Origin of the sequence: Microbispora sp. KK1-11 (genome assembly GCF_006874435.1) — a bacterium.
In the GTDB taxonomy this organism is placed as follows: Bacteria; Actinomycetota; Actinomycetes; order Streptosporangiales; family Streptosporangiaceae; genus Microbispora; species Microbispora catharanthi.
Genome location: NZ_VIRJ01000007.1, coordinates 1 through 115,343, shown reverse-complemented (window position 1 = coordinate 115,343; position 115,343 = coordinate 1). Strand labels below are relative to the sequence as shown.

Sequence of the window (115,343 nt, the reverse complement as noted above, 5' to 3'; positions counted from 1 at the left end):
GTGACTTCGCCGACGTGGCCTCGGTGTCCGGCCTGTACTCCTTCCGCCTGCTCGAACAACTCGGGGCCCGGTACGACGACGAGTGGCGGGTGGAGGACCTGGTCGAGCGGCTGGAGGCCGTCGACCTGCCGGCCGACGAGGCGTTCGGCGGCCTGGACGAGGAGGGCGTCGCCGCCGTGCGCCGCTTCGCGTACGCCTGGGCGGAGGACATCAAGCTGCGCCGCGTCGACGACGGCGACGCCGAGTTCGACCTCGACGTCCCGGACGTGGACTGATCCGAACCGGCGAAACTCCCGCGCGCACCGGCCTTTTCCTCCGCAACCTTATCGATTTCGGGCGCAAGCCCTCGCCGCGCGGCCACAGGTCGCGTACGCGCCGCGGATTCGGCAGAACCCATGCGCGCGCGGTGGCGTCCAATGCCACGTGTCGGCACAAGGGATGGACGCATGACGGGGCCGCTGCTGCCGGAGGATCCGGAGCGGCTGGGGGACTACTGGCTCGCCGGGCGGCTGGGCGCGGGCGGTCAGGGTGTCGTGTATGAGGCGTATGACGGTGGGGGCCGCCGGGTGGCGGTCAAGGTGCTGCACGGTGACGCCGCCGCGGACCCGGAACTCAGGGAGCGGTTCGGGCGGGAGGCCGCGGCCGCCCGGCGGGTGGCGTCGTTCTGCACCGCGCCGGTCATCGCCGCGGAGCTGGACGGGCCGAGGCCGTTCATCGTCAGTGAGTATGTCGAGGGGCGGAGTCTGCGCCGGGCCGTGCAGGAAGGGCAGGTCTTCGCCGGCGACGGCCTGCACCGGCTCGCGACGGCGATCGCCACGGCGCTCACGGCGATCCACGAGGCGGGGGTGATTCACCGGGACCTCAAGCCCGACAACGTGCTGATCGGCCCGGACGGCCCCCGGGTGATCGACTTCGGGGTCGCCAGGACGTTGGAGATGTCGCTGACCAGCACCGGGCTGGTGGCCGGAACGCCGACGTACATGGCGCCGGAGGTGTTCACCGGGCTGCGCGCGGGCTCGCCCGCCGACGTGTTCGCCTGGGGCGGGGTCATGTTGTTCGCGGCCACGGGAGAGGACCCCTTCCGGGCGGAGAGCCTGGGCGGGGTGATGCACCGGGTGCTGTCGGCCGACCCCGACCTGTCCGTGCTGCCCGAGTCGCTTCGGCCGCTGGTCGGCGCGGCCCTCGTCAAGGAACCGGCAGCCCGCCCGTCCGCACGGGACCTGCTGATGGCGTTGATCAGCGGGGGCTCCCGGGTGGACATGGCGCGGCTGCTCGCGGAGGGCAGCCGGGCGGCGCGGGCGGTGCACGCGGAGGGCGATCGCGAGCCCGCCCTGGGCGCGCTGGCCGAGGACGCCTATGAGGCGCTCGGTCCGGCGGAGCGCGACCTGGTGCCGCAGATCTTTCTACGGCTGGTCGGGGTTGGCCCGGACGGCGAGCTGGCCACCCGCAGGGCCGTTGAGGACGAGTTGCCGCCCGGATCGGGCGAGGTCCTGCGGGTGTTCGCCTACCTGCTGTCCCGGAGGGACGGGGAGGTGGGCCTGGCCCGGCCGGCGCTGCTGCGTGCCTGGCCGAGGCTGCGTGCCTGGCTCGATGAGGAGTGGGACGGCCTGCCCGTCCACGCGGAGATCCGGCTGCGGGCCCGGCAGTGGGCCGCGCACGGCCGCCGTCCCGCCGATCTCCTGCAGGGCAGTCGGCTCGACGCGGCCGTGGGCTGGGCGGCCACGGGCCGCCGACGTCTCGCCTTGAACGCCCTGGAACGCGAGTTCCTCGACGCGTCGGCCGCGCTGACCCGGCGGCGGGCCCACCGCCGCCGCCTGCTCACCACGGCGCTGGCCGTGCTGCTCGTGCTGTCCTTGGCCGGTGGCGGCCTGGCGGCCTACCAGCGCGACCAGATCTCCGCGCAGCGCGACCGGGCGAACGGCCGGGAGGCGGCGCTGCGCGCCGGGAGCCTGCGGACCACCGACCCCACCGCCGCCATGCTGCTGAGCGTCGCGGCCTGGCGTCTCGACGGCGGCTCCGAGGCCCGGTCGAGCCTGATGTCCTCGCTCTATCAGCCCGAGATCGCGGTCTACCGCCCGTCCGACGGCGAACCGCGGGCGCTGAGCCGGGACGGGCGCACCGCCGTCACGGTGTCGGACGACGGCATCAGCCTTCACGACGTGCGGGGCAGGCGCCTGATCCGGCGGATCCCGGTGCCGGGCCTGCGCTCCGACCCCCTGCGCGACGTGTCGTTCAGCCCGAGCGGCAGGTACCTCGCGATGCTCACCACGGCCAAAGCGACGGTGCGGGACCTGGGCACCGGCCGGGTCAGGGCCGAACTCGTCGTCCCCGGCGCGCGACTGGGAGGGAAGATCAGGTTCACGGACGACGAGTCGAAGGTCGCCGTGACGGAGGAAACGAACGGCTTCGTCTGGGACTTCGTGAACGGCCGGACGTACGGCAGGACGTACGGCAGGGCGGCGGAGAGCGGCTGGCCCGCCGACCTGCCGGTCGTGCCGCGCTCGGGACGGATCGCCGCGATGCCCGATCCGAACGGCGGGCTGTACGTGCGGCGGCTGCCCGGACAGGAGCGCGACCCGGGGCTCCGGGGAGCCTGCCCCGGAAGGCTGGGAACGGTCGCCTTCAGCCCGGACGGCGCGTCGCTGGCCTGCGGAGGCCGGGAGATCACCCTCGTCTCGGCCGTAACGGGCCGGCGCGTCACCGGGGCGGGGGACGAGGCCTGGGTCTGGACCGAGAGCGGGACCTACGAGCCCGCCGACGCCCTGAGCGTGGGGCTGCGGTTCAGCGCCGACGGACGCTACCTGGCGGGGTTCGCCGACAGGTCCGTCAAGGTCTGGCGGGTGCGCGACCACCGGCAGGTGTTCACCTACCAGGCCGAGGACGACGTGGCGGACCTGCGCCTCGACCCCGACGGGCGCACCCTGCGCTTCCTCCTCAAGGAGGCCGTGGTCAGCCTGGACATCCGGCCACGGGCCGAGCCGGTACGCCCGCAGCGCGAGGTTTACACCATGCAGCTGAGCCCCGGGGGCCGCTGGCTGGCGATCGCACCGGAGGAACCCGGCCCCCTACGGCTGTGGGATGTGTCCCGGTTGCGACCGGCCGGGTCGCTGCCGGGAACGGCCGGCTGGGGAGACGCGGTCTTCGACCGTACGGGCCGGACCATGGTGATCAGCACGGAATCCCGCAATCGGGTGCGTGCCTGGGACGTCGCCGGGCGCAAACCGTTGTGGAGCTACCAGACGCGGCTCGGTCTCGTGGTGCACGGCCGCGCCTTCAGCCCGGACGGCCGGATCTTCGCGGCCACGCTCGGGCAGGTGGACGGCGGCACCGAGTCGTATGGGAGCCGTCTGCTCGAATGGGACGCGCGCACCGGTCACGTGATCGTGGACGTCCCGATCGACAAACCGGCCGACGACATCGCTTTCGCAGCCGACGGGCGGACGATCGTCCGCGGCGACGGACGGATCCTGGACGCGGCCACCGGCCGGCAGCGGGGCACCGCGTTCAGCCCCGCCGCGTCCTTCGCGGTCAGTCCGGCGGGCGACCTGATCGCCGTCGGCGGGCGCACGGGCCGGATCTTCCTCTGGGACACCAGGGGCCCGTCTCCCGTGCCGCCCACGCTGCACGGGACGATGGAGCCGTTCGACACACTGGACTTCTCGCCGCGGGGCGACCTCCTCACCTCGGTGAGCGGCACCGGGACGGTGCAGTTGTGGGACGTGCGCGCCGGCCGGCGGCTGGGCGAAGCCGTCCCGCTGCTCTCCGGCCTCGGCCTGATCGCGGCGTTCAGTGCCGACGGCACGCGCTTGTACGTGGCCGACCAGGACGGGAACCTGTTCGAGTTGCCCGTGGGCGGGGAGCTCGTGGCGCGGCAGGTGTGCGCGCGGGCGGGCCGGACGCTGACAGCGGAGGAATGGGCGCGCTACCTGCCGGGGACGCCCTATCGGGACGTGTGTTGATCGTCCGGTGAGCATTTCCGAACCGGCGAAATCTCCGTGCGCGCCGGCGTTTCCGGTGAACTAGGGTCTCCGGAAGATCGCACGCCGGGTTCGCGCGAAGGGGGCTCCATGGGGACGGACGGCGACGGCCCTGACGGTGGCCGGCCCGCGTCACGGCCGAAGGCGTCCCTGGGGGAGCGCGCCTCCTGGCGGCTGCTGCTCGACCAGGTGCGCCCCCACCGGCGGGTGCTCCTGCTGGGCGGCCTGCTCAGCCTCGTCGGTAGCCTCGCCGGACTCGCCATGCCGGTCATGGCCAAGCGGGTGATCGACGCGTTCGGCGCGGGCGGCGCGCTGGCGGGCCCGGTGCTCGGGCTGTCGGCCGCGGTGCTGGCCGGCGCGCTGATCTCGGCGGCCGGGCGGTTCCTGTTGGAACGCATGGGCGAGACGATCGTCCTCGACTCGCGACGGGGACTGGTGGACCGCATCCTGCGGCTCACGGTCTCCGACGTGGACCGGCTCAAGCCCGGCGATCTGCTGTCGCGGGTCAGCTCCGACACCACCCTGCTGCGGGCCGTGTGCACGGACGCGCTCGCGTCCCTGGTCGGGGCGGTCTTCATGTTCCTCGGCGCCGCCGTGATGATGGCGATCATGGACGGCCTGCTGCTCGGGGTCACGCTCGCGGTCGTCGGCCTGGTCGCCGTCATGGGCGTGGCCATCGCCCCGCGCATCCGGCGGGCCTCGCTCCAGGCGCAGGTGGCGCTCGGCGAGATGAGCTCGATGCTCGACCGCGCCCTCCAGGCGTTCCGTACGGTCAAGGCCAGCGGCGCGGAGGCGCGGGAGACCGCGGTGGTGGGCGCGGCGGCCGTCGAGGCGCGTGACCGCGGCGTGGCCGCCGCCGCGTGGACCTCGCTGGCCGGGATCGGCGCCTGGATGTCGGTCCAGCTCGCGTTCCTCGCGGTGCTGGGGGTGGGCGGCGCGCGGGTCGCGTCGGGGGAGATGGAGATCTCCACCCTGATCGCCTTCCTGCTGTACCTGTTCTATCTGGTCTCCCCGATCGGCCAGATCATCCAGAGCCTCACCCAGATCCAGAACGGCCTGGCCGCGGTGACCCGCATCCAGGAGATCGCCACGATGCGCACCGAGCCCGCCGCCGCACCCGTGGCGCGGGCCGGCGGCGAGCCCGTCGGGGTGACCTTCACCGGGGTCGTCTTCCGGTACGGCGAGGACCGGCCGGAGGTCCACCACGACGTGACGTTCGAGGTGCCGGCCGGCGGCATGACCGCGCTGGTCGGCCCTTCGGGCGCGGGCAAGTCGACGGTGTTCGGCCTCATCGAGCGGTTCTACGAGCCGCAGGAGGGGACGATCACCGTCGGCGGGCGGAACATCCGCGACTGGCCGCTCGGCGAGTTGCGGGCCATGCTCGGGTACGTCGAGCAGGACGCCCCCGTGCTCGCGGGCACGTTGCGGGAGAACCTCGTCTTCGGCGCGCCCGGCGCGACCGACGAGGAGGTCGCCCGCGCCCTCGCCCGTACGCGCCTGGACGACCTGGTCGAACGGCTGCCCGAGGGACTGGAGACGCCGGTCGGCCACCGCGGCATCCTGCTGTCTGGCGGCGAGCGGCAGCGGGTGGCCATCGCCAGGGCGCTGCTGCGCAGGCCCAGGCTGCTGCTGCTCGACGAGGCGACCTCCCAGCTCGACGCGGTCAACGAGATGCGGCTGCGGGAGGTCGTGGCGGAGGTGGCGCGCGAGACGACGGTCCTGGTGATCGCCCACCGCCTGTCCACCGTGACCGGAGCCGACCGGATCGTGGTGATGGAGGCCGGTCGCGTGCGGGCCTGGGGCACCCACGACGAGCTGGTGACGGCCGACGAGCTCTACCGCGAGCTCGCCGCCACGCAGTTCCTCGTCTCGTCCTGACCGGCGGGCCCGCGATCACACGCCGATGGCGAAGCCGTGAGCAGCCCTTACACCGGGCCACAGCTTCTTTCGACCGGGAACCGGGAACGTCGCAGGTGCGTAACCTCTCCTTCACCACCGCCCGGTTGCCGGAGCCATCGCGCGTGCGGGCGCGTCCGGTGACCCGGGTCGGAGGCGGGGCGCCCGGCCGGTTCGGCCGGGCGCCCCGCCGCTTACCTCTCACGTAATCGATCTTTTTCATGCGGTCCTCCAGGCTTGGACGTGTTCGGCCGAGACCTGAGGAGTGCTGATGTTCTTTGAGACCGCTGACGGCACGCGGCTGGCCTACGAGGACTACGGGCAGGGTGAGCCGATCCTTTTCCTGGCGAGCTGGGTGCTGCACAGCGACATGTGGGAGTACCAGCTTCCGTTCTTCGTCGAGCACGGCTACCGGTGCGTGACGCTTGACCGGCGCGGGCACGGCCGCTCCGACCGCCCCTCGACGGGCTACGACCTGGACACCCTGGCGGACGACGTGGCCGCGCTGATCGAGCACCTCGGCCTGCGCCGCGTGACCCTGGTCGGGCACTCGGCGGGCGGCGCCGAGATCGCCCGCTACCTGGCCAGGCACGGCGAGGACAGGGTCGCCCGGGTCGCGTTCGTCTCCGCCGTCCTGCCGTTCCTCAAGCGGACCGCGGACAACCCGGAGGGCGCTCCCGAGGAGGGGCTGCGGGCCACGCTCGCCCAGTTCGCGACCGACCGGCCGAAGTGGTTCGCCCGGCAGGCGCAGGTGTGGTTCGCCACGCACCTCGGCAACGACGTCTCCCCGGCGCTCGTCGACTGGACGATCGCGCAGTGCCTGTCGACCTCGCCGTGGGCGACGGCGCGGGTGTTCGAGGCGATCTACCACGCCGACCACCGGGACGGGCTGCGCGCCATCACCGTTCCCGCGCTCGTCGTGCACGGCGCCGCCGACATGTCGGCGCGGGTCGAGATGACCGGCCGCCGTACGGCCGCGCTCGTCCCCGGGGCGGTCTACAAGGAGTACCCCACCGGCGGGCACGGCCTGTTCGTGACCCACAAGGACGCCCTGAACGACGACCTGCTGGCCTTCCTCAAGAGCGCCTAGCCGGCGAGGTGGCGCATGGAGCGGACCGACCAGGCCAGGGTGGGCACCGCGAGCACCGCCATCAGGGCGAACGCGAGCGCCACGTGGCCGCCCGCGAGGTCGCCGGCGAACAGCGCCCGCCCGGCCTCGACCGCGTGGTAGAGCGGATTGACCTGGGCCACCGTCCGCATCCACTGCGGGGCGAGTGACATCGGCAGCAGGATGCCGGTGAACAGGATCAGCGGCAGCGCGAAGAACTGCAGGATCTGCGACATGCCGTTCTCGTCCCGCACGGCCAGGGCCAGGCCGTACGAAACGCCAGGCACTCGTCCACGTGCCGCGGGGGCGTCCGCCGCGCGCTTGGCGTCGCGGGCCCGCTCGAAGCTCGCGAAGCCCGCGCGCAGCCGCTCGGTCCTCTCCCGTACGACCGCCGGCAGGCCGGCCTTCGGCAGCCGGTCCATGAACGTCAGCGCGACCTGGAACGGGTCGACGATCGGCATGATCTCCGACCAGTGCTCGCGCAGCCGCCGGTCGAACTCGGCCCGTCCCTCGGGCGTGACGGCGTAGACCGTGCGCCCGCGCCCGGCCGACCACCGCTACCCGCACCACCGCTACGCCCTGCCCCTGGAGCGTCCCACTCCCGAGACGCTGTGCCCGCAGCGGTGAGGCGATTCGACGGCCGGGAAACCCTGTTTACACGGCCGCGGATTTGTGCTTGTGCCTCGCCGGGATGCCGGATTAATGACCGGAAGCGGTCGTATCCGTCGGACCCAATTGATGCCGAATGGGTGGGGGCTGCCGGCCGACTCTGCGGCGATGCTCATAACCGCGATTCAGGCGGTCCGGAGTGCTGGAAACGGCCGTTCTTTTTCTGCGGTGGAAAACTGAGGATCGCTCATTTAGCCGGCCGTACCTGAAGAAAGTCTCGGCAGAGATCGCTGCTCGCGGCGCCTCTCATCGGCGAGGAGTGGCCGAATGTGGCCAGCCGGGAACTTGCCGTAAGTTGCCTATTTACATCTATTCGCCGACCGGTCACCATATGACCGTGGCCACACCCCCTCGTTGATCAGCGGCCGGCGCTGAAAATGTCACCGGGGTCGTCAACCCAATGCGATTTCGTATCCGCAGGCGCCGACACGTGAGGAGGGGGCGTCCCGGGTGGCGCAATCATGGAAATTCTGGATGGCCAGCGATTTCAAATTCGTTAGGGCATAACGCCGCACCAGAAGGAATGACACCGTGAGAATGACGCGAAGTTTACGGGCCGCCGTGTGCGCGGTGGTGGCCGGTGCGATGCTGGTGGCCGGGGTGGGGACGGCGTCCGCCGCGCCCGGGGTCACCCCGGCGGACGTGACGCTGAACCTGGCCCCGGGCGAATCGAAAACGATCCCAAAAACCGTATCCACTCCGGCGATCCCGCCCAAGCCGGATATCGCATTCCTGATCGACACGACAGGGAGCATGGGCGGGGTCATCTCGAACGTGCGGACCAATGCGAACACCATCCTGTCCAATGTCGCTTCCGCGCAGCCGGACGCGCAGTTCGCGGTCGCCGAGTACAAGGACATGGGGGACACAACGCCGTTCCGGGTGGCGCAGAACCTCACCGGCAACCAGGCCGACGTCACCAACGGTCTCAACTCGCTGGTCGCGTCGGGCGGAGGCGACCTCCCCGAGGACGGCATCAACGGTCTGTTCCAGGTCGCGTCCGGGGCGGTCGGCTTCCGGCCGAACAGCTCCAGGATCGTGCTGCTGATCGGGGACGCCCCCAGCCATGACCCCAGCAACGGCCACACGCTGGCCAATGCGATCAGCGCCCTGCAGGCGGCCGACATCACCGTGCTCGCGTTCGACCTGTCCGGGCTGGACTCGACCGGGCAAGCGACCGCGATCACCGACGCCACGGGCGGACAGCTGTTCTCCGGCCTCAACGCCTCGCAGGTCAGCGACACCATCCTGGCGGCCCTGCACAACCTGCCGGTCACGGTCACCCACCAGCTGCGCGACTGCGATCCGAATCTGTCGGTGTCCCTGACCCCGGGCAGCCGGACGGTGACCAGCGGCGATGACGCCACCTTCACCGAGGTCGTCTCCGTCGGCGCCGGAGCCACACCGGGAGGCACCCTCACCTGCAAGGTGGACTTCCTGCTCAACGGCGTCCTGTCGCCGGGCTTCACCGAAACGATCACCGAGCACGTCCCGAAGGTGACTCCGTCGATCTCCACGACGCCGTCGGGCCAGGCGCCCGCCGGCGGGAACGTCTCCGACACGGCGACCCTGTCCGGCGGGTTCCACCCGACGGGCACCGTCACGTTCCAGCTGTTCGGGCCGGGTGACACCGGCTGTACGACGCCCATCGCGACGCGTACCGGGACGGTGTCGGGCAGCGGCACCGCCGCGTCAGGAAACATCGCCGCGGGCGGGGTGGGCACCTACCGGTGGGTGGCCTCCTACAGCGGCGACGACGCCAACAACCCGGTCACCTCCGCGTGCGGCGACGAACAGGTCGAGGTCGTCAAGGCCACCCCGGGCATCGCCACCACCCCGTCGGGGTCCGTGCCGGCCGGCGGCGTCGTGTCCGACACCGCCGCCGTCTCCGGTGGGTTCCACCCCAGCGGCACCGTCACGTTCACGCTGTACGGCCCCGGCGACACGGGCTGTACGACGCCCATCGCGACGCGTACCGGGACGCTGTCCGGCAGCGGCACCGCCGCGTCCGGCGGCGTGACCACCGGCGCGGCCGGCACCTACCGGTGGACCGCCACCTACAGCGGCGACGACGACAACAACTCCGTCACTTCACCGTGCAGCGACGAACAGGTCACCGTCACTCCGCAGAAGCTGACCGGACGGGCCTACGGCCTGACCGCCGGCGCCGCCCTGGCCGGCATCCAGCTGGTCAACATCGCACGCACCCCCGACACCGGCCCCATCTCCACCACGTCGACCGGCACGACCTCGGTGCCCTGCACCGCCAGCCTCAGCGGACTGATCAGCGCGCACGCCCTGTGCGCGAAGGTCGCCACCACCGAATTCCCCGGCAAGTCCGTGGCCACCGCCTCCATCGACGACACCACCATCGGGATCACCGGCATCCCGGTGATCACCGTCGGGGCCGTCAAATCCAGCTCGACCACCACCTGCGCCGGATCCACCGGAACCACCACGATCGCCTTCCTCAAGGTCGGCGGCACGGTGGTCATCGCAGAACCCACCGACATCCAGCCCAACACCACGGTCAACGTCGGCGTCGTCAAGCTCGTGCTCAACGAGCAGACGCCGTTCACCACCCCCGACAAGGGCCTGACCGTCAACGCCGTCCACGTCACCGTCGACGCCCTCGGCCTGGCCAAGACCAACGTCGTCCTGGCCTCCGCCGAAAGCGACATCGGCAACTGCCCGTGACCCAGCCCATCTGAATCGATCAACCCGAGGCCGGGCGGAACGCGGAGATCCGCCCGGCCTCGGCCTGGCTTCTGGCGCCGTCCGGGGGCCGCTCCACGGCCCCGTCCCCGCGAGCACTCGAGCCTTGTCAGCAGGCTCTAAGGTGAGGTCCATGCGACCCACGGCTCTGATCACCGGCGCCTCGCGAGGCGTGGGGGCGGCGATCGCCCGTGCCCTCGCCCCCGAGTACGAACTCTTCCTGGGCGGGCGGGACGGCACGGCGCTCGACGCGCTGTGCGGGGAACTGCCGGCGGCCCGCCCCTGGGCGGTGGAGCTCACCGAGCTCACCTCCGCGGACGTGGAGGGGATCGACCGGCTCGACCTGCTGGTCCACAGCGCGGGCGTCGCCAGTGTCGGGAGCCTGGCCGACACCCGGGCCGACGAGTGGCGGCGGCTGATGGAGGTCAACGTCATCGCGGTCGCCGAGCTGACCCGGCTGCTGCTGCCCGCGCTGCGGGCGGCCCGCGGGCACGTCGTGCTGATCAACTCGGGGTCCGGGCAGCGGGCCAACGCCAACTGGGGCGCCTACGCCGCGAGCAAGTTCGCCCTGCGCGCGTTCGGCGACGCGCTGCGCGAGGAGGAGCACGCCAACGGCGTCCGGGTCACCGCGATCTTCCCCGGGCGGGTGGGCACGGATATGCAAAGAGGCATCCGCGCCCAGGAGGGAGGGCCGTACGAGCCGGGAAGATACCTGGAGCCGGAATCGGTGGCGCGGGCCGTGCTGGCCGCGCTGACGGCCACGCCCGACGCCCACGTCACCGAGATCACCGTACGGCCGGCTGGGGGGCCGACCCGCTGACGGCCGCACGAGGCGCGGGGGACGGACGTTCATTACAGTGGCACTACCGCCACGCCGCCCATCTGGAGGACCGGTGCACGTGACTTACTGGTGCGAGATGGCGTGGCTGCCGCCCGGCGAGGTCGTCGAGAGCGTGGTCGTCGGCGTCGAGGGCCGCCGCGTCGTGGAGATCAGGCCCGAGGCGGCGCCTCCCCCGGGAGCCGTACGCCTGGCCGGGCTCACCCTGCCCGGCCTGGCCAACTGTCACTCGCACGCCTTCCACCGCGCCCTGCGCGGCCACACCCAGACCGGCCGCGGCAGCTTCTGGACCTGGCGCGAGCGGATGTACGCGGCCGCCGAGGCGCTCGACCCGGACCGCTACCTCGCCCTGGCCACCGCGACGTACGCCGAGATGGCGCTCGCCGGGATCACCACCGTGGCCGAGTTCCACTACCTGCACCACGGGCCCGGGGGCAGGCCGTACGCGGACCCGAACGCGATGGGCCACGCGCTGGTCGAGGCGGCCAGGAGGGCCGGGCTGCGCATCACCCTGCTCGACACCTGCTATCTGACCGGCGGCATCGGCGACGCACTCACCGGCACCCAGCTGCGTTTCGGCGACGGGGACGCCGAGCGCTGGGCGGCCAGGGCCGACGATCTCGCCCGGGCGCACGAGGGCGAGGAGGACGTGGAGATCGGCGCGGCCATCCACTCCGTGCGCGCGGTGCCCCCCGAGCAGATGCACGTCGTCGTCGACTTCGCCCACCGGCACACCGGGCCGCTGCACGCGCACGTGTCGGAGCAGCAGGCCGAGAACGAGGCGTGCGTCGAGGTCTACTCGGCGACGCCCGTCCAGGTGCTGCACGACCACGGCGCGCTGGGGCCGCGCTCGACCGCGGTCCACGCCACCCACCTGTCCGACGTGGACGTGGCGCTGCTCGGCGGGTCCACCACCCACGTGTGCATGTGTCCCACCACCGAACGCGACCTCGCCGACGGCGTCGGCCCCGCCCGCAGGCTTCTGGAGGCCGGATCGCCCGTCACGCTCGGCACCGACAGCCAGGCGGTCATCGACCTGTTCGAAGAGGCCAGGGCGGTGGAGATGGACGAGCGGCTGGTCACCGGCGAGCGCGGGCACTGGCCCGCCGCGCAGCTCCTGCACGCCGCGACCGCCGCCGGGCAGGCGTCGCTGGGCTTCCCCGACGCCGGGTGCCTGGTGGCCGGGGCCTGGGCCGACCTCGTCTCCGTCCGGCTCGACTCGGTCCGTACGGCCGGCGCCACCAAGGCGTCGGCGGTGGAGTCCGTGGTGTTCGCCGCCACCTCGGCCGACGTGCACTCGGTGGTGGCCGGCGGGCGGCGGATCGTGGAGGACGGGCGGCACGTGCTCGGCGACATCGGCGGCCTGCTTCGCGACGCGCTCGCCCCGCTGCACCGGTGAGGTTTGCGCCGTTCACGCGGTGGCGAGGATCAGGAGACGTGGGGCCGAGCGGCATGACATCAGTCGTTTTCACGGGGATCGGGCTGCTGTACACGGCGGACCCCGGGCGAGAGGAGATCGAGGACGCGGCGCTGGTCGCCGAGAACGGCGTGGTCCGGTGGATCGGCCGTTCCGCCGACGCCCCGCCCGCCGACGAGCGGGTCGACGTGGAGGGGCGCGCCGTCATCCCGGGATTCGTGGACAGCCACGCGCACCTGGTGTTCGCCGGCGACCGCACCGAGGAGTTCGCCGCGCGGATGGCCGGACGGCCCTACACCGCGGGCGGCATCCGCTCGACCGTCGCCGCCACCCGCCGGGCCACCATCCCGGAACTGGTGTCCACCACCGCGCTGCTGGTCTCGGAGATGACCATGCAGGGCACGACCACGTTCGAGATCAAGAGTGGCTACGGCCTCACCGTGGAGGACGAGCGCCGCAGCCTGGAGATCGCCTGCCAGTTCACCGAGGAGACCACGTTCCTCGGGGCGCACGTCGTCCCGCCGGAGACGACCGCCGACGACTACGTCCGGCTCGTGACCGGCCCGATGCTGGAGGCGTGCGCGCCGTACGCCAAGTGGGTGGACGTGTTCTGCGAGCGCGGTGCGTTCGGCGAGGAGCACAGCAGGGAGGTGCTCGCGGCGGGCCGCAAGGTCGGCTTGCAGCTCAGGGTCCACGCCAACCAGCTCGGACCGGGGCCGGGCGTGCGGCTGGCCTGCGAGATGGGCGCGGCCTCGGCCGACCACTGCACCCATCTCACCGATGCGGACGTGGACGCGCTCGCCGCCGGCGGGGTGGTCGCCACCCTGCTGCCGGGCGCGGAGTTCTCCACCAGGTCGCCCTACCCGGACGCGCGGCGGCTGCTCGACGCGGGCGTCACGGTGGCCCTGGCGACCGACTGCAACCCGGGCTCCTCGTTCACCACCTCGATGCCGTTCTGCGTCGCCCTGGCCGTGCGCGAGATGGGCATGACGCCGCTGGAGGCCGTGCGGGCGGCCACCCGCGGCGGCGCGCGGGCGCTGCGGCGCACCGACGTCGGCACCCTGTCCATCGGCTCGCGCGCGGACCTCGTCATCCTGGAGGCGCCGTCGTACGTCCACCTCGCGTACCGGCCGGGAGTGCCGCTGGTGGCGCAGGTGTGGCGGGCGGGACGCCGCCTCGTTTAGGCCCTCGTAACCTGGGTAATCGCCTTTCTTCGCGGCCTCGCATCCTCCTTAGGGAGGAAAACGAAACCATTCCCCGGGCGTATCCATTTGGGGAATCTTTGCCATGGACCGGCCGTTGACCGGGTCAGGAGCAGGAAGCCGGGGGCCGTGCCGAGCGGGGCGGACACGTCCGGTTCGCCGGCTCACATATTGCATATCGCGGCGGCGGAACGAGGTGCCATCGGATGGCGACGGGGAATCGGACGCAGGAACAGCACGTCTCTGACCGGGATCTGCTGGGGACGTATCTGGCCGAGATCGGCCGGGTCCCGCTGCTGACCGCGGAGCAGGAGGTCGAGCTCGCCAAGCGCATCGAGGCGGGGTTGTTCGCCGAGCAGTTGCTCGACAGCGGGCGGCGCGAGCCGAAGATCGCGGATGCGACCGACGAGGAGCTGGAGCGCATCGCGATCTCGGGGCGGCGGGCGAAGGACGAGTTCATCCAGGCCAACCTGCGTCTCGTGGTCGCGGTGGCGAGGAAGTACTCCGGACGGGGGATGCCGCTGATCGACCTGGTGCAGGAGGGCAACCTCGGGCTGGTCCGCGCCGTGGAGAAGTTCGACTACCGCCGGGGGTACAAGTTCTCGACCTACGCCACCTGGTGGATCCGGCAGTCGGTGGGCCGCTCGATCCACGAGCAGGCGCGGCCGGTGCGGCTGCCCACCCACGCGGGCGAGCAGATGACCAGGCTCATGCGGGTGCGCAGGGACATGCTCGCGGAGTTCGACGCCGAGCCGACCGACGCCGACCTCGCCGAGGTGCTCGACCTGCCCATCGAGCGGGTGCAGGAGCTGCGCCGCTGGGCCTCCGACCCGGTCTCCCTCCAGCTCGGCGTGGGTGACGAGGACGAGACCGAGCTCGGCGACATGATCGCCGACGAGACCTGGGCGGACCCCGAGCAGCAGGCCATGGCCACGCTGGAGAAGGAGCGCCTGGAGCAGTGGCTGACCGGCCTCGAGGGCCAGATGCGCGAGATGCTGCGCTGGCGGTACGGCCTGGTGGACGGCCGCGAGCACACCCTCACCGAGGTGGGGGAGCGCTACGGCATCGGGCGTGACCGCGCGCGGCGCATCGAGCGCGACGCGCTGGTGCGGCTGCGCAAGATGGCCAGCGCCGCGTAATCCCGAAGCCTGCGCTCGGCCAGGTAACGAAGGCCGGTGTCCGCGGTCGTCCGTGGGCGTTGTCGGTTCGTCAGGCAGTCACGCGGAGAGGGGGCGGTCCCGTCTGCCGGCCGCCCCTACTCGGGTTCGCCGTCGAGCCGCAGCGCGTGCGCATTCCGGGCGCACCAGTCGGAGAAGGTGCGGGGGCGGCGGCCGAGCAGGTGTCGCACGGTGTCGGTGCGGACCCCGGTCGTGTCCGCGCGCATAAGTGCCGCGGCTTCGAGGATCGCGTCGGCAAGGGGCTTCGGCGCGCCGTTGGGGTAGCGGGACCGGACGATCTCCTCAGGGGTGGCGGCCGCGCGGACCTCTATGTGGCGGCCGATGGTGGCGGCGATGATCTGGACCTGCTCGGCGATGGTGAGTGTCTCGTCGCCGGTGAGGGTATAGGTCTGGCCTTCATGGCCGTTCTCGGTCAGCGCGAGGGCGGCGACGGCTGCTATATCGGCCGGATCGATCGGGGCGGACCGGCCCGGCCCGATCGCGTCGAGGACGAAGCCCTCCTCCCTGATGGACGGCACCCATTCCAGGACATTGGTCATGAAACCGCCAGGACGCAGGATCGTGGCCGGTATGCCGGATGCCCGCAGAAGTCGCTCACGTTCGTGGTGCCAGCGGCCCATGGCGGGCACCGGATCTCCGAAGACCCAGATGGACGACAACAGCACGATGTGACGCATTCCGGCGATGCGTGCGGCGGTGACGGCGTTCGCGGCCTGGTCCACGCCGATGCCCGGGGTGAGCAGGAAGAGCCGGTCGATGCCGTCGAAGGCGGGGGCGAGCGTCGAGGGCTCGTCCAGGTCGCCGAGCACGCGCTCGGCGCTTGCGGGCAGGTCGGCCGCGCGGGCGGGGTCGCGGACGAGGATGCGAAACTCCGCGTTCCTCGCGTCGAGCTCGCGGACCAGCTCACGGCCGATTCTGCCGGTGGCTCCGGTCACCAGTAACATGACACTCCTAATCGTTTGCCGTCTAGCGATTAACGCACGGAGGAACGCTAGCCGGTAAATGATTAGCCGTCAATCGATCTGTCGCCCGGAGGTGGCGGTGGCCGAGTTCCTCGACCTGCACAGCAAGACGACGAAGGCGCTGCGTGCGCTGGCAGAAACGGCCATGCGCCGCCATGGCCTGCATCAGGGGCAGGATCACCTGCTGGCGGCCCTGTGGGAGCGCGACGGCAGCACACCCGGTGAGATCGCGGCCGCGTTGCACGTCACCACGCCTACCGTCGTCAAGATGGCCACCCGGATGAGCGCCACCGGCCTGCTCGTCCGCCGCCGCGACGAACGCGACAGCAGGCTCGTGAGGCTCTGGCTGACCGACGAGGGCCGAGCGCTTCGGGGACCCGTCGAGGCCGAGCGCCGCAGCCTGGAAGAGAAGGTCACCGCCGGTCTCACCGAGACCGAGCGCCGCCATCTGATGACCGCGCTGGCAAAGGTCTACGATTCGGCCAGAGATCTGCTGTGACCAGGGCGTTCGGAGCGGAGGGCGGCAGTCCGGTCAGGGCCGGCGGTGGCGCGCACGAATAGAACGCAGCCCTCGGCTCTTTGCGGCAGGTCGCATCGACCCGAGCGGAGGGCCGACGACGCGCATCCCCTTCAGGGGTGCGCGTTTTGTCGTTCCCAGCACGTCCGAAACCGGCCCGAAACACGGTGGTGGCGAGTTTCACACATGTGAAACACGCATGGTCGTGGGCTGAAACGGCGGAAGAACACGCTGTCGCCAACGTCAGTGCGCCAGCCGGCCGAGGTCGCCCGGGAGGAAGTCACTGCGGGAGTGATAACCGGCCACACGCCAAATGTAAGGAGGGCCGCGTCGGTGAAGATCGATACCGGCACCACCGCCTGGATGATCACAGCCACCGCTCTGGTGCTGCTGATGACGCCCGGGCTCGCGTTCTTCTACGGGGGCATGACCAGGGCGAAGAGCGTCCTGAACATGATGATGATGTCGTTCGTCAGCATCATCACCGTCACCATCGCCTGGGTCCTGTACGGCCACTCGCTGGCCTTCGACGCCTTCGGCGACGGGGACAACGTCGTCAACAAGCTCATCGGCGGCGGGGACGCCCTGGGTCTGCAGAGCCTCGTCGACACGGCCACCAAGGACGACGGCACCGGTATGCCGAGCCTGGTGTTCTCGGCCTTCCAGCTCACCTTCGCCATCATCACCGTGGCCCTCATCAGCGGCGCGATCGCCGACCGGGCGAAGTTCGGCGCGTGGGTCGTCTTCGGCCTCGCCTGGGCGACGCTCGTCTACTTCCCCGTGGCCCACTGGGTGTGGGGCGGCGGCTGGCTGGCCGGCCTCGGCATCGAGGACTTCGCCGGAGGCACGGTCGTCCACGTGAACGCGGGCGCCGCCGGTCTCGCGCTCGCGCTGGTGCTCGGCAAGCGGACCGGGTGGCGCAAGGACCCGATGCGGCCGCACAACCTGACCCTGGTGCTGCTCGGCGTCGGCCTCCTGTGGTTCGGCTGGTTCGGCTTCAACGCGGGCTCCGAGCTCGCCGTCGACGGCACCGCCGGTCTCGCGTTCATGAACACCCAGGTCGCCACGGCCGCCGCCGCCGGCGCCTGGATCCTCGTGGAGAAGCTGCGCGACGGCCACTCCACCACACTCGGCGTCGCCTCCGGCGCGGTCGCCGGCCTCGTCGCCATCACCCCCGCCTGTGGTTTCGTCGACCCGTGGGCGGCGGTCGTGCTCGGCCTCATCGCCGGCGCGGTCTGCGCGTACGCGGTGGGCCTGAAGTATCGCCTCGGCTTCGACGACTCGCTCGACGTGGTCGGCGTGCACCTGGTCGGCGGCGCGATCGGCGCGGTCTCGCTCGGCATCATCGCCCGCTACCCCTTCGCGGACGGCCAGAACCAGGGCCTCATCTATGGCGGCCCGATCTCCCAGCTCGGCGTGCAGGCCCTCGGCCCTGTCGCGGTCGGCCTCTACTCCTTCATCATGGCGTACGTCATCGGGAAGGTCATCGACAAGACGATGGGCTTCCGGATCGACCAGGAGAACGAGGTCACCGGCATCGACATCACCACCCACGCCGAGACCGGGTACGACCTCGGCACCGTCCACTCCTCTGGAGTGGCCTCCGTCAACGGGCCCGTGCCCGCGCCTGCGAAGAAGGTCGACGCATGAAACTCATCACCGCAGTCATCAAGCCGTTCAAACTGGACGACGTGAAGGCCGCCCTGGAGCAGTACGGCATCAAGGGCATGACGGTCTCGGAGGCCAGCGGCTACGGCCGTCAGCGCGGCCACACCGAGGTCTACCGCGGCGCCGAGTACCAGGTCGACCTGGTGCCCAAGGTCCGGGTCGAGGTCCTCGCCGAGGAGGACGACGCCGAGGACGTCATCGACGTCATCGTCAAGGCGGCCCAGACCGGCAAGATCGGCGACGGCAAGGTCTGGTCGGTCCCCGTGGACACGGTCGTCCGGGTCCGCACCGGGGAGCGCGGGCCGGAGGCGCTGTAACCGGATGATGAGAGGGGAGGCACGCTCGTTCGCCGCGATCCGCAAGGACCGGGCCGCGGACATCGACAGATGGCTCACCGATCTGTTCCGCACGGCGGCCACGCGGCCGTACGCGCGGGAGGGGGAATCGGGAGGGAAGGGCGGCTTCCCCGAGGAGCGCGGCCCCGCCGGCCCCAACGGGATCAGCGGGGTCGCCCTGGTCGCGGTCGGCAGCCTGGGGCGGGGCGAGCTCGCCCCGGGCAGCGACCTCGACCTGGTCCTGCTGCACAATGGCCGCGACGACGTGGCGAGGATCGCCGACCGCATCTGGTACCCCATCTGGGACTCCGGGATCGGCCTCGACCACTCGGTCCGTACGGTGGACGAGGCGGTCAAGGTCGCAAGGGAGGACCTCAAGGCCGTGCTGGGCCTGATCCAGGCGCGGCACGTGGTGGGGGACCCCGAGCTGACCAGGGCCGTGCGGGAGGCCGTCCTCGCCGAGTGGCGGGCGGACTCCCGGCGCAGGCTGGCCGAGCTGCGCGCGTCGGCCGACAAGCGCGCCGAGTCCGGCGGCGAGCTGGCCTTCCTGCTCGAACCCGATCTCAAGGACGCCAGGGGCGGGCTGCGCGACGTGCAGGCGATGCAGGCCGTGGCCGCCGCCTGGGTCGCCTCGGCGCCCGGCCCGCGGGTCCGCGAGGCGTACGAACTGCTGCTGGACATCAGGCACGGGCTGCACCTCGTCACGGCGCGCGGCACCGACCGCCTGGTGCTCCAGGAGCAGGACGCGGTCGCCGGCACGCTGGGCCTGCTGGACGCCGAGGCGCTGATGCGCCGCCTGGCCGAGGCGGGCCGGACCGTCTCCCACGCCTTCGACGCCACCTGGCGGACGGTCGACCGGCTGCTCACCGGCCCCGCCCCCCGTGGCCGCAGGCCGCTCGCCGACGGTGTCGTGGAGCACGGCGGCGAGGTCGTGCTGGCCCGCGGCGCCAACCCGCGCACCGACCCCACGCTCGTGCTGCGCGCGGCCGCGGCCGCCGCCGAGGCCGGGCTGCCGCTCGCGCCCGCGACGGTCTCCGCGCTCGCCGCCCAGTCGCCGCCGCTGCCCGTGCCGTGGCCCCCGGAGGCGCGCGGGGCACTGGTCGCACTGCTCGGCGCGGGGCGCGCGGCCGTACCGGTCTGGGAGGAGCTCGACCAGGCCGGCGTGCTCGTGAAGCTCATCCCCGACTGGGAGCGCGTACGGCACCGCCCCCAGCGCAACCCCGTCCACCGCTACACCGTGGACCGGCACCTCATCGAGACCGCGGCCGGGGCCGCGGCCTTCACGCGGGAGGTGTCCCGCCCCGACCTGCTGCTGATCTCGGCGCTCCTGCACGACGTCGGCAAGGGCTGGCCGGGCGACCACTCCACCACGGGCGAGATCGTCGCCAGGGACATCGGCGCCCGGATGGGCCTGCCCCCGGCCGACGTGGAGATCCTCGCGACCGTGGTGCGGCACCATCTGCTGCTGCCGGAGACCGCCACCCGGCGGGACCTGGACGACCCGGTCACCATCTCCAGGGTCGCGGCGGCCGTCGGGTCCAGGGAGGTGCTCGAACTGCTGTCGGCGCTGGCGGTGGCCGACGGCAACGCCACCGGCCCGGCCGCGTGGAACTCCTGGAAGGCGTCCCTGGTCTCCGACCTGGTCCGGCGGGTGCGGTCGGTGCTGTCCGGCACGCCGCCGGCGCCCGCGCCCGCCCTTTCTCCGGAGCAGGCGGCGCTCGCCCGGCACGGCGGCGGCGCGGTGCGCGTGAACGGCAGCGCGGTCACCGTGGTCGCGCCCGACCGGCCGGGTCTGCTGTGGCGGGCGGCCGGGGTGCTCGCGGCGCACCGCATGGCGGTCCGCTCCGCCTCCGCCGCGTCCGCCGGGTCGACGGCCGTCATCGAGTTCGTCGTCGTCCCCGAGTACGGCACGCCGCCCGACCCCGCGACGCTGGAGGCCGACCTGCGCCTCGTCCTGGCCGGACGGCTCGACATCGAGCAGCGCCTGGCCCGGCGGGCGAGGTCGATGCGCCCGTCCCGGGTGCCGGTCGCGCCGCCCCGGGTCACCCTGGTGGACGACGCGTCCCTCACCGCGAGCGTGGTGGAGGTGCGGGCGCACGACAGGCCCGGCCTGCTGTGGCGGATCGGCCGCGCGTTCGGCGAATGCGGTCTTGACGTACGCGCCGCGCGTGTGGAGACTCTGGGCGCAGAAGCGGTGGATGTCTTCTATGTGGCGGATCGCACAGGCCGTCCCCTCCTCGATGAGCAGCAGCGAATCCAGGTGCGAGAGCACGTGCTCGCGGCCCTCAGGTGAGGGGGGTAACGATCCTCACCTCTTGGTAACAATTGGGGTGCTGCGGCAGGGGTAGGGCCGCTCGCCGTCGTGACCTTGTGGTCGAATTGTCCCCGCTTATACAGCTGTGTCACTTCATGCTGTCCAGACGCGTGAAGGCAGGCCGAACGATGGCGGGGCCGGTGAGCATGGAGCAGTCGAATACCGATAACCGCAGGCGGCGGAGTCGTCTCTCGCCGCGCAACTGGCGAGTGCCCACACGCCTGACCGCGCTGATCGTCGCCCCGACGATCGTGGCCGTGCTCCTCGCCGGCGTCCGTGTCGTGGGTTCGATCGACAGCCTGACGGCCTACCAGCGGACCAGGTCGGCGGCGGAATACTCGGTGCACCTGCGGGACCTGGCCGAGCAACTGGCTCTCGAACGCGACCTGTTCGTCTGGGGTGGCAACAGCAAGCGCAAGTTCAACATCGACGGGGAGACCGAGGTGACCCGCGCCCAGCAGCGCGGGGCGGTCGACCCGCTGATCCAGCAGGTGAAGGCCGACCTCAAGAACATCAACGCGGACTACGGAACGCGTCCGGTGGAGCAGGCCCAGCAGCTCTCGAGCCGCATCTCGAGCCTCGCGGGCATCCGCGAGAACGGCGCGCCGGAGGATTACAGCGCCGTGATCGCCAACGTCCTGCGCCTGCAGGACGAACTGGGCAACAACGACGACAACGCTGCGATCGTGGGCAATATCCGCGCCCTCAGCGCTCTCGCCCACGCCAAGGAGGAGGCGGCGCTGCAGCGGGCCACCCTCACCCGTGAGCTGCTGGAGCGCAACCAGACCTTCACCACGTTCGAGCTGCAGGACTTCCTGGCCTCCCAGTCGCGCCAGCAGAGCTACCTCGCGACGTTCTACACCGAGGCCCCGGCGGCCGAGGCGAGCCGCCTGGTCACCCTGCTCGGCGACAAGGATGTGGTCAACAGCGAGCTGACCAAGTCGTGGGCGCTCACGCTCGGCCTGCAGAACCAGTCCCTCAACCGCTACCGCGGCAGGGACAGGACGGCCCAGCAGTGGTTCCAGGACAGCACCAAGGCCATCGAGCAGATGGCGGCCGTCGAAGGCCGCGTGTCCGAGCTGGTGCAGAACCGCGCCCGCGACCTGCAGTCGGCCGAGCAGCGCAACGCCCTCATCGCCGGCGGCCTGATCCTCGCACTCCTCGTGCTCGTGCTCGCCACGACCGTGCTCATCGCGCGGTCGATGGTCCGGCCGCTGCGCCGCCTGCGGGCGGAGGCGCTCGACATCGCCGGGCGGAGGCTGCCGGAGATGGTGCGGCAGATGCGCGAGTCCGAGGAGAGCGGGCGCGAGTCCCACGTGCAGCCGATCGCGGTGGACAGCAGCGACGAGATCGGCGAGGTGGCGCAGGCCTTCGACGAGGTCCACACGCAGGCCGTGCGCCTGGCCGCGGAGGAGTCCCGCCTGCGCGCCAACGTCAACGCGATGTTCGTGAACCTTTCGCGCCGTACGCAGACACTGGTGGAGCGGCAGATCTCGCTGATCGACGGCCTGGAACGGGGCGAGGAGGACGGCCGGCGTCTGGCCGACCTGTTCAAGCTGGACCACCTGGCCACGCGCATGCGCCGCAACAGTGAGAACCTCCTCGTCCTCGCCGGTCACGAGCCGCCGCGCAAGCGGAGCCAGCCCGCCCGGCTGGTCGACGTGGTCCGCGCCTCGCTGTCGGAGGTCGAGGACTACGAGCGGGTCGTCGTCCGGATTCCCCGAACGATCGCGATCGCCGGGCACGCCGCGAACGACGTCGTGCACCTGCTGGCGGAGCTGGTCGAGAACGCCATCGCCTTCTCGCCGCGCAACACCAAGGTCGTCGTCTCCAGCAGCCCCGTCGAGGGCGGCGCCGTGATGCTCGGCGTCACCGACGCGGGTATCGGCATGTCGCCGGAGGAGCTCGCGGAGATCAACCGTCGTCTCGCCGAGCCGCCCACGATCGACGTCTCGGTGTCCCGCCGGATGGGCCTGTTCGTGGTCGGCCGCCTCGCGTTGCGTCACGGCATCCGGGTGCAGCTGCGCCGGGGTGACGGCGCGGGCGTCATCGCGATGGTGCTGTTCCCCGCCCAGCTCATCTCCAACGCCGACCAGCCCGTGATGCCGCGTCCCTCCGTCCCGGCCGGGCAGACGGCGGCCGGACTGCCGGCCCGGCAGGCGTTCGCCGAGCCGGACCCGCTCGCTCCCGCGCCGGGAGGCGGTTCGTTCGAGCCCTGGAGCCCCGGCAACGACGCGGCGGGCGGCGGCCTCGGGTCCCGCAGGTCCCCGGCGACCAGTGGACACCGCCCCGGCGGGAACGGGCTCAGCGGGAACGGGCTCAGCGGAATCGGCGCCGGAGGCAACGGCGCGGGCGGGTTCTCCGCGTTCGGCGCGCCGACGGCGGATGCGCCGCCCGCGCCCACGGAGAGCCCGTACGGGGAGAGCGCGTTCACCGAGCACTCGGGACCGCACTCGGGACCGTATTCGGTGCCGGGCCTGCCCGGGGGGGCGCCGGACGGCGACCCCCGCCGCCCCGCCTTCGGCGAGCAGCCCGAGTCGTCGTGGCCGCCGGCGCCCGCCGGGTCCTCGGCGTTGCCACAATGGGGACCGCAGGGGGGATCACCGAGCGGGAGCGGCGAGGACCGCTCGGAGCACTCGTGGCCCTCGCTGCCCACCGGGCCGACGGCACTCCCGCAGCGGGGCGCGTCCACGGGACCCACGGCCTTCTCACCGTCGAGCACCACCGGACCGACGGCGTTCCCTCAGCCGGGTTCCCCGTCGAGCACCGGGCCGACGGCGTTCTCGCCGTCTCCGTCGAGCACCGGACCGACGGCCTTCTCCCCGTCGGACACCGGGCCGACGGCGTTCTCCCCGTCGAGCACCGGGCCGACGGCGTTCTCGCCGTCTCCGTCAAGCACGGGGCCGACCGCCTTCCCCGGGGCCGTACCGCCCGCGGGATCGGCGGAGGAGCCGTCGTCGACCGGGCCGCTGCCGTCGGTGGAGGAGTCGCCGCTGGAGCAGGGCGAGGAGTTCCTGCCGATCTTCGCCTCGGTCGAGTCGGCGTGGTTCCGGCGTCCCTCGGACACCGGCCCGCAGGCCGCGCCCGCCGCGCGGGCCGCCGCGGAGGCGGACGCCGGAAAGGCCGACGAGAAGCCCGGAGAGAGCACCGGAGAGATCGCGAGGGTGCCCCGCTCCGCCACCGCCTCCGGGCCCGTCTCCGCCCCCCAGGCGCAGGACGCGGACCCCGGCGGATGGCGGTCCCGGGCCGACAGCGGCTTCCAGGCCGCGGCGAGCGCCCGGGACCCCCTGCTGGGTGGCGTGACCGCGGCGGGCTTGCCGAAGCGCACGCCGAAGGCCAACCTGGTGCCCGGCTCGGTGGGCGCGGACGGCCCTGCCGCCGCCGCCCCGCGCCCTCCGGTCTCGGCCGAGGCGGTGCGCAACCGCCTGTCCAGCTTCCAGCAGGGTGTAAGGCGAGGCCGGGCCCAGACGGCCGGAGGTCTCGCCGAAGGGTCGGGTAAAGAGGAGGAGGGCTCGTGACTGAGCTGAGCGTGGAAGCACGCAGGTTCGACTGGCTGATCACCGAGTTCGTCGGCAGCACGCCTGGCGTGGCGCACGCGGTGGTGGTGTCGTCGGACGGCCTGCGGCTGGCCCAATCGGACGGCTTTCCGCCTGACCGCGCCGACCAGCTCGCGGCGGTCGCCGCCGGCCTGCTCAGCCTCACCGTCGGCGCCGCGCGGGTGTTCGAGGGGGGCGCGGTGTCGCAGACCGTCGTCGAGATGCAGCGGGGGCTGCTGCTCGTGATGGCGATCAGCGACGGTTCCTGCCTGGCCGTACTCGCCGCGCCGGACTGCGACATGGGCCTGGTCGCCTACCAGATGACCCTGCTCGTCGAGCGGGCCGGTCAGGTGCTCACTCCGGCGCTGCGCGCCGAGCTGCAGACGTCGCGGCGATGACCGGAGGAGAGGGCCGTGCGTGATCGTGACGGGGCAGAGGACGAGCCTCTGTTCCGTCCGTACGCCGTCACCGGTGGCCGATCCGAGCCGCGTTACCACATGGCGATGGAAACCCTCGTATCATCGGTGACCTTGAAGAGCAATGACTATTCCCTGCTCAGTCCAGAGCAGGAATCGATCATGATGCTATGTCGTTCCGTACGATCGGTCGCGGAGATCTCGGCACTGCTCCGGGTCCCGCTAGGCGTGGCCCGTGTGCTCATCGCCGACATGGCCGACGAGGGTCTGGTCCGCCTGCACATGCCGCAGCTGAACCAGGGACAGCCAGACCTCAACCTGCTCGAAAGGGTGCTCAGTGGACTACGCAGGCTCTAGCCGTGGTCTTACCTCGACGAAGATCGTCGTGGCGGGTGGGTTCGGCGTCGGGAAGACGACCTTCGTCGGTGCCGTCTCCGAGATCCTGCCGCTGACGACCGAGGCCGTGATGACCGACGCCAGTGCGGGCATCGACGACCTGGGGCTCACGCCGAACAAGACGACCACGACGGTCGCCATGGACTTCGGCCGGCTCTCGCTCGACCAGGACCTCATCCTCTACCTGTTCGGCACGCCGGGTCAGCACCGCTTCTGGTTCATGTGGGACGACCTCGTCCGCGGCGCCATCGGCGCGGTCGTGCTCGTCGACAGCCGCAGGCTCGCCGACTGCTTCCCGGCCATCGACTACTTCGAGGAGGCCCAGCTTCCCTTCCTGGTCGCGATGAACGGCTGGGAGGGGCAGTTCCTCCACTCGGAGGAGGAGGTCCGTGAGGCGCTGTCGCTGGCTCCGCACGTCCCGATCGTCCGTACGGACGCGCGCTCGCGGGAAGCCGTCAAGTCCACGCTCATCAGCCTGGTCGAGTACGTGCTGACCGTACGGGCCGCGTACGGCAGACAGTACTGAATCGGGAAATAGTCTGTGTTCCCGATAGACCGCGCCCCGCAGGTGGGGGCGGCGAGGGCGGTACCCCGGAGGGTGCCGCCCTCGCGGCGTCCGGCCAGAGCACGGCGCGGAAACGGCATTCCGTGCCTCCGGTGGTCCGATCCCGGAGACCCCTGCCTACCCGGCAGGGCAGAATTCGGTATTGATGCTGACCCGATATTTAACCAAATAACATCATCTACATGCCTGTCTAGGCTATTTGTGCACGGGTGTTCGGTTGGCCTCCCTGGTGTCGGTGTGCTGCAATTACCCTCGCCTGCAGGACGTCTCGCACGTCACGCCAGCCACATCCGTGCTGAGACACTTCCCCCTGTGCGCAGATACGGCGAGAGGTTGCAAAGCCTGTGAGGACACAAGACCCCCGGACCGACGAGAGCCCCGGGACCGGGGTTCCGGCTGAGCAGGAGCCCGACGAGGGAAGTCGTTTTCTCCTGCGCAACTGGCGCGTGCGCTCCAGGCTTGTGGCGCTGATCCTCATCCCGACCCTGGCGGCGCTGCTGCTGGGCGGCCTGCGGGTCGTCACGTCGGTCAACACGGCGTCCGAATATCAGCAGATCAGCGACCTGGCGCGGCTCGTGGACAAGGTCGCGGGCCTCACCCACGAGCTGCAGTCGGAACGCGACCGCGCCGCCTGGAACGCGACGCTCGGCCACCCGGCGAAGGCGACTGCCGCGGTCAAGGCGCAGACCCTTCTCACCAACAAGGCGGCCACCGCCGTCCGGGACCTGGCGAACGAGGTCAGGACGAAGGTGAGCAGCCGCGCCTCCGACGAGATCGACCACATCATCGGCAAGCTCGACGGCGTGGAGGTCCTGCGGAGCCAGGCCATGCAGGGCAACCTGCAGCCGAGCGCCGTGCTCGACCAGTACACCCTCGTCATCGAGACTCTGATGGCCCTGCAGGACGAGCTGGCCAAGAGCACGCAGGACGACCGGCTCGCCGCCTCGTCCGTCACGCTGGCCGCGCTCGCCCGCGCGAAGGAGAACGCCTCCGTACAGCGCGGCCTGCTGACCACGGTGCTGCCCAACACCCGCTTCGAGCAGGCCCAGCTGCAGAACTTCCTCGGCGCCGTGTCCGCCGAGGAGAGCGAGCTGCGCGCCTTCCGCAAGAGCGCCACGGCCGATGAGCGCACCGACTACGACAACACGGTCACCGGCGGCAAGGTCGACCAGGCGGAGTTCATCCGCACGCTGGTGCTCGACCGCGCCAACGCGGGCTTCCCGCTCAAGGGCTTCGACCAGTCGGTACGCGACGACACCCGCCTCTGGTATGACGCGATGTCGCAGCCCATCAACCGGATGCGCACCGTCGAGGCCAAGCTGACCTCCTCCATCGTGGCGCGGAGCCAGTCGCTCAAGGACGACGAGCAGCAGCGGGCCATCATCGTGGCCGTCGCCGTCGCTCTCCTGCTGATCGCGGTTCTGCTCGTCACCACCGGCGTCGCCCGCTCGCTCGTACGCCCGCTGCGGCGGCTGCGCAGCGAGGCGCTGGAGATCGCCGGCAGCCGCCTCCCCGACACGGTCCAGAAGCTGCGGGAGGCCGGCGACGCCGCCGAGGTCCCGCCCATCGCCCCGATGCAGGTGGTCGGCCGCGACGAGATCGGCGAAGTCGCGCGGGCCTTCGACGAGGTCCACCGCGAGGCGATCCGGCTGGCGGGCGACGAGGCCCGGCTGCGCAGCAACGTCAACGCGATGTTCGTTAACCTGTCACGGCGCACGCAGACGCTGGTGGAACGCCAGCTGTCCCTCATCGACGGGCTGGAGCAGGGCGAGCAGGACGAGCAGCGGCTCGGGAACCTGTTCAAGCTCGACCACCTGGCGACCCGCATGCGCCGCAACAGTGAGAACCTCCTGGTTCTCGCCGGGCAGGAGCCCGCACGCCGCTGGGGCCAGCCGGTGCCCATCGTCGACGTCGTACGCGCCTCGCTGTCGGAGGTCGAGAACTACGAGCGCGTCGACATCCAGGTGCAGGGCGGAGCGTCGGTCGTCGGCCAATCGGTCAACGACGTCGTCCACCTCGTGGCCGAGCTGGTGGAGAACGCCATCTCCTTCTCGCCCCGCGACACCAAGGTCACGGTGTCGAGCAACCGCATCGACGGCGGCGGGCTGATCATCTCCGTCAGCGACCAGGGCATCGGCATGACGCCCGAGGAGCTGGCCCAGACCAACTACCGGCTCGCGAACCCGCCGGTCGTGGACGTGTCGGTGTCCCGCCGCATGGGCCTGTTCGTGGTCGGCCGCCTGGCGCTGCGTCACGGCATCCGCGTGCAGCTGCGCCAGCAGGACACCGGTGGCCTGACGGCCATGGTGCTGCTGCCCGAGGCGCTGCTGGCCAACGCCGGCCCGGCGTTCCCCGGCGTGCCGGGCATGCCGCAGCCCGAGCTGACCAGCCCGATGCCTGCGGTCGGAACCGGGCCGCAGTTCGGCGCCGCCATGTTCGGCAACGCGCCGGCCCTCGCCAGCCCGACACCGTTCGAGAACCCGCCGCGCACTCCGGTGTTCGGCGCGGACGCGCCGGGCGTCGGCACCCCCGGCGCCGACCCCTTCGAGCGCGGGCCCTTCGAGTCCTTCCCGCGGGAGACCGTCGGCTTCGACCCCGACCCGTTCGCCCGCAACCCCTTCGAGCCGCCGCAGGGCCGTGGCGCCGACGGCGACCCGTTCGCGCGCAACCCGTTCGAGACGGGCGGTGCGGGGCGGCCGGGCGAGTCCGATCCCTTCGCCCGCAGCCCCTTCGACACCGGCGGCTTCGGTCAGGGCGGGCAGCCCGACCCGTTCGCGCGCAGTCCGTTCGAGTCAGGGCCGTTCGACCGGGCGGCCTTCGACAAGACGCCGTTCGACAAGGCGCCGTCCGAGCAGACGTCGCCCGAGCGAGACCCGTTCGAGACCACGAACTTCGACTCGGGACCATTCGAGGCCAGCCCCTTCGACACCAACCCCTTCAGCCGGGGTCACGTCGGCGAGGCCCCCGTGGACACGCCCTGGCCCGGGCATCTGCCCCCTCCGGGAGGCGGCTCCTGGCCCGGCACCCCGCAGGACGGCGGCGCCGGCTGGCCCGGACGGACCGGCCGCGGCGCCTTCGAAGGCGACGACAACACCGGTCCGCTGCCGGTGGTGCGGACCTCGCCGCTGGAGTCGGAGGAGGAGTTCCTCCCGATCTTCGCCGCGGTCGAGTCGGACTGGTTCAAGAAGGTCGACATCCCGGCGGAGAAGAACGACTCGGACGGCGAGACCGCCGCGGACACCAAGACCTGGTCGTCCCCGGCGGACGTCGGCTGGCAGGCGGCCAAGGCGGCCAGCGAGCCGGCTCTGGGCGGGGTCACCTCGTCCGGTCTGCCCAAGCGGGTGCCCAAGGCCAACCTGGTGCCCGGCTCGGCCACGGCTCCCACCCCTTCCGCGGAACCCGCCGCGGCAGCGGCGGCCGCCCCGCCGCCGCCCCCGCCCGTGCTCTCGCCCGAGCGGGTGCGCAGCAGGCTCTCCAGCTTCCAGCAGGGCATCCGGCAGGGCCGGGCGGTCGCCCGCGGGGAGGCCGGGGAGGAGCAGGGATATCCCGGGGCGGCGGCCCTGGGCATGCCCGATGCCCAGGACAGTGAGAAGGAGGACTGATGAGGGAAATGAGCCAGGCCGCGCGCGGCATCAACTGGTTGATCACGGACTTCGTGAACAACGTGCCGGGTGTGGCGCACACCGTGGTGGTGTCGGCGGACGGGTTGCCTCTGGCGTTCTCGGACGGGTTTCCCAAGGACCGGGCGGATCAGCTGGCGGCGGTGGCGGCCGGGTTGATCAGTCTGACGCAGGGTGCCTCGCGGGTGTTCGAGGGTGGCCCGGTGACGCAGACGGTGGTGGAGATGCAGCGGGGGTTGTTGCTGATCATGTCGATCAGTGACGGGTCCTGTCTGGCGGTGCTGGCGGCGGCGGATTCCGATCTGGGTCTGGTGGCCTATCAGATGACGTTGCTGGTGGAGCGGGCGGGTCAGGTGCTGACCCCTGCGGTCCGCGCCGAGCTCCAGGCGTCTCACCCGCGGTGACGGAAGACCCCGCGAAGTAAGGCACGCGGTGGAGGACAGATCGGGGAAGACGCCCTGAGCGGGGTGGCCGGGACGGTCGCCGGGTTCCGGAGCGAGAGCGAAAAGGTCAGGAGGACGCTGTGGCAGGCGGCGGCTGGAACAACGAGGCCTATCCGCCGGTGGACGACGCCCACCGGCAGTACGGCGGCACGAACCCCGTCCCGACGCCGGCGCCGAGGGAGCAGAGCTCACTGGTGCGGCCGTACGCCGTCACCGGCGGGCGTACGGCGCCGCGGCTCCAGCTCGCCATGGAGGCACTCGTGTCCTCCGCGACGGTGATGCACCAGGACCTTTCCACGCTCACCCCGGAACGCCAGGCGATCAGCACGCTGTGCCGTCAGGTGCGGTCGGTGGCCGAGGTGTCGGCGTTGCTGCGGATTCCGCTGGGTGTGGTTCGCGTGGTGATCGCGGACATGGCGGCGGAGGGGCTGTTGCATGTGCATCAGCCGCAGTTGGAGGCCGGTAAGCCGGATCTGAACTTGCTGGAAAGGGTGCTCAGTGGACTACGCAGGCTCTAGCCCGGGTCTGACCTCGGCGAAGATCGTGGTTGCCGGGGGCTTCGGCGTGGGGAAGACGACCTTCGTGGGGGCGGTGTCGGAGATCGTCCCGTTGACGACCGAGGCGGTGATGACCGACGCGTCGGCGGGTGTGGACGATGTGGGGCTGGTTCCGTACAAGACCACGACGACCGTGGCGATGGACTTCGGCCGGGTGTCGCTGGACCGGGAACTGATTTTGTATTTGTTCGGTACGCCGGGTCAGCATCGGTTCTGGTTCATGTGGGACGACCTGGTGAAAGGGGCGATCGGCGCGGTGGTGCTGGTCGACACGCGGCGGTTGGCCGACAGTTTTCCCGCGGTGGACTACTTCGAGGAGGCGCGCCTGCCCTTCGTCGTCGGCGTCAACGGCTTCGACGGGCAGTACCCGCACGCCGAGGAGGAGGTGCGCGAGGCGATGACGTTGTCGCCGCACATCCCGATCGTCCGCACCGACGCCCGTGACCGCGAATCGGTCAAGAGCACCCTGATCACTCTTGTCGAACACGCGCTGACCATGCGGGTCGCCGTGCACGGCCAGAATCTCCACCAAGGTCGTGTCTGACAGAGCACGCTCTGCTGGGCGTGGCACAGGCGGCGCCTGCTCCACCCCATGGAAACTCCTCGCAGGCTCGGACTTTCCATGGGGCTCGGGAAGATCGGCCACGAGGGCGGCTTCTGTGCGGCCCTCCCGGCTCAGCGGGGCAGGGCCTCCATCAGGCTCGCCCCGGCGGGCAGCGGCAGGATGCGGGAGAGCGTGAAACCGGCCTCGTCGAGCAGCCGGGTGTATTCGCCCGACGTGCGCTCCATCCCGCCGTCGGTCACCGCGAGCATGCGCATGTCGAGGTCCTTGCCGATGTGCGGCGTGGCGTCGTCCGGCAGCACCATTTCCAGCAGCAGCACCCGGGCGTGGCGGGGAGCCGCCTTCCGCACGTTGCCGAGGATGCGCAGGCTCGCCTCGTCATTCCAGTTGTGGATGATGCTGGCCAGCAGATAGAGGTCCCCGCCCGCGGGCACGCTCTCGAAGAAGTCGCCGCTCTCGAACTCGCACCGGTCGCCGAGGCCCCGCGCGTTCAGGGACTTCCGGGCGTTCTCCACCACGTGCGCGATGTCGAAGAGCACGCCGCGCATGCCCGGGTGCCGGTCGAGCACCGCCGCCAGCAGATGCCCGGTTCCCCCGGCGACGTCCACGAACGTCTTCACGCCGGTGAAGTCGTAGGTGGTGGCCAGAGCGGCCTCCAGGGGCGCCGCGCGGATGGCCATGTACTCGTTGAACAGGCGGGCGGCCTCGGGACGCTCCTGGAAATAGCCGTACAAGGGGCCGAATCGCGCGATGAAGGCGGACCGCCCGTCCTTCACGGTCTGCGCCAGGTTGCCCATGGCGTACCAGTAACCGGTCTCGGCCGCGATGCGCAGGGCGGAGCGCATGCTGCCAGGAACGTCGTCGCGCAGCGTCTGACCCTCCTCGGTCAGCTCGTACGTCCCCGGGGCGACGGCGCGGACCACGCCGACGGTCTCGAGTTCCCGCAGCACGCGCGCGAGGGAGGGCTCGTGCGCGTCACAGGCCTTGGCGAGCTCCGGAACGTCCATCGGGCCGGAGGCCAGGTGTTCGGCGCAGTTCAGCTCGGCCATCGCGGCGAGCGCGGCGAACCGGGAGAGCCCGACGATGGCGTCCCAGACAGGGCCGGTGGAGTCGATCAATGCTTCTCCAGAACAGTTGAGGTGGGGGAGCCGCCCCGGACCAGGCGGCCCACTTCGGCACGCAGCCGGACGAACGCGTCCCGTTGCCGCGTCGCGATCTGGTCGCGTGATTCGCCCAGGTCGACCGGCAGGTCGGCGGCGACCCGGGCCGGCGACCGGGTGAGGACGATCACCCGGTCTCCGACGTAGACGCTTTCGTCGATGTCGTGCGTGATCAGCAGGGTCGTCATGCCGTGATGGGCGCAGACCCGCAGCACCAGGTCTTCCAGGTCCTCGCGGGTCTGCGCGTCCACAGAGCCGAAGGGCTCGTCCATCAGCAGCAGGGACGGGCGGTAGGCGAGGGCGCGGGCGATGGACACCCGTTGCTGCATTCCGCCGGACATCTCCCAGGGGTACTTCGCCGCGGCGTCGGCCAGGCCGACCTGGTCCAGCGCGGCCATCGCCGCCTCCCTGCGGCGCCGCCGGTCCAGCCCGCGGCGTCGCAGCGGCAGCGCCACGTTGTTCGCGGCGGTCATCCAGGGGTAGAGCGAACGGCTGTAGTCCTGGAAGACGACGGCCAGGTTGTCGGGGATGCGGTCGACGGGCTGTCCGCCGATCAGCACCCGGCCCCCGGTGGGACGGATGAGACCGGCGACTGACCGCAGCAGAGTGGACTTGCCGCAGCCGGAGGGGCCCACGACGCAGACGAGTTCGCCCTCGGCGGCGCGGATGCTCACCCCGTCGAGAACGCGATGCGAGCCGTACGAGTGGACCAGATCGGTGATCTCGAGCACGATGCCTTCCTAGGTGGTCTGCCTGGCGTTCCTGTGCCAGGCGAGAACGCGCCGTTCCAACAGCAGGAACGCGGAGTTGAGCAGATAGCCGAGGAGGCCGAGCACCACCAGGCAGCCCCACATGTCGGTGTAGAGGTAGCTGCGCTGCGCCGACAGGAGCCGGTAGCCGAGGCCGCCGGAGCCGGCGAGGATCTCGGCGATGATCAGCAGGATCAGGGCCAGCGAGAGGGCCAGCCGCAGGCCGGCGAAGATCTTGGGCATCGCGGCGGGGACGATCACTCTGGTGAGCCGCTGGACCGTCGAGAACCCGAAGATGCGTGCGGTCTCCAGGTGCTGCCGGTCCACCGTCCGGGTGCCGTCGATGGTGTTGAGGAGGATCGGCCAGATGATCCCGAACACGATCGTCGTGAGCTGCGCCGGCGTGCTCAGCTTCAGCAGGGCGAGGAAGAAGGGCACCAGCAGCGGAGGCGGCACGGCCCGGCCGAGGTGGATCAGCGGGTCGAGGTAGCCGGACAGGCGGGGGGAGCAGCCGATGGCGATTCCGGCGGCCACCCCGAGGACCGCGGCCAGCGTCCACCCGGCGAACAGGCGGGCGAGGCTGGGGCCGAAATCGTCCATCGCCTGGTCTGTCAGCAGGAGATGGGCGGGCGGGCCGGACAGCCACATCTCGCCCATCCGGGCCAGCGTCGCCGACGGGGGAGGGAAGAACGGCTGCTCGGCGGCACGGGTGGCGATCTCCCAGGCCACGAGCGTCACCGGCACCAGCCAGAGACGGCCGACGGCTCTGATCACGTTCATCGGGCGGCTCCGGTGCGTGCGTCGTGCCAGCGGAACAGCCTGCGTTCCACCGCGACCAGGGCGGTGTTGGACAGGACGCCGAACAGGCCGGCCCACAGGGCCGCGCCGAGCATCAGGTCCATCCTGTTGCCGCTCGCGGCCTCCGTGATGTAGATCCCGACGCCCTCCGCCCCTCCTGCGAGCAGTTCCGCGCTGATCACGAGGATGACGGCGGTGCCGGCGGCGACGCGGATCCCGGTCGCGATGAAGGGCGCGGCGCTGGGCAGCGCCACCCGGAGCAGCACGGACACCGGACCGAACCCGAAGCTGCGCAGGGTCTCCTTGGCGAGCGGGTCGACGTCCTTCAGCGCGTAGATCGTGTTGATGACGATCGGCCAGGACGCCGCGTAGACGACGACGGCCACCCTCAGCTGCAGGTTGTCGCTGAAGAGCAGGATCGCGAGCGGGATGATGGCGACCGACGGGATGGGCCGGAGGAACTCGATCAGCGGCCGTACGGCCCGCTCCACGGGCGGCAGGGCCCCGAGCGTGAGTCCGGCCGGGACCGCCACCGCCACGGTCAGCAGGAGCCCGAGCCCCCAGGCGGCGAGCGAGGCACGCGCGTCGGCGAGGAACTCCTGATCGACGAGCAGTTCCGCCGCGCCGCGGAGGATCGTGGACATGCGGGGCAGGAAGCGGTCGTCGATCAGGCCGGTCGCGCCGACGATCTCGGCCGCGGCGAGGAACCCCGCGACGCCGGCGACGCCGCGGAGGACTCGTGCGTGTTCCATGGCAGGTGCGGGATCTCCGTCAGCTCGCCGGGGGCGGCAGGATCAGCGACTTCACGTCCAGATCGTTCTTGAGGTAGCCGTACTCCTTCATGAGGTCGGCCACGCGCTGCAGGCGGGTCTCGCTGAGGGAGGTCGGGTAGGAGCCCAGGGAGATGACGGCCGCGGTGGCGGCGTCGATCTTGGTGTACTTGGGCAGCGTCTCCTCGACGATCTTGCGGTCCTTCGCGACGAGTGCCTGCGCCTTGCCGAGCGCCCGCTGGAACGCGGCTATCGCCTTCGGGTATTTGCTCGCGATGGCGTCGGTGGTGAACCAGCCGGCGATGGGAAGATTTTCGGTCGGACCGGTCATCTCATCGACGATGATTCGGCCGCCCGCTTTTGATTCCACAGTGATGACCGGCTCGGTCATCGCCGCCGCGTCGACCTGGCCGTTTTCCAGGGCGGCGGGCATGTCAGGGAACTTCTTCTCCACGAACTGGTCCGGGGTCGCGGTCACCCCGGCCACCTTCATCTGCACTTCGGCGGTCAGTTGGCTGACGCTGTTGAGAACATTGACCGCTATGGTCTTCCCCTTGAGGTCTGCAGCAGTTTTGATCGGGGAGTCCTTTTTGACCATGATGACGAAAGCGCCGGGAGCGGCGCCGTAACTGTCCGCGACGTACTTGAACTTCCCGGCGCCCTTGTCCTGCGCGAGGAAAGTGCCGACGTATGCGCCGAGCGACAGGTCGAGGCTTCCGCCCAGCAGCTTCTGGGTGGCGACGGCGCCGCCGGCGACCACCTCGGGCTGGACTTCCAGGCCCTCGGCCTTGAAGAACCCCCGATCGATCGCCACCTGCAACGGCGCGCTGTCCGGCACCGGAATCGTGCCGACCTTCAGCGTCGTCTTCTCCAGTCCGTTGCCCGAGGAAGAGGAGGACGTCGTGTCGGAGTTGCCGCAAGCGGTGAGCGTCAGGACGGCCAGGACGCCGACGGCGAGAGTACGCCTTATAAGCCTCATGAAGTCTCCTTGTCTGGAGTGTTGAGGTGGCCGCCCGCGACGGGTCTGTCCCGCATAGACGGCGACGGGCGAGAAGCGTACAGGAGCCGTACGGATTCGATGTGTTTGAGTCACGATTGTAGTCAAATTGAGGAGTAAATCACCTCTGTCATCATTTGGAATTACGGCCTAGGGGTTGGACCGGTTCCATGAGGGGAGTCGTCGTGCATCGCCTGTCCGTTATTGTCTTCCGCCTGATCGCTGCCGTCCTGCACATATGCGTTTGGGGCGGGGCGAAACGCTGGACCGCTCCAAAATCCCAAGCTCTTTGTCTATCTCGACGCCTTATGCTCAAATTGCCCGGTGATGTGCGGGCTCTCGCATTAGAGCGACCCCGGAGCCTTATCCCCTGAGATTCAGCGCGAGAGGTTGCGCCTGTGAGGACAGCAACGATCGAGAGTGGTCGCCGCGCCGAGCCCGAACCGGTCGCCGAGTCCGCCGGCGGCGCGTCCTCCGCGGACGGCGGGCCGCCCAACGGGCCCGCGACCGGCAACTCGATTCAGCTGAAGAACTGGCGGGTGCGAACCCGGCTCGTCGCGCTGATCGTGCTGCCCACCGTCGTCGCGGTCCTGCTCGGCGGCCTGCGGGTGGCGAGTTCGATATCCAGCGCCGCCGAGTATCAGCGGGTGCGCGAGGCCGTCGAGCTCGTCGGCAACGTCGGCATGCTCCTCCACGAACTCCAGCTGGAGCGCGACCTGTCGGTCAAATACGTCGCCGGCGGCCGTCGTGACAGAGACCTGCTCACCACCGTGAACAACCAGCACGACGCCGTGGACGCCGCCGCGCAGCAGGTGCGCGCCCGGGCCGAGACGAGTGGGGACGCGCTGGGCGGGCTCGGCCGGGAGGACCTGTCGCGGGCCCTGGCCCGGCTGACGGACCTGACCGCGTTCCGGAAGATCGTGCTCGAGTCGCAGCTCCCGCCGCTGCGCGGCATCGAGAATTACCGGCTCGTCACCGACGACCTGCTGAAGCTGTACGACGCGGCGGGTCAGGGTGTTCCGGACGAAGGGCTGTACGCGAGCATCAAGGCGCTCGGGGCGCTCGCACGGGCCAAGGAGGCGGTGTCGGAGCAGCGGGCGCTGCTCGCCGTGGGCCTGGCCCGGCAGCAGCTCGACCAGGCCGAGCTCGACGCCTTCACCGGTGCGGCGGCCAGGGAGCAGAGCGAGCTGGCGGCGTTCACCGCCGTGGCCACCACCGACGAGCGGCAGCTCTACAACGACACGGTCACCGACCAGAAGGTGGACCGGGCGCGGTTCTTCATCGACCGGACGCTGTACCTGGTCGGCGCCGGGCAGCCCATCCGCAACCTCAGCGGCAGGGGGGCCGACGCCGACCGCTGGTTCGACGCGATCAGCGAGCAGGCCGACCTCATGCGCGACGTGACCGCCGGCCTGAGCAAGTCGATCGTCACCCGGAGCGACGCTCTGCAGAGTTCCGACCGGAACGTGGCCGTTGTCAACATCACGATGGTCGTCGTCGTCCTGCTGCTGGTCCTGCTCATCACCGCCGTCATGGCGCGCTCGCTCGTACGGCCGCTGCGGCGGCTGCGCAGCGAGGCGCTTGAGGTCGCCGGGCACCGCCTGCCCGCCCTGGTGCAGCGGTTGCGCGAATCCGAGGACGGCGCGGCGGGGCAGGCTGCGGTGCAGCCGATCGGCGTGGTGTCCGCCGACGAGATCGGCGAGGTCGCGCGGGCCTTCGACGAGGTCCACCGCGAGGCGATCCGGCTGGCGGGCGACGAGGCCCGGCTGCGCAGCAACGTCAACGCGATGTTCGTGAACCTCTCCCGGCGCACCCAGACCCTCGTGGAACGCCAGATCGCCCTGATCGACGGGCTGGAGCAGGGCGAGCAGGACGAGCAGCGGCTCGGCGACCTGTTCAAGCTCGACCACCTGGCGACCCGCATGCGCCGCAACAGTGAGAACCTCCTGGTTCTCGCCGGGCAGGAGCCCGCACGCCGCTGGAGCCGGCCCGTCGAGATCACCGACGTCATCCGGGCCTCGCTGTCGGAGGTCGAGGGCTACGAGCGGGTGATGCTGAACTTCCCCTCGGACGTCTCGATCGCCGGCCAGGCCGTCAACGACGTCATCCACCTGCTCGCCGAGCTGGTGGAGAACGCGCTGTCGTTCTCCGCCCGCGACACCCGCGTGGTGGTCTCGGGCAACCGGATCGACGGCGGAGGCGTGATGATCTCCGTCACCGACTCCGGCATCGGCATGACGTCGGAGGAGATCTCCCAGGCGAACTGGAGACTGGCGAACCCGCCGGTGGTGGACGTGTCGGTGTCGCGGCGGATGGGCCTGTTCGTGGTCGGCCGTCTCGCCGCCCGCAACGGCATCAGGGTCCAGCTCAGGCCGCACGACGGAGGCGGGCTGACGGCCATGGTCCTGCTGCCGGAGTCCATCATGGGCCATCCGGCGCATCAGCCCGAGTCCTATTCGGGCGCGTTCGCCCCTGCCTGGAGCCCACGGCAGGCCGAGCAGGGGACGGCACAGCAAGGCATCGGGGGCTGGGGCCGTCAGCAGCTGCCGGCCTCCGGGGTCGCCGCGCCGCCTCTCCACGATCCGCTCACCCGGATACGTGGCCGGTCGTCCGGCATGGACGAAGCGGCGACCGGGCCTCTGCCGTCGGTGACCGGGCCCGTCCCGACGGCGTTCGGCGCGATGTCGGCGACGACCGGACCGGTCGCGATATCCGGGCCGGTGCACGGCGCTCCCGTCCAGATGGGCGGCGTGCGTCCGGGCGGGGCGCAGGCCGGGCCGCCGGCCGAGGAGTACCTGCCGATCTTCGCCTCCGTCGAGTCCGCCTGGTTCCGGCGCACTCCCGCCGCCGGCACCGAATCCGGCTGGCAGCACACCCCGTCACTGGACGCCGGGTGGCAGGCCGCGGCGGCGGCCACCGAGAAGCCCTCCTCGGACGGCACGACCACCTCGGGTCTGCCCAAGCGGGTGCCGAAGGCCAATTTGGTGCCCGGCTCGGTCGATCCGGCCGCGGCGTCGCCGGCGCCCGCCCCATCGCAGCCGCTCCTGTCACCCGACCGGGCCCGCAGCCGGCTGGCGAGCCTGCAGCAGGGCGTACGGCAGGGCAGGGCGGTGGCCAGGGGCGAACTGAGCGAGGACGAGGGCTACCCGACCGCGAAAGGGGACGGCGCATGAGTGAGTTGAGCCAGGGCGCACGCGGCCTGAACTGGTTGATCGATGATTTCGTGAGTTCGGTGCCGGGTGTGGCGCACGCCGTCGTCGTCTCCGCCGACGGGTTGCCTCTGGCGTTCTCGCACGGGTTTCCCAAGGACCGGGCGGATCAGCTGGCGGCGGTGGCGGCCGGGTTGATCAGTCTGACGCAGGGTGCCTCGCGGGTGTTCGAGGGTGGCCCGGTGACGCAGACGGTGGTGGAGATGCAGCGGGGGTTGTTGCTGATCATGTCGATCAGTGACGGGTCCTGTCTGGCGGTGCTGGCGGCGGCGGATTCCGATCTGGGTCTGGTGGCCTATCAGATGACGTTGCTGGTGGAGCGGGCGGGTCAGGTGCTGACCCCCGCGGTCCGCGCCGAGCTCCAAGCCGTGTCGTATCCCCGGAGGTGACCGGATGGATCCGTGGGGACAGCCGCCAGGCGCGGAACCGTGGGGTCAGGAACCCGGTGCGGACCCGTGGGGGCGGCAGCCGGGCGGCCCGATCGAGGAGCCCGCGTCTCCGGTCCGCCCGTTCACCGTCACCGGCGGGCGTACGACGCCCCGCATGCAACTCGCGCTGGAGGCGCTGGTCTCCTCCGCCACGACCACTCACTACGACCTTTCCACGAGGCCCCCGGAGTTTCGGGCCATCGCCTCCCTGTGCCGTCAGGTGCGGTCGGTGGCCGAAGTGTCGGCGTTGCTGCGGATTCCGCTGGGTGTGGTTCGCGTGGTGATCGCGGACATGGCGGCGGAGGGGCTGGTGCACGTGCATCAGCCGCAGTTGGAGGCCGGTAAGCCGGATCTGAACTTGCTGGAAAGGGTGCTCAGTGGACTTCGCAGGCTCTAGCCGGGGATTGACCTCGACGAAGATCGTCGTTGCGGGGGGCTTCGGTGTGGGGAAGACGACCTTCGTGGGCGCGGTGTCGGAGATCGTCCCGTTGACGACCGAGGCGGTGATGACCGATGCCTCGGCGGGTGTGGACGATGTGGGGCTGGTGCCGCACAAGACGACCACGACGGTGGCGATGGACTTCGGGCGGGTGTCGCTGGACCGGGATCTGATCCTGTATTTGTTCGGTACGCCGGGTCAGCATCGGTTCTGGTTCATGTGGGATGACCTGGTGCGGGGGGCGATCGGCGCGGTGGTGCTGGTCGACACCCGGCGGTTGGCCGACAGTTTCCCGGCGGTGGACTACTTCGAGGAGGCCCGCCTGCCCTTCGTCGTCGGCGTCAACGGCTTCGACGGGGAGTACACCCATGGGCAGGACGAACTGCGCGAGGCCCTGACGTTGTCACCCCAGGTCCCGATCGTCCGCACTGACGCCCGCGACCGCGAATCGGTCAAGAGCACCCTGATCACGCTGGTCGAACACGCGCTGACATCCCACGTGAGCGCGGTCCGGTGAGGACCGGGAACGGGCCGGACCGGCGATCTCGCCCCGGCGGCACGGGCGTGAAGGGCGTGCGGGCGGATAGTCTGGGGAGACTGATGGTTCACCGACCCGTCCACTCGCTTCGAGGCTGGCCAAACACGTGTTCGAGACGCTTTCCGACCGGCTGACTTCGGTCTTCTCCTCCCTTCGGTCCAAAGGCAGGCTTTCCGACGCCGACATCGACGCGACCTGCCGCGAGATCCGCATCGCGCTGCTCGAGGCGGACGTCGCGCTGCCGGTCGTGAAGGACTTCGTGGCCCGGGTGAAGGAGCGGGCCCGCGGCGCCGAGGTCTCCCAGGCGCTCAACCCCGCGCAGCAGGTCGTGAAGATCGTCAACGACGAGCTCATCGAGGTGCTGGGCGGCGAGACGCGGCGACTGCGCTACGCCAAGAACCCGCCGACCGTGATCATGCTGGCCGGTCTCCAGGGCTCCGGTAAGACGACCCTGGCCGGCAAGCTCGCCAAGTGGCTGCGCGACCAGGGGCACGCCCCGCTGCTCGTCGCCTGCGACCTGCAGCGGCCCAACGCGGTGCAGCAGCTCGCCGTCATGGCCGAGCGCGCCGGGGTGGCGGTGTACGCCCCCGAGCCGGGCAACGGCGTGGGCGACCCGGTCGAGGTGGCCCGGCAGTCGGTGGACCACGCGCGCCGCCAGCAGCACGACGTGGTCATCGTCGACACCGCCGGCCGCCTCGGCATCGACCAGGAGCTGATGAAGCAGGCCGCCGACATCCGCGACGCGGTCACGCCCGACGAGGTCCTGTTCGTGCTCGACGCCATGATCGGCCAGGACGCGGTGAGCACGGCCAGCGCGTTCATGGACGGCGTCGGCTTCGACGGCGTGGTGCTGACCAAGCTCGACGGCGACGCCCGAGGCGGCGCCGCCCTGTCGGTGCGGCACGTCACCGGCCGGCCGATCATGTTCGCCAGCACCGGTGAGAAGCTCGAGGACTTCGACGCCTTCCACCCCGACCGCATGGCGGGCCGGATCCTCGACATGGGTGACATCCTCACCCTGATCGAGCAGGCGCAGAAGACGTTCGACGAGCAGGAGGCCGCCAAGATGGCGGGCAAGCTCGTCTCCGGGGACGGCTTCACGCTGGAGGACTTCCTCGAGCAGATGATGATGGTCCGCCGCATGGGGCCCATCAAGAACCTGCTCGGCATGATGCCGGGCATGGGGCAGATGCGCGATCAGCTCAACCAGGTCGACGACCGCGACCTGGACCGCATCGCCGCGATCATCCGCTCCATGACGCCCGGCGAGCGCCAGGACCCGAAGATCATCAACGGCTCGCGCCGGGCCCGCATCGCCAAGGGCTCGGGCGTGACGGTCACCGAGGTGAACAACCTGGTGGTCCGCTTCTTCGAGGCGCAGAAGATGATGAAGCGGGTGACCCAGGGCATGGGCATCCCGGGCATGCCGGGTGGGCGCAAGCAGAAGGCGCAGAAGCCCAAGAAGGGCCGCCGCGTCAGCGGCGACCCGCGTAAGGCCGCGCTCGGCAAGGCCGGCGCGAACGCGTCGTCCTCGGACGCTCCGAAGCTGCCCAAGGGCCTGCTCGGCAACATCGGCGGCGGCCAGCTGCCCCCCGGCCTGGAGCTGCCGCCCGGGTTCGACCCGTCGAAGCTGAAGCTGCCCGGCCAGAACTGACGGCCGGACCGCCCGCCCGCCGGTTCCCGGCGGGCGGCGGCGCGGTCTCGTCGCGGTCCGTGTTCTCAGAGGCTCGCCGGTGTCGTCGTCGAAGGCCGGCGCGTGTCGTCGGAGGTTCGCGCCGCGTCCTCAGAGGCTCGCGCCGTGTTTTCAGAGGCTCGCGCCTGGCGCCATCGGCCTGGCGTCGATCCTGCCGTCGTCGCACACCGTCGCGGTGAACGGGACCTCCAGGTGCGCCACCTCGTCCGGCGGAATGATCATCAGCCGGGCCGAGGAGGGGCACCGGGTCTCGTGCCCGCTGGGCACCACGGTCCAGTGGAGCCGGGCGTGGGCGCTCGCCCCGGCGCGCAGCGTCACCCGGTGCGGGGTGACGCTCTCGCGGCGGGTGCGCGTACGCAGCACGTCGCCCCGGCCGTCGATGAGGACGAGCCCGACGAAGCCGTACACCCAGCAGGTCTTGCCCGAGGTGTTGGTCAGCACGAGCGGCGCGTAGCGGTTGCCCGCCCCCGCGTCCTGCCGTCCCACCCGGGCCCGCAAGCCGGTCGTACGGCACCGCTCGGGGGCGGCGCCCGTGCTTCGTGTGGTCGTGGTTCGCGCCGCGGCGCCGTACCGGACGGACGCCGCGCCCGCGGCGGTGGCCCGTCCCGTGTCCGCGGCGGGCGGGGTCGTCGTGTGCCGGCTCGTCGTCCTGGCCGGGGGAGCGGCGGCCGCGGAGGGCGTGGTGGCCGTGCCGCAGCCGGCGGCCAGCAGGGCGAGGGCCGCCGCTCCGGCCGTGAGGGTCCTGTTCGCAACTCGCATGCCAGTTGGACGGCCTATCCGCGCGATCAGTTCGCATGCCCGTTCCGGAGCCATGGGCGCATCCGTGCCGAAATCAGGGCGGCGGCGGAACCGTCCTTTGCGGAGCATGGGGAATCATCTGGCAGAATGTCAGGCTGGAACATCGTGACCAGGTGGGTGCCCTCTCACCCCCGCCGGTCGCGCCTGTCCCTCGGGCGGGCTCCCATCGTGCCCCACTCGATGAGACACCGCTCACCCACGCTCTAATGCAGGAGAGACCACACCCGTGGCAGTCAAGATCAAGCTCAAGCGGCTCGGTATGATCCGCAACCCGCAGTACCGCATCGTCGTCGCCGACGCCCGGAGCAAGCGGGACGGCCGCGCCATCGAGGAGATCGGCCTGTACCACCCGAAGGAGAACCCCTCGCGCATCGAGGTGAACTCCGAGCGGGTGCAGTACTGGCTGGGCGTCGGCGCGCAGCCGACCGACCCGGTCCTGAAGATCTTCAAGCTGACCGGCGACTGGCAGCAGTTCAAGGGCGAGCCCGCCCCCGCCACGCCGCTCCAGGTCGCCGAGCCCAAGCCGGACCGGCACGCGGCGTACGAGGCCGCCGCCAAGGAGTCGCTGGCGGGCGACACCGGCGCCGCCGCCACCACGCCGAAGAAGGCCAAGAAGCCCGTGAAGGCCGAAGAGACCGCCGAGGCCCCGGCCGCGGAGGAGAAGCCGGAAGGCGAGGCCTGAGGTGCTCGAGGAGGCCCTCGAGCACCTGGTCAAGGGCATCGTCGAGCATCCGGACGACGTCCGGGTCCGCGCACGGCGCATCCGCACCGGGCGCGTTCTCGAGGTCCGGGTTCATCCCGACGACCTCGGCAAGGTCATCGGCCGCGGCGGCCGTACGGCGAAGGCGTTGCGCACCGTCGTGAACGCGTTGTCGAACGGCAAGTACGTGCGGATCGACCTGGTCGACCTGGAAGAGGCGCGCTGAGCCGAACGACGCGTCCGGGGGACCCCGCACCGGGGTCCCCCGGCGTGTTTTCCGGCAGGTTCGCAGTGGCAGACCGGTTCGGGCGGTGGCGTTCGAACCGTCGCGTGGAAGTCGCGTTGGAGCGGTAGCGGAGGTAGGCGACAAGTGCAGCTAGTCGTGGGCAGGATCGGCCGCCCGCACGGCGTGCGGGGCGAGGTCACGGTCGAGGTGCGCACCGACGAGCCCGATCTGCGCTTCGCCCCGGGGGTGACGCTGGTCACCGACCCGGCGCCGGCCGGTCCGCTGACGGTGGAGCGGGCCCGGTGGCACAAGGGGATCCTGCTGCTGACCCTGGCCGGAGTGGAGGGCAGGGACGCGGCGGAGGCGCTGCGCGGCACGCTGCTCGTCGTGGACTCCGCGGACCTGCCGCCGATCGAGGACCCCGACGAGTTCCACGACCACGAACTGATCGGCCTGACGGTGGTCACCACCGAGGGGGAGCGGGTCGGCGAGGTCAGCGACGTCCTCCACCACGGACAGGACCTGCTCGTGGTGGCCCGTCCCTCCCGCGACGAGGCGTACGTCCCGTTCGTCAAGGCGCTCGTGCCCGAGATCGACCTCGGCAAGGGGATCCTCGTCGTCGACGCCCCGCCCGGCCTGCTCGACGCCGAAGAGGCGGAGTAGGGGCCGCAGATGCGCGTCGACATCATCTCGATCTTCCCGGAGTATTTCGCCCCGCTCGACGTCTCCCTCATGGGCAAGGCCCGCGAGCGCGGCATCCTCGACATCCACCTCCACCAGCTCCGCGACTGGACGCACGACGTCCACAAGACCGTGGACGACACGCCGTACGGCGGGGGCCCCGGCATGGTGATGAAGCCGGAGGTCTGGGGCGAGGCCGTCGACGCCGTGATCGAGGACGGGCGCGCCGCCTCCGGGGAGGAGGCGCTGCCCCGGCTGATCGTCCCCACGCCGAGCGGCCGGCCGTTCACCCAGGAAGTGGCGCTGGAGTACGCCGAGGAGCCGTGGCTGCTGTTCGCCCCTGCGCGGTACGAGGGCATCGACTCCCGCGTCGTCGCCGAGTACGGCGAGCGCCTGCGCACCGACGAGGTCAGCATCGGCGACTACGTCTTAGCCGGGGGAGAGGCGGCCGTCCTGGTGATGGTCGAGGCCGTGGGGAGGCTGCTTCCGGGGGTCCTCGGCAACGCGCGCTCCGTCGCCGACGACTCCTTCGCGCCGGGGGCCATGGCCAACCTGCTGGAAGGCCCCGTCTACACCAAGCCGCCCGTGTGGCGGGGGCACGAGGTGCCGGAGGTCCTGCTGTCGGGCCATCACGGCAGGATCGCCCGCTGGCGGCGCGACGAGGCGCTGCGCCGTACGCTGGACCGGAGGCCGGAACTGGTCGCCAGGCTCGACCGGGACGGCCTCGACAAGCACGACCGGCGCGTCATCGAGGAGTTCGAGGAACGCCTCAGGGAGCGCCGTTCCGCTGCCGCGTCTCGCCCCGGGTTGCCCCCCGCGTTTCGCGCAGTGCCGGAAGATATGGCAGACTGAGTCGCTGCTGCCTACTTCGTCATGGCCGGGTGCGCCCGGCTGAACGTGGCAGACAAGACGTATCAAGCCAAGCACGCGTGTCCCCCTCGTCGCCGAGCCCTCGGGCCGGCCGGGTGGACCTCCGTGTGCCCCTGTCAATGAGGAACCGCCGCCATGCACACGCAGATCCAGGAGATCGAGAAGGCTGCCCTTCGCAGCGACGTACCGGCCTTCCGCCCGGGTGACACGCTGGAGGTCCACGTCCGCGTCGTCGAGGGCAACCGGTCCCGCATCCAGGTGTTCAAGGGCTTCGTCCTGCGCCGCCAGGGCGGTGGCATCCGTGAGACGTTCACGGTCCGCAAGGTCAGCTACGGCGTCGGCGTCGAGCGCACCTTCCCGGTTCACAGCCCCGTGATCGAGAAGATCAACGTGGTGACCCGCGGCGACGTCCGCCGGGCCAAGCTGTACTACATGCGCGACCTGCGCGGAAAGGCCGCTCGCATCCGCGAGAAGCGCGAGGCGCAGCCGGCCGGCAAGTAAGGCTTTGGAGATCGTGGTCCGTGCCTCAGGCGCGGGCCACTTTCTTTTTGCCGGTGATGCGGTGTCCCCGGCGCTCGCCGTCGCGGACATCATCTAGGCTCAGCAGCGATGGCTAGCGAGGGACAGGGGCCGGGCACGCGTCGCCCTGCCGAGGACGGGGTGGACGTGGTCGCCGAAGACGTCAAGCAGAACGCCGAGGACGGGAAGAAGAAAGGCTCGTTCTGGCGGGAGTTGCCCGTCCTGATCGTGGTCGCCCTCGCTCTGGCCCTGCTGATCAAGTCCTTCGTGGTCCAGGCGTTCTACATCCCGTCCGAGTCGATGGAGGACACGCTTCTCATCAACGACCGGGTGCTGGTGAACAAGCTGGTCTACCACGTACGCGACATCGAGCGCGGCGACATCGTCGTGTTCTCCGGCGTGGACTCCTGGGACCCCGAGGTGAAGCTCGAGGAGCCGTCCAACCCCATCGCGGCCGGGCTGCGCTGGCTCGGCACCGCGTTCGGGGTCGTGCCGGGGGAGAAGGACTACATCAAGCGGGTCATCGGCGTGCCGGGCGACAAGGTCAAATGCTGTGACGAGCAGGGCCGGGTCACGGTGAACGGCGTGCCGCTGAACGAGAAGTCGTACCTGTATCCCGGTGACGAGCCGTCCGGACGCGAGTTCGAGGTCACCGTCCCGCCGGACCGCCTGTGGGTGATGGGCGACCACCGCTCGGTGTCCTGGGACTCCCGCCTGCACATGGGTGACCCGGGCGGCGGCACCATTCCCGCCGACAAGGTGATCGGCCGCGCCTTCGTCATCGTCTGGCCGTTCAACCGGGCCAAGATCCTGCCGATCCCGGAAACGTTCGCGCAGCCTGCGCTCCAGGCGGCCCTCGGGGCCGCGCCGTTCGTCGCGGGCTTCGCGGGCGCCGTGCCGCTGGTGGCCCTGCGCCGGCGGCTGGTGAGGCGACGATAGGACGTGACAGAGCCGGAGGAGGCAGCCGTGGGAGAGCCCGACGAGAGTCGCTTAGGCACCGCCGGGCCGGTCGGGTCCGCCGACGTTCCGGAGGAACCGGCGGAGCCGGCGGCCGTGGGTGAGGCGGGCGAGGACGAGCGGACCGCCGGCGGGAAGAAGGACCGGCCCGCGAAGAAGAAGGGCTCCGGCTTTCTGGAGACCCTCATGTACGTGCTCGGCGGGGTCGTCGTCGCCCTGCTGGTCCACACCTTCCTGCTGCAGTCGTTCTGGATCCCGTCGGAGTCGATGCAGAACACGCTCCTGGTCGACGACTACGTGGTGGTCAACAAGCTCGCGTACAAGCTCGGGCCGGTGGAGCGCGGCGACATCGTGGTCTTCAAGGGCTGGAACGGCGAGGACACGATCAAGCGCGTGATCGGGGTGGGCGGCGACCACGTGAAGTGCTGCGACGCCAAGCACCGCATCACCGTGAACGGGACACCGCTGGACGAGGAGGGCAAGTACCTCTACCCGGGGGCCAAGCCCTCCGACCGTGAGTTCGACGTGAAGGTCCCCAAGGGGCGGTTGTGGCTCATGGGCGACCACCGGAACAACTCGGCGGACTCGCGCTTCTACCCGGACGACGGGCACCAGGGCACGATCTCCGAGGACGACGTCACAGGGCGGGCGTTCCTGCGCTACTGGCCGCTGAACCGGATCTCGTTCCTCTCCCGGCCCGACACTTTCTCCGTCGTACGCTGATCTCACCTGCGGCTTTGCCGTCGGCGGTGGTTCCGGCCGTATCGCCGGTCCCGAATGGGGCGTAATCTGCTTGTCGTCATGACAGCTGCCTATCGCCCGCGCCCGAGTGTCGTACGACGGGACTCCGGACTCTACGGCTACGAGCGGGCCCTGGCCCGGCGGGGGTTCACGCCGGTCGCCGGGGTGGACGAGGCCGGTCGCGGCGCCTGCGCCGGGCCGCTGGTCGTCGCCGCGGTCGTGCTGGGGCGGGAGATCGACGGGCTGAGCGACTCCAAGCTCCTGACCGAGGCCGTGCGCGAGCGCCTCTTCGAGCGGATCACGGCGACGGCCCGGGCCGTGAGTGTGGTCGTGATCCCTCCCGAGGAGATCGACTCGCGCGGCCTGCACAAGTGCAACGTCGCGGGGATGCGGCGGGCCGTCGCCGGCCTGGGGCTCGTCCCCGGTTACGTCCTCGTGGACGGCTTTCCGGTGGCCGGGCTGCCCGCGCCGTCGTTGGCCGTGTGGAAGGGCGACCAGGTCGCCGCGTGCGTGGCGGCGGCCTCGATCGTGGCGAAGGTGACGAGGGACCGGCTGATGCACGAGCTCGACGAGGTCTACCCGCAGTACGGTTTCGCCCTGCACAAGGGCTACGTGACGCTCGGCCATCGGCGGGCCCTGGCGCGGCATGGGCCGAGCCCCCACCATCGGTTCTCGTTCGTGACGGTGGCCAGGGTGACTCGTGGGACAAGGATCCCGGCCGGGGGCCTGTGGACGGGGCAGGATGGGGACATGCGCGAGAATGAGGTTGGGACCGGTGTCGTCTGAACGGGTCGGCCTCGACAGTGGGATCTCGACGGGGAGCGGAAGAGGAGGACCGGGATGAGCGCGGAAGATCTCGAAAAGTACGAGACCGAGATGGAGCTGCAGCTCTACCGGGAGTACCGCGACGTGGTCGGCCTGTTCACCTACGTGGTCGAGACCGAGCGGCGCTTCTATCTCACCAACTCCGTCGATCTCGACGTCCGCACGGCCGAGAACGGCGATGTCTTCTTCGACGTCAAGATGCAGGACGCCTGGGTCTGGGACATGTATCGCCCGGCCCGCTTCGTCAAGAACGTGCGGGTTGTGACCTTCAAGGACGTCAACGTCGAGGAACTGGCCAAGCCCGACCTCGAGATGCCCAAGGAGGGCTTCTCGAGCTGATCGTGCACGGCCTGTCCCCAGAACGGCGTTCGGCCGCCCGGCGCGAGCCTTCGGGGGACATCGTCGTGGCATGCGTCTCGTCGCGTATGTGCTCGTACTGGTCCTGCTGACCGCGGCTCCCACCCGGCCATCCGTCGCCGTCCGGCCCGTGGCCGCCAGAGGCCCCGTGACGCCGTACGCGGCCACGACCGCGAGGGCGCCGGGGGCTGTGAGGGCCGTGGCCTATCGGTCCGCGGGTCCGTTGCCGGCGAGTGCGCCCAGGTTCGGGGACGCCAGGACGCTCGGTCCTGCTCGGTCCATCGGGCCGGTAGGCGGATCGCCGGCCGGGCCGGATCGGGCTGAGGACGGCGTGCCGGTGGGGACCGCCCGCTCTCCTGGGAAGGCGCAGCGGTCGGGGCCGGTCGCGCCAGAGCCGACGGGGCCGACGGGGCCGCGTGGAGACGCGTCCGGCTGGCGGTGGCCGCTTGCCGGGCCCGCACGTCCGATGAGGCGCTTCGATCCGCCCCCACAGCGGTGGCTCGCAGGCCACAGGGGTGTGGACCTGGCCGCGCGGCCCGGGGAGAAGGTCATGGCCGCAGGACCGGGAGTCGTCGGCCTGGCGGAGCGGGTCGCGGGCCGGGGAGTCGTGACCATCACACATGCCGACGGCCTGCGCACCACCTACCTGCCGGTCCGAGCCCTGGTCCGGCCTGGCGACGTCGTCGCGGCCGGTCAGGTCATCGGCATCGTCGAGGAGAACGCCGTCGCTCACTGCACCGCCTCCTGCCTGCACTGGGGACTCCTGCGCGGACGTCTCTACCTGGATCCGCTCCTCCTGTTCGGCCGGGGGCAGGTCCGCCTCCTGCCTCGCTGGCCCGTCGGCGAGGCCCGCCGGCCGTCGTGATGACCGAGAGGCGTGACGGTGGGCCCGCCGGTCCGGGCGAGGCTGACGCAGGGTGCCCGTCCGCAGCGCCCAGGCACGGTGCTCAGGAGCGATACTCGGCTTGGGCGCGGTGCTCAGGCGCGACGGTGCCCGCCTGCTTGGGCGTGGTGCTCAGAGGCGGTGCGCGGCTGCTTGGGCGCGGTGCTAAGAGGCGGTGCTCGCCTGCTTGGGAGTCAGGCGCGGGGATGAGCCTGGCGGTAGGCGGCCCGCAGCCGCTCGATGGACACGTGCGTGTAGATCTGCGTGGTGGCCAGGGAGGCGTGCCCGAGCATCTCCTGCACGGATCGCAGGTCGGCCCCGCCTTCGAGGAGATGGGTGGCGGCGGTGTGGCGCAGCCCGTGCGGGCCCATGTCGGGCGTTCCCTCGACCTGCGCCAGGCGGACGTGCACGACACGCCGGACGGTGCCCTGGTCGATCCGGCCTCCTCGGACGCCGAGGAAGAGCGCGGGGCCGCTTCCTTCGCGAATCCACAGGGGCCTGCCCCGCACGCACCAGGCGTCCAGGGCGTGCAGGGCGGGCAGCCCGAAGGGAACCGTCCGCTCCTTGCGTCCCTTGCCCAGCACGCGGACCGTCCGGCGGTCCCGGTCCACGTCGTCCACGTCGAGGCCGCACAACTCGCTGACCCGCATGCCGGTCGCGTACAGCAGCTCCAGCATCGCCCGATCGCGCAGGTCCCTGGCGTCGCCCGGTCCCTGTGTGGACAGGACGGCCTCGGCCTCGGTCTGGTCCAGCACCTTCGGCAGCCGCCGTTCGGCCTTCGCCGTGCCGAGGAGCAGCCCGGGGTCACTCGCCAGCCATCCTCGGCGGTGGCAGAAGGCGGTGAAGACCCGGGCGCAGGCGGAGCGGCGGGCCAGCGTCGCCCTCGATCGTCCGGCCTGATGCTGGTCCCCCAGCCAGTCACGCAGGATGGTGACGTCAAGAGCGGACACGTCGTCGTGCCCGGCGGCCCTCATGTGCGCGAACAGCGAGGAGATGTCTCCGAGATACGCCCTCAGCGTGTGCGGCGACAGGTCCCGTTCGAGACGCAGATGCCGCTCGAACTGTTCAAGGACGGCGTCGAACTCCCCGAGTCCCTGACCTTCGCCCGCTGCCACGACGTCGTCCTTCCCTCTCGCTTCCGGCTCGATGCGGGTGCGCCGACGCCGCCCTGCGGGCGAGCCGGAGCCCGGCGACTCTCGTCGTCGCGGTCACGCGACCACGCGTACCCGCCGTGTCCCGTTGCGCCCTGTCCTATTGCGCCCTGTCCTGTTCTGCGCGTTGTCCATCGCGCCATGTCCCATTTCCCGGCGGGCGGCATCCGATGCGCGGGTTGCATCCCGTGAGCCGGGTGGGGAAGGAGACACGGCCATGATCCGCATGCTAACCATCGATCTGATCCCGTAGCACCGGCCGGATCGGCGCGAGGTGCCGCCCGCACGCGCCGCCCGCATGTGCGCCGCCCGCATGCGCCGCCTGCACACTGCCGCCCGCGCGATGGCGTGCGCCGCCCCGCCGGGCCATCAGGCGGGGAGTCCAGCAGAGTGTTCAGGCGGGGTGTCCAGGCAGAGTGTTCAGGCGGAGGGTCTTGGCCAGGAGGACCGGGTGGCGTGGCGGTCGTCTGCACCAGTGCGCGGTCAGCACGTCGCGCGGTCGTGCGAGCGGGCCAGTGATAGGCCGACAAGATCTCCGCGGAGCACGCCATGATGACGCGCTGCCCGTTCATTGGCGTGCGGCAGGCCGCAGCCGCCACCCTCGGTCCACGTTCTCGACGAACCCGGCGGCGGCCAGAGCGCCGAGGCAGGCGAGTGCCGTCCCGATGTCCACACCGGCGGCGACGGCGATCGCGGCGGGACCTGTGGCGCCGCGTGCGGGGATCGCTTCGAGCACCCGCCTGGTCTCGTCGTTCAGCCCGTCCCGAGGTCGCACGGGCCCGCGTTGCTCCGGCGCGAGGTCGTCACCGATGGAGCCGACCAACTCGATGATCTCCTCGGCCGAGGTGACGCAGACGGCCTTGCCCTGACGGATCAGGACGTGGCAGCCCGTGGAGACCTCCGTGGTGATGGGACCGGGCACGGCCATCAGCTGCCGGTTCAGGCCCCAGGCATGAGTGGCCGTGTTGAGCGCACCGCTGCGCGCGGCGGCCTGCACGACGACGGTCCCCCGGGACAGGGCGGCGATCACCCGATTGCGGATGAGGAACCGCAGCCGGGTGGGGTGCGCGCCCGGTGGCCACTCACTGATGACCACGCCCTGCCGGCGCACGGCACGGAACAGGTCCTCGTGCGCGCTGGGATAACACACGTCCGTTCCGCAGGCGAGCACGACGACCGTCGGCGCTCCGGACGCCAGCGCGCCCCGGTGGGCGGCGCCGTCGATCCCGTAGGCGCCACCGCTGATCACCGTCCACCCGCGCCCGCCGAGACTCATGGCGAACTCGGCCGCCACGGTCGTGCCGTACGCGGTCGAGGCCCTGGCTCCGACCACGGAGACCGAGCGCAGGCAGGAGAAGCGCAGGTTCGCCCGTCCGTCCGCCCACAGTCCGAAGGGCCTTGCGTCTCCGAGGTCGTCGAGCTGGGTGGGCCATTCGACGTCACCCGGAACAACGAGCCGCGCTCCTCGCCGCATGCCTTGCGCCAGGTCGTCTGCCGGATCCGTGTAGCGCGCCGCCCAGGCGGCCGCATGCCGGCGGAGATCCAGGTGGCGCCTGGAAGCCTCGGCGCGGTCCTTCTCGTCACGCGCGAAGCCAGGGTCGAGCACGCCGCGCCTCGCCTGCTCCACGGCGCCCACCGGACCAAAGCGGGCGATCAACCGGCCCATCACCGTGTCGCCTGCCTCGGCCATCCGCATGATCGCCACGCGGGCCAGCCGTTCCGCCCTTCCGGGACCGGTCGCGCCACCGGCGTCCTCAGCCGGGCCGGAGGCGCCTGCCGTCTGCGAGACGGCCTTGCCGGCCGGCGCGTCCTCGGCGGTGGAGTACTCGGTCGCTTCCATCAATCCACTCCCAGCCACAGTGCGAGGGCCGCCGACGTCTCGGCCTGGCCCGGACGGTCCTTGCAGGTCAGATCCGCGATCGTCCAGGAGATGCGGAGCACGCGATCCAGGCCGCGTGCGCTGAGCGTGCCCACGTCGAGGCCTCGATGGAGCGGGGCCATCGCGGCGTCGGCCAGGCGGAAATCACGGTGCAACGCGGATGACGACACCTCCGCGTTGCACCGCCAGGGAGTGCCGGCCAACCGTCTGGCGGCTCGCTCGCGCGCCAGCCTCACCCGCTCGGCCACGGTCGCGCTGGTCTCCACGAAGTGCCGGTCCGCGAGCAACTCGGCGCGAGTGGCCCGGCCGATCTTCACCTTCACGTCGACGCGGTCCAGCAGTGGCCCGGAGAGCCGGTCGAGATAGCGGCGCCGGCCCGCCGGGGTGCACTTGCAGGGATGTCCAACCGTCCCCTGCAGGCCGCACGGACACGGATTGGCCGCCAGGACCAGCATGAACCGGGCGGGAAACGTGACCGCACCGACAGCTCGCGCGATGGTCACCGTGCCCGACTCGAGGGGTTGCCGCAGGGAGTCGAGCACGGTCGTCGCGAACTCCGGCGCCTCGTCGAGGAAGAGCACGCCTCGGTGCGCGAGCGACACCGCTCCGGGCCGTACGACGCCTCCGCTGCCACCGCCCACGACGGCCGCCATCGTGGCGCTGTGATGCGGCGCCATGAAAGGGGGCCGGGTGAGCAGCGGACGTCCCGGCGGCAGCGTTCCCGCCACCGAATGGATGGCCGACACCTCCAGGGCCGTCTCCTGGTCGAGCGGCGGCAGGAGGGTCGGCAGGCGCTCGGCGAGCATGGTTTTGCCGCTCCCCGGCGGGCCCAGCATCCAGAGGTTGTGCCCTCCGGCGGCGCACACCTCCAGTGCTTTGCGGCCCATCGGCTGCCCGGCCACGTCGCACAGGTCCGGCCCCGGCGTGCCCCGGTCGCCGCCGTACCGCCCTGGCGGACGCGCCGCGTCCTCGACGGGCCCGCCATGCCCGCGATGCTCGGTGTGCCCGCCGTGCTCGATGTGCTCGGTTTGCTCGGTGTGTTCGGCCTGCTCGGCGTCCTGTGACAGCGAGGCGGCGTCCGCCACCACCGGAAGCCGATGCAGGTCATCCGAGCGCAACCACCCCACCAGTTCGGCGAGAGTGGCGACGGGAACCACGGTGAGATCAGGCACGAGAGCGGCCTCGGCGGCGTTGAGCGCGGGCACCACGACCGTGCGCACCCCCGCCTCCGCGGCGGCGAGCGCGGCCGGCAGCACGCCTCTGATCGGCCGGACCCGCCCGTCGAGGCCGAGCTCGCCGAGGAACATCGGCGCCGCGATCCGCTGCGCGGGCACGGCGCCGGCCGCGCCGAGCACCGCGATCGCGATGGCCAGATCGAAGATCGATCCTCGCTTGGGCAACGTGGCCGGGAACAGGCTCACGGTGACCCGTGCGTCGGGCCAGGCGAACCTGCTGTTGATCAGCGCGGATCTCACACGGCCCCGGGCTTCGCTGATCGCGGTGTCGAGAAGCCCGATGAAGTGTGTCCCGGCGATGCCGGGGCCCACATCGGCCTCGACCTCCACAAGGCGCCCGGTGACGCCCACGAGGCCGACGCAATGGGTCCGGGCGACGGGCATCTCAGACCACCCCGCGTTCGTGTCTGAGCGAGAAGTCGCCGGCGAACCGCTCGATCGCGATCACGTCGACCCGTATGGTGTCGAAACGCTCCGCGTGCATGGCCAGCCATCTGACGGCCAGCGTCCGCAGGCGCAGCAGTTTCTCACCGGTCACCGCCTCGAAGGCGGTGCCGTGGCTCCGCCCGGAGCGGGTCTTCACCTCCACGATCACCAGCGCGTTGCCGTCACGGGCGACGATGTCGATCTCGCCCTCCGCGCAGCGCCAGTTGCGGTCGAGTATGCGCATGCCCTTCGCCGTCAGAAAGGTCACGGCGAGTTGTTCACCCTGCCTGCCCAGCCGATCCTTCGCCGCCATGGGACCACCTCCGCCGCAGACACTCGCCGAAGCGGCCCCCGGCCCGTGCCACCGAACCTCTTTCTGTGGAAAAGCCCGCCGCGCGATTCGACGGCTGTGGACGGGCGGAGGAAATCGCAGGTGGGCCTGGTGAGAAGGCGCTCGTCGTCCACAGCCGAGGCCGGGAGCGGAAGCGGGAGGGCGGCCGCGGGCAGACTGCGACCGGCATGGATACTTGCCCCCGGTTCCCGGGAGGGGGCTCCGCCGTCGTGGAGCACCCCGCCGGGCATCGGGCGCCGCAGGCATGAGCAGTGAGGAGCCGGCAGTGACCGCGAAGCTGATCAGAGAATTGGGTGCGGGTGTCGGGGTCACCCTCCCCGAGGTCCGGGTCATCGGTGAGGACCCCGTCCTGCCGTCCGTCTTCCCCCTCGGCACGATGGCCGCGGCCTCGGCCGGTGCCCTGGCCGCCGCCGTCGCGGCGTACGCCGCCCGCGCGGGGGAGAGCGGCGAGGAAGGGCCCGGCGGCCGGCAGCCCGCACGCGCCGAGCTCGGCGATCCTGATGTGACGATCGATGTCCGGCACGCCGCTGTGGCCTTCCAGAGCGAGAGGCATTTCCGCGTCGACGGGAAAGCCATGGACGTCTGGGCCGCGTTGTCGGGGGACTACCGCGCCTCGGACGGCTGGATCCGGCTCCACTGCAATTTCGATCATCATCGTGATGCCGCCGTGCGCGCGCTCGGGCTGCCGCCCGGCTCGGGCAAGGAGGACGTCGGCAGGGCGTGCGCCGGCCGCACGGCGGTGGAGATCGAGGAGGCGGTGATTCGCGAGGGCGGCTGTGCGGCGGCGATGCGGAGCAGGGCCGAGTGGCTCGCGCACCCCCAGGCGCGGGCGCTGGCCGGCCTCCCTCTCGTCGGCGTCTCCCGGCTGTCCGGTGGTGACGGGCAGGCGAGCGGGACCGGCGGCAGCGAGGCCAGCGGCGGGACTGGGCGCAGTGGGGCCGGGCGCAGCGGGGCCGGGCGCAGCGGGGCCGGTCATGTGCTCGGCGACCCCGGCAACGGGCTCCCGGCCGGGACGGAGCGGCCGCTCGGCGGTGTGCGGGTGCTCGACCTGACTCGCGTGATCGCCGGGCCGGTGGCCGCGCGGGCGCTCGCGGCGTACGGCGCGGACGTGCTGCGTGTGGGCGCCGCACACCTGCCCGAGGTGCCGGGGCTCGTGGTGGAGACGGCGTTCGGCAAGCGGTCGTGCCACATCGACCTGCGTTCCGAGGCGGACAGGCTGCGGGAGCTGGTCCGTCAGGCCGACGTGATCATCCAGGCGTACCGGCCCGGGGCCTTGCGGGCGAGGGGCTTCGGGCCGGACGACCTCGCCGCCCTGCGGCCCGGCATCGTCTGCGTCGACATCTCCGCGTACGGCACCCGCGGGCCGTGGGCCTCAAGGAGGGGATTCGACAGCCTCGTCCAGATGGCATGCGGGATCGCCCACGAGAACGGCGACGGCCTGCGGCCGAGCCCGCTGCCCGCGCAGGCTCTCGATCACGCCACCGGCTACCTCGCCGCGTTCGGCGCGGTCGCCGCGCTGCTCCGGCGGGCGGCCGAGGGTGGTTCGTGGCACGTCGAGGTGTCGCTGGCGAGGACCGCGGCGTGGCTCGACGATCTCGGCAGGATCGACGGGGCGGGGGTGCGGCAGCCCCGGGTGGAGGATCTGCTGGCGACGATGGACAGCTCCTTCGGCACGCTCACCTATGTGACCCCGCCCGGCGCCGTCGACGGGACGCGGCCCTGCTGGACGAGCCCGCCGCCCCGCCAGGGGGAGCACCCCGCGGCATGGTCTCCGTCCTCCTGGCGACAATCGATCTCCTGACGACAACCGACGTCGGCCGGGCCCGGCCGTTGCGATGCCTGTGATGTCTGATGCCTGCGGGGCGTGCGCGGGAGGCGGCGAGGCGTGCGCGGGATGTCGGAGACCGACGGGCAATGCGGGGCGATGCTTGGCGAGGCCCTGTGCCAGGTGGTCCTGGAAGGCCGAGGGCGGCCGGCGGGGCCGGTGGTGGTGTGACGGCGTGCTGATCCGGCAAGGGTCAACTGAAGGGGCGGATCCGGGTAGACTGTTCGACGGCCTGCTAGGCGGGCCGAATTCGCACGCCCACTCACGAGCCGCCTTCTCGGTCCGGACCGCGTCCGGTGAAAGCGGCCCGGGGCGTCAGGGCGCGGGCAAGACGCCCGCGTGACCAACCGAGACCGTGCCCAAGGGCACACGACCATGGAGGACCATCACCATGGCCCCTGTCGTCACCATGCGGCAGCTGCTGGAGAGCGGCGTTCACTTCGGCCACCAGACCCGCCGGTGGAACCCGAAGATGAAGCGCTTCATCTTCACCGAGCGCAACGGCATCTACATCATCGACCTGCAGAAGTCGCTGTCGTTCATCGACCGTGCCTACGACTTCGTGAAGGAGACCGTCGCGCACGGCGGCACCATCATGTTCATCGGCACGAAGAAGCAGGCGCAGGAGTCGATCGTCGAGCAGGCGTCGCGCGTCGGCATGCCGTACGTGAACCAGCGCTGGCTGGGCGGCATGCTCACCAACTTCTCCACCGTGCACAAGCGGCTCCAGCGGCTGAAGGAGCTCGAGGAGCTCGACTTCGACAACGTGGCCGGCTCCGGGCTCACCAAGAAGGAGCTCCTGATGCGCCGCCGCGAGAAGGAGAAGCTGGAGCGCACCCTCGGCGGTATCCGTGACATGGCCCGCGTCCCGAGCGCGGTCTGGGTCGTGGACACCAAGAAGGAGCACATCGCGATCAACGAGGCCAAGAAGCTCGGCATCCCGGTCGTCGCGATCCTGGACACCAACTGTGACCCGGACGAGGTCGACTACCCGATCCCGGGCAACGACGACGCCATCCGCGCCGTCAGCCTCCTCACTCGCGTGATCGCCGACGCCGTCGCCGACGGCCTCATGACCCGTGCGGGCGCCGGCCGCGGTGACGAGAAGCCCGCGGGTGTCGCCGCCGCCGAGCCGCTGGCCGAGTGGGAGCGTGAGCTCCTCGAGGGCGGCGAGGCCGCCCCGGCCGCCGAGACCGCCGAGGCTCCGGCCGCGGAAGCTCCGGCTGCGGAAGCTCCGGCCGCCGAGGCTCCGGCCGCCGAGCAGCCCGCGCAGGACGAGCAGGCCTGACGAACGGCCACGGATCCCCGCCGGGCGCGGCGCCTCCGGCCGGCCGCGACGGCGGGGATCTCCCAGGGAACGACCTGGTTCCGGTGCGGTAGGGCGACGCCCGCCGCGCTGAGGGCTTCACCGGGTGGGCGCTCGGCACGGGTGCCCACCCCCCAGACGATTCGCATCCGGGTCCCGAAGAGGAAATTGGACAATGGCTTCCGTAAACATGGCCGACGTCAAGCGGCTTCGCGAGCTGACCGCCGCCGGCATGATGGACTGCAAGAAGGCGCTCGAGGAGTCCGAGGGCGACTTCGACAAGGCCGTCGACATCCTGCGCCTGAAGGGCGCCAAGGACGTCGGCAAGCGCGAGGCCCGCACCGCGTCGAACGGCCTGGTCGCCGTCAAGCACGAGGGCGACTCCCTCGCGGCGCTGCTTGAGCTCAACTGCGAGACCGACTTCGTCGCCAAGAACGAGCGTTTCCAGGAGCTCGCCGCCGACATCGTCGCGCACATCGTCGCGACCAAGCCCGCCGACGTGCCGACCCTGCTCGAGTCCGAGCTGAACGGCAAGAGCGTCAAGGACCTGCTCGACGAGGCCAACGCGGCGCTCGGCGAGAAGATCGAGATCCGCCGGTTCGCGCTGCTGGAGGGTGGCTTCATCACCTCCTACATGCACAAGACCGACCCGCAGCTCCCGCCGGCCGTGGGCGTGCTCGTGCAGCTCGACACGCCGAACGCCGAGGTCGCCAAGGACATCGCCCAGCACACCGCCGCGATGGCGCCGAAGTACCTCAGCCCCGCCGTGGTGCCCGCCGAGGTCATCGAGAAGGAGCGGTCGCTGTTCGAGCAGATGACCCGCGAGGAGGGCAAGCCCGAGGCCGCCATCCCGAAGATCGTCGACGGCCGGGTCAACGGCTGGTACAAGGACTTCACCCTGCTGGAGCAGGCGTTCGTGAAGGACAACAAGAAGACGATCGCGAAGGTCGCGGACGAGGCCGGCGTCAAGGTCCTGGCCTTCACCCGCTACAAGGTCGGCCAGGCTTAGGCTTACTGCCAGGAGCTTTTCGACCCGCGCTACATCCGAGGAGGCCGCCGCCGTGCAGGAGAACACCAGACCCGCCACGCCGGCGGCTTCGTCGTACGACGGGCCGCTGCGCTGGAAGCGGGTGATGCTGAAGCTGTCGGGGGAGGCGTTCGCGGGCGGCGAGTCCCTCGGGATCGACCCGCGCGTCGTCGCCCAGCTGGCGGACTCGGTCGCCGAAGCGGTCCGTGAGGGCGTGCAGGTGGCGGTCGTCGTCGGCGGCGGCAACATGTTCCGCGGCGCCGCCCTGTCGCAGGGCGGCATGGACCGCGCCCGGGCCGACTACATGGGCATGCTCGGGACCGTCATCAACTGTCTCGCCCTGCAGGACTTCCTGGAGAAGCGCGGCATCGACACCCGTGTGCAGACCGCGATCACGATGCAGCAGGTGGCCGAGCCGTTCCTGCCGCGCCGCGCGATCCGCCATCTGGAGAAGGGCCGCGTGGTCATCTTCGGCGCGGGGCTCGGCTCGCCGTTCTTCTCGACCGACACCTGCGCCGCGCAGCGCGCGCTGGAGATCGGCGCCGAGGCGTTGCTCAAGGGCACCCAGGTCGACGGCGTGTACGACTCGGACCCGCGCAAGAACCCCGACGCGGTCCGATTCGACCAGCTTGATTACGGCGAGGTGCTGACGCGGGGCCTCGGGGTCATGGATGCCACCGCGATCAGCCTGTGCATGGACAACGGCCTGCCCATCGTGGTCTTCGATCTCATGGGCGAGGGCAACATCCTCCGGGCGGTCCGTGGTGAGAAGATCGGCACGCTGGTGAGTCCGGCAGGGAAGTAGGGAGCCGCAGTGATCGACGAAACCCTCCTCGAGGCCGAGGAGAAGATGGACAAGGCGGTGACGGTCGCCAAGGACGACTTCGCGAGCATCCGCACCGGCCGTGTGACGCCCTCGATGTTCAACAAAATCACCGTTGACTACTACGGGTCGCCGACGCCGATCCAGCAGCTCGCGTCGTTCCACGTCCCCGAGGCGCGTATGGTGCTCGTGCAGCCGTACGACAAGGGCTCGCTGAACGCGGTCGAGAGGGCCATCCGCGACAGCGACCTCGGCGTCAACCCGAGCAACGACGGCACCGTCATCCGCGTGGTGTTCCCCGAGCTGTCGGAGGAGCGCCGCAAGGAGTACATCAAGGTCGCCCGCAACAAGGCGGAGCACGGCCGGGTGTCCGTACGGAACATCCGCCGGCACGCCAAGGAGACCCTCGACAAGCTCGTCAAGGACGGCGAGGCCGGCGAGGACGAGGTCCATCGTGCGGTCAAGGAGCTCGACGACCTCACCCAGAAGCACGTCGCGAAGATCGACGAGCTGCTGAAGCACAAGGAAGCCGAGCTGCTCGAGGTCTGACGTCGCGGCCCGGAAAGCGGGCCGTACGGCACGACCGTGATCCTTGTGCCGCACCGCGAGAGCGGGCGGCGCAAGGATCACGCGCATATAGAGAGTGGGACGCTGTGGACGGAACTGCTGCCGCCGGCGACCGGAACCCGGCGGGGGGCCCGGCGGGCCCCTCCGGTGCCGGACACGGCCCAGAGACGGGTGGCCGCACCGGCGCCGATCAGGCGTCCGCGCCGAACGGCCGCGGCGGCGCCGGCACGGGCCGTGACGCCGGACAGAGCGGCGTCACCGGACCCGGCACCGAATCCGCCGCCGGCTCCGCGCCCGAGGCCGGCCGCCCTGCCACGCCGAACGGTCTCGCGGACCCGCCGGGCACCGGCTCCCCGGGCGGCACGTCCGGCGACGCCGCCAAGAAGCCCTCGGGCCGCACGGGCCGCAACCTCCCGGCCGCGGTGGGGGTCGGCGTCGCGCTCGGCGCGGTGGTCATCGGCTCGCTCTACACCGTCAAGGTCGCCTTCCTCGTCGTGGTCCTCGTGGCCATCGGCGTCGGCATACACGAGATCGTCAAGGCGTTCGGCGGTTTCGGCATCCGGGTGCCGTTGCCGCCCCTGCTGGCCGGCATGGCGGCCATGGTGCTCGGACCCTACTGGGGCGGCACGTCGTTCCTGGTCGGCGCGTTCGCCGTGACCGTGATGGTGCTGCTGGCCTGGCGCATGTTCCAGGGCGCCGAGGGCTTCGTCAGGGACGCGACCGCCGCGGTGTTCATCGCCGTCTACCCGGCGCTGCTCGCGGGGTTCGTGCCGTTGCTGCTGGCTCCCGAGGACGGGCCGGACCGCGTGATCGTCTTCATCGCGGTCACGGTGTGCAGCGACATCGGGGGATACTTCGCCGGGATCTTCTTCGGCAAGCACCGGATGTCGCCGCTCATCAGCCCGAAGAAGACCTGGGAGGGCTTCGCCGGGTCCACTCTCGCCTGCGTCGTAGGCGGCGCGTTACTGGTCCACTTCCTGCTGCAGGGCGAGTACTGGGAGGGCGCCGTCGTCGGCCTGGCGGGAGTCGTGTGCGCGACTCTCGGCGACCTCGTCGAGTCGGTGATCAAGCGTGACATCGGCATCAAGGACATGGGCACGCTGCTGCCCGGGCACGGCGGGGCCATGGACCGCCTCGACTCGCTGCTGTTCACGCTCGTCCCCGTGTGGCTGCTGCTCACGCTTCTGGTCCCGGTCGCCTGACGCCCGGCACCGGCGAGCGTCAGATCCGGCTGGTCATCGCCAGCCGTTCGCTGATAGCGCGATGGCCGTGATCGGCCACGAGCCGGAGTTCGGACTCGGTGAGCGGAAGCAGCCACAGCCACCGTACGGCGTCACCGCCAAACACGAATCCCGACATGTCCGGTAGCCCGGGCGGGTCCATCAGCATGAGCACCCCCTGGTGCCCGCCGTCCAACGGGAACGTGACCGGGTTCTGGAACCAGCGGGCCGTGTGCCCGTGCCCCAGCCATGTCACCGACCGCCACGGATACTGCCCGAGCCAGGCGAACAGCCGTGCGGCGACTCTCGGATCCTGCCTGGTCGCCAGCGCCAGTTCCACCCGGCACGCCGTGTCGTACATCTCCGCTGCGGGCATCCGCTGGCAGCTCATGCCGACCGTGGACAGCACCGTGTAGTCCCGCGTGAACGTGGGCGGGCGCTCGCTGACGCCCACCATGGGAAACCGGTCGCCGCCGACGTCCCAGTAACGGCCGGGCGTCCCGAGCCTGCTGTCCAGGTGGCCGAGCACGAACTGCTGGTAGGTGGCCCAGCTGCCCTCCGCCTGCCGCCACTGCCAGTACGCGCGGGCCTTGGCCACCCGGGGGGACAGGCCCTCCAGCGCCTCGCCGAGCGGCCAGGCGAAAGGCGACTCCCCGACGGCGTCCCGCGCGTAGCCGGGCATGCCGCGCTCCATGTCGGCCCACGCCGGAATGACCGCCAGGAGCGTGTCGTTCTCGTAAAGGGCGACGCCGTCGCCTTCCTCGAACCACAGCACCGACAGCGACTCCACGTCCAGGGGCGGCCGGCCGGAGGGATGCGCGGTGTGCGCCTCGGGCATCACCGGCGGCAGCCCGGCGTTGGCCCGGCCGACATCCGCCTCGGCGGGGGCGGGGACGTGGTTGGCCAGCCAGACCGCTCCGTGGACGATCCCCTTCGCGTCACGAAGGTAAGCTACGGAGGAGGTCCGGTCGGCTTCGATCGTCAGTGTGCGGCTCCCGTAGGGGTTGGTGCTGGTGAGCACGACAGTGGTGTCCACACCTCACCTCTCGTACGCCTCCGGGATTCGACCGCCAGACAGAATGTAAAGCCGCGTTGCGCCAGTCGTTAAGACCACGGCCGCGGATGATGGAAAGGGTTTTGCGTGAGCGAGCAGCCGAAGACCGGGCAGCTGACCTTCGTGGCGCCCCGCAGGGCCAAGCCGCAGCGCCACCTCGCCGACCTGACCATGGCCGAGCGCAGGGCGGCGGTGGCGGAGCTGGGGGAGAAGCCGTTCCGCGCCGACCAGCTCTCCCGTCACTACTTCACCCGGCTGACCGGCTCTCCCGAGCAGATGACCGACCTGCCGGGCGCGCTGCGCGAGCGGCTGGTCGAGCAGCTCATGCCCCCGCTGCTGACCTCCGTACGCGAGATCACCTGTGACGGCGGCATGACGCGCAAGACGCTGTGGAAGCTGTTCGACGGCTCGCTGGTCGAGTCGGTCCTGATGCGTTATCCCGACCGCGTCACCATGTGCGTCTCCTCCCAGGCCGGATGCGGCATGAACTGCCCGTTCTGCGCGACGGGCCAGGCCGGGCTCACCCGCAACATGTCCACCGCCGAGATCGTCGAGCAGGTCGTCGCGGGTGCCCGGGCGCTGGCCCAGGGCGAGGTCCCGGGCGGGCCCGGACGGGTCACCAACGTGGTCTTCATGGGCATGGGTGAGCCGATGGCCAACTACAAGGCCGTCATCGGCGCCGTCCGCCGCCTGGTCGACCCCGCGCCGGAGGGCCTGGGCATCTCGGCGCGCGGCGTCACGGTGTCGACGGTCGGCCTGGTGCCGGCGATCGGCAAGCTCGCCGACGAGGGCCTGCCGGTGACGCTCGCCGTCTCCCTCCACGCGCCGGACGACGAGCTCAGGGACACGCTCGTGCCGATCAACACCCGGTGGAAGGTCGCCGAGGTGCTCGACGCGGCCTGGAGCTACACGGCCAAGACCAAGCGGCGCGTGTCCATCGAGTACGCCCTGATCAAGGACATCAACGACCAGGAGTGGCGGGCCGACCTGCTCGGCCGCCTGCTCAAGGGCAAGCTCGTGCACGTCAACCTGATCCCGCTCAACCCCACGCCCGGCTCGAAGTGGACCGCTTCACGTCCCGAGGACGAGCGGGCGTTCGTACGCCGCCTGGAGTCCCACGGCGTCGCCGTCACCGTGCGGGACACCCGGGGGCGGGAGATCGACGGGGCGTGCGGGCAGCTCGCCGCGGCGCCCCAATAACCACAGTAGTGACCTAGGGGCGCGTACGGCGCAGCCACGCGTAGGCCGCCAGGCCGATCGCGGGCCACAGCAGCGACTGCACCGTGAGCAGGGGCAGCCCGGACAGCAGCACCCCGTGATGGGCGTCCCGCATCCAGGCCATGACCGGCACGGTGAGCCAGCGGGCCCCGGCCATGCTGAGCACCAGCATGGACAGGTAGCCGAGGATCAGGGCGATCGTGGAGACCGCGGGAGACGGCAGGATCGGGCGGCTCGTCAGCGCCCCGAGCGTGAGCCCCGCCGTCGCCGACAGCAGATGCAGCCACACCCCGGCCAGCAGCACGTCGGTGGTGGGGAAGGTGGTCAGGCGGCTGAGCAACGCGACCTCGGCGATCGCGGCCAGCGCGACCAGCGACGCGAACGCCGCCAGCAGACCGCTCACCAGTTCCCGCGTTCCCAGGGCGGACAGGGCGACGCTGCGCTGCTCGTCGGGTTCCGTGTCGAGCAGGCCGCGGGCGGCCCAGGCGAGCACCGGCACGAGCATGGCCGCCGAGTCCGCGGTGGCCCCGATCTCCTGACCGGTGGGCACGGCGGTCGCGTAGAGGACCGCGAGCAGCGCGAGCAGCGCGAGCAGCGGCTGCAGGGCCCGGTGCGATGCGATGTATCCGGTGACGCGGAACCGCGCCAGGGCGATCACGGCGATCATCCGGCCGCCTCCCCGGCGATGCGGCCCGTGACGTGCCCCGTGATGTTCACCGTGCAGCCCTCGGCGCGCAGGCGGTCGGCCAGGTCCGAGGCCCTCGACGCGTCCACCGCCACCTCCAGCACGGTCAGGGCCGTCTCGCCGGCCTCCGCGACCGGTTCGAGTTCCCGTACGACCCGGTCGCGGACCTCGCAGCGGCGCAGGCCGGGAAAGGCGCGCAGATCACCCTGGTGGTCGCTCACCACCACGATCCCGCCGCGCGCGCTGATGTCCCCGATGATCCTGGGGAGTTCGGCGCGGGTGGCGGCGTCGAGACCGGCGAAGGGCTCGTCGAGCACGAGCAGCCCCGGCTCGGCGAGCAGCGCCTGCGCGAGGCCCACCTTGTGCGCGCTGCCCTTGGACAGATCGGGCAGGCGCTGCCCGAGCAGGTGGTCCATGCTGAGCCGCTCGCTCCACCTGCCGATCGACTCCGTGCTCACTCTCCGGACCGCCGCCATGTGCCGCAGGTAGGACGCTACGGTGAACGGCTGGTCGGCGGGGAACCGCTCGGGGGCGTACCCGACGACCCGGGGGCGGTCCTGGACGCTTCCGCGTACGGGCCTGAGCAGCCCTGCGACCAGTCGCAGGAGGGTCGACTTGCCGGTGCCGTTGGGCCCGGTGACCTCGACCACGTCCCCCGCGTCGAGGACCAGGCCGGCGTCGGACAGGATCCAGGGGTCGCGCCGTCCATATCGGAAGGAGAGGCTGGCGATCCGCATAGTTTTTTGAGCCTATCGGGATGTTCCTCCCGGCGTACGAACATCGGTCGATCTTTGGGTCTCGCCTTTCTGTTGGGACTCCCGTCAAAATGGACGGGCGTCAGCAACGGGCAGGAAGGTGTGGTGTGAACCGCTTTCCCCGCGTCATGGCCGTGCGCCTGGGCTATGACCCAGAACAGGTCGACGACTTCGTGCGCAGGATCGAGCGGACGCTCGGGCTCGGCCCGCTCGACGGGCCGCCGGTGACCGCCGACGAGATCAGGAACGCGAAGTTCGCCGTCAAGCGCGGGGGTTACAACGAGACGGCCGTGGACTTCGCGCTCGACGCTTTCATCGTGGCGGTCGAGGCGCGGGCAGGCCAGGACGCCGCGAGCACACCGTCCACGCCGGCCGTGACGCCGCCGTCCGCAGCCAGGAAGCCCGTCAAGAACGCCGCCGCCAAGAACGCCGTCGTCAAAGAGGCGGCAGTCAAAGAGCCGGCAGTCAAAGAGCCGGCAGTCAAAGAGCCGGCCGTCGAGACGCCCGCCGCCGAAGAGCCCGCGCCCGCCGTTCCGAAGCCCGCCACCCCGGCCGTGGCGGCTTCGTCCCCCCGTACGCGTGCCGAGGAGCGGGCGCGATCGGACACGGCCCTCGCGAAGACCGCCGGCTCCGGGGAGTCCTGGCTGGAGGCGCAGGCGGCCCGGGTGGAGCGCGTGGCCTTCCGCCCGGGGCGGCTCGGCATGGGCTACCGCGAGGAGGAGGTCGACGCGTTCCTCGACCGGGTGGTGGCGACGCTGCGCGGGACGGCTGCCGAGCCGTTGACGGCGGAGCAGGTCAGGAAGGCCACGTTCGCGACCGTCGTGTTCCGGCCCGGCTACGCGATCCACGAGGTGGACGGCTTCCTGGCCGAGATGGCGAACGTGCTGGAGCGCTGCCCCTGAGGCGATCCGCAAAGCTCGTAAATTGCAGCTTTCGTGGAGCAATGCACCACGATAGGGATCATGCTGCGCAGATCATCCCCCCTGGCGGCGTTCGTCGCCACCGGCCTCACGTTGACCGTTCCCCTGCCGGCCGTGGCGGCCGTGCCGGCCCACGCGAGCACCGGCTCCGGCGCCTACGTCCCCGGCTCGGCCGGTCTCGGCGACCCGTACTTCCCCCAGGCGGGCAACGGCGGATACGACGTCGGCCACTACACGATCCGGCTGCGGTTCACGCCGAAGACCCGTCACCTCAGCGCCACGACGACGATCACGGCGACGGCGACCGAGAACCTCTCCCGGTTCGACCTCGACTTCTCCGGGCCGAAGATCGGCAAGGTCGAGGTGAACGGCGAGCGGGCCTCGTACGCCAGGAAGGGCCAGGAGCTCGTCGTCACGCCCCGGCACGGGCTGCCGTCCGGGAAGGCGTTCACCGTCGAGGTGTCCTACGCCGGCCGGCCAAAATCGATCAAGGACAGGGCGCTCGGCTCCACCGGCTGGATCGACACCAAGGACGGCGCCGTCGTGCTGGCCGAGCCGGACGGCGCCCGCAGCTGGTTCCCGGTCAACGACCACCCGCGGGACAAGGCCACCTACACCTTCGAGATCACCGCACCCGAGGGGCTGACGGTCCTGGCCAACGGCGAGCCGAAGAACTCCGGCGTCGCCGGCCCGCGGGGCGGCTACAGGACCTCCACGTGGGAGATGCGCCGGCCCATGGCGTCCTACCTCGCCATGATCGCGATCGGGAAGTTCAAGGTCAGCCGGGGCACCGTCGACGGCATGCCCAACATCACGGCCTACGATCCGTCCCTGGCCAAGGAGTTCAAGCGCCTGCACGCCACCACCGCCAAGGCGGTCACATGGGAGTCGAAGATCTTCGGCGACTACCCGTTCTCCTCGACCGGCGGCATCGCCGACCGGCTCGGCGTCTACTACGCGCTGGAGACACAGGGCAGACCGGTGTACGACACGGGCATGTCGGACGAGCCGACGATCGTGCACGAACTGGCCCACCAGTGGTTCGGCGACAGCGTCGGCCTGCGCAGCTGGAAGGACATCTGGCTGAACGAGGGCTTCGCGTCGTACGCCGAGTGGCTGTACCAGGAGCAGCACGGCGGCCCCTCCGCGGAGAAGACCTTCGCCCGGCAGTACAGGCACAAGGCCGGCAGCGCCTTCTGGAAGCTCAAGACCGGCGACCCGGGCCACAACGGCATGTTCGACTGGAACGCGATCTACCTCCGCGGCGCCATGACGGTGCACGCACTGCGCAAGAGGATCGGCGACGAGACGTTCTTCACGCTGCTGCGCACGTGGACGAAGGAGAACCGGCACTCCACCGTCACCACCGAGGACCTCATCGCCCTGGCGGAACGGCTGTCCGGCCAGAACCTGGGCGACCTGTTCGACGCGTGGCTGTACAAGGCGGCCAAGCCGAAGCTCTGACGGGCGCGGGTCGCGGGCGGCCGATGACACGGCCGCCCGCTCCTCGGGACGGCGCCGGACAGCGCTGCCGGGAACTCCTTCCCGCGCGCCCGGCGCCCCCGCGGTGGCACCGCCGCACCGGTGCCACCACGCTCTGCCGCCGCGCTCTGCCACCACGCTCTGCCGCCGGGCTGTGTGCCACACTGTGTCGCCACACTGTGCCGCGGCGACCTGTCAGCGGCCGTCCGACGTGGGAGCCGGTTCGAATCCCGACGTGCGATACCGCTCGACCTCCGACCACGCGGCGGACATCCCGGCCAGGCACCGGTCGAACACCTCCGCCTGCCGGACGTACGCCTCGCGGGCGGGGCCGGGGCGGACGCACAGGTCGTCGGTGTCGCTGACCGACCACGGCACGTCGCTGTGCCCCAGCGCGGCGGGCAGCAGCGAGGCGACCCCGCGCGCGCCGAGTTCGCTGGTGAGCTGCCGGCGGACGGGACGGCCGAGCACGTCGGCGAAGATCTGCGCCCAGACCTCCGACCGCGCGCCGCCCCCGGCCAGCCGCCAGGGGCGGTCGCCCACGTCGGCACCGCTGGCCAGGACCCGGTCGAGCTGCACCCGGTGATACTGGGCGACCCCCTCGATGACCGCACGGGTGAGATGCCCGCGACGATGGACGGCGGAGATGCCGAGGAAGGTCCCTGAGGCCGCCGGGTGCTCGGGGGCGCCGTTGACGAACGGCAGGAACAGCAGCCCGTCCGCGCCCGGCGCCACCGTCGCGGCCTCGGCCAGCAGGTCCGTCGCCGGGACGCCGGCGGTCGCCCGGTGCGGCACCGACGCGGTGCTCAGCCAGTCGAGGTTGGCGGCCGACGTGGGGGCGACCTCCATGGCGAGCATCGTTCCCGAGTCCGGCATCAGCGCGCTGAGCGTGACCTCGGGTGCGGGGGTGGCGGCGGGGACGACGACGCCGTTGATGGCCCAGGTGCCCACGATGATCGTCACGTCGCCCGGCGCCCGGCCGCCCGCGCCCAGCGTGGCGGCCACGCAGTCCATGCAGCCCGCGATCACGGGCAGCCCCTCCGGCAGCCCGGTCAGCTCCGCGACCCGCGCGCTGAGCCCGGCCACGACCTGCCCGGACTCCCGCAGCGGCGGGAAGCGGTCGAGGTCGCCGACCGGAAGCCCCACCAGTTCGAGCGCCGTCGGGGTGTACTCGCGGGTGTCCAGCGCCACCATGCCGAACGCGCTCGCGTCGCTGTAGTCGGCGCTGGGCACACCGGTGAGCTGCGAGGTCACCCAGTCCTTGCACGACAGCGCCCACCGGGTCGCGGCGTACGCCTCGGGCTCGGCGTCGTGCATCCAGCGCAGGAGCACGGACGGCTGGGCCGCCCAGGGGATGGAGCCGGTCTCGGCGGCCAGGCGGCGGGCCGCCTCCGGCTCGATCGCGTCCACGATGTGCTGGGCGCGGCTGTCCGACGACGCGATGGCCGGCCCGACCGGTCGCAGCGACGCGTCGACCGGGTAGAGCCCGTTGCCGTGGGCGGCCACGCCGATGCCGGCCGGCGCGTACCCGTCGGCCGCGAGCTTGCCCGCGAGGTCGCCGAGCAGCGACACGACGGTGTCGGCCAGTCCGGTCATGTCCACGTCGTGCCGGTGGGCGGTCACGCTGGTCCGGGGAGTGCGGGCGTGCACCACCCCCACCTCGCGCCCCTCGGCGTCGAACGCGGCGGCCTTCGACGCGGTCAGGCCGACGTCGACCCCGATGTAACACGTGGCCAGGTTCGTCATGCTGTCCTCCCGTCGCTGCCCCTGCCTGCGCCCGCGCCCGAGCCCGCCGCCGCGGCCAGCGCCCGGGGACGGTGGCGCCGCAGTTCGTTCTCGTAGGCGGCGATCTCGGCGCGGGCCCGCCCCTCGTCCCAGCCGAGGTGGCGTACGGCGACGTCCGCGCAGGTCGCGGCGCTGGAAAGGCCCATGTCGCCGTTGAGCCCGACAAGGATACGCCGCAGCATGACGTCGGCCAGCGTGACTGCGCCCTCCTCGCGTACGGCCATGACGACCTCGGCGGCCAGGGCGCCGGTCTCCTTGTCGACGACCTCGGCGAGCGAGGGATCCTCGGCCGCGAGGTCGAGCACCCGGCGGGCGCGCACGCCGTACAGCTGCAGCAGCCGGCGGGAGGACGCGCCGTCCAGCGGCGACTCACGCAGGAAGTCGCGCACGAACTCCGGCCAGTCCGAAGTGTCCGCGCCGGGGAACGGCCGGGTCCGGGTGACGCACGGGCGGGGCCGCTTGCCGAGCACGCGCAGCGCCTCGTCGGTCACGTCCTCCGCGAGCGCCCGGTGGGTCGTGAGCTTGCCGCCGATGACCGTCAGCAGGCCCCGGTAGGCGGGCGCGTGGTTGAGCACCGTGTGCCCACGGCTGATCTTGGCGTTGTCCGACACCCCGGCCGTGTACGGGAGGGGCCGGATGCCGGCGACGCTCCACAGCACGTCGTCCCGCGTCAACCGCGCCTGGGGGAAGATCCGGTTGGTCTCGGCGAGCAGGTAGTCGATCTCGGCGTCGCCGGCCACGACCTCGTCCAGGTCGCCCTCGTAGGTGAGGTCGGTGCTGCCCAGCACGTAGCGGCCCTGCCAGGGGAAGACGAAGATGGGCCGGCCGTCGGCCGCCGCCTCGAAGAAGATGCAGGTGTCGGGGGCTCCGGGGAACGGGTCGAGGACGACGTGGCTGCCCTTGGTGCCGCCGTTCAGCCGCCGGCTCTCGATCTGCCCGTCGAGGATCTGGTCGATCCACGGCCCGGCGGCGTTGACGGTGACGGCGGCCCGGATCTCCCCGCGCTCCCCGGTCCTTACGTCCTCGGTGTGAAGACCGGCGACCCGGTCGCCCTCGACGATCAGGCCGGTGACCGAGGTGTAGGTGAGGACGCGCGCGCCCAGGTGACGGGCGTCGAGGAGCAGTTCGACGCAGAGCCGCTCCGCCCACGGCACCTGCGCGTCGTGGAACAGCGCGGCCCCGCGCAGGCCCTCGCGCGACAGCGTGGGCCACCGGCGGGCCACCGTGCGGACCGGCACGCCCCGGCTGAGCCCGCGTCCCCGGCCCAGGGCCATCGTGTCGAACGCCAGCAGGCCGAGCCGGATCAGCGCTCCCGGCCGGGTGTTCCCCTCGTAGAAGGGGATCAGCATCGGGTAGTCGCGGATGAGGTGGGGAGCGGTGCGGAACAGCAGGTGCCGCTCCCGGATGGATTCGTGCACGAGCGCGAAGTCGTAGCGCTCGAGATACTTGAGGCCGCCGTGGATCAGCCGGCTGGAGGTGCTCGACGTGCCCGAGCCCACGTCGGCGCGGTCGACGACGACGACGCGCAGGCCGCGGGCGGCGGCGTCCCGGGCGATGGCGAGCCCGTTGATACCGGCTCCGATGACGGCGAGATCGACGACGTCGTTCTCACCGGAGGGGACGTGTTGCGACATGGGTGGCTCCCGGAGGGTGACGGGCGCGGGTCCGCGGGCGGACCCGCGCCGGAGAAGGATCGGACTAGGCTGCGGAGCCGCCCGCCTTCTCCTTGTAGATCTCGTACGCCTCCTCGGGCTTGAGCCCGTCGTGCACGACCGCCCGCACCGCGGCGAGCATGCCGGCGGGGCTGTCGCTCTGGAAGATGTTGCGGCCCATGTCGACGCCGGCGGCGCCCTCCTGGATCGACCGGTAGGCCATCGTCAGGGCGTCGAGCTCGGGCAGCTTCTTGCCGCCCGCGACGATGATCGGCACCGGGCAGCTCGCGGTGACGGTCTCGAAGCCCTCCTCGACGTAGTACGTCTTGACGATGTGGGCGCCCATCTCGGCGCTGATCCGGGTGGCGAGGCGGAAGTAGCGGGCGTCGCGGACCATGTCCTTGCCGACGGCGGTGACGCCCAGCACGGCCACGCCGTGCCGCTGACCGGCGTCCACGAGAGCGGCCAGGTTGGCGACCGACCGCGACTCGTGCTCACCGCCGATGAACACCTGGATGGCCACGGCCGCGGCGTTGAGGCGCAGCGCGTCCTCCATGTCGAGCGCGATGTGCTCGTCGGACAGCTCGCGCAGGATGCTCGGGCCGCCGCTGGCGCGCAGCACGATGCCGGCGTCGGTGGTCGCGGGGATGCTGGTGCGCAGCGCGCCGCGGGTCATCATGATCGCGTCGGCGTCCGGGACGAGCGGGGCGATCCGGGTGTCGAGGCGCTCCAGACCGGCCATCGGGCCGACGAAGTAGCCGTGGTCGAACGCGAGCATGACCGTGCGCCCGGTGTCCGGCCGGAAGATGCGCGACAGGCGGTTGCGCAGGCCCCAGTCCTGCCCGTGCGCGCCCTTGACGTGGAAGCCGCTCGCCGCGGGCCCGGCGGACGTCCCGAAGTCGCGGGCGTCGAGCAGGCCGTCGGTGTCAGCCATCAGTGTCGTCTCCTGTGCTAGTGGTGGTGGCGGTCGCGGTGCGCGATCGCCGTCTGAACAGTGATGCCGTACGGTCGCCTCCACCGGCGAGGAAGAGGACGAAGAGCACCAGGCCGCCCTTGAGCAGGTTCTGCGCCGCGGTGCTCCAGCCGACGAGGTTGACCAGTCCGTCGAGCAGGATGAAGAAGAGAGCCGCGCCCCACACGCCCACCGGGACCGCGCGGCCGCCGGAGATGAGCGTGCCGCCGATGACCACGACGGCCACGGAGTCGAGCAGGTAGCGGGTGCCGAGATCGGCCGAGGGCGCGATGTAGGCGGCGAGCAGTGCGCCGGTCAGCCCGGCAAGCGCCCCGCTCAGCAGGTAGGTCGACCCGATGATCCGGGCGACCGGGATGCCGGCCCGTTCGGCGGCCCGGCGGCTCTGGCCCACCGCGATCAGCGACCGGCCGTAGACCGTGCGGCGCAGCAGCGCGACGACGAGCACGGTCAGCACCGCGATCGCCAGCGCGAGGAGCGGGACGCCGGCCGGGCGCAGGTTGAGCGCCGAGCGCAGGCCGGCGTCGGGCACGGCGGTGAAGCCGTTGGCCATCGACAGCGTGATCGACGAGGCGACGAGCCCCGCGGCCAGCGTGGCGATGATCGGGGGGACGGACAGGCCGAGGATGGCCACGGCGCTGACCGCCGCGACGAGGACGCCGACGCCGATGCCCGCGAGGATCCCCACGGCCGCCGAGCCGGTCGCGGAGGCCGCCGCCACCGAGACGAACCCGGCGAGCGAGATGACCGACCCCACCGACACGTCGATGTTGCCGGGGCCCGCGCTGATGACCAGCATCTGCCCGAGCCCGACGATGACGAGGTACGGCGCGAGCGACAGGGCGAGGGAGACGGTCTGCCCGCCGCCCTGGCCCGAGATGGCCAGGATCACCAGCCACACGAGCGCGGCGGCGGCGAAGCCCCAAATCCAGGGGCCGCTCCATTGGCGAGTCACGCGGATGTTCACCGCAGCACCTTCCCCACGACGACGCGGCCGGCGAGCACGGCCAGGACGATCACGCCTTGCACGGCCGACTGCATGTCGGACCGCACGTCGAGCAGGCTGAGAACCACGCTGACCAGCCCCAGCGTCACCCCGCCGATCGCGGCGCCCCACGGCACGGCGTTGCCGCCGGAGAAGGAGCCCCCGCCGAGGATCACCGCGGCCACGGTCATGAGCGTGTAGCTGGAGGCCGACGACACGTCTCCGCCTCCGGTCTGCGAGGCCAGGACGAGGCCGGACAGCACGCCGAGCGCGCCCGCCGTCGCGTAGGCGATGACGCGGGACGTGAGCGGCCGCAGGCCGGCCCGCCGCAGCGCGACCGGGTTGCTGCCCAGACCGCGCATCCGCACGCCCGCGGCGCTGCGCGCGGTGAGCAGGTAGACCACCAGCGCGACGACCAGGATCGGCAGCAGCGGCGCCGGGAAGCCCGCGGGCTGCCAGGCGCCGAACGACGCCAGCCACCCGGGGGTCGTGCCGCCCGGCGTCGGCAGCAGGAACAGGCCGAGCCCGAGCCAGACGAACGAGGCGCCGAGGGTCGCGATCAGCGCCGGCACCTCCCGCAGGTGGATGAGCAGGCCGAGCACGGCGTACGCCGCGACCAGTCCGACCAGGACGAGCACGCCGAGGAGGGGGGACGACACCAGCAGGGTGGCGGAGACCACCGTGACCAGGCCGACGAAGTTGCCGATCCCGAGGTCGATGTCGCCGACGGCCATGAGCGTCATCTGCGCCTGCGCGGCGATCACCAGCGGGACGGTCGCGGACAGGACCAGCGTGAGGCCCTCCACGGTCAGCACGCCCGGCTGGAGCGACGAGCAGACGCAGATCATCGCGATCAGGGCGACGGCGCTGACCGCGGCCGGGGCCGAGCGGCGCATCCGCGCGCGGTCGGGCAGCGCCGGGGCGAGAAGCTGGGCCATCAGTCGTTCCCTCCGTCCTCGTTGAAGGAGACGGCGATGATGCGTTCCTCGGAGATCTCCTCGCCGGTCAGTTCGGCCACGATCCGGCCGGCACGGAAGACGTAGACCCGGTCGCAGTGGGCCATCTCGGCGTTCTCGCTGGAGTACCAGACGATGCTCCGGCCCTTCGCCGCCTCCTCCCTGATGAGGCGGTACAGATCGGTCTTGGTGTGCACGTCCACGCCCCGGAACGGGTCGTCGAGCAGCACGAGCCCGGCGGGGGAGGCGAAGGCGCGGGCGACGATGACCTTCTGCTGGTTGCCGCCGCTGAGCTCGGTGATCCCGGCCTCCGCGCCGCCCCTGATGGCCAGGCGCTTCACCCAGTCGCCGACCACCGCGCGCTCATCGGCTGGACGGCGCAGCCCCCGGCGGGCGATGCCGCGCAGCGCGGTCACGATCAGGTTGTCGCCCACGCTCCACAGGGGCAGGACGCCCGAGCGCTGCCGGTCGCCCGGCACGTACGCCCGCGTCACGTTGACCGTGGTGTCGCGCCGGACCGGCCGCCACAGGCGTTCGAGCACCTCCTGCTGGCCCTGGCCGGCCAGCCCGGCGAGGCCCACGACCTCGCCCTTGCCGACCCGCAGGGTGACCTCCCGCAGGCCGGGTCCGGTGGCGCCGCGCAGCTCGGCCACCGTCTCCCGCACGGCGGTCCCTGCGGCGGCCGTCCGCGTGCCGGCCGCCGCAGGAGCGGCGACGTGGGCGCCCATCAGCTCGAGGACGTCCGGCTCGCCGAGCCCGCCGGCCGGCCGTTCCGCGGTGACCGCGCCGTCGCGCAGCACGGCCACCCGGTCGGCCACCGAGAGGACCTCGCGGATGCGGTGCGAGATGAGCAGCACGGCGGTGCCTGCCTCGGTCAGCCTGCGCACGTAGGCGTACAGCGACCGGGCGGCGTCCGGACCGAGCGACTCGGTGGGCTCGTCGAGGATCAGCAGGTCGAGCCGGTCCACCAGGCAGGCGCGGGCGATCTCCACCATCTGGCGCCGGGCCAGCGACAGGTCCTCCACCCGGTCACGCGGGGAGACGCCGTGGCCGGGGAACATCTCGTCGAGGCGGCGGCGCACCGCGTCGCTCGCCGCGCGCCGCCACCCCAGGCGGGGCAGGCAGTGCCGCGAGGACACCCACATGTTCTCCGCCACGGTGAGGTCGGGGCACAGCGACGTCTCCTGGTAGGCCATCCGCACCGACCGGAAGTCCTCGGCGGACGCCTTCCTCCCGTGCACGAGGACCGTGCCCGTGTTGCAGGCCTCCAGCCCGGCGAGCACGCGCATGAGCGTGCTCTTGCCCGCGCCGTTGTGACCGACCAGCCCGAGCACCTCGCCCGCGCGGACCTCCAGGTCCACGCCCGTCAGGGCCCGGGTGCGCCCGTACGCCTTGGTCACGCCCCTGGCGGTGACGACGGGCGGCCGGACGGCCGGTCCGGTGTCCGTCTCCGGCGGCGCCGTGCCGCCGGCCGGGAGATTGTCGACGTGCATGCCCGGTCTCCTCCGTCTCCTCCGTGCCGTGGTCGATGTGAGGCCGGATCAGCTCGCGGCCGACGGGATCGGCGGCTGGACCGGCTTGCCGCCGGTCTTCACGGCCTCCACCTGCTGGCGGAACAGCTCCTGGGTCCACGGCCAGGCGGCGTACTCGTCGGGCTTGAGCACCGAGGCCCAGGCGTCGCGGTCCTTCTGCTCGATCAGGACGATCGGGAAGGTCATCTGCTTGGGCACGTCCTTGCCGCCGAGGAGGTCCAGGGCCTCCCAGAGCGCGGCGACCGACTGGCCGGGGTCGGACATGACGGCGACCGAGCCGTTGTCGATCTTGTTGTCCCGCCAGTAGCTCAGCGCGCGGCCGTTGGTCTCGAAGTCGACCGCGGGCACGGGCTTGCCCGCCGTGGCGAACGCCTGGGCCACGCCGTAGCCGTCGCCGCAGCCGATGACGCCGTCCACCTTCGGCACGCTGGACAGCACGCCGAGCACGGCCTTCTGCGCGGTGGCGCCGTCGCACATGCCGGTGACGGTCGCCACGGTCTTCACCCCGGGGTAGTCCGCGAGGACCTTCTTGGTCGTGTCGAGCATCTCGGCCTCGGGCTGGGAGCCGACCACGCCGCGGCTCACGATGACCGAGCCCTTGCCGCCGATGCCTTCGAGCAGCGGCTTGGCGGCGTACGTCGCCCAGTCCACGAAGCTGTTCTGCAGCACGTGCGCGCAGGGCGCGTCGATGGCGGAGTCGAAGACCACGACCTTGACGCCGGCCGTACAGGCCTGCTGGATCACCGGCTGCAGCGCGGTGGGCGAGGCGGGGTCGATGAGCAGCGCGTCGGGCTTCTGCAGCAGCAGGCTCTTGATCTGGGCGACCTGCTCGGTCGCCGAGTTCTCGCCCGGCGCGTTCACGACCTTGTACTTGCCGATCAGCCCGTCGGTCTTGGCCTGCTCGGCGGCGGCCTCGAACTTGGCGATCATCGTCTGCCGCCAGCCGTTGCCGATGAAGCCGTTGCTCAGCGCGATGAAGGGCTTGTCGCCGCCGCCCGCGGCCCCGCCGGCGGCGTCCGCGGTGGCGCTACCGGAGCCGCCGGAGCCGCAGCCCGCGGCCAGTACGGCGAGAGCGGAGATCGCCGCGGCGGCGGAGGCGGCGCGCCAGGGCCGGCGTGTGGGACGCATGTGCATGGTGTCTCCAGACAGAGCGGGTTCGCGAGGGGGGAGAGTCGGCGTGAAGGCTTCGCCCGATCGACCTGTCATTACAGGTCTGTAGTGACAAGCAAACTAAGCGGGCGTTACGGGCCTGTCAAGAGCCTGTTTCGGTCAACCTCGGACCGCCAGTGACGGATAATCTTGGTAACAGCCGGGCCCACTTGTAGTTACAGGTCGGAGTGGGGCATCCTGCTGCGGTGCCGCCGAGGAGGTTCCCGTGACGATGACCTATCCCCCCCTCAACCGCGACGGGGCGGAACCGCTGTGGATGCAGCTCATGCGGGCGTTGCGCGCGGAGATCGAGAGCGGCGTGCGCGGGCCCGACCAGCCGCTGCCGTCAGAGGCCGAGCTGAGCGACCTGTTCGGCGTCTCCCGCACGGTCGTCAGGGAGGCGCTGCGTGAGCTGGTCCAGCAGCGCCTGATCTACAAGGTAAAGGGCAAGGGCGCCTTCGTCGCGCCCCGCAAGACCGAGCTGAGGTTCGTCGGGTCGATGTCCGGGTCCGCCGACGACCTGCGGGAGTCCGGGCGCCGGGTGACCACGCAGACCGTCCGCCAGGCGCTCGGCGAGGCCGACGAGCGGGAGGCCGCGCTCCTGCGCATACCGCTGGGGGAGCAGGTCGTCCGGCTGCGCAGGCTCCGCCGGGTCGACGGCCAGCCGTGGCTGCTCGTCGACACCGCCCTGCCCGCCCGGCTCGTCCCCGGGCTCGAACGCGCCATCCTGGAGAACCAGTCGCTGTACGACGTGCTGCGCCGCCGATACGGCATCGAGCCCGCCGCGGCCGACCGCTGGATCGAGGCGGTCTTCCCCAACCGGGAGGACGCGGCCCTGCTTGAGGTGTCCACCTCGACACCGCTGCTCGGCATCGAGTCGGTCGCGTGGCTGGAGGACAACACCAGGTTCGAGGCGTACTACGCCCTCCACCGCAGCGACCAGACGCGCTTCTACGTCGGCATCCGCTGATCCCGCCGGGCGCTCAGACCCGGCCGAGCTGCGCCGCGGCGCGGATGGCGAGCCACACCTCGGCGAAGTCGCCGGTCGCCGACAGGTCGCGCCCGGTCAGCGCGCCGAAGCGGCGCAGCCGGTACGACAGCGTGTTGGGGTGCACGTGCAGGGCCCGCGCGGCGTCGTCGACGCGGCGGTCGCGCTCCATCCACGTCCGCACCGACGCGATCAGGTCAGAGCCGTGCTCCGCGTCGTATCGCAGGACGTCGCCGAGCACGTGCTCGACCAGGGCGGCCAGCACGCCCACGTCGTCGGGCAGCCACCGGCCCGTGGTGTCCTCGCCGTAGGCGACCAGCGGCCTGCCCGCCTCGGCGGCGCGGGAGGCCGCCCAGAGCGCCTCGCGCTGGGCGACGCGCAGTGACGACCCGGGCGGCAGGGGGCGGCTGACGCCGGCCGCGATGCCGGGCACCGCCTCCAGTTCCGCGGTGGCGACGGCCGCCGCCGTCAGCACGTAAAGGTCCCGGTGGCGGCGGAGCATGAGGTGCGGGTGCTCGCCGAGGGCCTGCACGACGGCGTCGTCCGCGGCGTCGCGCACCACGAGCAGCGCGATGTCGCGGTCGGGCGGCAGGCCCATCAGGGCGAGCCTGCGCCGGGCGGTCTCCGGGTCGAGCACGTCCTGCAGCAGCTCGGCCAGCGTCTCGGCGCCCTGGCGGCGCAGCGTCTCGCGCTCGCTGCGCACCATCGCCACCCGCAGGGCGGCGACGGTCGCGATGTGCTGGACCACGGCGAGCCCCGCCGGGCGGGCCCCCTCCCGTTCGAAGGCGACCAGGAACCCGGCCGGCCCGCCGGGCGCGGGCACCGGGAGCGCGAACCCGCCGGGGATCGTCGGCGGGGCGTCCGCGGAGGCGGGCAGCCGCACGGACGGCGGGGGCGCCGGCACGCCGGGCAGCAGCGGGCGCCCCTGTGGTGTGCTCAGGTAGATCGCGTAGCCCGACAGGCGTTCGAGCCGCCGGAACAGCCCGGCCGTGTCCAGGCCCTCGGACGCGAGCCAGCGCAGCGCGCCGAACACCTGGAGCTGCGCCCCCAGCCGCTGCCTGGCGTCCTCCTGCACGGCCGCCGCGACCTCCTGCGCGATCGCGATGAACGGCACGGCCAGCGGCACCTCCAGCACGGGGAACCCCCGCTCCTCGGCCGCGTCGAGGAAGGCCCGGCGCAACGGGGGGACGTGCAGCCCCGCGCTGAGCGCGAGCGCGGCCACCCCCGCGTCGTCGAGCCGCTCCAGGTACGCGCGCTGGGCGGCCGCGCTCTTCGGCACGCCGATGCCGGTCGTCATGATGACCTCGGCCCCGAGAAGCCAGGGTGTGGGATCCTCCAGCTCGCTCACGTGGGCCCAGGAGACCGATCTGCCGAGGCCACGCTCGCCCGCCAGCACCCTCAGCTGCAGCGCGGGGGAGCGCAGCAGGTCCTCCACGGTGTTGTGCGCGTCCACGACGGCCAGCCTATTTCCCGGGATAGCACCGATTGTCCTGATGCGGGCGAGTCGGGCACACTCGATCGATCTCCCCCTCACCTGGAGGAACGTATGAGTCCGAGCGCCGGGCCGCGCGGTGGCATGCAGGGTGGCGCGGCCGTGACGCGGGTCGCCGTGGCGCAGCTTCCGCTGCGCGTGAGCGAGCCGGAGGCGAACCGCGCCGCCGCCGCGGCGGCCGTCGCCGAGGCCGCCGCGGCCGGGGCCCGCCTGGTCGTGCTGCCCGAGCTGGTCAACAGCGGATACGTCTTCACCGGCGCGGAGGAGGCCAGGGACCTGGCCGAGCCGGCCGACGGCCCGACCGTCACGGAGTGGGGGCGGCTGGCCAAGGCCCACGACCTGGTCATCGTGGGCGGGTTCTGCGAGACGGCGGACGGCGTCGTGCGCAACAGCCAGGTCATGGTCGACTCCACCGGGATCAGGGCCGTCTACCGCAAGGCCCACCTGTGGCACGACGAGCAGGACGTGTTCGCGCCCGGCGACGCCGCCGCTCCCGTGGTGGACACCGCGCTCGGCCGGATCGCGATGATGGTCTGCTACGACCTGGAGTTTCCCGAGTGGGTGCGGGCGGTGGGCCTGGCCGGGGCCGACCTGCTCGCCGTCTCCACCAACTGGCCGGTATCGCCCGTCCCGGCCGGGGAGCGCTCGGTGCTGGTCGCCCACGCCCAGGTGGCCGCCGCCGCCAACCGCATGTTCGTCGCCGTGGCCGACCGCTGCGCCGCCGAGCGCGGAGTGGGCTGGGTGTGCGGCACCTCGGTCATCGGGCCGGACGGTTACCCCCTCGCGGGGCCCGTGCTCAGGGACGGGCCCGCCGTGCTGGTGGCCGACTGCGACCTGGCCGCGGCCAGGGACAAGGCCACCGGCCCGCGCAACGACGTCCACCGCGACCGGCGGACGGATCTGTACGAGCTCTCGCGGACGCGCTGACCCTCCTCGACAGGCTGGGGCTCGCCTTCTTCGTGGCCTACGATCTGATCGGCCTGCTCGCGCTCGGAAAGGCCGGGAGAAGCACATGATCGTCGACCTGTCGGTGCCCGTCGTGAGCGGCATGCCCGTCTACCCCGGAGACCCGGAGGTGGAGATCGCGCCCGCCCTCACGGTGGCGGCCGAGGGCGTGAACGTCCTCGGCCTGCACCTCGGGTCGCAGTCCGGCACGCACGTGGACGCGCCGTATCACATCGACGACGCGCTGCCCACGCTCGACGCCCTGCCGCTGGAGCGGTTCCTCGGGCCTGCGGCGGTCCTCGATGTCCGGGGCCTGCCGCCGCGCGCGCCGATCACCCCCGCGATGCTCGGCACGGTGGCCGCGCGGCTGGGCCCGGGGACCGTCCTGCTGGTCGCGACGGGCTGGGACGAGCACTGGGGCGCCCCTGAATACCCGGCCCATCCTTATCTGGAGGCGGAGACCGCCCGCCGGATCGTCGCCTCGGGCGTGCGGACCGTGGGCGTCGACGCGCTCAGCGTCGACCCCACCCCGGCTCCCGCCGATCTGCCGGCGCATCGCGTGTTGTGCGGGGCGCACGCCGTCATCGCGGAGAACCTGCGCGACCTCGGCCCGCTCCTGGAGGCCCAGGCCGCCGGTCGTCCGATCGAGGTCTCACTGTTCCCGCTGCGCCTGTCTGGAGGCGACGGAGCCCCCGTGCGCGCCGTCGCCCGCATCGGCTGACACCGGTCCGAGGCTCAGCCGGTGACCGAGATCGTCCAGTAAGGCTGGCATCTCGAACCGAACACGCCGGTGTCGCATCCCTTGACATTCCAGCGGTAGCCGCTGTTGGTCCGCAGGCGGGTCCACGCCTTGCCGCGGTTGCCGCCGATGAAGTCCTCCTGCCCCCCGTTGGGATCCGCGGCGCTGGTCCAGCGGACGAGGAACTTGTCCCAGAAGCGGTCGGTCGACTTCCAATCGAAGTAGGCGTATCCGTTCGTGGAGTAGGCGGCCACCACGAGCTTGGAGCCGTTCTTGGGAGACCAGGCCATCTGCCCGCGCACGAACGACTGCCTGCGCCCGGCCCAGCCGACGCCGTTCATGTAGACGTCGGTCTCCTGCGTCGTCGGACAGCCCAGCTTGCCGTTCGCGCCGCCCAGCTCGGCCCACCGTGCGCCGATCAGCCCGTACGGCGTGATCGCGCAGCCGGTGGCGGCGTGCGCCGGTGCTGCGACGACGATCGTCCCCGTGAGCGCGAGGCCGGCAGTGATGGAAAAGATCATGCGTCTGCTCATCGAGCACGCTCCCAAGGAGTCAGACCCGCCCCTCTGCTCGCGCGGGTGCCGCGCTCCTGTGGTACGCCCGCCTGCTTATCGACCACTTGAGCGCCGCTTGCGCCCACTACCGGCCGTGATGACGGCCGTCCCGGACGCCGGCGTCAGTGCGTGCCCCAGGAGTAGGTCTGCTTGTGCAGCTTGAGGTAGACGAACGTCTCGGTCGCGCGCACGCTGGAGATCGCCCGGATCTTCCCCAGGATCTCGAGCAGGTGGGTGTCGCCCTCGCAGACCACCTCGACCATGATGTCGACCGAGCCGGCCGTGAGCACCACGTAGTCGATCTCGGGGATCTGCGACAGTTCGTCGGCGACCTGCTCCAGGTCGCCCTCGCACTTGATGCCGATCATGGCCTGGCGGGGGAAGCCCAGGGTGAGCGGGTCGGTGACGGCGACGATCTGCATGACGCCGAGGTCGAGAAGGCGCTGCACGCGCTGGCGCACCGCGGCCTCCGACAGTCCCACCGCCTTGCCGATGGCGGCGTACGGCTTTCGCCCGTCCATCTGAAGCTGCTCGATGATCTGCTTGGAGATCTCGTCGAGCACCACCGGCCCACCCTTCGCGGCAGCCGCGCGAGCCTTAGGCGGAGTCGTCATCCTCGGGGGGTGTCCTCTCTTGGCGGGCTTAGATCGCCGTAGCGACCTGGTGTTACAGCGTCGTGTTTGACATGTTGCGATCGTGGTCTGACATGTTGTCAGCTCCATGGCTCGCGTCAAGCGATTTCGTAGCAATTTGGTATCTTAGCGACGAAATCCCTTGTCGTAGGCTCTTTGCTCTGCCAGAGTCGCGACAACTCAGCCACCAACAGGAGGTCAACGGTGACCACCCGTCTCCAGAACTTCGTGAACGGGAAGTTCGTCGACGCCGCGAGCGGCCGTTTCTCCGACGTCGTAGACCCTACGACGGGGGAGGTCTACGCCCAGGCACCGGTGTCGGGTCAGGAGGACGTCGACGCGGCGTACGCCGCCGCGACGGCCGCCTTCGAGACGTGGGGCCAGACGACGCCGGGCGAGCGCGCGGCGCTGCTGCTGAAGGTCGCCGACGCGATCGAGGCCCGCGCGGACGAGATCAACGAGGCCGAGTGCCGTAACACCGGCAAGCCCCGCGCCCGCATGGCCGAGGACGAGACCCCGGTCGCCGCCGACCACTTCCGGTTCTTCGCCGGTGCGGCCCGCACCCTGGAGGGCCCCACCGCCGGGGAGTTCCTCGCCGACCACACCTCGGTGATCCGGCACGAGCCGATCGGCGTCATCGGCCAGGTCACGCCGTGGAACTACCCGATGATGATGGCGGTGTGGAAGATCGCCCCCGCTCTCGCGGCCGGCAACACGATCGTGCTCAAGCCGTCCGACACCACCCCGGTCTCCACGCTGAAGCTGGCCGAGATCCTCGGTGACGTCCTGCCGGCCGGTGTCTTCAACGTCGTGACCGGTGACCGGGAGACCGGCTCGCTGGTCGTCGGCCACCCGGCCGCGAGCATGGTCGCGATCACCGGCTCGGTCGGCGCGGGCATGTCGGTCGCCAGGACCGCCGCCGAGGACCTCAAGCGCGTCCACCTGGAGCTGGGCGGCAAGGCCCCGGTCGTGGTCTTCGAGGACGTCAAGGACATCAAGGCCGTCGCCGAGGCGATCGCCGGGGCGGGCCTCTACAACGCCGGCCAGGACTGCACCGCCGCCTGCCGCGTGCTGGTGCAGGAGAGCATCCACGACGAGTTCGCCGCGGCGCTGGCCGAGGCCGCCGCCGCCACCAAGCTGGGCGGCCACGACGTGGAGGACGCCTACTTCGGGCCGGTGAACAACGCCAACCAGCTCGCCCGGGTCGAGGGCTTCTTCCAGCGGCTCCCCGAGCACGCGAAGGTCCTCACCGGCGGCGCCCGCGTCGGCGACAAGGGCTTCTTCTTCGCCCCGACCGTCGTGGACGGGCTGAAGCAGGACGACGAGATGGTCCAGGACGAGATCTTCGGCCCCGTCATGACCGTCCAGACGTTCACCGACGAGGCCGACGCTCTGGCCAAGGCCAACGGCGTCCGCTACGGCCTGTCCGGCTCGGTGTGGACCTCCGACCACGGCCGCGCGATGCGGATGTCCAAGCGGCTCGACTTCGGCGTGGTCTGGGTCAACACGCACATCCCGTTCGTGTCCGAGATGCCGCACGGCGGCTTCAAGCACTCGGGCTACGGCAAGGACCTGTCCGTCTTCGGCCTGCACGACTACACCCGCGTCAAGCACGTCATGCACTACATCGGCGAATAGGTACGCCCGGCTCCGGCCGGACACCTATCGAAAAAGAGGGATAAGCCTGGAATGACAGAGATCCAGGCGGGCCCGGGGGCAGCCGTCGCGGCTGCCCCCGTATCAGGAGACGTGCCCGCCATCGAACTCGACAACGTGGTCAAGGAGTACGTCTCGCACGGTGAGGTCGTACGGGCGGTCAAGGGCGTGAGCCTCGCCATCGCGGAGGGGGAGTTCTTCTCCCTCCTCGGCCCCTCAGGCTGCGGCAAGACCACCAGCATGCGAATGATCGCCGGGTTCGAGGACCCCACACAGGGGGTCGTCAGGCTCCACGGGGAGGACGTCACGAACGTCCCGCCGAACAAGCGTGACATCAACATGGTGTTCCAGTCCTACGCGCTGTTCCCGCACATGAACGTCTGGGACAACGTCGCGTTCGGGCTCAAGCGCAAGAAGGTCCCCGACGCGGAGATCAAGCGCCGCGTCGGCGAGATCCTGGAGGTCGTGGACCTGGGCGGCCGTGAGAAGCGCCGGCCGAAGGAGATGTCCGGAGGCCAGCAGCAGCGCGTCGCGCTCGCCCGCGCCCTGGTCAACCGGCCGCGCGCGCTCCTGCTCGACGAGCCGCTCGGCGCGCTCGACCTCAAGCTCCGCCAGGCCATGCAGATCGAGCTCAAGCGCATCCAGCGCGAGGTCGGCATCACGTTCGTCTACGTGACGCACGACCAGAGCGAGGCGCTGACGATGAGCGACCGCATCGCGGTCATGAACGACGGCCTCGTGGAGCAGCTCGCGGACCCCCGCGAGATCTACGAGCGGCCCGCCAGCAAGTTCGTGGCCGGCTTCATCGGCACCTCCAACCTGCTGAGCGGCACCGTCCAGCAGGTCACCGGCGACACGGCCGTGCTCGCGCTCGGCGCGAGCGACCGGATCCTCGTCCCCGCCGACGGCGCGCTCGCGGCCGGCGCCACGGTCGACCTCACGGTCCGGCCCGAGAAGATCAAGATCGCGAAGGATCAGCCGGAAGGCGACCTCAGCGTGGTGCGGGGGACGGTCGCCGAGGTCGTCTACCTCGGCACTTCCAACAGCTACGTCGTGGTGCTCGGCGACGGCGCCGAGATCACGGTGTTCGAGCAGAACGCGCACGACAGCACGATCACCGCCGAGCGAGGCGACACGGTCTGGCTCTCCTGGCAGCCCTGGCACTCCTACGCGCTGCGGTAAATCCCCGCGTCACCCTCTTCCGTCGAACCCCCGCGACGAATCCCCTAACCCCGGTACAGCGAATCCGGAGCACGAACCCCTATGAACGACCCATACAGGCAGGATCCCGCCCTCCTCCGCGGCATGACCCAGCGCCGGCTCGGCAGGCGCGACGCCTTCCGGCTCGCGGGCCTGTCGGCCGCCGGGCTCGCCCTCGCGGCCTGCGGCGTGCAGGGCAAGGGCACGGCCAGGCCGTCCTCCTCCGCGCAGGCCCAGTCCGAGGTGGAGAAGTTCTGGTCGGGCAAGACGAAGAACGGCCACGTGGACTTCGCCAACTGGCCGCTTTACATGGACCCCAAGCAGCCCGAGCTCAAGCAGTTCACCCAGCAGACCGGCATCACGGTGAACTACAAAGAGGTCATCCTCGAGATGCCGAGCTGGTTCGCCAAGATCCAGCCGCAGCTCGCCGCCGGGCAGTCGATCGACTACGACCTCATGGTCGTCACCAACGGCCTGCACTTCCAGCAGCTCGTCCAGCTCGGCTACCTCGCGCCGCTCGACCACTCCAAGCTGCCGAACTTCGCGGCCAACGCGGCGGCGCAGTACAAGAACGAGTCGTTCGACCCGGGCAACGTCTACAGCATCCCCTGGGCCTCCGGCATGACCGGCATCGCGTACAACCCGAAGTACGTCGACACCCCGCCGACCAGCATGGCCGACCTGTGGAACCCCAAGTACAAGGGCAAGGTCGGCATGATGTCCGACTCCCAGGAGATCGCCAACTTCGGCCTGTTCGCGATCGGCGCCGACCCCGACAAGTCCACGGAGGCGGACTGGGAGAAGGCCGCGGCCAAGCTCCAGGAGCAGCGCGACGCCGGCATCGTGCGCAAGTACTACGACCAGGCGTACACCGACCCGCTCGCCAAGGGCGACATCTGGCTCACGATGGCGTGGTCGGGCGACGTCTTCCAGAAGAACGTCTCCGACGGCACGGACCTCAAGTTCGTGGTCCCGCAGGAGGGCGGCACCATCTGGACCGACAACATGACGATCCCGAAGACCGCGACGAACCCGGTCGACGCGATCATGCTGATGAACTTCTTCTATGACGTGAACGTGGCGGCGCACCTCGCGGAGTACATCAACTACGTCACGCCGGTTCCGGCCGCCAAGGACGTCATCGTCGCCGACGCGGCCAAGGCCTCCGGGCACGACAAGAAGCTCCTGGAGGAGGTGGCGAGCAGCCCGCTGGTGTTCCCGAGCGAGCAGGACTCGGCCAGGCTGCGCAACTACGTGAACTTCAAGACGCCGCAGGAGCAGAAGAAGTTCGAGTCCATCTTCCAGGCGATCACGACGTCATGAGCAGGCTCAAGGCTTCGCTGACGCCATACCTGCTGCTCTTCCCCGGCACGCTCTGGCTGGCGATCTTCTTCGTCGTCCCGACGGTCGTCATGCTGTCGCTGTCGCTGCAGTCGGGCGACGTCGTCAACGGCTACGCGTTCACGTTCAACTGGCACAGCTACGTCGACGGGATCAGCACCTACCACGACCAGATCATCCGGTCGCTGGTGTACGGCCTGGCCTCGACGCTCATCCAGATCGTCATCGGGTTCCCCGTGGCGTACTGGATCGCATTCAAGGGCGGCACCCGCAAGTCGGTCTACCTGTTCCTGCTGCTGCTGCCCTTCCTGGTGTCGTTCGTGCTGCGCACCATCTCCTGGCAGTTCTTCCTGTCCGACAACGGCATGCTGCTCGGGCCGCTGAAGTCGATCGGCCTGGTGCCGCAGGACTTCCACATCCTGGCCACGAGCGCGGCGGTGATCGGCGGCCTGGCCTACAACTTCCTGCCGTTCATGATCCTGCCGATGTACGTGGCGCTGGAGCGGATCGACCCCCGCGTCCTCGAGGCCGCGCAGGACCTCTACGCCAGCAAGGTGCAGACCTTCCTGCGCGTCGTGCTGCCGCTGTCGCTGCCGGGCGTGTTCGCCGGCGTGCTGATGACGTTCGTGCCGGCCACGTCGGACTACGTCAACGCCTCCGTGCTCGGCGGCACCAGCAACACGATGATCGGCAACGTCATCCAGAACCAGTTCCTGGTCAACCAGGACTACCCGACCGCCTCGGCGCTGTCGTTCACGTTGATGGCCCTGCTGCTCGTGGGCATCTTCGCGTACGCCAAGGCGCTCGGCACCGAGGACGTGCTGGAGGTGGCGGCCCGATGAGGGGTGGCCTGCTGCGGGGCCGCGGCCTGCAGATCTACACCTGGCTGGTGATCGCGTGGCTCGTGCTGCCGATCGCCGTGATGATCCTGTTCGGCTTCAACGACACCAAGGGCCGGTACAACACGGCCTGGCAGGGCTTCACGCTCAAGTGGTACGGCAAGCTGTTCGAGATCGGCGACCTCACCCAGGCTCTGGTGAACTCGCTGCTCATCGCCGTGCTGACGATGCTGGTCGCGGGGGTGCTCGGGTCGCTGATCGGGCTGGCGCTCGGCCGTTACCGCTTCCGCGGCTCCGGGGCGATGAACCTCGTGATGTTCGCGGCGATCTCCTGCGCCGAGATCGTGATGGGCGCGTCGCTGCTGTCGCTGTTCGTCACGCTCGCCGTGCCGCTCGGCTTCGTGACGATCCTGATCTCGCACGTCATGTTCTCGATCTCGTTCGTGGCCGTGACCGTGCGGGCCCGGGTGATGACGCTCGACGCCTCCCTCGAGGAGGCGGCCCGCGACCTCGGCGCGGGACCGTGGACGACGTTCCGGCTGGTCACCCTGCCGATGATCTTCCCCGGCGTGCTGGCGGGCTCGATGCTGGCCTTCGCGCTGTCGATCGACGACTTCGTCATCACCAACTTCAACTCCGGCGGCACCATGACGTTCCCGCTGTGGATCTGGGGCGCCACCCGCGTGGGCCTCCCGCCGCAGGTCAACGTCATGGGCACGCTGATCTTCGCGGCCGGCGTGCTGATTGCCGTGGCCAACGCCCTCGTGGCACGCCGCCGCGCCAACGCGTGAGGAAGTGAAAATTGTGGTTCCGTCGAAGGCGCTCGCCGACGCGGAGCGCAAGCCGTACTGGCTGGACCGGCCGATCGCGCCCGAGCCGCTGCCCCCGCTGACGGGAGACGTCACGGCGGACCTCGCGGTGGTCGGCGGCGGCTTCACCGGCCTGTGGACGGCACTGATGGCCAAGGAGCGCGACCCCTCGCTCGACGTGGTCCTCCTGGAGGGCCGCGCGGTCGGGTGGGCCGCCTCCGGCCGCAACGGCGGGTTCTGCGCCGCGAGCCTGACCCACGGGCTCGGCAACGGGCAGGACCGCTGGCCCGCGGAGATCGCGACGCTGGAACGCCTCGGCCGGGAGAACCTCGACGAGATCGAGGCGACCCTTGCCAGGTACGGCGTCGACTGCTCCTTCGAACGGACCGGCGAGCTGCGGGTGGCCACCGAGGAGTGGCAGCTCGCCGGGCTCGATGAGGAGGTGAGCGGGGCGGCCTCGCTCGGCCTGCCGCTGGAGCGGCTCGACCGCGAGCAGGTGCGGGCCGAGGTGGACTCCCCGACGTACCTCGGCGGCGTGTGGGACCGGCAGGGCGTCGCCATGGTCGACCCGGCGCGGCTGGCGTGGGGGCTGCGCGACGTCTGCGTGCGGCTCGGCGTGCGCGTCTTCGAGCACACGCCGGTGCGGTCCCTGCACGACGACGGCGTCGCGCTCGAACTGGAGACGCCGAAGGGGCGGGTCAGGGCCGGGCGGGTGGCGCTCGGCACCGGCGCCTTCCCTCCGCTGCTGCGCAGGCTCAGGCACTTCCTCGTGCCGGTGTACGACTACGTGCTGATGACCGAGCCGGTGCCGGACGACCTGCTGGCGGAGGTCGGCTGGCGGGGCCGCCAGGGCATCGGCGACTCGGCCAACCAGTTCCACTACTACCGGCTGACCGACGACAACCGGATCCTGTGGGGCGGCTACGACGCGGTCTACCACAACGGGGGCCTGGTCAAGCCGGAGTACGACCAGCGCGACGCCACCTTCGAGAAGCTCGCCACGCACTTCTTCGAGACGTTCCCTCAGCTCCACGGCCTGCGCTTCACGCACAAGTGGGGCGGGGTCATCGACACCTGCAGCCGGTTCAGCGCCTTCTTCGGCACTGCGTACGGCTCACGCCTCGCCTACGCCGCCGGATACACCGGCCTCGGCGTGGGCGCCACCCGGTTCGGGGCCAACGTGATGCTCGACCTGCTGCAGGGCCGGGTGACCGAGCGTACGGACCTGCGCATGGTGCGGCAGAAGCCGATGCCCTTCCCGCCGGAGCCGGTGCGGTCGGGCGTCATCCAGCTCACCCGCTGGGCCATCGCCCGGGCCGACGAGCACGAGGGCCGCCGCAACGCCTGGCTGCGCACCCTCGACGCCTTCGGCGTCGGCTTCGACTCCTAGGGACGCCGCCGGACTGGTGTGTCACACCCCCAGCGCTCCGTCGATGCGTTCGCGGAGGAGATCGGCGTGGCCGTTGTGCCGGGCGTACTCCTCGATCAGGTGGATGAGCACCCAGCGCAGCGACACCCTGCGACGCCAGGCGTCGTGGCCCTCGACGTCGAGGTGGGGCGCCTCGGCGACATAGGCGCCGGCGAACGCCACCTCCTCGTGCCAGGCCTCCCACGCGGCGGTCACGACGGCGGGGTCCGGCACGGCCCCGTCGAAGTCCCCGTCGGGGTCCGCCGTGGAGGAGAAACGGTCAGGCGCGTTCTGCCCGGCCGGCACGCGGCGGAACCAGCGGCGCTCCACGTCGGCGAGGTGGCGTACCAGTCCGAGCAGCGACAGCGTGGAGGGCCCGGCGGACCGCCGGGCCTGCTCGACGGTCAGGCCCGCGCACTTCAGCTCCAGCGTCGCCCGCTGCGCCGCCAGGACGTTGACGAGCATGCTCCGCTCGTCTCCGGCGGCGGGAAAGCCGAATCTGCGCGCGTCATCGCCCCCGAGGACGCCGCCCCTTCTCCTGGGGCCCGCGTCGTTCGTGATCGGCGGCCGTTCCTTCTTGACGGCCGTGAGGAGCCGCATGCCGCGCGGACCCGCCTCGTCGCGCTCCAGGGTCAGCCCGGCCTCCGCGCACCGCCCGGCCAGCCAGTCCGCGCCGATGCGCAGCTTCGGGTAGCTGCCGACCTGCTGTGTCCAGGTGGCGCCGGAGCGCCGGTGCAGGACGTCATGGACCAGGACCGTTTCCTGGTCGACGTACTCGAGGAAGCAGGTGAGGACCTGATCCGGGGTGCTGCGGACGGGAAGGAACCGGTCGGCCCCGTACAGTGGCCGGGTCAGGTCGCGGTAGGTGACGACGAGCCTGCCGTTCTGGGCCAGGGCCGCGGCGCAGTCGGCGAGAAGGGCGGTCACGTCGGCCCTGCGGGGCAGGTGGGTCAGCGTGTCTCCCATGCAGACGATCGCGGTCACGCTCGCCGGCTCGGTGATCGCCGGGAGGACGCCGCGGATGTCGGCGTGGACCGGCCGGACCGCGCGGTTCCCCGTGCCGTTCCTGCGGACGCGTCAGGGCCGGGGGAGGAAGTCCAGCAAAGCCTCGGTGAGGAGATCGGGGGCTTCTTCCATCATGTGGTGGCCGGTGTCGAGGGCGTAACCGTAGAGGTCGGTGGCCCACGGTCGCCACACGCCAAGAACATCGTGGTCGTACAGCTCCGCCACGTCGTCCTTGGCTCCCCACAGGACCAGCAGAGGACTCGTGATCCGGCGCCCGGCGGCCCGGTCGGCGTCGTCGGCGGCACGGTCCACGCCCAGCCCGGCACGGTAGTCCTCGCACATCGCGTGCCGTACGCGGGGGTCGGCGATCGCCTCGGCCGCGTCCGCGTGGTTCTCCTGCCCCATCCGGGCCGGATCGAGCGTGTACCAGGTGTCCAGGCCGGCGGCGATCAACCGCTCGGGCAGTGGCGCGGGCCGGCCCATGAAGAACCAGTGATACCAGGCGTGGGCGAACCTGGCGTCACAGCGGGCCAGCGCCTCACCGATCGGCACGTCACCGAGGATGACGACATGGTCCACGGCATGCGGATGATCCAGGGCGAGGCGCTGGACGACGTACCCGCCGCGGTCATGGCCTACGGCGTGGAACCGCTCGTGGCCGAGCTCCCGCATCAACGCGATCAGGTCGCCGGCCATGGCGCGCTTGCCGGCCTGGGAATGGTCGGGCTCGTCGGGAGGCGCCGTGGACCGGCCGTAGCCCCGCAGGTCGGGGCAGACGACGGTGTATCCGGCGGCCGCGAGCGCGGGCGCGACCAGATGCCATGTGGTGTGGGTCCGCGGGTGCCCGTGGACCAGCAGCACGGCCGGTCCCTCGCCTCCGTGCCGCACCCGGAGACGCACATTCCCGACCTCGACGTAGCTGAGTTCGAATCCGGTGAACATGGCCATGCCACTGCCCACGGCGGCTGGAGACATCGCCGTCGAGATCCGAGCGGTGAGGTCGGGCGGTGACGTCAGGCGCTGGACCAGTGGGTCGCCGGCGCGGGCGCTGAGACGCCGGGCGGGGACGTTCTGCGAGAGCAGGAGTTCCAGCAGCTCCAGGCCGCCGGTCGCCACCGGGAGGTCGGTGCGCAGGGAGGTGCGCGCGGCGGCGGTGACGGCCCGTTCCTCGGCGGGAGTGGGCGTCTCGTCCCACGCGGCGGCCCGGTTCTTCGCCCGGCCCCCGAAGCGGGACCGGGCCGGCAGCAGGCACCAGGCCGTGTCGGCCAGGATGTCGCTCACCGAGGACAGGCCCCGGCCCTCCTCGATCGCAATGGCCGGGCGCGTGCTGTGCGGGGCCCTGTTCGCCCTGGTCCCCGACTACGCCGCCCCGAGCCAGGCCCAGGAGCCTACCGGGCCGAACACGGCGCCCGGTGACACGATCGTTGACGGCTTGAACCCTTACTTCGGTGCCTGGAAGCCGCCGATTGTCTGCTCGAGTAGTTCGGCCAGCCGCAGCGGAGTGCGGTCCTCGAACATCGGACCGATGAGCTGCACTCCTACCGGCAGCCCCTCGGGGGACCGGCCGGCAGGTATGGCGGTGGAGGGCAGTCCGGGCATGGTGGCCAGACCGGCCCAGACGGGCTGGTCGAGGTAAGGGTACTCGACGCCGTCGATGTCGATCCGCCGTTCCCCACGGTCAGGGTTGTGGTCATGCGGAAACGCGGGAATTGACATGATCGGACACACCACGGCATCGAATTCGGCGAAGAGCTGCCGCCAGCTGTGGCGGTGCATTTCACGGCGGATATCCGCCTCGATCCAATCGCGGTGGCTGAATACCATGCCGCGCAGCCGCGCCGCGTCGAGACCCTGATCGTCCGCGCTCAGTCCGGCGGCGCGGGCCCGCAGCTGCTCGTACGCCTCGGCGGGAATACGCGCGCCTTGGTTCGAACACATCAGCTGCGTATAGAGCGTCGCGGCTTCGGTCAGATCGGGCAGCAGCGGACTGTGCCGTTCGACGCGGGCCACGCCGTCGACGAGCGCGTCGGCGACCCGGTTCACCCCTGCCCGCACAGCGGACCCGGTCGCGATGAGCGGGTGCTCGTCGAGGACCAGGACCCGGAAGTCGCAGAGCCGCTGATGGCGTGCAGGCGGCAGCGTCACGTCGTAGGCGACGCCGAGTGTCAGCGGGTCCGGTCCCGCCATCACGTCCAGCAGCAATGCGAGGTCGCGGGCTGTGCGCGCCATCGGACCGCAGACGGCGAGGTCGCCGTCGACCGGCAACGCCGGTGCGGGCGGCGGCACCATCCCGCGGGTCGCCACTAGTCCGAATGTCGGCTTGTGCGCGTAGACGCCGCAGAAATGCGCGGGGGTGCGCAGCGAACCCGCGAGGTCGGAGCCGATGGACAGCGCGCCGAATCCCGATGCCAGCGCCGCCGCTGATCCGCCGGAGGATCCGCCCGACGTGCGACCGTGATCCCACGGGTTGTTAGTGGTGCCGTAGATCTCGTTGAAGCTCTGCCAGTCTTGCAGCATGAATGGCACGTTGGTCTTGCCGAGAATCACCGCGCCCGCGGCCTTCAACCGCGACACCGCCACCGCATCCTCAACCGGCAGATAGCTCGCGTACTGCGGTATTCCCCAAGTCGTGGGCAGTCCGGCGATGTTGTAGGACTCCTTGACCGTCACCGGAATGCCGAGCAGCGGCCGATCCTCGCCGGCGGCGCGTGCCTCGTCGGCCCGGCGCGCGGTGGCCCGCGCACGGTCGAAGTCCGGCACGCAGATCGCGTTGATCGCCTTGTCGTCCCGCTCGATACGGGAGATCGCCTCGTCGGTCAGTTCCACCGAGGTCACCTCACCGGCGCGCAGAGCGGCCGTGAGCTGTTCGGCCGAAAGAAAACTCCACTCCACGAATCCGACCTTAACGGCCCGTCGCAGGCGCCGAGCTCATAAATCGCCCACATCAACCGGAGCGGGTATCGCCAATCCGCAGCTGGATAACCAGACCGGAGGAACCACAGCCGGCGGCCCGTTTTTCGGGTCAGGTTCCAATGTCACTCAGGCCAAGTTGATTAATGTCTTGACGTGAAGGGATGCCTGCTTCTGGCCATCGGGGCAGCGGCGGCATGCGGGTGGTCCAGGGCGAGGCCCTGGACCACATGGCCGCCACGGTCATGGCCCACGGCGTGGGGCGAACATGGCCATGCCACTGCCCACGGCGGCTGGAGACATCGCCGTCGAGAGGCGGGCGGTGAGGTCAGGCGGTGAGCCAGCGGAGCGGGTTCTCGTGGGTGATGAGACGCAGGGTCTCAGCGTCCACGCCGGCCTCCTGCAGGGCGGGGAGGACTGTGGAGAACAGCCGGCCGTAGCCCTGCCCGCCGTAGCCTGACAAGTGCTCCCGCAGCCGTACGCCGCTGCTGAGCAGGACGCGTTCGGCGTGCCCGGAGTCGAGGAGGGTGAGGACGTCCTCGGCGTCGTCCACGCTCACGTACGCTCCGGTCTCGGCGATCTTGCGCTGGACCAGTGGGTCGCCGGCGCGGGCGCTGAGACGCCGGGCGGGGACGTTCTGCGAGAGCAGGAGTTCCAGCAGTTCCAGGCCGCCGGTCGCCACCGGGAGGTCGGTACGCAGGGAGGCGCGGGCGGCGGCGGTGACGGCCCGTTCCTCGGCGGGAGTGGGCGTCTCGTCCCACGCGGCGGCGACGATGACGCCCGGCCGCGCGCCCGTCCCGTCGAGTCCGGCGCCGATCTCGTGCAGCAGGTCGGCGGTCAGGTCCTCCACGCCGTACCGGGTGATGGTCTCACCCGCGAACGGCTGCGCGGCGAACCCGGTGGCGGCCACGATCGGGACCCGCGCGGCCATCGAGATCCGGGCGAGCGCCGCGGGGTCGCGCGCCATCCCGATGCAGCTGTGCTCCACGACGAGGCCCAGCGCGTACTCCCTGCCGAGGTGCTTGACCTCGGCCAGCACGTATCGCTCCTCGTCCAGCCACCGGTGGGGATCGGAGTCCACGCCGATCCCCCAGCGGGTGTCGGTGCGCAGGTGCTCGTACGGCAGCACCGGCCCGTCGATCTCGGCGACGGGGACGGCGCCCGTGACGGTCTGGATTCGGGGAAAATATGCGCCGGACATGAACGGACATTAACCGATTTTTTGCCGAAACAGCTCGTGAATCACATGATTCTTTACGTTCGGCGGTGTGGGCGGGGTCAGCTCATCGTCTTGCCGCCGTTGACGGCGAGCCGCTGGCCGGTGACGAACCGGGCGCCGGGGGAGGCGAGGAAGGCCACCGTCTCGGCCACGTCCGCCGGCACGCCCATGTGCCCCAGCGGGACGTCGCGCAGGTAGCCGGTGTAGTCCTCCGGGGGGACGTCCGCGTGCCGCTCCACCGGGATCCAGCCCGGCTCGACGGTGTTCACCGTGATCCCGTACGGCCCCAGCTCCCTGGCCCACGACCGGGTGAGCCCGTGCATCGCGGCCTTGGCGGCGACGTAGTGCCCGAACTCCGGGTTGCCGAGGTCGGCGACCTCGCTGCCCACGTTGACGATCCGGCCGGAACCGGCCTCGCGCATGCCGGGCAGCACGGCCTGCAGGATCAGCAGCGGGGCCTTGACGAAGAAGCGGAGCTGGCCGAGGTGGTCCTCCCAGGTCTGCTTCTCCACGGGCATCAGCGGCTGGGGGCCGGTGGCGTTGTTGACGACCACGTCGACATGCCCGAGCGCGGCCACGCCCTCCCGTACGGACTCCTCGTCGGTGACGTCGAACCGGGCCAGGCGGGCCGAGCCGCCGGCGGCGATGATGCGGTCGACGACGGCGGAGGCCCCGGCCGTGTCGTTGGCGTAGTTGACGGCGACGTGCCGGCCGTCCGCGGCGAGCCGTTCGGCGATGACGGCGCCCAGACCTCGTGAGGCGCCGGTGACCAGTGCGGTACCCATGGGAAATGTGCCTATCACAGATCACGTAGGGCAGGATGGTGCCCATGGATGAGATCGCCGCACTGGTGGACCGGGCCGAGATCGTGGACGTAGTCACGGCCGTCTTCGACACCGTGGACGCCAAGAACTGGCCGGTGTGCCTGGAGCTGTTCGACGACGAGGTGGACGCCGACTTCACCAGCCTCAACGGCGGGGAGCCCGCCCGGGTGAGCGCCGAGGCCCTCGTGGACGGGTGGCGCACCGGCTTGCACGCCCGCAAGCAGAGCTTCCACAGCGTGAGCAACTTCGCCGTGACGGTGGACGGCGCCGAGGCGCACGTGACCACCAAGGGCTACTCCTACAACCTGCTCGACGCCGCGCTGGGCGGCGGCATGTTCGAGGTGTGGGGCGTCTACCGGCTCCGGCTCGTACGGCAGGCCGAGGGATGGAAGGTCGCGGCGCTGGCGTTCCACGCCTGGCACACCCGCGGCGACGAGGCGGTGCGCACGCACAGGCTGGAGGGCTAACGGGAGATCGCCGGGGCCTCGGCGTGCAGCCGCCGCAGAACCCGGCGGAACGCCCAGATGGACGCCACGAAGGCCAGGCCGGTGACGGCGGCGACGGCGGCGGTGCGGATGATCAGGTAGTCGCCGATCGACTCGTGCAGCAGCAGCCAGATGCTCATGGCCGAGTTGACCAGCAGCACGAACGCCCACAGCAAGGTGATCCGGGCGAAGAAGGTGCGGACGCGCTCGTGCCGCAGCACGAACGACGGCAGGTGGATGTAGTCGAGTGTGAGCCGCTGGACCAGCGGGCGGCGCATCCGCACCGACGCCAGGAGCACCATGCTGATGCAGATCGTGCCGAGTTCCGGCTGGATGAAGTAGAGGACGGGGCTGCCGGTCCACAGACCGATCACGGTGCGGAAGGTGATCGCGATCGTCGCCATGATCATCGTCCCCGGCACGGGCTGACGCCGGATGATCCGCCACAGGACGCCCAGGTAGACCCAGGACACCGCGGCCATCAGCGCGCCGCGCAGGCCGAGCACCGCGAGAGCCGCGTAGAAGACCACGAGGGGAGCCACCACGCCTTCGAGGAGCCGGGGCACCGCCTGCTTGATCAGCGCGGTGAGCCGTGGCAATGCGAAGGGCGTGTGGTTCATGGTGACTCCAACGGGCCGGTGGGGGAGACCGACGCTGTAGTTGGCCAACGCGCCTACCCGGACATAGCGGATGGAAACACCCGGGTTGGGCGGCCTCGTCGGTGGCTTACCGTACCTGACCGTCAGGCCTGCGGGGGCCGAATGCGCGAACCGCCCCCGCGCTTCACAACGCTACGGCATACCTCTCGCGGGCGTCCTGGTGGATGGAAAACCCCTGATCAGCGCTTTACCGGGGGGCGCTGACCGCTTTCCCCCGCGGGTGGTGGACGCGGGTTACGTTGACGGCATGGACTCAGGTTTCGGCTACTTCGCAACGGATGATGCGGTTCGTCCTGATGCCTTGGCCCGGCTCGTCGAGCAGCGCGGCCACACGGCGCTGCTGTTCACCGAGCACACGCACATCCCGGTGCCGCCGGGCGGCCAGACGCCGAAGGACGAATGGGGCGGCGAACTGCCCCGTCGCTACTGGCACACTTACGACCCGTTCGTCGCCTCGATGGCCGCGGGCGCGGCGACGACGCGGCTGCGCGTGGGCACGGGCATCTGCCTGGTGCCCGAGCACGAGCCCCTCGGCCTGGCGAAGACGGTCGCGAGCGTGGACAACCTGACCGGCGGGCGGTTCGAGTTCGGCATCGGCGCCGGATGGAACCGTGAGGAGCTGCGCGACCACGGCGTCGACCCGGCCCGCCGCTTCGCCGTGATGCGCGAGCGCGTGCGGGCGATGCAGGAGATCTGGACCCGTGACGAGGCCGAGTACCACGGCGAGTTCGTGAACTTCGACCCGATTTGGTCGTGGCCCAAACCGGCGCAGAAGCCCTACCCGCCGATCCTGGTGGGCGGCGTCGGGCCGCGCGTCTTCGACCGCGTGCTCGCCTACGGGGACGCGTGGATGCCCAACTACGGCCCCGGGATCCTGGAGCGCGTCCCCGAGCTGTTCCGGCGGGCCGAGGAGGCGGGCAGGGACATCGAGGTCGTGATGCTGTCCGCGCCGGCCGACCCCGGCGCGCTGGAGCAGTGCGAGAAGGCCGGGGTCGCCCGGGTCATGGCCTGGCTGCCGTCGGCCGGATACGACCGGATCCAGCGGGCGATGGACGCCTTCGAGAACGCCCTCGCCGACATGCGCGGGGAGTGAGCGTCAGCTCAGTGTCGCGGTGGCCAGCTTGGCGCCGAAGCCGAGGAAGAGCGCGCCGACCCCCGTGGTGAGCCCGGCGGCCAGCTTGCGGCGGCGCCGGAAGTGGGCCGCGAGGAACGTGCCGCCGAAGATGAGCGTGGTCAGGTAGGTCACGCTGAAGACCTGCACGATCAGCGCCAGGATCAGGAACGACAGCGCGGGCGCGCCGTACGACGGGTCCACGAACTGCACGAAGAACGCCACGAAGAACAAGATGGCCTTGGGATTGAGCAGGCTGATCGTGAACGCTTTACGGAACGGGTTGCCCACCGGCGCAGGGACGGCCTCCTGCGCCGCCTCGGCGACCTGCTCCTGTGTCGCCTCCGCACCCTGCTCCCGTGCCGCCTTCGCGGCCTGGGCCGGAGTCGCGCCCCGGGAGGCCCGCAGGGAGCGCCAGGCGCCGCGGAGCATGCCGAAGCCGATCCACGCCAGATAGATCGCGCCCGAGTACTTCACGATCGAGAACAGGACGGGCGTGGACTTCAGCAGCGACGCGACCCCCGCGGCCGACAGGAACATGAGGACCGAGTCGCCGGCGAACACCCCGGCCGCCGCCCGATAGCCCTGCCGTACGCCGCGCTGGGCGGCGGTGGACAGCACGAACAGCGAGTTCGGCCCCGGCAACAGGATGATCAGGAACGATCCTGCGATGTAGGTCCAGATGTTGGTGATGCCGAAGAACATGCCCGCTCCCGTCACGAAACCGCATGTCCTGTTATAGCCCTATCCAGGCGCCGGTCACAGTCGGTAGATTCCTATTGACTTGGTAGGGAACTCGGGAGAATCCTGGGGTGCATGACGTTGTGGAAGCCTGACCCCACCTTCTATCCCTCGCCCAGGGACGCCGCCGAGGCGCCGCCGGAGAAGCTGGCCTACGTGGCGGCCTTCGACCGGTCGGCCCAGCGGCCCGACGCGCTCGCCGTGCTCGACACCGACCCCGGCTCCCCGTCGTACGGGACCGTCGTCGGCTGGACCGACCTGCCGTACACGGGGGACGAGCTGCACCACTTCGGCTGGAACGCCTGCAGCAGCGCGCTGTGCCCGTACGCGCCGCACCCGCACGTCGAGCGGCGCTACCTGATCGTCCCCGGCCTGCGGTCGTCGCGGATCTACGTCTACGACACCAAGGACCGGGTCAGCCCGGAGCTCGTGAAGGTCGTCGAGGCCGAGGAGCTGGGCAAGCGGGCCGGCTACTCCCGCCCGCACACCGTGCACTGCGGCCCCGAGGGGCTGTACGTCAGCGCGCTCGGCGGCTACGGCGACGACGGGCCCGGCGGCATCGCGATCCTCGACCACAACTCGTTCGACGTGCTCGGCCGGTGGGAGGTGGACCGCGGCCCGCAGTACCTGGCGTACGACTTCTGGTGGCACATCAACCACGACGTGATGGTCACCTCCGAGTGGGGCACGCCCTCCATGATCGAGGACGGTGTCGTCGGCGAGCTGCTGCTCGGCCGCAAGTACGGCCACAAGCTGCACTTCTGGGACCTGCGCAAGCGCCGGCACGTCCAGGAGGTGGACCTCGGCGACCAGCACCAGATGACCCTGGAGCTGCGCCCCGCCCACGATCCGACCAAGACGTACGGTTTCGCCGGGGTCGTCGTCAGCGTCGAGGACCTGTCGGCCTCCGTATGGCTGTGGCACAAGGACGGCTCCCGCTGGGCGGCGCAGAAGGTGATCACCATCCCGGCCGAGCCCGCCTCGCCCGACGACCTGCCCGACGTGCTCAAGCCGTTCGGCGCGGTGCCGCCGCTGGTCACCGACATCGACCTGTCGGTGGACGACCAGCGCCTGTACGTGTCGTGCTGGGGCACCGGCGAGCTCAAGCAGTACGACGTGTCCGACCCGTTCAAGCCCGTCGAGATCGGCTCGGTCCGCCTCGGCGGCGTCGTCGACCGGGCCGCCCACCCCGCGGCGCCGGACGAGCGGCTCGCGGGCGGCCCGCAGATGGTCGAGGTGAGCCGCGACGGCCGCCGGGTCTACGTCACCAACTCGCTGTACGGCGCCTGGGACGACCAGTTCTACCCCGACGGCGTGGGCGCCTGGATGGCGAAGATCGACACCGAGTCGTTCACGCTGGACGAGCGGTTCTTCCCGCACGGCGACGACTTCCGCGGCCTGCGCCCGCACCAGACCCGGCTCCAGGGCGGCGACGCGTCCTCCGACTCCTACTGCTACCCGTGACGCTGACCGCGGTCATCCTGCTCGGCGCCTTCCACGGGATCAACCCCGCGATGGGCTGGCTGTTCGCCGTCGCCCGCGGGTTGCAGGAGCGCAGCCGCGACCTGCTGCTGCAGTCCCTGCCGGTCATCGCGCTGGGCCACCTCGCGTCGGTGGCCCTCGTGGTGCTCGCCGTGTCGGCGACCGGGTCGATCGTGACGGCCACGGCCCTCTCGATCGGGGCGGGCGTCGTGCTCGTCGGGTTCGGCCTGTGGCACCTGCTCGCCCGGCGGCACTTCCGCTGGGTCGGTATGCGGCTGTCGCTGCCGCAACTGGCCGCCTGGTCGTTCCTGATGTCGTCGGTGCACGGCGCGGGCCTGATGCTGCTGCCCGTGCTGACCCGCATGCCTGCGAGTCACCACGGGCACGCCCTGTCGGGAGGCATGCTCGTCGCCGGGGTGCACACGCTCGCGATGTTCCTGACGGCGACCGTCGTCGCCGTCGTGGTGTACGAGTTCCTCGGCGTCGCCGTCCTGCGCAGGGCCTGGTTCAACCTCGACAGGATGTGGGCGTTCGCCCTGGTGGGGGCGGGCGTCGTCACCCTCGTGGGCGCCATCTGAGCGACCGTGGGACGGGCGGGCGCCGCGGGCCCCCGGGTGCCTGGCAGGATTGACCGGCGTGCGGGTTCGTCTCCTCGGCGCGCTCGAGGTCCTCGACGACGGCGGGGCTCCGGTCGCCGTCGCGGGCGCGCGTGTGCGCGCGCTGCTGGCCGTGCTGTCCCTGCGGCCCGGCCGCCTCGTCCCGGCCGACCGGCTCGTGGACGCGCTGTGGGAGGACGACCCGCCGGCCAACGCCGCGAACGCGCTGCAGACGCTGGTGAAACGCCTGCGCGCGGCGCTCGGGCGGCCCGGCGCGGTGGTGTGGCGCGACGGCGGGTACGTGCTCGACGTCGAGCCGGCGCAGGTCGACGCCCAGGTGTTCACCGCGCTGACCCTGCCGTACGCGACGGGCACGCTGCCGGACCGGATGACGGACGCCGAGACCCCGACTCCGGAGCTGGACGACGCGTGCGCGGAACTGGACGAGGCGCTGGCGTTGTGGCGCGGACCCGCCCTGGCCGACCTGCGCGCGGTGCCCTACCTGGCGGCCGCGGCGGCCCGGCTGGAGGAGCGGCGGCTGGCCGTGGCCGAGGCCCGCGCCGCCGCGTACCTCGCGCTCGGACGTGAGGTGGACCTGTCGGCCGAGGTGGCCGCCCATCCGCTGCGCGAGCGGCTGTCCGCCCTGGCGATGCGCGCGCTCGCCCGCTCGGGCAGGCAGGCGGCGGCGCTGGCCCTGTACGAGCGGGTCCGCCGGGCGCTCGCGGACGAACTCGGCGTCGACCCGGGGCCGGAGCTGCGGGCCGCCCATCTCGACGTGCTGCGCGGGCAGGAGACCCTGCCGGCGCACAAGCGGCCGGCCCGCACCGCCGCCACCCCCGCCGCCACCACCGGCGCTGCCAGTGGAACCGCCGGCGGCACAGGCCGGCGGGCGGGCAGGGTGTGGGCGCCGCCGACGACGTTCGTGGGCCGCGAGGAGGAGGTCGCGCACCTCACGGCCCTGCTGCGCGACTCCCGGCTGGTCACGGTCGTCGGGCCGGGCGGGGCGGGCAAGACGCGCCTGGCGGTCGAGACCGCCCTGCGCGCCGCCGTCACCGGGGAGAGCGGCACCGAGGCGGGCGGGCACGGCGAGGGCGGTAACGGTGAGGGCGCGGCGCTCGCCGAGCTGGCCCCACTGGCCCCCCTGGCGGACCCCGCGGACGTCGTGCGGTCCGTGCTCGAAACGCTGGGCGCCGACGCGGAGCCGCGGGTGGGCGGGGACTGGCGGCGCGACCCGCCGGACCCGGCCGAACGCCTGGTCGCCGCCCTCGCCGGGCGCGAGCTGCTGCTCATCCTCGACAACTGCGAGCACGTGATCGACGCCGCGGCCGGCCTGGCCGAGCTCATGCTGCGCCGCTGCCCGGGAGTGCGCGTGCTGGCGACCAGCCGCGAGCCGCTCGGCGTGCCGGGGGAGACGCTCGCCCCGATCCCGCCCCTCGGCCTGCCCCCGGAGGACGTCACCCCCGGCGAGGCGGGCGCGTACCCCGCCGTACGCCTCCTGGTGGACCGCGCCCGCGCGGTGAGCCCCGGCTTCGCCCTCGACGAGCACACGACCCCGCACGTCGTCACGATCTGCCGCCGCCTCGACGGGATGCCGCTCGCCATCGAACTCGCCGCGGCGCGGATCAGGGCGCTCGGCCCCGAGCGGCTCGCGGCCCGCCTCGACGACCGGTTCCGCCTGCTGACCGGCGGGAGCCGTACGGCCCTGCCGCGGCACCGGACGCTGAGCGCGGTGGTCGAGTGGAGCTGGGACCTGCTCACGCCCGAGGAGCGGACACTGGCGGAGCGGCTCGCGGTGTTCGCCGGCGGCGCCACGCTGGACGACGCGGAGCTGGTCTGCGGGGGCGACGGCCTCGACGTGGTGGCGGTGCTGCCGTCCCTGGTCGACAAGTCCCTGCTGGAGGCGCCGGGCGACGGCCGGTTCCGGATGCTGGAGACGATCCGCGCGTACGCGCTGCGGCGGCTGACGGACGACGGCGAGCTCGACCGCTACCGGCGCCGGCACGCGGCGCACTTCCTGCGGCTCGCCGAGGAGGCCGAGCCGCGCCTGCGCGGAGCCGGACAGCTGGAGTGGATGGCCAGGCTCACCGCAGAGCAGGACAACCTGAACGCCGCCCTGCGCTGGGCCGTCGACTCCCGGGAGACGGAGACCGCGCTGCGCCTGTGCGGCACGCTGAGCTGGTATTGGTGGCTGCGCGGACATCGCGGCCAGGCGGCCGTCTGGGCCGGACAGGTCCTCGAACTCGTCCCCGAGGGCCCGCCCGCCGGGCTGGTGCGCGCCTACGCCGGGTGCCGGTTCGCGGTCACGGTCACCCGGCTCGGCACGATCTGGATGGAACCCGGCCGGCTGGAGGAGATCCGCCGGGAGCTCGGCGACCTCGTCGAGACGGCCCGGCGCGAGGGCCCGGTGCATCCGATGCTGCCGATCCTGCGGACGGTCGTGACGGCGATGGCCGGGCGCAGGGAGGAGGCGGCCGGGATGCTCGACGCGTACGCCGGTTCCGGTGATCCCTGGCTGGCCGGGTCGGCGCTGATGATCAGAGGCGGGTCCCTCGGCCTGCCGGGCGACAGCGAACAGGACGTCGAGGAGGCGGTGCGCAGGTTCCGGGCCCTCGGAGAGCGCTGGGGGCTCAGCGAGGCCCTGCTCACGCTGGCCACGCTGCGCGCCCGCCGGGGCGCGCCGACGGCGGACCTGATCGACGAGATCGCGGGGCTGACCGCCGGATGGGTCAGCCAGGACGACACGATCTCCACACTGACCCGCCTGGCCGAGCTGCGTCTTCAGGCGGGCGACGCCGAGGGCGCGGCGGCGGACGTGACGGCCGCTCGCTCCCACGTGTCCGCCGGCGTCTCGCCGTACGCGCTCGTGCAGGTGAGCATGGGCGAGGCGAAGGTGGCCCGAAGCAGGGGCGACCTCGACGGCGCGGTGGCGGCGTACGAGAAGGCCCTGGCCGTGCTTGAGGCCCACCCCGCCGTCCCCCGGCAACTCGCGTCGGCGTACGCCGAGTACGGCAGGGCGCTGCTGGCCAAGGGCGACCTCGACGGCGCGCTCGCGCGTCACCACGAGGCGCTGGGCGCCCTCGGCGCCACCCCCGACCCGCCCGTCCTCGCGACCGTGCTGGCCGGGCTGGCCATGATCGCCCTGACTGGGGGCGACGCGATGCGTTCCGCGGCGCTCTTCGGCGCGGCCGACGCCGCCCACGCGGGCTGGCGGGCGGACGCCGAGGCGGCCGAGGCGCTGGAGTCGGCGCGCGAGGCGGCGGGCCCGGGCTTCCACGCCGCCTACGAACGCGGCCGGACGTCGCCGCGCGAGGACCTCGGCCTGCCTGTCACGGGGAGCACCAGGTAGGACGGCGCGCTGATCGTGACCCGCGCCGGGCCGGAATGCCGCGCGGACTTGGTGTCCACACGTCCCGGTCCGGGAGCGCACCGGCCCATTCAGGCAGGGGGAGCGCGGGCGGGCGGTTCATCGGGGCGTTCACCGGATCCTCCGGGTGTAGGCGCGTACGGCGAGCGGGACGAAACACGCCGTCACGGCGGCGGCCCACGCCAGCGTGACCCAGACGTGCGCCCCCACGGGAGCGCCGGTGAGCAGCGCTCGGACGGCGTCGGCCAGGTGCGAGACCGGGTTGACCGACGACCACCAGCGCAGCACGCCCGGCAGGTTGGCCGGGGGGATGAACGCGCTGCTGCCGAACGTCAGCGGCAGCAGGACGGCGGTGGCCACGCCCTGCATCGAGGCGACGGACTTGGCCTTCAGCCCGAGCCAGGCCGACACCCAGCTCAGCGCCAGCGTGAACAGCAGCAGGAGGGCCAGGCCGGCCAGCGCGCCCAGGGGCGAGGCCGTGATCCGGAACCCGGCCGCGATCCCGGCCAGCAGGGCCACCGCGATGGTGGCCGCCGTCGTCAGCGCGTCCGCGGTCACCCGCCCGATCAGCGGGGCGGAGCGAGCGATCGGCATGCTCCGGAACCGGTCGAACACGCCGTTCACGATGTCTTCGGCGAGGTTCATGCCCGTGGTGTTCGTCGAGATGAGGGCCACCTGAGTGAGCACGCCGGGCATCAGGTAGCGCGCGGCGTGCTCGGGGTCGCCGGACATCGCCCCGAACATCAGGACGAAGACCACGACCATGAAGATCGGCTGAAGCAGGAACTGGACGAGCCGGCCGGGCTCGTTCCCCAGCGGCACCAGGCTCCGGCAGGCGAGGGTCATGCCCTGCGCGAGCGCGCCCCGGCGCCCGTACGTGGACGGTATGGCGGTCATCGCGTCCTCCCCGAGGTCGTGGTGTCGGTAAGGGCGAGGAACGCCTCGTCGAGCGTGGGCCTGCGGACGGCGTGCTCGGCGAGGGAGACCCCGGCCTCCTCCAGCCGCCGGAACACGGCCGGGCTCACCGCCGAGTCCAGCAGCGGCACGCTGAGCAGCCCGTTCTCCCCGCGGTGCGGAGTCAGCCCGGTGACCTCCGCGAGGATCAGCTCCGCCTTCTCCGCGTCGTGCTCCGGCCGTATCTCCAGCCGCCGGTCGCCCGCCCTGGCCTTCAGCTCGCGAGGCGTGCCCCGCGCGGCCACCAGGCCGTGGTCGATGAGCACGATCTCGTCGGCGAGCTGGTCGGCCTCCTCCAGGTATTGCGTCGTGAGCAGCACGGTCGCCCCGCCCGCCACCTGCTCGCGCACGATCCGCCACAGGTCCGCCCTGGCGCGCGGGTCGAGCCCGGTCGTCGGCTCGTCCATGAAGACGATCGACGGCCGGCCGACCAGGCTGACGGCAAGGTCGAGCCGCCGCCGCATGCCGCCCGAGTAGGAACCCGCCGCCCGGTCTGCGGCGTCCTCCAGCGCGAACTCCGCGAGCAGCGCCGCCGCCCTGCCCCGGGCCTCGGCCCTGCTCATGCCGAGGAGCCGCCCGATCATCACCAGGTTCTGCCGCCCGGTCAGTTTCTCGTCCACCGACGCGTACTGACCGGTCAGCCCGATCAGCTTCCGCACCTCGGCCGGCGCCTTCACCACGTCGTGCCCGCCGACCGCCGCCCGGCCGCCGTCGGGGGAGACGAGCGTGGCGAGGATGCGGACCGCGGTGGTCTTGCCCGCGCCGTTCGGGCCGAGCACGCCGAGCACCGAGCCGGGCGGCGCGGCGAGGTCGATCCCGGCCAGCGCGGTCTTGTCGCCGTATCTCTTCACGAGGCCGTGGGCCTCAATCGCGTACGTCATGCTCCGACGGTCGCGGCCCGCGCTGGCACGAAGCTGGCAGGGAACTGGCACGGTGCTGGCACCGTGCCGACAGGGCCGTCGAAGGCCGAGGGGGGTGAAACTTGCAAAGAAGTGGGGCATCATGGATCGCCGCAGGTGGCGCCACTGGAACGTGCCCGCCTGCGACATGAGCCGCGCATAACCCGGGCTTAAGACCGCGCTCCTTGTCCGTCCGGCGGCGCCGCCACTACGCTCCCGCGACATTCCTCTTCCCTCCTCCGCGTCCCGTCGCGGAGGCTCATCCTTGTTCGGAGCCCACCATGGGAGCGATCACGCGTGGCACCTTCGCCGTCGTGGTCCTGAGCGCCGTGCTGTCCTCGCTGTTCGTCGCCTGGTACGGCCCGGCCCGCGCCACCGAGACCGGGCCCACGGCCGTCAGCCAGACGCAGGCCAGGGCACGTGTCGTGGTGCGGCGGGCCGCCGCCGCACCGGCGCGGGCCGCGGTCGCTCCCGCACAGGCAGCCGCCCCCGCACAGGCAGCCGCCCCCGCACAGGCAGCAGCACCGGTGCAGGCCGCTCCCGTGCAGGCCGCACCGGCGCAGGCCGCAGCTCCCGTGCCCGAGGTGACGGTCACCGTGACCGTCACGCCGTCGCCGTCCCCCTCGCCGCGCCGCATCAGGGTGGGCTACGTCTCCCAGCGCGGCGCGTACGGCGCCACGTCCACCGTGCGCGACATCGACACCAGCGGGCTGGCGGGCAGGCTGACCCACGTCCTCTACGCCTTCGCGAACATCGACCCCGGCTCGCTGACCTGTCTCACCGGGGTCACCCGGCCGCTCGCGCCCGACCCGAACGACCCCGACCAGGGCGACGGCGCGGGCGACGCCTGGGCCGACTACCAGCGCGGTTTCACGGCCGCCGAGTCGCTGGACGGCGTGGCCGACCCTCCCGACGCCCCGCTCGCCGGCAACTTCAACCAGCTGAAGAAGCTCAAGGCCCGCCACCCCGGCCTGAAGGCACTGATCTCGATCGGCGGCTGGACCTACTCCAAGTACTTCTCGGACGTCGCGCGCACCGCCGCCACCCGGCAGAGGTTCGTGAAGTCCTGCCTCGACGCGTACATCAGGGGCGACCTGCCGGGCGCCGAGGGCAGGGGCGGTCCGGGCAGCGCGTCGGGCGTCTTCGACGGCATCGACATCGACTGGGAGTGGCCCGGCGGCGAGGGACACCTGGGCAACCACACCGGCATCGACGACAGACGGAACCTGACGGCCCTGCTGGCCGAGTTCCGAGCGCAACTCGACGCGCTCGGTGCGGCCACCGGCCGCCACTATCCGCTGTCGGTCTATCTCCCCGCCGACCCCGATCGCATCGAGGCCGGGTTCGACCTGGAGAAGCTGGTCGGCCTCGTCGACTTCGTCAACGTGCAGAGCGACGGCCGGCACGCCGTCCGCGAGGGCGCGATCCTGCGCTGACCGCGCTTCGCCGCCGTGCGCCCGTGGCACACGGCGGCCACATGATGCTCGTCCAAGCGGTGCCCGCCTCAACCGCGCTCGCCTTAACGGACGAGCAGTCGGCCCTTAACGTGCGCATAACCCGGTTCCGCGCGTCTACCAGCGATGACAAGGTTCGTTAGGAACGCTGTCGAATTGGGTCTTGTGAACCAGCGACCACGAAGCTACGATCCGTACAACTCTTAGGAAACTTTCCTAAAAGAACGACCGGGAGCCGGAAATGGCCCTTCCTCACCCCTAACGTCTTCCTCTCGCGTCCCGTCACCAGACGCCCTTGAGTGCCGTACGGCCGGTGCTGTTCCGATCGGCCGCCTCCGTCAGGCACCGGCCGTACGGATTCCCATGACCTCCCCGTTCGCCCCCCACAGAGGTTGTGTCCATGCCAATCAGGTACGTCTGGCGTGCGCTCGCCGCGATGGCCGCACTCGCGCTCGCCCTCGTCGCGCTGCCGGCCGAGGCCGCCACGGTCAAGGCCGTCTTCTCGGCCGACTCCGACTGGGGCTCCGGCTACCAGGGCCGCTACACCCTCACCAACACCGGGACGGCCGCGATCTCCGGCTGGACGGTCGAGTTCGACCTCCCCGCGGGCTCGACGGTCGGGTCCTACTGGGACGCGCTGATGACGCGTTCCGGCGACCACTACACGTTCAAGAACCGTGAGTACAACGGCGGCCTGGCCGCCGGCGCCTCGACGACGTTCGGCTGGGTGAACAGCGGGCCCGGCAAGCCGGCGAACTGCCGCCTGAACGGCGGCCCGTGCGACGGCGTGACGACCTCGCCGTCCCCCTCGCCGAGCGCGTCCCCCAGCACCTCTCCGAGTCCGTCTCCGAGCGCGTCTCCGAGTCCGCCGCCGCCCGCGCCCGGGGCCCTGCGCACCGCGCCGTACGTGGACATGGGCGCCTGGCCGACCCCCAGCCTGAGCGCGATGGCCTCGGCCTCCGGCCTGAAGAGCTTCACGCTCGCGTTCGTCACCGCGTCGGGCTGCAAGGCGATGTGGTTCAACGCGTACGACCCACGGCAGAAGTGGGCGAAGGACCAGATCGACGCGATCCGGGCCGGCGGCGGGGACGTCAAGGTGTCCTTCGGCGGCGCGACCGGCATCGAGCTCGCCCAGGCGTGCACGGACGTGAACGCGCTGGCCGGCGAGTACGACGCGGTCGTCACCGCCTACGACCTGAAATACATCGACCTCGACATCGAGGGATCCGCGGCGGCCGAGCCCGCGTCCATCGCCCGCCGGTCGCAGGCGCTCGCCCGGCTGCAGCAGGCCCACCCCGACCTGAAGATCTCCCTCACGCTGCCCGTGCTGCCGAACGGCCTGACCGCCGACGGCCTCAACGTGGTGCGGTCCGCCCGCGACGCCGGGGTCAGGCTCGACGCCGTCAACGTCATGGCGATGGACTACTACCAGTCCGTCGACTACGGCGACGCGGCGGTCCAGGCGGCGAACAGCACCTTCGCGCAGCTCAAGACCCTGTATCCCAGCCTGTCCGACGCCCAGCTGTGGCGGATGGTCGGCGTCACTCCGATGCTCGGTCAAAACGACGACGGCCGGATCTACAACCAGGACGACGCCCGCCAGCTCGTCGCCTTCGCCAAGGACAGGCACCTCGGCCTGCTCGCCTTCTGGGAGACGACCCGCGACCGCAACGCCTGCACCGGCGCGCTCTACTCCTGCACCAACATCCCCCAGTCGCCCTACGAGTTCTCCAAGATCTTCGCTTCGTACACGGGATGAGGCACATGAACAAGCTCATCGGCCTGAGCGCGGCGGCGTCCCTCGCCTTCGCCGGCCTGCTCACGGCGACGTTCAGCGGCCCGGCCCGTGCGGCCAACATCACGGCCAATCCAGGGTTCGAGTCGGGTCTGTCGGGGTGGACGTGCGCGTCCTCGGCACAGGTGGTGTCGAGCCCGGTGCACGGCGGGTCGAAGGCGTTGTCGGCGACGCCGGCGGGCAGTGACTACGCGCGGTGCCAGCAGACGATCAGCGTCAAGCCGTCCACGACGTACGCGCTGTCGGCGTGGGTCCAGGGCGACTACGTGTTCCTCGGGGCGACCGGCACGGGGGTGAACGCCCAGACGTGGGGGTCGCCGGGATCGTCGTGGTCGCAGTTGTCGACGTCGTTCACCACGGGGTCGTCCACGACGAGTGTGACGATCTACGTCAACGGCTGGTACGGCCAGGGCGCCTACTACGCCGACGACGTCGTCCTCGACGGCCCCGGCGCCACGGCCTCGCCCTCTCCGTCCCCCTCGCCCTCCATCAGCCCCTCCCCGTCCCCGTCTCCCTCCCCGTCCCCGTCTCCCTCCCCGTCCCCGTCTCCCTCCCCGTCCCCGTCTCCCTCCCCGTCCCCGTCGACCTCACCGAGCCCGCCGCCGGGCGGGAAGCGGCTGATGGTCGGCTACCTGCACGCCTCATTCGCCAACGGCTCCGGCTACGTGCGGATGGCCGACGTCCCCGACGCGTGGGACATCATCGACCTGGCCTTCGGCGAGCCGACGTCGCCCACCTCCGGCGACATCCGGTTCACCCGCTGCCCGGCCACGGAGTGCACGAGCGTCGAGAGCGATACGGACTTCGTCGCGGCCATCCGCGCCAAGCAGGCGGCCGGCAAGAAGGTGCTGATCTCGATCGGCGGCCAGAACGGGATCGTCCAGCTCACCACCACCGCCGCCCGGGACAAATTCGTCCAGTCCGTCGCCGCGATCACCGACAGGTACGGCCTGGACGGCCTCGACATCGACTTCGAGGGCCACTCGCTGTCGCTGAACCCCGGCGACACCGACTTCCGCAACCCGACCACTCCGGTGGTCGTGAACCTCATCTCCGCGATCAAGACGCTCAAGGCCAGGTATGGCGCGAGGTTCACGCTCACCATGGCCCCGGAGACGTTCTTCGTCCAGCTCGGCTACCAGTTCTACGGCCCGGGCCGCAGCGGCACGGCCGACGCCCGCTCCGGGGCGTACCTGCCCGTGATCCACGCACTGCGTGACGACCTCACACTGCTGCACGTCCAGGACTACAACTCCGGGCCGATCATGGGCCTCGACAACCAGTACCACACGATGGGCGTGGCCGACTTCCACGTCGCCATGACCGACATGCTGCTCACCGGCTTCCCCGTGGCCGGTGGCGCCACCTTCCCGCCGCTGCGTCCCGACCAAGTCGCGATCGGCCTGCCGGCCGCGCCGTACGCCGGCAACGGCTACACGAGCACGGCCGAGGTGCAGAGCGCCTTCGGCTGCCTGGCGAAGGGGACGGGCTGCGGTTCCTACCGGCCGCACGGCGTCTTCTCCGGCCTGCGCGGCCTCATGGCCTGGTCCGTCAACTGGGACAAGTACACGGGCTCCGAATTCTCCCGCTCCCACAGGGCGTATCTCGACGCCCTGAAGTGAACCCCCCCACCCACCCCCCACCCACCCTTGCGAGGAAGAATGCAGCTTCGCTTCGGTACGGGCCGGCGCGCCAGGGCATTGGTCGCCCTGCTGGCCTCCCTCCTCCTGGCCGTCGCCGGACTGGTCGCGGGAACGGCCGCGTCCGCCTCTGCGGCCCCGAACAGCGTGGTCATGCTGGCCTACCCGGCATGGGCACCGAACACCTGGTACGCCATCGGCGCCCGGGTGACCTACAACGGCGTCGACTACGAGTGCATCCAGGCGCACACGTCCCTGACCGGCTGGGAACCGCCGAACGTCCCGGCGCTCTGGAAGCCGGTCAGCGGCGGAGGCAACCCGTCCCCGAGCCCGACGCCTCCGTCCGGCGCGCCGGGCAAGCCGGGCAACCCGGCCGTCACCGGCACCACGAACTCGTCGATCTCGCTGTCGTGGTCGGCGTCGAGCGGCACGGTGACCGGCTACCGCGTCTACGAGGGCACCTCGGTCAAGGCGACCGGCAGCGGCACCAGCGCCACGATCTCCGGTCTCGGCACCTGCACCACCCACACGTACACGGTCAAGGCGTACAACTCGAACGGCGAGTCCGCGGCGAGCGGTTCTGTGACCGGCACCACCACGGGCTGCCCCGCGAGCGGCGGAAAGCTCCCCGGCGCGCCGTACCTGTACGAGGGCTGGGGCAACCCGCCGAACCCGGCCACCGTCATGAACGCCACCGGGGTCAAGCAGTTCACGATGGCCTTCATGCTCTCCGGCGGCGGCTGCACCCCGGCGTGGGACGGCTCCCGCCCGCTGTCCGGCAGCGCCGACGCCACCGCGATCTCGCAGATCAAGGCCGCGGGCGGCAACGTCCAGATCTCCTTCGGCGGCTGGCAGGGCAACAAGCTCGGCCCGAACTGCTCCAGCTCGTCCGCCTTCGCCTCGGCTGTCCAGCAGGTCATCAACGCCTACAACCCGGCCGCGGTCGACTTCGACATCGAGAACACCGACGAGTTCGAGAACGAGGCCGTCCAGGACCGCATCCTCGGCGGGCTCAAGATCGTCAAGCAGAACAACCCGAACGTCAAGGTCGTCGTCACCTTCGGCACCAGCACGACCGGCCCGACCTACTACGGCACCCGGCTGATCAACCAGTCGAAGGCGCTGGGCGTGAACATCGACAACTACACGATCATGCCGTTCGACTTCGGCGGCGGCGCCAACATGTACCAGAACACCGTCAACGCGGCCGAGGGCCTGAAGAACGCGCTCAAGACGGCGTGGGGCTGGACCGACGCCCAGGCGTACGCCCACATGGGCATCTCGGGCATGAACGGCCTGTCCGACCAGCAGGAGCTCACCTCCGTGGCCACCTGGACCCAGATCCGCGACTGGGCCAAGTCCAAGGGCCTGGGCCGGCTCGCCTTCTGGGCGGTCAACCGCGACCGCGGCTGCCCGGGCGGCGGCGTGGTGTCGAACTGCAGCGGCATCGCGCAGAGCGACTGGGACTTCACCAGGATCACCGCGGGCTTCTGACCCGTCCATCTGTCGACGGCCAGAGGGATCCGGGCACGGCCCGCCGGACCGGATCCCTCGCCGCCCGCACGCGATGTAAGCGCGGACCGATGCGAATCGGCCGCCCATGAGCAGGCGGCCGGTCCGGCGGGGACGACCCCCCTACCCGCCGCGCCGGTCGCCCCCGTGCGTGGGGGCGAGCAGGCCGATCAGCATCCCGACGATCACGGCCACGGCAAGGGTGACCCACAGGCGAATTTTCATCGAAGTCTCCTGGATGTAACGCTCCGTGGTCACAATACCCCGAATCGTGACGGATCGCGATGGCTGGATCACCGAATCCGGGATCGAGTCGCCTGTTTTGCCATTCGTCAGGCAGTCTTGGCATCGTCATGGAATACGCGATCCCCACCAGCATCGTCCTCGTCGCCGGCGTCGTGCTCGCGCTCGTCGCCCAATGGAAGGGCTGGCGGCCGTCCCTGGCCGTCACGCTCACGCTCGGCATCGCCGTACGCGTGCTGATCATGGTTCTGTCGGCCAGGGACACCCAGTGGCAGCCGGTCGACTACGTCAACAGCTTCCAGCCCGCCGGCGTGGCGATCCTCGACCACCGCGATCCGGTGCTCGAGAGCAACGGCGGATGGCACTTCCTCCCGACGATCCCATACATGTACGGCCTGCTGCTGTGGCTGGGCATCCCGTGGGAGTACGCCGGTCGCATCGTCACCGTCGTCGCCGACGTCGTGCTGATCCCGCTGGTCGGCAAGCTGGCCGGGGCACGGACCGAGAAACTGCGCGCCTTCCAGTACGCCTGCAACCCCCTCGCGATCCTCGTCGCCTCCGTGCACGGCCAGGTCGAGCCGGTCTCCCTGGTCTTCGGGGTCGCGGCGTACGTCGTGGCGCGCGGCCCGGGCGAATGGCGGCGGCCTGAGCCTCTGCCGTGGGCCCGCATGCGGCTCGCGAACCGTGACCTGCCGCTGCCCTGGATCTCGCCAGGCGAGATCGTGCGGCGCATCGTCCACCCGTCGCAGGAGGATCGCGCTGCGACGGGGCGGGCCGTGTGGGCGGGTCTGCTCATGGGGCTCGCGCTCTGCGCGAAGAGCTGGCCGGTGATCCTCGTGCCGGCCCTGCTGATGTTCCTGCCCGGGCTGCGCAGCCGCCTGGTCTCGCTGGTCGCGACCGGTGTCTCGCCGGTGTTCTTCCTGCTGACGCTCCCGATCGGCGGCTGGACGGAGTGGCGGCAGCTGCCCGAGGTCCTCAACACCATCGGGCTTCGGCCCAGCGACGTCCGTCCGATCACGGGGGACTGGGGCTGGACCGCCCTGGTCAGCGGCGGCAACTGGAACCTCGACCCGCTCCCGGCCAGGATCGGCCAATACCTCATCTACGCCGCGATCGTCGCCTGCCTCGTCTGGTGGCGCAAGGCCGACCCGGTCGACGTCACGATCGCGATCCTGCTGTCTTTCATGATCTTCACGCCACGCCTCGGCGCGCAGTACCTGCTGTGGTTCATGCCGTTCCTGGTCGCCAGGCCCACCCGCTGGGCCTGGCCGGCGGTCCTCGGCAGCACGTTGTGGGCCGCGATCGGCTACATCGTGCTCACCCAGTTCCACGGGGCCAAGTGGGGCGAGCTGCACGCGCCCTGGGCGATCAGCTCGCTGGTGCTGTTCCCGGTGCTGATCGCGGCCATCCCCTGGCGGCGCAGGTACGCGGAGATCACGCCGGTGCCGGTCCCGGGGGAGAAGAAGACCGTCCCCGCCGCCTGAGACGGTGGTCCCGCCCGTCTCAGGTCACGATGAGGCGGACCATGTGGCCGTGGCTCTTGAAGCCGGGCGGGTCACCGTCGAGCATTCCGGTCACGCACTCGAACACGCCCGGCGCGGCCTGCCGTACGAAGAAGACGGTCTCGGCGATCGCCGACAGCAGCCGGATCACGTCGCGCTGCACGTGGACGCCCTCCCTGTCTCCGGCCAGCGAGACCGTCACCTCGTACACGCCGTCGTCGAGCAGGCGCTCACCGGTCAGCAGCCACTCCGACCCGCACGCGCGGCGCAGGTGGGGGAGCAGATGCGCCTCGGGTTCCTCCGTCACCCAGCCGTCCCGTGCCATCGCGTCGAGCAGCGCGGACACCTGTGGCTCCATCGCCGAGGCGTCCGCGATCCCGGTGAGGCGCTCGTCGTTGTCCCATCGCCGCATGATCAGACCCTAAGCCGGAGCACGGCGGCGCAGCTCGCAGACGCTCCGTGGCTGCGCCCGTCCGACGAAAACGGCCCCGTCGAGGTTCGAGCGGCCACCGAGGCAGAGGCCGCACGAGTGCTCGGTGCCGAACAGCTGGGAGGGCTGAAACGGCCGGAGGGATTCACCGAGGTCCGGGCTGTTCCGACTGTGGGTCCGGGTGGGACGCCGGGGAGCGTTCAGGTAACCGCCCGGAGATGAGCGCGGCGGCCCAGGCGCCGTCCGGATCGCTGTCGACGAGCAGGGCACGGACGAGCAGGCTCAGCGGGATCGCCAGCAGCGCACCCAGCGGACCGAGCACCCACGCCCAGACGATCAGCGAGAGGAACGTGGCCGTGGTGGACAACCCCACGGCGTCACCCAGGAACTTCGGCTGGATGAACGACTGGATCACCACGTTGATCGCGATGTACGCCACGATCACCAGCAGCATCGTCTTGGGCCCGCCCTCCAGCAGCCCGAGCAGCGCCGGCGGGATGAGGCCCAGGATGAACCCGATGTTCGGGATGTAGTTCGTGATGAGGGCGAGCACTCCCCACAACAGCGGGAGCGGCACGCTCAGCACATACAGCACGATCACGTCCAGGACCGAGCAGATGAGGCCGAAAACGGTCGAGACGATCAGGTAGCGGCGCGTCCTGTACGTGAAGGTCTTGAGCGCGCGGGCGAGGGCGGGCCGTTCGGTCGAGGCGGCATCCACGATCCGGGCGAACACGGGGGCGTCGAGGCTCATGGCCAGCAGCAGCACGACGATCAGGAACAGGCTCGACAACACTCCCAGAAGGCTGCTCAACACGCTCTGGGCGACGCCGATGAACTTGCCGAAATCGAGCGACGACAGCGCCTTGTTGAGCTGTTCACTCCCGTAGCCGAGGCCCGCCGCCCAGTGCTGGAGGTCGGCCACCATCGCGTTGAACTGGTCCGCGTACGTGGGAGCCAGGATCGCGAGTTGCGCGGCGGCGAGGGTGAGCACCGCGACCATGCCGAGCAGGACCAGTAGCACCACGGCGAGGGGGACGGCCACCTGCAGCCATACCGGCGATTTGTGGCGGGCCAGCCAGCCGCGTACCGGGGAGACGGCGATGACGAGGGTCAGCGCCAGGACGACCGGGCCGACGATCGAGCCCACCGCCTGGACGCCGGCGAGCGTTATCACCGCGGCAGCGGCACAGACCAGCACGATCAGGGCGCGAGGGAACCCCTGTCGAGTCACGTCCCGTTCCTACCCCTTCTCCTTGTAAAAAGGCTGTGCAAGGCGGATCAGTCGTAGCATGCCCCGGCCCCTACCCTTGTCCACGCGGGCGAGTCGTGACGGGAATGAAGCCGGGTCTTACGCCGTTCCATCCGTGCGGAACTTCCATCCGGCGGATGACCTGCGGGAATAGGCTCCCGGACGGGCGCGTTGGAACCTAGCCGGGCCAAGTCGCCGGCAGGCCCTGGTAATCTTGTGGTGTCGGCGCGGTTCGGCGCACTCCTCTTCGATCACTTCGGTGGTTGTCTTGTGTGTGCGCGGCTGGTTGCCGGCGGCTCCTCGTACTTTTTGATCTTCCAGGTCTGGTGGTTTTGCGCCGGGCTGGGGGTTCGGGTAAGTTAGAGGGGTTGCCCCGGAAACGGGGTGGTCGAATTCCTGTCGGTCGGCGGGTTTCGGGTCAAATTAAGTCCCGGTGGGGCGGATTTGACACGGAAGAGCCGGTCGGGAAGAATTAAGACC

General features: G+C 71.2%; 102 protein-coding genes and 1 pseudogene (1 of these 103 running past the window's edge). 65 read left to right on the top strand and 38 right to left on the bottom strand.

Features of this window, described 5'->3' with window-relative positions:
* The 4 genes from FLW16_RS13020 to FLW16_RS13005 all read left to right on the top strand — a co-directional run.
* Positions 1–275 carry the 3' portion of a hypothetical protein gene (locus FLW16_RS13020; RefSeq protein WP_260615218.1) on the top strand. Its footprint begins 427 nt before the window's first position, so only the last 275 of its 702 coding nucleotides appear in the window; its start codon lies beyond the left edge, outside the window; its stop codon occupies positions 273–275.
* A gap of 171 nt (positions 276–446) precedes the next feature.
* A complete protein-coding gene (locus tag FLW16_RS13015) occupies positions 447–3,959 on the top strand; it encodes a WD40 repeat domain-containing serine/threonine protein kinase (RefSeq protein ID WP_185949395.1) in 3,513 nt (1,170 codons plus the stop codon).
* A gap of 108 nt (positions 3,960–4,067) precedes the next feature.
* Positions 4,068–5,855 carry an ABC transporter ATP-binding protein gene (locus FLW16_RS13010; protein ID WP_142560267.1) on the top strand — a complete coding sequence of 596 codons (1,788 nt, stop codon included), beginning with the start codon at positions 4,068–4,070 and terminating at the stop codon, positions 5,853–5,855.
* 289 nt (positions 5,856–6,144) lie between these two features.
* A complete protein-coding gene (locus FLW16_RS13005; RefSeq protein WP_142560266.1) occupies positions 6,145–6,963 on the top strand; it encodes an alpha/beta fold hydrolase in 819 nt (272 codons plus the stop codon).
* Here the strand turns inward: FLW16_RS13005 and FLW16_RS13000 are convergent.
* Both FLW16_RS13000 and FLW16_RS43620 read right to left on the bottom strand, forming a co-directional pair.
* Positions 6,960–7,442: an ABC transporter permease gene (locus FLW16_RS13000; protein ID WP_142560265.1), complete on the bottom strand. Its 483-nt coding sequence runs from the start codon at positions 7,440–7,442 to the stop codon at positions 6,960–6,962. The two genes, FLW16_RS13005 and FLW16_RS13000, sit on opposite strands and share 4 nt — an antisense overlap.
* A gap of 600 nt (positions 7,443–8,042) precedes the next feature.
* Positions 8,043–8,393, bottom strand: coding sequence for a hypothetical protein (locus FLW16_RS43620; protein WP_185949394.1), 351 nt, complete (start codon positions 8,391–8,393; stop codon positions 8,043–8,045).
* A 10-nt stretch (positions 8,394–8,403) separates the two neighbouring features.
* On the opposite strand from FLW16_RS43620, the gene FLW16_RS12995 reads away from it, so the two are divergent.
* The 5 genes from FLW16_RS12995 to FLW16_RS12975 all read left to right on the top strand — a co-directional run bounded on the left by FLW16_RS12995 (position 8,404) and on the right by FLW16_RS12975 (position 14,961).
* Positions 8,404–10,347: a vWA domain-containing protein gene (locus tag FLW16_RS12995; protein WP_185949393.1), complete on the top strand. Its 1,944-nt coding sequence runs from the start codon at positions 8,404–8,406 to the stop codon at positions 10,345–10,347.
* A gap of 151 nt (positions 10,348–10,498) precedes the next feature.
* A complete protein-coding gene (locus tag FLW16_RS12990) occupies positions 10,499–11,185 on the top strand; it encodes an SDR family oxidoreductase (RefSeq protein ID WP_142560263.1) in 687 nt (228 codons plus the stop codon).
* Positions 11,186–11,258: 73 nt separating this feature from the next.
* The gene (locus FLW16_RS12985; RefSeq protein ID WP_142560262.1) at positions 11,259–12,602 is read left to right on the top strand and encodes a formimidoylglutamate deiminase; all 1,344 of its coding nucleotides are present in this window, start codon (positions 11,259–11,261) and stop codon (positions 12,600–12,602) included.
* Between the two features lie 53 nt (positions 12,603–12,655).
* Positions 12,656–13,804: an imidazolonepropionase gene (gene hutI / locus FLW16_RS12980; protein WP_142560261.1), complete on the top strand. Its 1,149-nt coding sequence runs from the start codon at positions 12,656–12,658 to the stop codon at positions 13,802–13,804.
* Positions 13,805–14,028: 224 nt separating this feature from the next.
* Positions 14,029–14,961: an RNA polymerase sigma factor RpoD/SigA gene (locus FLW16_RS12975; RefSeq protein ID WP_142560260.1), complete on the top strand. Its 933-nt coding sequence runs from the start codon at positions 14,029–14,031 to the stop codon at positions 14,959–14,961.
* 116 nt (positions 14,962–15,077) lie between these two features.
* Here FLW16_RS12975 and FLW16_RS12970 read toward each other — a convergent pair whose 3' ends face one another.
* Positions 15,078–15,944, bottom strand: a complete 867-nt coding sequence (locus FLW16_RS12970; protein WP_142560259.1) for an NAD(P)H-binding protein — start codon at positions 15,942–15,944, stop codon at positions 15,078–15,080.
* Positions 15,945–16,041: 97 nt separating this feature from the next.
* On the opposite strand from FLW16_RS12970, the gene FLW16_RS12965 reads away from it, so the two are divergent.
* The 12 genes from FLW16_RS12965 (at position 16,042) to FLW16_RS12910 (ending at position 30,873) form a co-directional block, all read left to right on the top strand.
* Complete coding sequence (locus FLW16_RS12965; protein WP_142560258.1) at positions 16,042–16,461, top strand: MarR family winged helix-turn-helix transcriptional regulator; 420 nt, start codon at positions 16,042–16,044, stop codon at positions 16,459–16,461.
* 351 nt (positions 16,462–16,812) lie between these two features.
* Positions 16,813–18,129, top strand: a complete 1,317-nt coding sequence (locus tag FLW16_RS12960) for an ammonium transporter (protein WP_142560257.1) — start codon at positions 16,813–16,815, stop codon at positions 18,127–18,129.
* Positions 18,126–18,464 (top strand): P-II family nitrogen regulator, encoded by a 339-nt coding sequence (locus FLW16_RS12955; protein WP_142560256.1) that lies wholly within the window; start codon positions 18,126–18,128, stop codon positions 18,462–18,464. The genes FLW16_RS12960 and FLW16_RS12955 overlap by 4 nt, the downstream gene beginning before the upstream one ends.
* Before the next feature lie 4 nt (positions 18,465–18,468).
* The gene (locus FLW16_RS12950; protein ID WP_260615217.1) at positions 18,469–20,775 is read left to right on the top strand and encodes a [protein-PII] uridylyltransferase; all 2,307 of its coding nucleotides are present in this window, start codon (positions 18,469–18,471) and stop codon (positions 20,773–20,775) included.
* A gap of 230 nt (positions 20,776–21,005) precedes the next feature.
* Positions 21,006–24,314, top strand: coding sequence for a nitrate- and nitrite sensing domain-containing protein (locus tag FLW16_RS12945; protein ID WP_185949392.1), 3,309 nt, complete (start codon positions 21,006–21,008; stop codon positions 24,312–24,314).
* Positions 24,311–24,730, top strand: coding sequence for a roadblock/LC7 domain-containing protein (locus FLW16_RS12940; protein WP_142560254.1), 420 nt, complete (start codon positions 24,311–24,313; stop codon positions 24,728–24,730). The genes FLW16_RS12945 and FLW16_RS12940 overlap by 4 nt, the downstream gene beginning before the upstream one ends.
* A gap of 15 nt (positions 24,731–24,745) precedes the next feature.
* Positions 24,746–25,105: a DUF742 domain-containing protein gene (locus tag FLW16_RS12935; RefSeq protein ID WP_142560253.1), complete on the top strand. Its 360-nt coding sequence runs from the start codon at positions 24,746–24,748 to the stop codon at positions 25,103–25,105.
* A 28-nt stretch (positions 25,106–25,133) separates the two neighbouring features.
* Positions 25,134–25,670 (top strand): ATP/GTP-binding protein, encoded by a 537-nt coding sequence (locus tag FLW16_RS12930; RefSeq protein WP_260615216.1) that lies wholly within the window; start codon positions 25,134–25,136, stop codon positions 25,668–25,670.
* Positions 25,671–26,053: 383 nt separating this feature from the next.
* Entirely contained in the window at positions 26,054–29,311 is a 3,258-nt protein-coding gene (locus FLW16_RS45150) for a nitrate- and nitrite sensing domain-containing protein (protein WP_260615215.1), read from the top strand.
* 8 nt (positions 29,312–29,319) lie between these two features.
* Positions 29,320–29,733, top strand: a complete 414-nt coding sequence (locus tag FLW16_RS12920; RefSeq protein WP_205825907.1) for a roadblock/LC7 domain-containing protein — start codon at positions 29,320–29,322, stop codon at positions 29,731–29,733.
* 119 nt (positions 29,734–29,852) lie between these two features.
* On the top strand, positions 29,853–30,290 hold the full coding sequence (locus FLW16_RS12915; protein ID WP_185949391.1) for a DUF742 domain-containing protein: 438 nt from the start codon (positions 29,853–29,855) through the stop codon (positions 30,288–30,290).
* 7 nt (positions 30,291–30,297) lie between these two features.
* A complete protein-coding gene (locus FLW16_RS12910; protein WP_142560401.1) occupies positions 30,298–30,873 on the top strand; it encodes an ATP/GTP-binding protein in 576 nt (191 codons plus the stop codon).
* Positions 30,874–31,004: 131 nt separating this feature from the next.
* Here FLW16_RS12910 and FLW16_RS12905 read toward each other — a convergent pair whose 3' ends face one another.
* Genes FLW16_RS12905 through FLW16_RS12885 form a run of 5 tightly spaced genes read right to left on the bottom strand, consistent with a single transcriptional unit; the run spans position 31,005 to position 35,347 of the window.
* Entirely contained in the window at positions 31,005–32,009 is a 1,005-nt protein-coding gene (locus tag FLW16_RS12905; protein ID WP_260615213.1) for a methyltransferase, read from the bottom strand.
* Complete coding sequence (locus FLW16_RS12900) at positions 32,006–32,782, bottom strand: ABC transporter ATP-binding protein (RefSeq protein WP_142560251.1); 777 nt, start codon at positions 32,780–32,782, stop codon at positions 32,006–32,008. The genes FLW16_RS12905 and FLW16_RS12900 overlap by 4 nt, the downstream gene beginning before the upstream one ends.
* Positions 32,783–32,791: 9 nt before the next feature.
* Positions 32,792–33,580 (bottom strand): ABC transporter permease, encoded by a 789-nt coding sequence (locus FLW16_RS12895; protein ID WP_142560250.1) that lies wholly within the window; start codon positions 33,578–33,580, stop codon positions 32,792–32,794.
* Positions 33,577–34,350 (bottom strand): ABC transporter permease, encoded by a 774-nt coding sequence (locus tag FLW16_RS12890; protein ID WP_142560249.1) that lies wholly within the window; start codon positions 34,348–34,350, stop codon positions 33,577–33,579. Before FLW16_RS12890 ends, FLW16_RS12895 begins: the two co-directional genes overlap by 4 nt.
* Before the next feature lie 19 nt (positions 34,351–34,369).
* Positions 34,370–35,347, bottom strand: a complete 978-nt coding sequence (locus FLW16_RS12885; protein WP_260615212.1) for an ABC transporter substrate-binding protein — start codon at positions 35,345–35,347, stop codon at positions 34,370–34,372.
* Between the two features lie 416 nt (positions 35,348–35,763).
* Between FLW16_RS12885 and FLW16_RS12880 the strand changes: the two genes are divergently transcribed.
* From FLW16_RS12880 to ffh, 5 genes are all read left to right on the top strand, one after another.
* The gene (locus FLW16_RS12880; RefSeq protein WP_260615211.1) at positions 35,764–38,538 is read left to right on the top strand and encodes a nitrate- and nitrite sensing domain-containing protein; all 2,775 of its coding nucleotides are present in this window, start codon (positions 35,764–35,766) and stop codon (positions 38,536–38,538) included.
* Entirely contained in the window at positions 38,535–38,963 is a 429-nt protein-coding gene (locus FLW16_RS12875; protein WP_142560248.1) for a roadblock/LC7 domain-containing protein, read from the top strand. The genes FLW16_RS12880 and FLW16_RS12875 overlap by 4 nt, the downstream gene beginning before the upstream one ends.
* 4 nt (positions 38,964–38,967) lie before the next feature.
* Positions 38,968–39,399: a DUF742 domain-containing protein gene (locus tag FLW16_RS12870; RefSeq protein ID WP_142560247.1), complete on the top strand. Its 432-nt coding sequence runs from the start codon at positions 38,968–38,970 to the stop codon at positions 39,397–39,399.
* A 7-nt stretch (positions 39,400–39,406) separates the two neighbouring features.
* Positions 39,407–39,958: an ATP/GTP-binding protein gene (locus FLW16_RS12865; protein WP_142560246.1), complete on the top strand. Its 552-nt coding sequence runs from the start codon at positions 39,407–39,409 to the stop codon at positions 39,956–39,958.
* A gap of 127 nt (positions 39,959–40,085) precedes the next feature.
* Positions 40,086–41,633, top strand: coding sequence for a signal recognition particle protein (gene ffh / locus FLW16_RS12860; protein WP_142560245.1), 1,548 nt, complete (start codon positions 40,086–40,088; stop codon positions 41,631–41,633).
* Between the two features lie 150 nt (positions 41,634–41,783).
* Here the strand turns inward: ffh and FLW16_RS12855 are convergent, their stop codons facing one another.
* Positions 41,784–42,431, bottom strand: a complete 648-nt coding sequence (locus FLW16_RS12855) for a DUF4232 domain-containing protein (RefSeq protein WP_142560244.1) — start codon at positions 42,429–42,431, stop codon at positions 41,784–41,786.
* Between the two features lie 265 nt (positions 42,432–42,696).
* Between FLW16_RS12855 and rpsP the strand changes: the two genes are divergently transcribed.
* The 10 genes from rpsP to FLW16_RS45925 all read left to right on the top strand — a co-directional run bounded on the left by rpsP (position 42,697) and on the right by FLW16_RS45925 (position 49,211).
* Positions 42,697–43,152: a 30S ribosomal protein S16 gene (rpsP, locus tag FLW16_RS12850; RefSeq protein WP_142560243.1), complete on the top strand. Its 456-nt coding sequence runs from the start codon at positions 42,697–42,699 to the stop codon at positions 43,150–43,152.
* A 1-nt stretch (position 43,153) separates the two neighbouring features.
* The gene (locus tag FLW16_RS12845) at positions 43,154–43,396 is read left to right on the top strand and encodes an RNA-binding protein (protein WP_079320659.1); all 243 of its coding nucleotides are present in this window, start codon (positions 43,154–43,156) and stop codon (positions 43,394–43,396) included.
* 144 nt (positions 43,397–43,540) lie between these two features.
* Positions 43,541–44,059 (top strand): ribosome maturation factor RimM, encoded by a 519-nt coding sequence (gene rimM / locus FLW16_RS12840; protein ID WP_142560242.1) that lies wholly within the window; start codon positions 43,541–43,543, stop codon positions 44,057–44,059.
* A gap of 9 nt (positions 44,060–44,068) precedes the next feature.
* Complete coding sequence (gene trmD, locus FLW16_RS12835; protein WP_142560241.1) at positions 44,069–44,929, top strand: tRNA (guanosine(37)-N1)-methyltransferase TrmD; 861 nt, start codon at positions 44,069–44,071, stop codon at positions 44,927–44,929.
* 153 nt (positions 44,930–45,082) lie between these two features.
* Positions 45,083–45,448 carry a 50S ribosomal protein L19 gene (gene rplS, locus FLW16_RS12830; RefSeq protein WP_142560240.1) on the top strand — a complete coding sequence of 122 codons (366 nt, stop codon included), beginning with the start codon at positions 45,083–45,085 and terminating at the stop codon, positions 45,446–45,448.
* Positions 45,449–45,556: 108 nt separating this feature from the next.
* On the top strand, positions 45,557–46,405 hold the full coding sequence (gene lepB, locus FLW16_RS12825; RefSeq protein WP_142560239.1) for a signal peptidase I: 849 nt from the start codon (positions 45,557–45,559) through the stop codon (positions 46,403–46,405).
* Between the two features lie 27 nt (positions 46,406–46,432).
* Positions 46,433–47,146, top strand: coding sequence for a signal peptidase I (lepB, locus tag FLW16_RS12820; RefSeq protein ID WP_260615210.1), 714 nt, complete (start codon positions 46,433–46,435; stop codon positions 47,144–47,146).
* A 78-nt stretch (positions 47,147–47,224) separates the two neighbouring features.
* A complete protein-coding gene (locus FLW16_RS12815; protein ID WP_142560238.1) occupies positions 47,225–47,950 on the top strand; it encodes a ribonuclease HII in 726 nt (241 codons plus the stop codon).
* Positions 47,951–48,004: 54 nt separating this feature from the next.
* The gene (locus tag FLW16_RS12810) at positions 48,005–48,328 is read left to right on the top strand and encodes a DUF2469 domain-containing protein (protein WP_030511723.1); all 324 of its coding nucleotides are present in this window, start codon (positions 48,005–48,007) and stop codon (positions 48,326–48,328) included.
* A 70-nt stretch (positions 48,329–48,398) separates the two neighbouring features.
* On the top strand, positions 48,399–49,211 hold the full coding sequence (locus tag FLW16_RS45925) for a peptidoglycan DD-metalloendopeptidase family protein (RefSeq protein WP_312847134.1): 813 nt from the start codon (positions 48,399–48,401) through the stop codon (positions 49,209–49,211).
* Positions 49,212–49,423: 212 nt separating this feature from the next.
* On the opposite strand, the gene FLW16_RS12800 is transcribed toward FLW16_RS45925, so the two are convergent.
* The 4 genes from FLW16_RS12800 to FLW16_RS12785 all read right to left on the bottom strand — a co-directional run bounded on the left by FLW16_RS12800 (position 49,424) and on the right by FLW16_RS12785 (position 54,233).
* Entirely contained in the window at positions 49,424–50,344 is a 921-nt protein-coding gene (locus FLW16_RS12800; RefSeq protein ID WP_260615209.1) for a tyrosine recombinase XerC, read from the bottom strand.
* Positions 50,345–50,948: 604 nt separating this feature from the next.
* Positions 50,949–52,220, bottom strand: a complete 1,272-nt coding sequence (dprA, locus tag FLW16_RS12795) for a DNA-processing protein DprA (protein ID WP_142560235.1) — start codon at positions 52,218–52,220, stop codon at positions 50,949–50,951.
* Positions 52,220–53,878, bottom strand: coding sequence for a YifB family Mg chelatase-like AAA ATPase (locus tag FLW16_RS12790; RefSeq protein ID WP_142560234.1), 1,659 nt, complete (start codon positions 53,876–53,878; stop codon positions 52,220–52,222). Before FLW16_RS12790 ends, dprA begins: the two co-directional genes overlap by 1 nt.
* 1 nt (position 53,879) lies before the next feature.
* Positions 53,880–54,233 (bottom strand): YraN family protein, encoded by a 354-nt coding sequence (locus FLW16_RS12785; RefSeq protein ID WP_142560233.1) that lies wholly within the window; start codon positions 54,231–54,233, stop codon positions 53,880–53,882.
* A 304-nt stretch (positions 54,234–54,537) separates the two neighbouring features.
* Between FLW16_RS12785 and FLW16_RS12780 the strand changes: the two genes are divergently transcribed.
* The 6 genes from FLW16_RS12780 (at position 54,538) to FLW16_RS12755 (ending at position 61,022) form a co-directional block, all read left to right on the top strand.
* Entirely contained in the window at positions 54,538–56,073 is a 1,536-nt protein-coding gene (locus tag FLW16_RS12780; RefSeq protein ID WP_221891047.1) for a CoA transferase, read from the top strand.
* A gap of 415 nt (positions 56,074–56,488) precedes the next feature.
* Positions 56,489–57,385 (top strand): 30S ribosomal protein S2, encoded by an 897-nt coding sequence (gene rpsB, locus FLW16_RS12775; protein WP_142560231.1) that lies wholly within the window; start codon positions 56,489–56,491, stop codon positions 57,383–57,385.
* Positions 57,386–57,578: 193 nt separating this feature from the next.
* Positions 57,579–58,412, top strand: coding sequence for a translation elongation factor Ts (tsf, locus tag FLW16_RS12770; protein WP_142560230.1), 834 nt, complete (start codon positions 57,579–57,581; stop codon positions 58,410–58,412).
* 52 nt (positions 58,413–58,464) lie between these two features.
* Positions 58,465–59,235, top strand: coding sequence for a UMP kinase (pyrH, locus tag FLW16_RS12765; RefSeq protein ID WP_030511713.1), 771 nt, complete (start codon positions 58,465–58,467; stop codon positions 59,233–59,235).
* Positions 59,236–59,244: 9 nt separating this feature from the next.
* Positions 59,245–59,802, top strand: a complete 558-nt coding sequence (gene frr / locus FLW16_RS12760) for a ribosome recycling factor (RefSeq protein ID WP_142560229.1) — start codon at positions 59,245–59,247, stop codon at positions 59,800–59,802.
* A gap of 104 nt (positions 59,803–59,906) precedes the next feature.
* Positions 59,907–61,022, top strand: coding sequence for a phosphatidate cytidylyltransferase (locus tag FLW16_RS12755; RefSeq protein WP_312847133.1), 1,116 nt, complete (start codon positions 59,907–59,909; stop codon positions 61,020–61,022).
* Positions 61,023–61,041: 19 nt separating this feature from the next.
* Here FLW16_RS12755 and FLW16_RS12750 read toward each other — a convergent pair whose 3' ends face one another.
* Complete coding sequence (locus FLW16_RS12750) at positions 61,042–62,076, bottom strand: suppressor of fused domain protein (protein ID WP_142560228.1); 1,035 nt, start codon at positions 62,074–62,076, stop codon at positions 61,042–61,044.
* A gap of 105 nt (positions 62,077–62,181) precedes the next feature.
* Between FLW16_RS12750 and rlmN the strand changes: the two genes are divergently transcribed.
* A complete protein-coding gene (gene rlmN / locus FLW16_RS12745; protein ID WP_142560227.1) occupies positions 62,182–63,294 on the top strand; it encodes a 23S rRNA (adenine(2503)-C(2))-methyltransferase RlmN in 1,113 nt (370 codons plus the stop codon).
* 13 nt (positions 63,295–63,307) lie between these two features.
* Here the strand turns inward: rlmN and FLW16_RS12740 are convergent, their stop codons facing one another.
* Complete coding sequence (locus FLW16_RS12740) at positions 63,308–63,979, bottom strand: hypothetical protein (protein WP_142560226.1); 672 nt, start codon at positions 63,977–63,979, stop codon at positions 63,308–63,310.
* Complete coding sequence (locus tag FLW16_RS12735) at positions 63,976–64,734, bottom strand: ATP-binding cassette domain-containing protein (protein ID WP_142560225.1); 759 nt, start codon at positions 64,732–64,734, stop codon at positions 63,976–63,978. Before FLW16_RS12735 ends, FLW16_RS12740 begins: the two co-directional genes overlap by 4 nt.
* Before the next feature lie 125 nt (positions 64,735–64,859).
* On the opposite strand from FLW16_RS12735, the gene FLW16_RS12730 reads away from it, so the two are divergent.
* Positions 64,860–65,654, top strand: coding sequence for a DivIVA domain-containing protein (locus tag FLW16_RS12730; RefSeq protein WP_185949390.1), 795 nt, complete (start codon positions 64,860–64,862; stop codon positions 65,652–65,654).
* A 60-nt stretch (positions 65,655–65,714) separates the two neighbouring features.
* Complete coding sequence (locus tag FLW16_RS12725) at positions 65,715–67,136, top strand: M1 family metallopeptidase (protein WP_142560223.1); 1,422 nt, start codon at positions 65,715–65,717, stop codon at positions 67,134–67,136.
* A 213-nt stretch (positions 67,137–67,349) separates the two neighbouring features.
* On the opposite strand, the gene FLW16_RS12720 is transcribed toward FLW16_RS12725, so the two are convergent.
* From FLW16_RS12720 to FLW16_RS12690, 7 genes are all read right to left on the bottom strand, one after another.
* On the bottom strand, positions 67,350–68,900 hold the full coding sequence (locus tag FLW16_RS12720; RefSeq protein ID WP_142560222.1) for an FGGY-family carbohydrate kinase: 1,551 nt from the start codon (positions 68,898–68,900) through the stop codon (positions 67,350–67,352).
* Complete coding sequence (locus tag FLW16_RS12715; protein WP_142560221.1) at positions 68,897–70,573, bottom strand: glycerol-3-phosphate dehydrogenase/oxidase; 1,677 nt, start codon at positions 70,571–70,573, stop codon at positions 68,897–68,899. Before FLW16_RS12715 ends, FLW16_RS12720 begins: the two co-directional genes overlap by 4 nt.
* Positions 70,574–70,637: 64 nt before the next feature.
* A complete protein-coding gene (gene lsrF / locus FLW16_RS12710; RefSeq protein WP_142560220.1) occupies positions 70,638–71,525 on the bottom strand; it encodes a 3-hydroxy-5-phosphonooxypentane-2,4-dione thiolase in 888 nt (295 codons plus the stop codon).
* A complete protein-coding gene (locus tag FLW16_RS12705; RefSeq protein WP_260615206.1) occupies positions 71,518–72,528 on the bottom strand; it encodes an ABC transporter permease in 1,011 nt (336 codons plus the stop codon). Before FLW16_RS12705 ends, lsrF begins: the two co-directional genes overlap by 8 nt.
* Positions 72,525–73,484: an ABC transporter permease gene (locus FLW16_RS12700; protein ID WP_142560219.1), complete on the bottom strand. Its 960-nt coding sequence runs from the start codon at positions 73,482–73,484 to the stop codon at positions 72,525–72,527. Before FLW16_RS12700 ends, FLW16_RS12705 begins: the two co-directional genes overlap by 4 nt.
* Complete coding sequence (locus FLW16_RS12695) at positions 73,484–74,995, bottom strand: sugar ABC transporter ATP-binding protein (RefSeq protein WP_142560218.1); 1,512 nt, start codon at positions 74,993–74,995, stop codon at positions 73,484–73,486. The genes FLW16_RS12700 and FLW16_RS12695 overlap by 1 nt, the downstream gene beginning before the upstream one ends.
* Positions 74,996–75,043: 48 nt before the next feature.
* Positions 75,044–76,162 (bottom strand): ABC transporter substrate-binding protein, encoded by a 1,119-nt coding sequence (locus FLW16_RS12690; protein WP_260615205.1) that lies wholly within the window; start codon positions 76,160–76,162, stop codon positions 75,044–75,046.
* A 253-nt stretch (positions 76,163–76,415) separates the two neighbouring features.
* Here FLW16_RS12690 and FLW16_RS12685 point away from each other — a divergent pair, with 253 nt between their 5' ends.
* Positions 76,416–77,153, top strand: coding sequence for a GntR family transcriptional regulator (locus FLW16_RS12685; RefSeq protein WP_079319797.1), 738 nt, complete (start codon positions 76,416–76,418; stop codon positions 77,151–77,153).
* Positions 77,154–77,166: 13 nt separating this feature from the next.
* Here FLW16_RS12685 and FLW16_RS12680 read toward each other — a convergent pair whose 3' ends face one another.
* The gene (locus FLW16_RS12680; protein ID WP_260615204.1) at positions 77,167–78,624 is read right to left on the bottom strand and encodes a PucR family transcriptional regulator; all 1,458 of its coding nucleotides are present in this window, start codon (positions 78,622–78,624) and stop codon (positions 77,167–77,169) included.
* 93 nt (positions 78,625–78,717) lie between these two features.
* Between FLW16_RS12680 and FLW16_RS12675 the strand changes: the two genes are divergently transcribed.
* Both FLW16_RS12675 and FLW16_RS12670 read left to right on the top strand, forming a co-directional pair.
* Positions 78,718–79,590 carry a nitrilase-related carbon-nitrogen hydrolase gene (locus tag FLW16_RS12675; RefSeq protein ID WP_221891046.1) on the top strand — a complete coding sequence of 291 codons (873 nt, stop codon included), beginning with the start codon at positions 78,718–78,720 and terminating at the stop codon, positions 79,588–79,590.
* Positions 79,591–79,675: 85 nt separating this feature from the next.
* On the top strand, positions 79,676–80,329 hold the full coding sequence (locus FLW16_RS12670; RefSeq protein ID WP_142560216.1) for a cyclase family protein: 654 nt from the start codon (positions 79,676–79,678) through the stop codon (positions 80,327–80,329).
* Between the two features lie 14 nt (positions 80,330–80,343).
* Here the strand turns inward: FLW16_RS12670 and FLW16_RS12665 are convergent, their stop codons facing one another.
* Positions 80,344–80,868, bottom strand: coding sequence for an LGFP repeat-containing protein (locus FLW16_RS12665; RefSeq protein WP_185949389.1), 525 nt, complete (start codon positions 80,866–80,868; stop codon positions 80,344–80,346).
* Positions 80,869–81,023: 155 nt separating this feature from the next.
* Positions 81,024–81,515 carry an Lrp/AsnC family transcriptional regulator gene (locus FLW16_RS12660; RefSeq protein ID WP_030511698.1) on the bottom strand — a complete coding sequence of 164 codons (492 nt, stop codon included), beginning with the start codon at positions 81,513–81,515 and terminating at the stop codon, positions 81,024–81,026.
* Between the two features lie 222 nt (positions 81,516–81,737).
* Here FLW16_RS12660 and FLW16_RS12655 point away from each other — a divergent pair, with 222 nt between their 5' ends.
* The 6 genes from FLW16_RS12655 (at position 81,738) to FLW16_RS12630 (ending at position 88,768) form a co-directional block, all read left to right on the top strand.
* Positions 81,738–83,171 (top strand): gamma-aminobutyraldehyde dehydrogenase, encoded by a 1,434-nt coding sequence (locus FLW16_RS12655; RefSeq protein ID WP_142560214.1) that lies wholly within the window; start codon positions 81,738–81,740, stop codon positions 83,169–83,171.
* A gap of 51 nt (positions 83,172–83,222) precedes the next feature.
* Positions 83,223–84,371, top strand: a complete 1,149-nt coding sequence (locus FLW16_RS12650; RefSeq protein WP_142560213.1) for an ABC transporter ATP-binding protein — start codon at positions 83,223–83,225, stop codon at positions 84,369–84,371.
* A 123-nt stretch (positions 84,372–84,494) separates the two neighbouring features.
* On the top strand, positions 84,495–85,712 hold the full coding sequence (locus FLW16_RS12645; protein WP_142560212.1) for a spermidine/putrescine ABC transporter substrate-binding protein: 1,218 nt from the start codon (positions 84,495–84,497) through the stop codon (positions 85,710–85,712).
* Positions 85,709–86,572: an ABC transporter permease gene (locus tag FLW16_RS12640; RefSeq protein WP_142560211.1), complete on the top strand. Its 864-nt coding sequence runs from the start codon at positions 85,709–85,711 to the stop codon at positions 86,570–86,572. Before FLW16_RS12645 ends, FLW16_RS12640 begins: the two co-directional genes overlap by 4 nt.
* A complete protein-coding gene (locus tag FLW16_RS12635) occupies positions 86,569–87,360 on the top strand; it encodes an ABC transporter permease (RefSeq protein WP_142560210.1) in 792 nt (263 codons plus the stop codon). The genes FLW16_RS12640 and FLW16_RS12635 overlap by 4 nt, the downstream gene beginning before the upstream one ends.
* 13 nt (positions 87,361–87,373) lie before the next feature.
* Positions 87,374–88,768 (top strand): FAD-binding oxidoreductase, encoded by a 1,395-nt coding sequence (locus FLW16_RS12630; protein ID WP_142560392.1) that lies wholly within the window; start codon positions 87,374–87,376, stop codon positions 88,766–88,768.
* Positions 88,769–88,789: 21 nt separating this feature from the next.
* Here FLW16_RS12630 and FLW16_RS45145 read toward each other — a convergent pair whose 3' ends face one another.
* From FLW16_RS45145 to FLW16_RS12605, 5 genes are all read right to left on the bottom strand, one after another.
* The gene (locus FLW16_RS45145; protein WP_260615203.1) at positions 88,790–89,770 is read right to left on the bottom strand and encodes a DinB family protein; all 981 of its coding nucleotides are present in this window, start codon (positions 89,768–89,770) and stop codon (positions 88,790–88,792) included.
* A gap of 93 nt (positions 89,771–89,863) precedes the next feature.
* Positions 89,864–91,072, bottom strand: a complete 1,209-nt coding sequence (locus FLW16_RS12620; protein ID WP_312847132.1) for an alpha/beta fold hydrolase — start codon at positions 91,070–91,072, stop codon at positions 89,864–89,866.
* Between the two features lie 159 nt (positions 91,073–91,231).
* A complete protein-coding gene (locus FLW16_RS12615; protein WP_142560209.1) occupies positions 91,232–92,683 on the bottom strand; it encodes an amidase in 1,452 nt (483 codons plus the stop codon).
* Between the two features lie 346 nt (positions 92,684–93,029).
* Positions 93,030–93,902 (bottom strand): aryldialkylphosphatase, encoded by an 873-nt coding sequence (locus FLW16_RS12610; RefSeq protein WP_142560208.1) that lies wholly within the window; start codon positions 93,900–93,902, stop codon positions 93,030–93,032.
* Between the two features lie 77 nt (positions 93,903–93,979).
* The gene (locus FLW16_RS12605; RefSeq protein ID WP_142560207.1) at positions 93,980–94,705 is read right to left on the bottom strand and encodes an SDR family oxidoreductase; all 726 of its coding nucleotides are present in this window, start codon (positions 94,703–94,705) and stop codon (positions 93,980–93,982) included.
* Positions 94,706–94,749: 44 nt separating this feature from the next.
* Between FLW16_RS12605 and FLW16_RS12600 the strand changes: the two genes are divergently transcribed.
* The gene (locus FLW16_RS12600; RefSeq protein ID WP_185949388.1) at positions 94,750–95,211 is read left to right on the top strand and encodes a nuclear transport factor 2 family protein; all 462 of its coding nucleotides are present in this window, start codon (positions 94,750–94,752) and stop codon (positions 95,209–95,211) included.
* Here FLW16_RS12600 and FLW16_RS12595 read toward each other — a convergent pair.
* Entirely contained in the window at positions 95,208–95,849 is a 642-nt protein-coding gene (locus FLW16_RS12595; RefSeq protein ID WP_142560205.1) for a VC0807 family protein, read from the bottom strand. The genes FLW16_RS12600 and FLW16_RS12595 overlap by 4 nt on opposite strands.
* A 340-nt stretch (positions 95,850–96,189) precedes the next feature.
* Between FLW16_RS12595 and FLW16_RS12590 the strand changes: the two genes are divergently transcribed.
* Positions 96,190–96,981, top strand: coding sequence for an LLM class F420-dependent oxidoreductase (locus FLW16_RS12590; RefSeq protein WP_260615202.1), 792 nt, complete (start codon positions 96,190–96,192; stop codon positions 96,979–96,981).
* Positions 96,982–96,984: 3 nt separating this feature from the next.
* Here the strand turns inward: FLW16_RS12590 and leuE are convergent, their stop codons facing one another.
* Positions 96,985–97,704, bottom strand: a complete 720-nt coding sequence (leuE, locus tag FLW16_RS12585) for a leucine efflux protein LeuE (protein WP_142560203.1) — start codon at positions 97,702–97,704, stop codon at positions 96,985–96,987.
* Positions 97,705–97,815: 111 nt separating this feature from the next.
* On the opposite strand from leuE, the gene FLW16_RS12580 reads away from it, so the two are divergent.
* The 3 genes from FLW16_RS12580 to FLW16_RS12570 are packed head-to-tail and all read left to right on the top strand — an operon-like array spanning position 97,816 to position 103,164.
* A complete protein-coding gene (locus FLW16_RS12580; protein ID WP_142560202.1) occupies positions 97,816–99,204 on the top strand; it encodes a selenium-binding protein SBP56-related protein in 1,389 nt (462 codons plus the stop codon).
* A complete protein-coding gene (locus tag FLW16_RS12575; protein ID WP_139580199.1) occupies positions 99,201–99,800 on the top strand; it encodes a hypothetical protein in 600 nt (199 codons plus the stop codon). The genes FLW16_RS12580 and FLW16_RS12575 overlap by 4 nt, the downstream gene beginning before the upstream one ends.
* 58 nt (positions 99,801–99,858) lie before the next feature.
* Positions 99,859–103,164, top strand: coding sequence for a BTAD domain-containing putative transcriptional regulator (locus tag FLW16_RS12570; RefSeq protein WP_142560201.1), 3,306 nt, complete (start codon positions 99,859–99,861; stop codon positions 103,162–103,164).
* 129 nt (positions 103,165–103,293) lie between these two features.
* Here FLW16_RS12570 and FLW16_RS12565 read toward each other — a convergent pair whose 3' ends face one another.
* Positions 103,294–104,079, bottom strand: a complete 786-nt coding sequence (locus tag FLW16_RS12565; RefSeq protein ID WP_142560200.1) for an ABC transporter permease — start codon at positions 104,077–104,079, stop codon at positions 103,294–103,296.
* Positions 104,076–105,017, bottom strand: coding sequence for an ATP-binding cassette domain-containing protein (locus tag FLW16_RS12560; RefSeq protein ID WP_142560199.1), 942 nt, complete (start codon positions 105,015–105,017; stop codon positions 104,076–104,078). Before FLW16_RS12560 ends, FLW16_RS12565 begins: the two co-directional genes overlap by 4 nt.
* Positions 105,018–105,316: 299 nt before the next feature.
* Here FLW16_RS12560 and FLW16_RS12555 point away from each other — a divergent pair, with 299 nt between their 5' ends.
* From FLW16_RS12555 to FLW16_RS46160, 3 genes and pseudogenes are all read left to right on the top strand, one after another.
* Positions 105,317–106,471, top strand: a complete 1,155-nt coding sequence (locus tag FLW16_RS12555; protein WP_185949387.1) for a glycoside hydrolase family 18 protein — start codon at positions 105,317–105,319, stop codon at positions 106,469–106,471.
* Between the two features lie 418 nt (positions 106,472–106,889).
* Positions 106,890–108,248 carry a cellulose binding domain-containing protein gene (locus FLW16_RS12550; protein WP_142560198.1) on the top strand — a complete coding sequence of 453 codons (1,359 nt, stop codon included), beginning with the start codon at positions 106,890–106,892 and terminating at the stop codon, positions 108,246–108,248.
* Positions 108,245–108,673, top strand: a pseudogene (locus FLW16_RS46160) (carbohydrate binding domain-containing protein); the annotation flags it as partial. The gene FLW16_RS12550 and the pseudogene FLW16_RS46160, both read left to right, overlap by 4 nt.
* A gap of 29 nt (positions 108,674–108,702) precedes the next feature.
* Here FLW16_RS46160 and FLW16_RS46155 read toward each other — a convergent pair.
* Positions 108,703–108,906, bottom strand: coding sequence for a hypothetical protein (locus tag FLW16_RS46155; RefSeq protein ID WP_396686213.1), 204 nt, complete (start codon positions 108,904–108,906; stop codon positions 108,703–108,705).
* On the opposite strand from FLW16_RS46155, the gene FLW16_RS46150 reads away from it, so the two are divergent.
* From FLW16_RS46150 to FLW16_RS12535, 3 genes are all read left to right on the top strand, one after another.
* Positions 108,905–109,906, top strand: coding sequence for a chitinase (locus FLW16_RS46150; protein WP_396686211.1), 1,002 nt, complete (start codon positions 108,905–108,907; stop codon positions 109,904–109,906). The two genes, FLW16_RS46155 and FLW16_RS46150, sit on opposite strands and share 2 nt — an antisense overlap.
* A gap of 39 nt (positions 109,907–109,945) precedes the next feature.
* Complete coding sequence (locus FLW16_RS12540; RefSeq protein ID WP_142560196.1) at positions 109,946–111,418, top strand: carbohydrate-binding protein; 1,473 nt, start codon at positions 109,946–109,948, stop codon at positions 111,416–111,418.
* A gap of 371 nt (positions 111,419–111,789) precedes the next feature.
* Positions 111,790–113,163, top strand: a complete 1,374-nt coding sequence (locus FLW16_RS12535) for a hypothetical protein (protein WP_142560195.1) — start codon at positions 111,790–111,792, stop codon at positions 113,161–113,163.
* Positions 113,164–113,182: 19 nt separating this feature from the next.
* Here the strand turns inward: FLW16_RS12535 and FLW16_RS12530 are convergent, their stop codons facing one another.
* Both FLW16_RS12530 and FLW16_RS12525 read right to left on the bottom strand, forming a co-directional pair.
* A complete protein-coding gene (locus FLW16_RS12530; RefSeq protein ID WP_142560194.1) occupies positions 113,183–113,593 on the bottom strand; it encodes a hypothetical protein in 411 nt (136 codons plus the stop codon).
* 163 nt (positions 113,594–113,756) lie between these two features.
* Positions 113,757–114,845 carry an AI-2E family transporter gene (locus tag FLW16_RS12525; RefSeq protein WP_142560193.1) on the bottom strand — a complete coding sequence of 363 codons (1,089 nt, stop codon included), beginning with the start codon at positions 114,843–114,845 and terminating at the stop codon, positions 113,757–113,759.
* Positions 114,846–115,343: the final 498 nt, after the last annotated feature.

Coding starts and splice junctions, on each gene's coding strand:
- FLW16_RS13015 (WP_185949395.1), top strand. CDS start 447: ATGACGGGGCCGCTGCTGCCGGAGGATCCGGAGCGGCTGGGGGACTAC.
- FLW16_RS13010 (WP_142560267.1), top strand. CDS start 4,068: ATGGGGACGGACGGCGACGGCCCTGACGGTGGCCGGCCCGCGTCACGG.
- FLW16_RS13005 (WP_142560266.1), top strand. CDS start 6,145: ATGTTCTTTGAGACCGCTGACGGCACGCGGCTGGCCTACGAGGACTAC.
- FLW16_RS13000 (WP_142560265.1), bottom strand. CDS start 7,442: ATGCCGATCGTCGACCCGTTCCAGGTCGCGCTGACGTTCATGGACCGG.
- FLW16_RS12995 (WP_185949393.1), top strand. CDS start 8,404: ATGGGCGGGGTCATCTCGAACGTGCGGACCAATGCGAACACCATCCTG.
- FLW16_RS12990 (WP_142560263.1), top strand. CDS start 10,499: ATGCGACCCACGGCTCTGATCACCGGCGCCTCGCGAGGCGTGGGGGCG.
- hutI (WP_142560261.1), top strand. CDS start 12,656: ATGACATCAGTCGTTTTCACGGGGATCGGGCTGCTGTACACGGCGGAC.
- FLW16_RS12975 (WP_142560260.1), top strand. CDS start 14,029: ATGGCGACGGGGAATCGGACGCAGGAACAGCACGTCTCTGACCGGGAT.
- FLW16_RS12970 (WP_142560259.1), bottom strand. CDS start 15,944: ATGTTACTGGTGACCGGAGCCACCGGCAGAATCGGCCGTGAGCTGGTC.
- FLW16_RS12955 (WP_142560256.1), top strand. CDS start 18,126: ATGAAACTCATCACCGCAGTCATCAAGCCGTTCAAACTGGACGACGTG.
- FLW16_RS12950 (WP_260615217.1), top strand. CDS start 18,469: ATGATGAGAGGGGAGGCACGCTCGTTCGCCGCGATCCGCAAGGACCGG.
- FLW16_RS12920 (WP_205825907.1), top strand. CDS start 29,320: ATGAGCCAGGCCGCGCGCGGCATCAACTGGTTGATCACGGACTTCGTG.
- FLW16_RS12895 (WP_142560250.1), bottom strand. CDS start 33,580: ATGAACGTGATCAGAGCCGTCGGCCGTCTCTGGCTGGTGCCGGTGACG.
- FLW16_RS12890 (WP_142560249.1), bottom strand. CDS start 34,350: ATGGAACACGCACGAGTCCTCCGCGGCGTCGCCGGCGTCGCGGGGTTC.
- FLW16_RS12885 (WP_260615212.1), bottom strand. CDS start 35,347: ATGAGGCTTATAAGGCGTACTCTCGCCGTCGGCGTCCTGGCCGTCCTG.
- FLW16_RS12875 (WP_142560248.1), top strand. CDS start 38,535: ATGAGTGAGTTGAGCCAGGGCGCACGCGGCCTGAACTGGTTGATCGAT.
- FLW16_RS12870 (WP_142560247.1), top strand. CDS start 38,968: ATGGATCCGTGGGGACAGCCGCCAGGCGCGGAACCGTGGGGTCAGGAA.
- FLW16_RS12855 (WP_142560244.1), bottom strand. CDS start 42,431: ATGCGAGTTGCGAACAGGACCCTCACGGCCGGAGCGGCGGCCCTCGCC.
- trmD (WP_142560241.1), top strand. CDS start 44,069: ATGCGCGTCGACATCATCTCGATCTTCCCGGAGTATTTCGCCCCGCTC.
- rplS (WP_142560240.1), top strand. CDS start 45,083: ATGCACACGCAGATCCAGGAGATCGAGAAGGCTGCCCTTCGCAGCGAC.
- lepB (WP_142560239.1), top strand. CDS start 45,557: ATGGCTAGCGAGGGACAGGGGCCGGGCACGCGTCGCCCTGCCGAGGAC.
- FLW16_RS12815 (WP_142560238.1), top strand. CDS start 47,225: ATGACAGCTGCCTATCGCCCGCGCCCGAGTGTCGTACGACGGGACTCC.
- FLW16_RS12810 (WP_030511723.1), top strand. CDS start 48,005: ATGAGCGCGGAAGATCTCGAAAAGTACGAGACCGAGATGGAGCTGCAG.
- FLW16_RS45925 (WP_312847134.1), top strand. CDS start 48,399: ATGCGTCTCGTCGCGTATGTGCTCGTACTGGTCCTGCTGACCGCGGCT.
- dprA (WP_142560235.1), bottom strand. CDS start 52,220: ATGGAAGCGACCGAGTACTCCACCGCCGAGGACGCGCCGGCCGGCAAG.
- FLW16_RS12790 (WP_142560234.1), bottom strand. CDS start 53,878: ATGCCCGTCGCCCGGACCCATTGCGTCGGCCTCGTGGGCGTCACCGGG.
- FLW16_RS12785 (WP_142560233.1), bottom strand. CDS start 54,233: ATGGCGGCGAAGGATCGGCTGGGCAGGCAGGGTGAACAACTCGCCGTG.
- rpsB (WP_142560231.1), top strand. CDS start 56,489: ATGGCCCCTGTCGTCACCATGCGGCAGCTGCTGGAGAGCGGCGTTCAC.
- tsf (WP_142560230.1), top strand. CDS start 57,579: ATGGCTTCCGTAAACATGGCCGACGTCAAGCGGCTTCGCGAGCTGACC.
- FLW16_RS12740 (WP_142560226.1), bottom strand. CDS start 63,979: ATGATCGCCGTGATCGCCCTGGCGCGGTTCCGCGTCACCGGATACATC.
- FLW16_RS12735 (WP_142560225.1), bottom strand. CDS start 64,734: ATGCGGATCGCCAGCCTCTCCTTCCGATATGGACGGCGCGACCCCTGG.
- FLW16_RS12725 (WP_142560223.1), top strand. CDS start 65,715: ATGCTGCGCAGATCATCCCCCCTGGCGGCGTTCGTCGCCACCGGCCTC.
- FLW16_RS12720 (WP_142560222.1), bottom strand. CDS start 68,900: ATGACGAACCTGGCCACGTGTTACATCGGGGTCGACGTCGGCCTGACC.
- FLW16_RS12715 (WP_142560221.1), bottom strand. CDS start 70,573: ATGTCGCAACACGTCCCCTCCGGTGAGAACGACGTCGTCGATCTCGCC.
- lsrF (WP_142560220.1), bottom strand. CDS start 71,525: ATGGCTGACACCGACGGCCTGCTCGACGCCCGCGACTTCGGGACGTCC.
- FLW16_RS12700 (WP_142560219.1), bottom strand. CDS start 73,484: ATGGCCCAGCTTCTCGCCCCGGCGCTGCCCGACCGCGCGCGGATGCGC.
- FLW16_RS12695 (WP_142560218.1), bottom strand. CDS start 74,995: ATGCACGTCGACAATCTCCCGGCCGGCGGCACGGCGCCGCCGGAGACG.
- FLW16_RS12690 (WP_260615205.1), bottom strand. CDS start 76,162: ATGCGTCCCACACGCCGGCCCTGGCGCGCCGCCTCCGCCGCCGCGGCG.
- FLW16_RS12685 (WP_079319797.1), top strand. CDS start 76,416: ATGACCTATCCCCCCCTCAACCGCGACGGGGCGGAACCGCTGTGGATG.
- FLW16_RS12675 (WP_221891046.1), top strand. CDS start 78,718: ATGAGTCCGAGCGCCGGGCCGCGCGGTGGCATGCAGGGTGGCGCGGCC.
- FLW16_RS12670 (WP_142560216.1), top strand. CDS start 79,676: ATGATCGTCGACCTGTCGGTGCCCGTCGTGAGCGGCATGCCCGTCTAC.
- FLW16_RS12665 (WP_185949389.1), bottom strand. CDS start 80,868: ATGATCTTTTCCATCACTGCCGGCCTCGCGCTCACGGGGACGATCGTC.
- FLW16_RS12660 (WP_030511698.1), bottom strand. CDS start 81,515: ATGACGACTCCGCCTAAGGCTCGCGCGGCTGCCGCGAAGGGTGGGCCG.
- FLW16_RS12650 (WP_142560213.1), top strand. CDS start 83,223: ATGACAGAGATCCAGGCGGGCCCGGGGGCAGCCGTCGCGGCTGCCCCC.
- FLW16_RS12645 (WP_142560212.1), top strand. CDS start 84,495: ATGACCCAGCGCCGGCTCGGCAGGCGCGACGCCTTCCGGCTCGCGGGC.
- FLW16_RS12640 (WP_142560211.1), top strand. CDS start 85,709: ATGAGCAGGCTCAAGGCTTCGCTGACGCCATACCTGCTGCTCTTCCCC.
- FLW16_RS12635 (WP_142560210.1), top strand. CDS start 86,569: ATGAGGGGTGGCCTGCTGCGGGGCCGCGGCCTGCAGATCTACACCTGG.
- FLW16_RS12610 (WP_142560208.1), bottom strand. CDS start 93,902: ATGTCCGGCGCATATTTTCCCCGAATCCAGACCGTCACGGGCGCCGTC.
- FLW16_RS12605 (WP_142560207.1), bottom strand. CDS start 94,705: ATGGGTACCGCACTGGTCACCGGCGCCTCACGAGGTCTGGGCGCCGTC.
- FLW16_RS12600 (WP_185949388.1), top strand. CDS start 94,750: ATGGATGAGATCGCCGCACTGGTGGACCGGGCCGAGATCGTGGACGTA.
- FLW16_RS12595 (WP_142560205.1), bottom strand. CDS start 95,849: ATGAACCACACGCCCTTCGCATTGCCACGGCTCACCGCGCTGATCAAG.
- leuE (WP_142560203.1), bottom strand. CDS start 97,704: ATGTTCTTCGGCATCACCAACATCTGGACCTACATCGCAGGATCGTTC.
- FLW16_RS12580 (WP_142560202.1), top strand. CDS start 97,816: ATGACGTTGTGGAAGCCTGACCCCACCTTCTATCCCTCGCCCAGGGAC.
- FLW16_RS12565 (WP_142560200.1), bottom strand. CDS start 104,079: ATGACCGCCATACCGTCCACGTACGGGCGCCGGGGCGCGCTCGCGCAG.
- FLW16_RS12560 (WP_142560199.1), bottom strand. CDS start 105,017: ATGACGTACGCGATTGAGGCCCACGGCCTCGTGAAGAGATACGGCGAC.
- FLW16_RS12555 (WP_185949387.1), top strand. CDS start 105,317: ATGGGAGCGATCACGCGTGGCACCTTCGCCGTCGTGGTCCTGAGCGCC.
- FLW16_RS12550 (WP_142560198.1), top strand. CDS start 106,890: ATGCCAATCAGGTACGTCTGGCGTGCGCTCGCCGCGATGGCCGCACTC.
- FLW16_RS46150 (WP_396686211.1), top strand. CDS start 108,905: ATGGTCGGCTACCTGCACGCCTCATTCGCCAACGGCTCCGGCTACGTG.
- FLW16_RS12540 (WP_142560196.1), top strand. CDS start 109,946: ATGCAGCTTCGCTTCGGTACGGGCCGGCGCGCCAGGGCATTGGTCGCC.
- FLW16_RS12535 (WP_142560195.1), top strand. CDS start 111,790: ATGGAATACGCGATCCCCACCAGCATCGTCCTCGTCGCCGGCGTCGTG.
- FLW16_RS12530 (WP_142560194.1), bottom strand. CDS start 113,593: ATGCGGCGATGGGACAACGACGAGCGCCTCACCGGGATCGCGGACGCC.